The 112,530-nt window shown below is 39.5% G+C and carries 129 protein-coding genes, 1 tRNA gene, 1 other RNA gene, 2 pseudogenes and 2 riboswitches (1 of these 135 only partly in view); of the genes and pseudogenes, 104 read left to right on the top strand and 29 right to left on the bottom strand.

The genetic code is table 11. The features are described from left to right. Positions 1-44 precede the first annotated feature (44 nt). Positions 45-173, top strand: a complete 129-nt coding sequence (locus tag AC4QJR_RS24110; RefSeq protein ID WP_496526758.1) for a hypothetical protein — start codon at positions 45-47, stop codon at positions 171-173. Positions 174-198: 25 nt separating this feature from the next. Here the strand turns inward: AC4QJR_RS24110 and AC4QJR_RS24105 are convergent. From AC4QJR_RS24105 to AC4QJR_RS24080, 6 genes and pseudogenes are all read right to left on the bottom strand, one after another. Further along, positions 199-315, bottom strand: a pseudogene (locus tag AC4QJR_RS24105) (HNH endonuclease); the annotation flags it as partial. Then, positions 284-496 carry a hypothetical protein gene (locus AC4QJR_RS24100; RefSeq protein WP_496524432.1) on the bottom strand — a complete coding sequence of 71 codons (213 nt, stop codon included), beginning with the start codon at positions 494-496 and terminating at the stop codon, positions 284-286. The pseudogene AC4QJR_RS24105 and the gene AC4QJR_RS24100, both read right to left, overlap by 32 nt. A gap of 113 nt (positions 497-609) precedes the next feature. Next, positions 610-1,752 carry a hypothetical protein gene (locus tag AC4QJR_RS24095; protein ID WP_496524431.1) on the bottom strand — a complete coding sequence of 381 codons (1,143 nt, stop codon included), beginning with the start codon at positions 1,750-1,752 and terminating at the stop codon, positions 610-612. 28 nt (positions 1,753-1,780) lie between these two features. Next, entirely contained in the window at positions 1,781-1,957 is a 177-nt protein-coding gene (locus AC4QJR_RS24090) for a hypothetical protein (RefSeq protein ID WP_496524430.1), read from the bottom strand. Between the two features lie 47 nt (positions 1,958-2,004). Next, complete coding sequence (locus AC4QJR_RS24085) at positions 2,005-2,391, bottom strand: hypothetical protein (RefSeq protein ID WP_496524429.1); 387 nt, start codon at positions 2,389-2,391, stop codon at positions 2,005-2,007. A gap of 45 nt (positions 2,392-2,436) precedes the next feature. Beyond that, the gene (locus AC4QJR_RS24080; RefSeq protein ID WP_496524428.1) at positions 2,437-2,574 is read right to left on the bottom strand and encodes a hypothetical protein; all 138 of its coding nucleotides are present in this window, start codon (positions 2,572-2,574) and stop codon (positions 2,437-2,439) included. A gap of 406 nt (positions 2,575-2,980) precedes the next feature. Here AC4QJR_RS24080 and AC4QJR_RS24075 point away from each other — a divergent pair, with 406 nt between their 5' ends. The 5 genes from AC4QJR_RS24075 to AC4QJR_RS24055 all read left to right on the top strand — a co-directional run bounded on the left by AC4QJR_RS24075 (position 2,981) and on the right by AC4QJR_RS24055 (position 5,119). Continuing rightward, a complete protein-coding gene (locus AC4QJR_RS24075; RefSeq protein ID WP_496524427.1) occupies positions 2,981-3,226 on the top strand; it encodes a hypothetical protein in 246 nt (81 codons plus the stop codon). A gap of 24 nt (positions 3,227-3,250) precedes the next feature. Next, a complete protein-coding gene (locus AC4QJR_RS24070; RefSeq protein WP_496524426.1) occupies positions 3,251-3,445 on the top strand; it encodes a hypothetical protein in 195 nt (64 codons plus the stop codon). Then, entirely contained in the window at positions 3,429-3,701 is a 273-nt protein-coding gene (locus AC4QJR_RS24065; protein ID WP_496524425.1) for a hypothetical protein, read from the top strand. Before AC4QJR_RS24070 ends, AC4QJR_RS24065 begins: the two co-directional genes overlap by 17 nt. Positions 3,702-4,002: 301 nt before the next feature. Further along, positions 4,003-4,623 carry a BA5345 family protein gene (locus AC4QJR_RS24060; RefSeq protein WP_496524424.1) on the top strand — a complete coding sequence of 207 codons (621 nt, stop codon included), beginning with the start codon at positions 4,003-4,005 and terminating at the stop codon, positions 4,621-4,623. A gap of 106 nt (positions 4,624-4,729) precedes the next feature. Then, entirely contained in the window at positions 4,730-5,119 is a 390-nt protein-coding gene (locus tag AC4QJR_RS24055; RefSeq protein WP_496524423.1) for a hypothetical protein, read from the top strand. A 124-nt stretch (positions 5,120-5,243) separates the two neighbouring features. Here the strand turns inward: AC4QJR_RS24055 and AC4QJR_RS24050 are convergent, their stop codons facing one another. Next, positions 5,244-5,426, bottom strand: a complete 183-nt coding sequence (locus AC4QJR_RS24050) for a hypothetical protein (protein WP_496524422.1) — start codon at positions 5,424-5,426, stop codon at positions 5,244-5,246. A 118-nt stretch (positions 5,427-5,544) separates the two neighbouring features. On the opposite strand from AC4QJR_RS24050, the gene AC4QJR_RS24045 reads away from it, so the two are divergent. Beyond that, entirely contained in the window at positions 5,545-5,775 is a 231-nt protein-coding gene (locus AC4QJR_RS24045; RefSeq protein WP_496524421.1) for a hypothetical protein, read from the top strand. 86 nt (positions 5,776-5,861) lie between these two features. After that, the gene (locus AC4QJR_RS24040) at positions 5,862-6,119 is read left to right on the top strand and encodes a hypothetical protein (protein ID WP_496524420.1); all 258 of its coding nucleotides are present in this window, start codon (positions 5,862-5,864) and stop codon (positions 6,117-6,119) included. Between the two features lie 42 nt (positions 6,120-6,161). Here the strand turns inward: AC4QJR_RS24040 and AC4QJR_RS24035 are convergent, their stop codons facing one another. Beyond that, positions 6,162-7,166, bottom strand: coding sequence for a restriction endonuclease (locus tag AC4QJR_RS24035; protein WP_496524419.1), 1,005 nt, complete (start codon positions 7,164-7,166; stop codon positions 6,162-6,164). 121 nt (positions 7,167-7,287) lie between these two features. Here AC4QJR_RS24035 and AC4QJR_RS24030 point away from each other — a divergent pair, with 121 nt between their 5' ends. The 17 genes from AC4QJR_RS24030 (at position 7,288) to rnr (ending at position 25,528) form a co-directional block, all read left to right on the top strand. Beyond that, a complete protein-coding gene (locus tag AC4QJR_RS24030; RefSeq protein ID WP_496524418.1) occupies positions 7,288-7,701 on the top strand; it encodes a SprT-like domain-containing protein in 414 nt (137 codons plus the stop codon). Between the two features lie 402 nt (positions 7,702-8,103). Then, positions 8,104-8,994 carry a hypothetical protein gene (locus tag AC4QJR_RS24025; protein WP_496524417.1) on the top strand — a complete coding sequence of 297 codons (891 nt, stop codon included), beginning with the start codon at positions 8,104-8,106 and terminating at the stop codon, positions 8,992-8,994. A gap of 235 nt (positions 8,995-9,229) precedes the next feature. Further along, entirely contained in the window at positions 9,230-9,784 is a 555-nt protein-coding gene (locus tag AC4QJR_RS24020) for an HNH endonuclease (RefSeq protein WP_496524416.1), read from the top strand. Between the two features lie 126 nt (positions 9,785-9,910). Further along, complete coding sequence (locus tag AC4QJR_RS24015) at positions 9,911-10,363, top strand: NUMOD1 domain-containing DNA-binding protein (RefSeq protein WP_496524415.1); 453 nt, start codon at positions 9,911-9,913, stop codon at positions 10,361-10,363. A 173-nt stretch (positions 10,364-10,536) separates the two neighbouring features. Further along, positions 10,537-10,608 (top strand) — tRNA-Arg (locus AC4QJR_RS24010). A gap of 132 nt (positions 10,609-10,740) precedes the next feature. Then, positions 10,741-12,063 (top strand): RNA polymerase factor sigma-54, encoded by a 1,323-nt coding sequence (rpoN, locus tag AC4QJR_RS24005; protein WP_496524414.1) that lies wholly within the window; start codon positions 10,741-10,743, stop codon positions 12,061-12,063. An 11-nt stretch (positions 12,064-12,074) separates the two neighbouring features. Further along, the gene (locus tag AC4QJR_RS24000) at positions 12,075-12,341 is read left to right on the top strand and encodes a glutaredoxin family protein (protein WP_373561668.1); all 267 of its coding nucleotides are present in this window, start codon (positions 12,075-12,077) and stop codon (positions 12,339-12,341) included. 128 nt (positions 12,342-12,469) lie between these two features. Then, positions 12,470-13,492, top strand: coding sequence for a sugar-binding transcriptional regulator (locus tag AC4QJR_RS23995; protein WP_496524413.1), 1,023 nt, complete (start codon positions 12,470-12,472; stop codon positions 13,490-13,492). Between the two features lie 51 nt (positions 13,493-13,543). After that, a complete protein-coding gene (gene gap / locus AC4QJR_RS23990) occupies positions 13,544-14,551 on the top strand; it encodes a type I glyceraldehyde-3-phosphate dehydrogenase (protein WP_098572327.1) in 1,008 nt (335 codons plus the stop codon). A gap of 142 nt (positions 14,552-14,693) precedes the next feature. Beyond that, positions 14,694-15,878, top strand: coding sequence for a phosphoglycerate kinase (locus tag AC4QJR_RS23985; protein ID WP_251458073.1), 1,185 nt, complete (start codon positions 14,694-14,696; stop codon positions 15,876-15,878). A 208-nt stretch (positions 15,879-16,086) separates the two neighbouring features. Beyond that, on the top strand, positions 16,087-16,848 hold the full coding sequence (tpiA, locus tag AC4QJR_RS23980; RefSeq protein ID WP_496524412.1) for a triose-phosphate isomerase: 762 nt from the start codon (positions 16,087-16,089) through the stop codon (positions 16,846-16,848). Continuing rightward, positions 16,841-18,373, top strand: coding sequence for a 2,3-bisphosphoglycerate-independent phosphoglycerate mutase (gene gpmI, locus AC4QJR_RS23975; RefSeq protein WP_496524411.1), 1,533 nt, complete (start codon positions 16,841-16,843; stop codon positions 18,371-18,373). Before tpiA ends, gpmI begins: the two co-directional genes overlap by 8 nt. A 25-nt stretch (positions 18,374-18,398) precedes the next feature. Next, a complete protein-coding gene (gene eno, locus AC4QJR_RS23970; RefSeq protein ID WP_098572331.1) occupies positions 18,399-19,697 on the top strand; it encodes a phosphopyruvate hydratase in 1,299 nt (432 codons plus the stop codon). Between the two features lie 687 nt (positions 19,698-20,384). After that, on the top strand, positions 20,385-21,818 hold the full coding sequence (gene ltrA / locus AC4QJR_RS23965) for a group II intron reverse transcriptase/maturase (protein ID WP_496523769.1): 1,434 nt from the start codon (positions 20,385-20,387) through the stop codon (positions 21,816-21,818). 197 nt (positions 21,819-22,015) lie between these two features. Beyond that, positions 22,016-22,249 carry a preprotein translocase subunit SecG gene (gene secG, locus AC4QJR_RS23960; protein ID WP_098572332.1) on the top strand — a complete coding sequence of 78 codons (234 nt, stop codon included), beginning with the start codon at positions 22,016-22,018 and terminating at the stop codon, positions 22,247-22,249. A 151-nt stretch (positions 22,250-22,400) separates the two neighbouring features. After that, positions 22,401-23,147 (top strand): alpha/beta hydrolase, encoded by a 747-nt coding sequence (locus AC4QJR_RS23955; RefSeq protein ID WP_098572333.1) that lies wholly within the window; start codon positions 22,401-22,403, stop codon positions 23,145-23,147. A 26-nt stretch (positions 23,148-23,173) separates the two neighbouring features. Then, on the top strand, positions 23,174-25,528 hold the full coding sequence (gene rnr, locus AC4QJR_RS23950) for a ribonuclease R (RefSeq protein ID WP_496524410.1): 2,355 nt from the start codon (positions 23,174-23,176) through the stop codon (positions 25,526-25,528). A gap of 78 nt (positions 25,529-25,606) precedes the next feature. On the opposite strand, the gene AC4QJR_RS23945 is transcribed toward rnr, so the two are convergent. Then, positions 25,607-26,725: a GerAB/ArcD/ProY family transporter gene (locus AC4QJR_RS23945; RefSeq protein ID WP_496524409.1), complete on the bottom strand. Its 1,119-nt coding sequence runs from the start codon at positions 26,723-26,725 to the stop codon at positions 25,607-25,609. 182 nt (positions 26,726-26,907) lie between these two features. Between AC4QJR_RS23945 and AC4QJR_RS23940 the strand changes: the two genes are divergently transcribed. The 5 genes from AC4QJR_RS23940 to ssrA all read left to right on the top strand — a co-directional run bounded on the left by AC4QJR_RS23940 (position 26,908) and on the right by ssrA (position 31,157). Continuing rightward, entirely contained in the window at positions 26,908-28,107 is a 1,200-nt protein-coding gene (locus tag AC4QJR_RS23940; RefSeq protein WP_496524408.1) for a Ger(x)C family spore germination protein, read from the top strand. Between the two features lie 58 nt (positions 28,108-28,165). Beyond that, positions 28,166-29,764: a spore germination protein gene (locus tag AC4QJR_RS23935; RefSeq protein ID WP_496524407.1), complete on the top strand. Its 1,599-nt coding sequence runs from the start codon at positions 28,166-28,168 to the stop codon at positions 29,762-29,764. A gap of 41 nt (positions 29,765-29,805) precedes the next feature. Further along, the gene (locus AC4QJR_RS23930; protein ID WP_496524406.1) at positions 29,806-30,036 is read left to right on the top strand and encodes a hypothetical protein; all 231 of its coding nucleotides are present in this window, start codon (positions 29,806-29,808) and stop codon (positions 30,034-30,036) included. A gap of 120 nt (positions 30,037-30,156) precedes the next feature. Further along, on the top strand, positions 30,157-30,624 hold the full coding sequence (smpB, locus tag AC4QJR_RS23925) for an SsrA-binding protein SmpB (RefSeq protein WP_026567812.1): 468 nt from the start codon (positions 30,157-30,159) through the stop codon (positions 30,622-30,624). Positions 30,625-30,798: 174 nt separating this feature from the next. Beyond that, positions 30,799-31,157, top strand: a transfer-messenger RNA (tmRNA) gene (ssrA, locus tag AC4QJR_RS23920). 115 nt (positions 31,158-31,272) lie between these two features. On the opposite strand, the gene AC4QJR_RS23915 is transcribed toward ssrA, so the two are convergent. Continuing rightward, positions 31,273-31,926, bottom strand: coding sequence for a spore coat protein (locus tag AC4QJR_RS23915; protein WP_496524405.1), 654 nt, complete (start codon positions 31,924-31,926; stop codon positions 31,273-31,275). 194 nt (positions 31,927-32,120) lie between these two features. Here AC4QJR_RS23915 and AC4QJR_RS23910 point away from each other — a divergent pair, with 194 nt between their 5' ends. The 3 genes from AC4QJR_RS23910 (at position 32,121) to AC4QJR_RS23900 (ending at position 34,144) form a co-directional block, all read left to right on the top strand. Further along, entirely contained in the window at positions 32,121-32,693 is a 573-nt protein-coding gene (locus tag AC4QJR_RS23910; RefSeq protein ID WP_496524404.1) for an IMEF encapsulin system ferritin-like cargo protein, read from the top strand. Positions 32,694-32,910: 217 nt separating this feature from the next. After that, positions 32,911-33,759 carry a family 1 encapsulin nanocompartment shell protein gene (locus AC4QJR_RS23905; protein ID WP_098572340.1) on the top strand — a complete coding sequence of 283 codons (849 nt, stop codon included), beginning with the start codon at positions 32,911-32,913 and terminating at the stop codon, positions 33,757-33,759. A 4-nt stretch (positions 33,760-33,763) separates the two neighbouring features. Then, positions 33,764-34,144, top strand: coding sequence for a 2Fe-2S iron-sulfur cluster-binding protein (locus tag AC4QJR_RS23900; protein ID WP_496524403.1), 381 nt, complete (start codon positions 33,764-33,766; stop codon positions 34,142-34,144). A 43-nt stretch (positions 34,145-34,187) separates the two neighbouring features. Here the strand turns inward: AC4QJR_RS23900 and AC4QJR_RS23895 are convergent, their stop codons facing one another. After that, a complete protein-coding gene (locus AC4QJR_RS23895) occupies positions 34,188-34,655 on the bottom strand; it encodes a hypothetical protein (RefSeq protein ID WP_026567818.1) in 468 nt (155 codons plus the stop codon). Positions 34,656-34,900: 245 nt separating this feature from the next. Here AC4QJR_RS23895 and AC4QJR_RS23890 point away from each other — a divergent pair, with 245 nt between their 5' ends. The 3 genes from AC4QJR_RS23890 (at position 34,901) to AC4QJR_RS23880 (ending at position 37,315) form a co-directional block, all read left to right on the top strand. Continuing rightward, on the top strand, positions 34,901-35,917 hold the full coding sequence (locus AC4QJR_RS23890) for a polysaccharide deacetylase family protein (protein WP_496524402.1): 1,017 nt from the start codon (positions 34,901-34,903) through the stop codon (positions 35,915-35,917). A gap of 95 nt (positions 35,918-36,012) precedes the next feature. Further along, the gene (locus AC4QJR_RS23885; RefSeq protein ID WP_098572342.1) at positions 36,013-37,017 is read left to right on the top strand and encodes an AI-2E family transporter; all 1,005 of its coding nucleotides are present in this window, start codon (positions 36,013-36,015) and stop codon (positions 37,015-37,017) included. Positions 37,018-37,081: 64 nt separating this feature from the next. Continuing rightward, the gene (locus AC4QJR_RS23880; protein WP_496524401.1) at positions 37,082-37,315 is read left to right on the top strand and encodes a hypothetical protein; all 234 of its coding nucleotides are present in this window, start codon (positions 37,082-37,084) and stop codon (positions 37,313-37,315) included. 38 nt (positions 37,316-37,353) lie between these two features. On the opposite strand, the gene AC4QJR_RS23875 is transcribed toward AC4QJR_RS23880, so the two are convergent. Continuing rightward, entirely contained in the window at positions 37,354-38,064 is a 711-nt protein-coding gene (locus AC4QJR_RS23875) for a DNA alkylation repair protein (protein WP_496524400.1), read from the bottom strand. Between the two features lie 147 nt (positions 38,065-38,211). Between AC4QJR_RS23875 and AC4QJR_RS23870 the strand changes: the two genes are divergently transcribed. Further along, entirely contained in the window at positions 38,212-39,186 is a 975-nt protein-coding gene (locus tag AC4QJR_RS23870; protein ID WP_496524399.1) for a cation diffusion facilitator family transporter, read from the top strand. Positions 39,187-39,303: 117 nt separating this feature from the next. Then, a complete protein-coding gene (locus tag AC4QJR_RS23865) occupies positions 39,304-40,299 on the top strand; it encodes a DUF3231 family protein (protein WP_496524398.1) in 996 nt (331 codons plus the stop codon). Between the two features lie 83 nt (positions 40,300-40,382). Here the strand turns inward: AC4QJR_RS23865 and AC4QJR_RS23860 are convergent, their stop codons facing one another. After that, positions 40,383-40,895, bottom strand: coding sequence for an acyl-CoA thioesterase (locus AC4QJR_RS23860; protein WP_375375215.1), 513 nt, complete (start codon positions 40,893-40,895; stop codon positions 40,383-40,385). Positions 40,896-41,019: 124 nt separating this feature from the next. On the opposite strand from AC4QJR_RS23860, the gene nadE reads away from it, so the two are divergent. The 8 genes from nadE to AC4QJR_RS23820 all read left to right on the top strand — a co-directional run bounded on the left by nadE (position 41,020) and on the right by AC4QJR_RS23820 (position 50,967). Continuing rightward, the gene (nadE, locus tag AC4QJR_RS23855; RefSeq protein WP_496524397.1) at positions 41,020-41,841 is read left to right on the top strand and encodes an NAD(+) synthase; all 822 of its coding nucleotides are present in this window, start codon (positions 41,020-41,022) and stop codon (positions 41,839-41,841) included. A gap of 225 nt (positions 41,842-42,066) precedes the next feature. Then, positions 42,067-43,500: an amino acid permease gene (locus AC4QJR_RS23850; RefSeq protein ID WP_375375213.1), complete on the top strand. Its 1,434-nt coding sequence runs from the start codon at positions 42,067-42,069 to the stop codon at positions 43,498-43,500. Positions 43,501-43,606: 106 nt separating this feature from the next. Then, positions 43,607-44,437, top strand: coding sequence for an amino acid ABC transporter substrate-binding protein (locus AC4QJR_RS23845; RefSeq protein ID WP_496524396.1), 831 nt, complete (start codon positions 43,607-43,609; stop codon positions 44,435-44,437). Further along, on the top strand, positions 44,424-45,122 hold the full coding sequence (locus AC4QJR_RS23840) for an amino acid ABC transporter permease (RefSeq protein ID WP_496526735.1): 699 nt from the start codon (positions 44,424-44,426) through the stop codon (positions 45,120-45,122). The genes AC4QJR_RS23845 and AC4QJR_RS23840 overlap by 14 nt, the downstream gene beginning before the upstream one ends. Positions 45,123-45,137: 15 nt before the next feature. Next, the gene (locus tag AC4QJR_RS23835; protein ID WP_496524395.1) at positions 45,138-45,872 is read left to right on the top strand and encodes an amino acid ABC transporter ATP-binding protein; all 735 of its coding nucleotides are present in this window, start codon (positions 45,138-45,140) and stop codon (positions 45,870-45,872) included. Positions 45,873-46,117: 245 nt separating this feature from the next. After that, positions 46,118-46,660, top strand: coding sequence for an NfeD family protein (locus AC4QJR_RS23830; RefSeq protein ID WP_375375210.1), 543 nt, complete (start codon positions 46,118-46,120; stop codon positions 46,658-46,660). Between the two features lie 13 nt (positions 46,661-46,673). Continuing rightward, positions 46,674-48,191: a flotillin lipid rafts scaffold protein FloT gene (floT, locus tag AC4QJR_RS23825; protein ID WP_026567831.1), complete on the top strand. Its 1,518-nt coding sequence runs from the start codon at positions 46,674-46,676 to the stop codon at positions 48,189-48,191. 436 nt (positions 48,192-48,627) lie between these two features. Further along, positions 48,628-50,967 carry an immune inhibitor A domain-containing protein gene (locus AC4QJR_RS23820; protein ID WP_496526734.1) on the top strand — a complete coding sequence of 780 codons (2,340 nt, stop codon included), beginning with the start codon at positions 48,628-48,630 and terminating at the stop codon, positions 50,965-50,967. Between the two features lie 45 nt (positions 50,968-51,012). On the opposite strand, the gene AC4QJR_RS23815 is transcribed toward AC4QJR_RS23820, so the two are convergent. Next, positions 51,013-52,374, bottom strand: a complete 1,362-nt coding sequence (locus AC4QJR_RS23815) for a sensor histidine kinase (RefSeq protein WP_496524394.1) — start codon at positions 52,372-52,374, stop codon at positions 51,013-51,015. A gap of 332 nt (positions 52,375-52,706) precedes the next feature. On the opposite strand from AC4QJR_RS23815, the gene AC4QJR_RS23810 reads away from it, so the two are divergent. The 3 genes from AC4QJR_RS23810 to AC4QJR_RS23800 all read left to right on the top strand — a co-directional run bounded on the left by AC4QJR_RS23810 (position 52,707) and on the right by AC4QJR_RS23800 (position 55,639). After that, positions 52,707-53,435, top strand: a complete 729-nt coding sequence (locus AC4QJR_RS23810; protein ID WP_098572408.1) for a response regulator transcription factor — start codon at positions 52,707-52,709, stop codon at positions 53,433-53,435. Continuing rightward, positions 53,413-54,786: a sensor histidine kinase gene (locus AC4QJR_RS23805; RefSeq protein WP_496524393.1), complete on the top strand. Its 1,374-nt coding sequence runs from the start codon at positions 53,413-53,415 to the stop codon at positions 54,784-54,786. Before AC4QJR_RS23810 ends, AC4QJR_RS23805 begins: the two co-directional genes overlap by 23 nt. A 190-nt stretch (positions 54,787-54,976) precedes the next feature. Continuing rightward, positions 54,977-55,639 carry an FMN-dependent NADH-azoreductase gene (locus AC4QJR_RS23800; protein ID WP_375375206.1) on the top strand — a complete coding sequence of 221 codons (663 nt, stop codon included), beginning with the start codon at positions 54,977-54,979 and terminating at the stop codon, positions 55,637-55,639. 36 nt (positions 55,640-55,675) lie between these two features. Here the strand turns inward: AC4QJR_RS23800 and AC4QJR_RS23795 are convergent, their stop codons facing one another. Further along, the gene (locus tag AC4QJR_RS23795; protein WP_098572354.1) at positions 55,676-56,458 is read right to left on the bottom strand and encodes an undecaprenyl-diphosphate phosphatase; all 783 of its coding nucleotides are present in this window, start codon (positions 56,456-56,458) and stop codon (positions 55,676-55,678) included. Between the two features lie 205 nt (positions 56,459-56,663). Here AC4QJR_RS23795 and AC4QJR_RS23790 point away from each other — a divergent pair, with 205 nt between their 5' ends. Continuing rightward, on the top strand, positions 56,664-57,428 hold the full coding sequence (locus AC4QJR_RS23790; protein WP_496524392.1) for a DUF4931 domain-containing protein: 765 nt from the start codon (positions 56,664-56,666) through the stop codon (positions 57,426-57,428). 105 nt (positions 57,429-57,533) lie between these two features. Then, on the top strand, positions 57,534-58,703 hold the full coding sequence (locus tag AC4QJR_RS23785) for an FtsW/RodA/SpoVE family cell cycle protein (RefSeq protein ID WP_496524391.1): 1,170 nt from the start codon (positions 57,534-57,536) through the stop codon (positions 58,701-58,703). A gap of 272 nt (positions 58,704-58,975) precedes the next feature. Here AC4QJR_RS23785 and AC4QJR_RS23780 read toward each other — a convergent pair whose 3' ends face one another. Then, complete coding sequence (locus AC4QJR_RS23780; protein WP_098572358.1) at positions 58,976-59,956, bottom strand: ABC transporter substrate-binding protein; 981 nt, start codon at positions 59,954-59,956, stop codon at positions 58,976-58,978. A 236-nt stretch (positions 59,957-60,192) separates the two neighbouring features. On the opposite strand from AC4QJR_RS23780, the gene AC4QJR_RS23775 reads away from it, so the two are divergent. The 5 genes from AC4QJR_RS23775 to AC4QJR_RS23755 are packed head-to-tail and all read left to right on the top strand — an operon-like array spanning position 60,193 to position 64,067. Beyond that, positions 60,193-61,197 (top strand): FecCD family ABC transporter permease, encoded by a 1,005-nt coding sequence (locus AC4QJR_RS23775; RefSeq protein ID WP_496524390.1) that lies wholly within the window; start codon positions 60,193-60,195, stop codon positions 61,195-61,197. Continuing rightward, entirely contained in the window at positions 61,194-62,249 is a 1,056-nt protein-coding gene (locus AC4QJR_RS23770; RefSeq protein WP_496524389.1) for a FecCD family ABC transporter permease, read from the top strand. The genes AC4QJR_RS23775 and AC4QJR_RS23770 overlap by 4 nt, the downstream gene beginning before the upstream one ends. 13 nt (positions 62,250-62,262) lie before the next feature. Continuing rightward, positions 62,263-63,084, top strand: coding sequence for an ABC transporter ATP-binding protein (locus AC4QJR_RS23765; protein ID WP_496524388.1), 822 nt, complete (start codon positions 62,263-62,265; stop codon positions 63,082-63,084). After that, positions 63,077-63,856, top strand: a complete 780-nt coding sequence (locus tag AC4QJR_RS23760; protein WP_496524387.1) for an IucA/IucC family C-terminal-domain containing protein — start codon at positions 63,077-63,079, stop codon at positions 63,854-63,856. The genes AC4QJR_RS23765 and AC4QJR_RS23760 overlap by 8 nt, the downstream gene beginning before the upstream one ends. Then, positions 63,816-64,067, top strand: coding sequence for a DUF2573 family protein (locus AC4QJR_RS23755; RefSeq protein ID WP_496526733.1), 252 nt, complete (start codon positions 63,816-63,818; stop codon positions 64,065-64,067). Before AC4QJR_RS23760 ends, AC4QJR_RS23755 begins: the two co-directional genes overlap by 41 nt. Before the next feature lie 45 nt (positions 64,068-64,112). Here AC4QJR_RS23755 and AC4QJR_RS23750 read toward each other — a convergent pair whose 3' ends face one another. From AC4QJR_RS23750 to AC4QJR_RS23740, 3 genes are all read right to left on the bottom strand, one after another. Beyond that, a complete protein-coding gene (locus tag AC4QJR_RS23750; protein ID WP_496524386.1) occupies positions 64,113-64,448 on the bottom strand; it encodes a spore coat protein in 336 nt (111 codons plus the stop codon). A gap of 71 nt (positions 64,449-64,519) precedes the next feature. Continuing rightward, the gene (locus AC4QJR_RS23745) at positions 64,520-64,813 is read right to left on the bottom strand and encodes a hypothetical protein (RefSeq protein ID WP_026567850.1); all 294 of its coding nucleotides are present in this window, start codon (positions 64,811-64,813) and stop codon (positions 64,520-64,522) included. Between the two features lie 102 nt (positions 64,814-64,915). Further along, positions 64,916-65,047 (bottom strand): YuzL family protein, encoded by a 132-nt coding sequence (locus AC4QJR_RS23740; protein WP_098572409.1) that lies wholly within the window; start codon positions 65,045-65,047, stop codon positions 64,916-64,918. Positions 65,048-65,266: 219 nt separating this feature from the next. Here AC4QJR_RS23740 and AC4QJR_RS23735 point away from each other — a divergent pair, with 219 nt between their 5' ends. From AC4QJR_RS23735 to yunB, 23 genes are all read left to right on the top strand, one after another. Then, on the top strand, positions 65,267-67,639 hold the full coding sequence (locus AC4QJR_RS23735) for a 3-hydroxyacyl-CoA dehydrogenase/enoyl-CoA hydratase family protein (protein ID WP_496526732.1): 2,373 nt from the start codon (positions 65,267-65,269) through the stop codon (positions 67,637-67,639). Between the two features lie 110 nt (positions 67,640-67,749). Further along, a complete protein-coding gene (locus tag AC4QJR_RS23730) occupies positions 67,750-68,925 on the top strand; it encodes an acetyl-CoA C-acetyltransferase (RefSeq protein WP_496524385.1) in 1,176 nt (391 codons plus the stop codon). Positions 68,926-69,001: 76 nt separating this feature from the next. After that, entirely contained in the window at positions 69,002-70,786 is a 1,785-nt protein-coding gene (locus tag AC4QJR_RS23725) for an acyl-CoA dehydrogenase FadE (protein WP_098572367.1), read from the top strand. Between the two features lie 183 nt (positions 70,787-70,969). Continuing rightward, positions 70,970-71,326, top strand: a complete 357-nt coding sequence (locus AC4QJR_RS23720; RefSeq protein WP_496524384.1) for an arsenate reductase family protein — start codon at positions 70,970-70,972, stop codon at positions 71,324-71,326. 76 nt (positions 71,327-71,402) lie between these two features. Then, on the top strand, positions 71,403-71,786 hold the full coding sequence (gene gcvH / locus AC4QJR_RS23715) for a glycine cleavage system protein GcvH (protein ID WP_026567855.1): 384 nt from the start codon (positions 71,403-71,405) through the stop codon (positions 71,784-71,786). Positions 71,787-71,893: 107 nt separating this feature from the next. Then, positions 71,894-72,133, top strand: coding sequence for a YusG family protein (locus AC4QJR_RS23710; RefSeq protein ID WP_496524383.1), 240 nt, complete (start codon positions 71,894-71,896; stop codon positions 72,131-72,133). Between the two features lie 142 nt (positions 72,134-72,275). Next, on the top strand, positions 72,276-72,632 hold the full coding sequence (locus tag AC4QJR_RS23705; protein WP_026567857.1) for a toprim domain-containing protein: 357 nt from the start codon (positions 72,276-72,278) through the stop codon (positions 72,630-72,632). A gap of 7 nt (positions 72,633-72,639) precedes the next feature. After that, positions 72,640-72,948 carry a thioredoxin family protein gene (locus tag AC4QJR_RS23700; RefSeq protein WP_251457985.1) on the top strand — a complete coding sequence of 103 codons (309 nt, stop codon included), beginning with the start codon at positions 72,640-72,642 and terminating at the stop codon, positions 72,946-72,948. 214 nt (positions 72,949-73,162) lie between these two features. Further along, entirely contained in the window at positions 73,163-73,522 is a 360-nt protein-coding gene (locus AC4QJR_RS23695) for a hypothetical protein (RefSeq protein ID WP_251457982.1), read from the top strand. An 82-nt stretch (positions 73,523-73,604) separates the two neighbouring features. Continuing rightward, positions 73,605-73,714, top strand: a riboswitch (SAM riboswitch). A 69-nt stretch (positions 73,715-73,783) separates the two neighbouring features. Next, positions 73,784-75,100 carry an O-acetylhomoserine aminocarboxypropyltransferase/cysteine synthase family protein gene (locus AC4QJR_RS23690; RefSeq protein ID WP_496524382.1) on the top strand — a complete coding sequence of 439 codons (1,317 nt, stop codon included), beginning with the start codon at positions 73,784-73,786 and terminating at the stop codon, positions 75,098-75,100. 120 nt (positions 75,101-75,220) lie between these two features. Continuing rightward, positions 75,221-75,330: riboswitch (SAM riboswitch) on the top strand. 169 nt (positions 75,331-75,499) lie between these two features. Beyond that, positions 75,500-76,525, top strand: coding sequence for a methionine ABC transporter ATP-binding protein (locus AC4QJR_RS23685; RefSeq protein ID WP_375375196.1), 1,026 nt, complete (start codon positions 75,500-75,502; stop codon positions 76,523-76,525). A gap of 34 nt (positions 76,526-76,559) precedes the next feature. Then, positions 76,560-77,189, top strand: a complete 630-nt coding sequence (locus tag AC4QJR_RS23680; RefSeq protein ID WP_375375298.1) for a methionine ABC transporter permease — start codon at positions 76,560-76,562, stop codon at positions 77,187-77,189. 13 nt (positions 77,190-77,202) lie between these two features. Further along, positions 77,203-78,048: a MetQ/NlpA family ABC transporter substrate-binding protein gene (locus AC4QJR_RS23675; protein ID WP_496524381.1), complete on the top strand. Its 846-nt coding sequence runs from the start codon at positions 77,203-77,205 to the stop codon at positions 78,046-78,048. Positions 78,049-78,429: 381 nt separating this feature from the next. Beyond that, entirely contained in the window at positions 78,430-79,215 is a 786-nt protein-coding gene (sufC, locus tag AC4QJR_RS23670; RefSeq protein ID WP_026567865.1) for a Fe-S cluster assembly ATPase SufC, read from the top strand. 21 nt (positions 79,216-79,236) lie between these two features. Further along, a complete protein-coding gene (gene sufD / locus AC4QJR_RS23665; protein WP_496524380.1) occupies positions 79,237-80,547 on the top strand; it encodes a Fe-S cluster assembly protein SufD in 1,311 nt (436 codons plus the stop codon). Beyond that, positions 80,547-81,776: a cysteine desulfurase gene (locus tag AC4QJR_RS23660; protein WP_496524379.1), complete on the top strand. Its 1,230-nt coding sequence runs from the start codon at positions 80,547-80,549 to the stop codon at positions 81,774-81,776. Before sufD ends, AC4QJR_RS23660 begins: the two co-directional genes overlap by 1 nt. Beyond that, entirely contained in the window at positions 81,766-82,203 is a 438-nt protein-coding gene (gene sufU, locus AC4QJR_RS23655; RefSeq protein ID WP_251457970.1) for a Fe-S cluster assembly sulfur transfer protein SufU, read from the top strand. Before AC4QJR_RS23660 ends, sufU begins: the two co-directional genes overlap by 11 nt. A 92-nt stretch (positions 82,204-82,295) precedes the next feature. Further along, positions 82,296-83,693, top strand: a complete 1,398-nt coding sequence (sufB, locus tag AC4QJR_RS23650; protein WP_098572378.1) for a Fe-S cluster assembly protein SufB — start codon at positions 82,296-82,298, stop codon at positions 83,691-83,693. A gap of 272 nt (positions 83,694-83,965) precedes the next feature. Beyond that, complete coding sequence (locus AC4QJR_RS23645) at positions 83,966-84,811, top strand: DUF72 domain-containing protein (protein ID WP_496524378.1); 846 nt, start codon at positions 83,966-83,968, stop codon at positions 84,809-84,811. A 21-nt stretch (positions 84,812-84,832) separates the two neighbouring features. Then, the gene (locus AC4QJR_RS23640; protein ID WP_496524377.1) at positions 84,833-85,654 is read left to right on the top strand and encodes a sulfite exporter TauE/SafE family protein; all 822 of its coding nucleotides are present in this window, start codon (positions 84,833-84,835) and stop codon (positions 85,652-85,654) included. A gap of 7 nt (positions 85,655-85,661) precedes the next feature. Continuing rightward, positions 85,662-87,014: a bifunctional metallophosphatase/5'-nucleotidase gene (locus AC4QJR_RS23635; protein ID WP_496524376.1), complete on the top strand. Its 1,353-nt coding sequence runs from the start codon at positions 85,662-85,664 to the stop codon at positions 87,012-87,014. A gap of 64 nt (positions 87,015-87,078) precedes the next feature. After that, complete coding sequence (locus AC4QJR_RS23630; protein ID WP_098572382.1) at positions 87,079-87,381, top strand: YunC family protein; 303 nt, start codon at positions 87,079-87,081, stop codon at positions 87,379-87,381. Between the two features lie 139 nt (positions 87,382-87,520). Next, entirely contained in the window at positions 87,521-88,312 is a 792-nt protein-coding gene (gene yunB / locus AC4QJR_RS23625) for a sporulation protein YunB (protein ID WP_098572383.1), read from the top strand. A gap of 21 nt (positions 88,313-88,333) precedes the next feature. On the opposite strand, the gene AC4QJR_RS23620 is transcribed toward yunB, so the two are convergent. Then, a complete protein-coding gene (locus tag AC4QJR_RS23620; RefSeq protein ID WP_375375189.1) occupies positions 88,334-89,332 on the bottom strand; it encodes a M23 family metallopeptidase in 999 nt (332 codons plus the stop codon). 201 nt (positions 89,333-89,533) lie between these two features. Between AC4QJR_RS23620 and lipA the strand changes: the two genes are divergently transcribed. Further along, a complete protein-coding gene (gene lipA, locus AC4QJR_RS23615) occupies positions 89,534-90,451 on the top strand; it encodes a lipoyl synthase (protein WP_496524375.1) in 918 nt (305 codons plus the stop codon). A gap of 111 nt (positions 90,452-90,562) precedes the next feature. Here the strand turns inward: lipA and AC4QJR_RS23610 are convergent, their stop codons facing one another. After that, positions 90,563-91,183, bottom strand: a complete 621-nt coding sequence (locus AC4QJR_RS23610) for a YhcN/YlaJ family sporulation lipoprotein (RefSeq protein WP_098572385.1) — start codon at positions 91,181-91,183, stop codon at positions 90,563-90,565. 124 nt (positions 91,184-91,307) lie between these two features. Between AC4QJR_RS23610 and AC4QJR_RS23605 the strand changes: the two genes are divergently transcribed. Next, positions 91,308-91,574 (top strand): YutD family protein, encoded by a 267-nt coding sequence (locus AC4QJR_RS23605; protein ID WP_373561672.1) that lies wholly within the window; start codon positions 91,308-91,310, stop codon positions 91,572-91,574. 83 nt (positions 91,575-91,657) lie between these two features. Here AC4QJR_RS23605 and AC4QJR_RS23600 read toward each other — a convergent pair whose 3' ends face one another. Together AC4QJR_RS23600 and AC4QJR_RS23595 are read right to left on the bottom strand one after the other, a co-directional pair. Beyond that, the gene (locus AC4QJR_RS23600) at positions 91,658-91,948 is read right to left on the bottom strand and encodes a cytosolic protein (RefSeq protein ID WP_375375188.1); all 291 of its coding nucleotides are present in this window, start codon (positions 91,946-91,948) and stop codon (positions 91,658-91,660) included. A gap of 56 nt (positions 91,949-92,004) precedes the next feature. Beyond that, entirely contained in the window at positions 92,005-92,271 is a 267-nt protein-coding gene (locus AC4QJR_RS23595; RefSeq protein WP_098572388.1) for a DUF3055 domain-containing protein, read from the bottom strand. 231 nt (positions 92,272-92,502) lie between these two features. Between AC4QJR_RS23595 and AC4QJR_RS23590 the strand changes: the two genes are divergently transcribed. Both AC4QJR_RS23590 and AC4QJR_RS23585 read left to right on the top strand, forming a co-directional pair. Next, positions 92,503-92,940 carry a DUF86 domain-containing protein gene (locus tag AC4QJR_RS23590; protein WP_375375186.1) on the top strand — a complete coding sequence of 146 codons (438 nt, stop codon included), beginning with the start codon at positions 92,503-92,505 and terminating at the stop codon, positions 92,938-92,940. A 67-nt stretch (positions 92,941-93,007) separates the two neighbouring features. Beyond that, complete coding sequence (locus AC4QJR_RS23585; protein ID WP_496524374.1) at positions 93,008-93,772, top strand: TIGR01457 family HAD-type hydrolase; 765 nt, start codon at positions 93,008-93,010, stop codon at positions 93,770-93,772. Positions 93,773-93,802: 30 nt separating this feature from the next. Here the strand turns inward: AC4QJR_RS23585 and AC4QJR_RS23580 are convergent, their stop codons facing one another. Further along, positions 93,803-94,315, bottom strand: coding sequence for a phosphatidylglycerophosphatase A family protein (locus AC4QJR_RS23580; RefSeq protein WP_098572391.1), 513 nt, complete (start codon positions 94,313-94,315; stop codon positions 93,803-93,805). A 197-nt stretch (positions 94,316-94,512) separates the two neighbouring features. On the opposite strand from AC4QJR_RS23580, the gene yutH reads away from it, so the two are divergent. Beyond that, on the top strand, positions 94,513-95,523 hold the full coding sequence (gene yutH, locus AC4QJR_RS23575; protein ID WP_098572392.1) for a spore coat putative kinase YutH: 1,011 nt from the start codon (positions 94,513-94,515) through the stop codon (positions 95,521-95,523). Positions 95,524-95,579: 56 nt separating this feature from the next. On the opposite strand, the gene AC4QJR_RS23570 is transcribed toward yutH, so the two are convergent. After that, entirely contained in the window at positions 95,580-95,843 is a 264-nt protein-coding gene (locus AC4QJR_RS23570) for a NifU family protein (protein ID WP_231507843.1), read from the bottom strand. A 123-nt stretch (positions 95,844-95,966) separates the two neighbouring features. Between AC4QJR_RS23570 and AC4QJR_RS23565 the strand changes: the two genes are divergently transcribed. After that, positions 95,967-96,293: a YuzD family protein gene (locus AC4QJR_RS23565; RefSeq protein WP_496524373.1), complete on the top strand. Its 327-nt coding sequence runs from the start codon at positions 95,967-95,969 to the stop codon at positions 96,291-96,293. An 87-nt stretch (positions 96,294-96,380) separates the two neighbouring features. On the opposite strand, the gene AC4QJR_RS23560 is transcribed toward AC4QJR_RS23565, so the two are convergent. After that, positions 96,381-97,448, bottom strand: coding sequence for an NAD(P)/FAD-dependent oxidoreductase (locus AC4QJR_RS23560; protein ID WP_496524372.1), 1,068 nt, complete (start codon positions 97,446-97,448; stop codon positions 96,381-96,383). A gap of 225 nt (positions 97,449-97,673) precedes the next feature. Here AC4QJR_RS23560 and AC4QJR_RS23555 point away from each other — a divergent pair, with 225 nt between their 5' ends. Continuing rightward, positions 97,674-97,913 carry a YuzB family protein gene (locus tag AC4QJR_RS23555; protein WP_098572395.1) on the top strand — a complete coding sequence of 80 codons (240 nt, stop codon included), beginning with the start codon at positions 97,674-97,676 and terminating at the stop codon, positions 97,911-97,913. 129 nt (positions 97,914-98,042) lie between these two features. Further along, complete coding sequence (gene erpA / locus AC4QJR_RS23550) at positions 98,043-98,408, top strand: iron-sulfur cluster insertion protein ErpA (protein WP_375375183.1); 366 nt, start codon at positions 98,043-98,045, stop codon at positions 98,406-98,408. A gap of 41 nt (positions 98,409-98,449) precedes the next feature. Here erpA and AC4QJR_RS23545 read toward each other — a convergent pair whose 3' ends face one another. Continuing rightward, entirely contained in the window at positions 98,450-99,448 is a 999-nt protein-coding gene (locus AC4QJR_RS23545) for an NAD(P)/FAD-dependent oxidoreductase (RefSeq protein ID WP_496524371.1), read from the bottom strand. A 453-nt stretch (positions 99,449-99,901) separates the two neighbouring features. On the opposite strand from AC4QJR_RS23545, the gene AC4QJR_RS23540 reads away from it, so the two are divergent. The 9 genes from AC4QJR_RS23540 to kapD all read left to right on the top strand — a co-directional run bounded on the left by AC4QJR_RS23540 (position 99,902) and on the right by kapD (position 106,621). After that, complete coding sequence (locus tag AC4QJR_RS23540; RefSeq protein ID WP_098572766.1) at positions 99,902-101,119, top strand: NAD(P)/FAD-dependent oxidoreductase; 1,218 nt, start codon at positions 99,902-99,904, stop codon at positions 101,117-101,119. 192 nt (positions 101,120-101,311) lie between these two features. After that, positions 101,312-101,749, top strand: coding sequence for an NUDIX domain-containing protein (locus AC4QJR_RS23535; RefSeq protein WP_496526731.1), 438 nt, complete (start codon positions 101,312-101,314; stop codon positions 101,747-101,749). A gap of 157 nt (positions 101,750-101,906) precedes the next feature. Next, positions 101,907-102,032 carry a YuiA family protein gene (locus tag AC4QJR_RS23530; protein WP_180230041.1) on the top strand — a complete coding sequence of 42 codons (126 nt, stop codon included), beginning with the start codon at positions 101,907-101,909 and terminating at the stop codon, positions 102,030-102,032. Positions 102,033-102,173: 141 nt separating this feature from the next. After that, entirely contained in the window at positions 102,174-102,497 is a 324-nt protein-coding gene (locus AC4QJR_RS23525) for a YuiB family protein (protein WP_098572768.1), read from the top strand. A 149-nt stretch (positions 102,498-102,646) separates the two neighbouring features. After that, positions 102,647-103,255: a stationary phase survival protein SpsC gene (gene spsC, locus AC4QJR_RS23520; RefSeq protein ID WP_098572769.1), complete on the top strand. Its 609-nt coding sequence runs from the start codon at positions 102,647-102,649 to the stop codon at positions 103,253-103,255. A gap of 166 nt (positions 103,256-103,421) precedes the next feature. Continuing rightward, on the top strand, positions 103,422-104,930 hold the full coding sequence (locus tag AC4QJR_RS23515; RefSeq protein ID WP_375375180.1) for a leucyl aminopeptidase: 1,509 nt from the start codon (positions 103,422-103,424) through the stop codon (positions 104,928-104,930). A 170-nt stretch (positions 104,931-105,100) separates the two neighbouring features. Beyond that, positions 105,101-105,328, top strand: a complete 228-nt coding sequence (locus AC4QJR_RS23510) for a hypothetical protein (protein ID WP_098572771.1) — start codon at positions 105,101-105,103, stop codon at positions 105,326-105,328. Between the two features lie 108 nt (positions 105,329-105,436). After that, positions 105,437-105,820, top strand: a complete 384-nt coding sequence (locus AC4QJR_RS23505) for a hotdog fold thioesterase (RefSeq protein WP_251457933.1) — start codon at positions 105,437-105,439, stop codon at positions 105,818-105,820. 177 nt (positions 105,821-105,997) lie between these two features. Continuing rightward, on the top strand, positions 105,998-106,621 hold the full coding sequence (gene kapD / locus AC4QJR_RS23500; protein ID WP_098572773.1) for a 3'-5' exonuclease KapD: 624 nt from the start codon (positions 105,998-106,000) through the stop codon (positions 106,619-106,621). Between the two features lie 39 nt (positions 106,622-106,660). Here kapD and kapB read toward each other — a convergent pair whose 3' ends face one another. Continuing rightward, positions 106,661-107,041 carry a kinase-associated lipoprotein KapB gene (kapB, locus tag AC4QJR_RS23495; protein ID WP_098572774.1) on the bottom strand — a complete coding sequence of 127 codons (381 nt, stop codon included), beginning with the start codon at positions 107,039-107,041 and terminating at the stop codon, positions 106,661-106,663. A 115-nt stretch (positions 107,042-107,156) separates the two neighbouring features. Here kapB and AC4QJR_RS23490 point away from each other — a divergent pair, with 115 nt between their 5' ends. The 6 genes from AC4QJR_RS23490 to AC4QJR_RS23465 all read left to right on the top strand — a co-directional run bounded on the left by AC4QJR_RS23490 (position 107,157) and on the right by AC4QJR_RS23465 (position 111,101). Further along, complete coding sequence (locus AC4QJR_RS23490; RefSeq protein WP_098572775.1) at positions 107,157-107,900, top strand: peptidylprolyl isomerase; 744 nt, start codon at positions 107,157-107,159, stop codon at positions 107,898-107,900. A 93-nt stretch (positions 107,901-107,993) separates the two neighbouring features. Then, positions 107,994-108,203, top strand: coding sequence for a hypothetical protein (locus AC4QJR_RS23485; protein WP_098572776.1), 210 nt, complete (start codon positions 107,994-107,996; stop codon positions 108,201-108,203). An 84-nt stretch (positions 108,204-108,287) separates the two neighbouring features. Further along, a complete protein-coding gene (locus AC4QJR_RS23480) occupies positions 108,288-108,815 on the top strand; it encodes a superoxide dismutase family protein (protein ID WP_496524370.1) in 528 nt (175 codons plus the stop codon). 155 nt (positions 108,816-108,970) lie between these two features. Beyond that, positions 108,971-109,405, top strand: coding sequence for a hypothetical protein (locus AC4QJR_RS23475; protein ID WP_496524369.1), 435 nt, complete (start codon positions 108,971-108,973; stop codon positions 109,403-109,405). 127 nt (positions 109,406-109,532) lie between these two features. After that, a complete protein-coding gene (locus AC4QJR_RS23470; RefSeq protein ID WP_496524368.1) occupies positions 109,533-110,729 on the top strand; it encodes an alanyl-tRNA editing protein in 1,197 nt (398 codons plus the stop codon). A gap of 108 nt (positions 110,730-110,837) precedes the next feature. Then, on the top strand, positions 110,838-111,101 hold the full coding sequence (locus AC4QJR_RS23465; RefSeq protein WP_496524367.1) for a DUF1871 family protein: 264 nt from the start codon (positions 110,838-110,840) through the stop codon (positions 111,099-111,101). Positions 111,102-111,245: 144 nt separating this feature from the next. Here AC4QJR_RS23465 and AC4QJR_RS23460 read toward each other — a convergent pair. Then, a pseudogene (locus tag AC4QJR_RS23460) lies at positions 111,246-111,440 on the bottom strand (helix-turn-helix domain-containing protein); the annotation flags it as partial. A gap of 232 nt (positions 111,441-111,672) precedes the next feature. Between AC4QJR_RS23460 and yugI the strand changes: the two are divergent. Beyond that, the gene (gene yugI / locus AC4QJR_RS23455; RefSeq protein WP_251457918.1) at positions 111,673-112,077 is read left to right on the top strand and encodes a S1 domain-containing post-transcriptional regulator GSP13; all 405 of its coding nucleotides are present in this window, start codon (positions 111,673-111,675) and stop codon (positions 112,075-112,077) included. Positions 112,078-112,230: 153 nt separating this feature from the next. Next, positions 112,231-112,530, top strand: partial view of an IS1595 family transposase gene (locus AC4QJR_RS23450; protein WP_496524366.1) — the start only. The gene runs 729 nt beyond the window's last position; only the first 300 of its 1,029 coding nucleotides appear in the window; the start codon lies at positions 112,231-112,233; its stop codon lies beyond the right edge, outside the window.

Genomic DNA, 112,530 nt, shown 5'->3' with positions numbered 1-112,530 from the left:
CTCTTTGTTCTCCTATGTTTTTTCTATTTTTGAGGGGGGGATTGATGAATAATCGTACAAATAAAGCCAGCACTATTAAAGCACTGGCTCCCAATCATCTTCATGAACTTGGCAATCAAAGTCCAATTGTTCACTTGTTCCTAAGTGGGTATTACACGATTGGCATAATGTAATTAAGTTGCTTTCATCATATCTTAAATCTGGATAATCATTTTTGCCATTGTATTTAATACGTGGCTTGATATGGTGGACTTGAAGGTTAGAGCTGACAATAAGAAAGATTTTAAACCAACAACGCTGGATAGAAGCCTCCATCACGCTCGATGATACTCAACCTAAGCTTTTTCCATCTTGTTGAATTGAAAAACTTCTTTTCCTCCGCATATCGCTCATTCTTTTCCTTTGAAATTGCTCTGTCTCTTTCTTTCTTACATTCGCAGGTTTCATATTTTGGGAACGTCTTATGGCAATAATGACATCTTTTTACTATGGGCATGATTTTTTTCTCCTTTTAATTTGTTACTAAAACCTTTTGCTTGTATCACTGTTTAACGAAACAAACCAGTGAATAGGAAACTATTCGACTGGGAAATTCTTATTCTTCCTCCGTTAAAGTATGGATAGTGCATCTTCAATTACTTCATCAAAAGTTGTGTTGTAAAGCTCTTTAGCTTCACTGATTAAATCATCATAAGCTGTTTTGAAAGATTTATAATTTGGACTATATCCAAACATGAAAATAAAAAGTTCATTGGAAAATTCTATCATGATTTGTTTGTTAGCAAAATTATTTAAATGTTCACTTTCTACACCACGTATAAGCAAGTTATCAATGTTTGTCATTGCATTTGCTTTTCTATGTTCCATGAAGGAAATATAAAAATCACTAGCAATAACTTCATTGTCTGTCCACATTTCAAGCTCATGTTGAGCACCATCATAATCTTCGACTTCAAAATCATATTCATATTTAGAATTTTCCTTGGCTGGTTTGACGATTTCATATTTTGAGTAAAAATACGCAATGTCGTTTTCATCAAGAAACTTATATTTTTCCTCATTTTTAATAAGAGCTTGATATTCAATGTTGTTGAGGTACATTCTTGTGGCAAAAAATAACTTTGAATCATATTCTTGCTTAACAATTTCAGCTGCTTCTAAACGAGCTTGTTTGTATAATAAATATAATTCTTCAAGGCCTTCAGCTTCACAATGCTCGTTACTAGAATTTGCGTAATACAATTCCTCATTTACTGATACACTTGCAAAAATGCCACGTTGAATTAATCCTATAGCTCCACCAAATAAACGTATTAATGCAGTGGTTAGATTTTCAATTTCATTGAAAGCGAATTGGTCAATAGTGTCCAATTCATGAAAGTTCACAGCGTCAAACATTTCATCAAAATGTTTAAGATTTCCGCTTCTGAATCCCATTTCGCCAAGGATTTCATTTCGTGTATATGCTCCAGGCAAATTCATTTCAATAAGTGTTTGAGCCATTTGATATTTCAATGAGCTTTTATCAACTTGACCCTTATTGATTGGTTCTCGTCCTTTGTTGCCATGAACACGTTCTTTTGGCGTATTGTAAATTTCAAGAATGTTATAACGTGTTCCACGGTTTTTACCCGTTTTTTGATAATGACACTTTAAAGCAATTCTTGATTCAGCCTTTTGCCAAGCACTACCATTAAGTGTTCCGTCTTCGCTCCAGAAATCAGCGAATTGTTTCTTTGTTAAGTTTTCCATGCGAGTTTTACCATTCAGTTCAAAGTTGTTATTTCATATAATGATACATATCAAGAGCTTTGAACAGCCTTTCGTTTTTTATGAAGAAATATGTGTATCTGTCAGGACGTTCTGCAACTTCGCCTTTTTCCCTTCCCACATATTCAGCGCCGTTTTGTTTTAAAAAATCGGCTACTCGTTTGTTAAAAATCCGTTTTAAACTCATTTATTGTCACTCCATTTGATTCAATTTGATAATAAGAAAGAGCCCGATTAGTCGAGCTCTTCAGCGTTAAGACCTTCATTGAAACCAGCTTTGTTAACCAAAATTAAAGCATCAATGTAATTGACAGTCGTTTGAAGGTCTTCGTTTCTCATTTTTAGTACCTTGACAACTTCATATTTGCTGTTCCTACGTTCCAATATCAGCTCATACTGTCCGCCACGATATTCCAAGGTTAGGCTCATATCTTCGCCAAAATAATCTTCATCGAGCAAAACTTGTGGCGTGTGGTCATCGTCACCATCATATACAAAACGATATTCAATTTCAGTTTCCTGTAGCCTCTCAAGAGCTTCAGTCATTTTTTTCGCTTTTGATTCAAACTCCGCTTGTAGCATTTCTACAAATTTTTCTTTTCTTACATACCAAGGTTTCATTATAATTTCGTCCTCCATGAGATATTTTTTTATATTTTTATTCAATTAATTGTCTTCGCCTAAATCTTTGCGAATCAGCTGTTCAACATAAGCGCTAAATGACAGTCCTAATGATTTAGCACGTAATTTTCCAAGATTGAATATTGCAACTGTGATTAATACAGTGGATTTAACTTTATTCAATTTGCTTCACCCTTTCTGTCGTCTTAAAACATATATACATAGGTCAATCAAAAGTAAGGCGTTTTTCATTACTTTTTCTGTTTTTTTTACATAACGCTATTATATTGTTCAAAATCCAGCAGTTAGGGCAAACGTAAAAGTTATCTACGAAAATCGCTACCTCATATATAACTATTACTATATGAGCTAGGGAAAACAGTAGATAACCAGCAAATTATCTACCAAAATCGCATGCTCATATAAGACTTATATATATGAGGCAGGGAAAATGGTAGATAACTAAGCTAACTCAAAATGAGTTCAAATGAAAAAACCGCTTGCCTCTAAGGCTGGAAAATTCTTCTGGACGGCAAATTTTTGCCATCTTACAATATAGTAAATACCTAATATTGGAAGGATTGGGAGCATGGAAAAAGCTACTGTTTCAAATGCGATTGACCTATTACTCAAGTTGTTTTACGAGGAAGGAAGTAAAAATGATTATTTATCCATGAAAGCTATGGAGCTATTTTTTGAGGTTGGTATTTTCGATACACCGTCAGTGGTTGCTAAGGTAATTGAGGAACAAAGAGCTTTTGCCCTATTAAACAAAATGAATCTGTTTGACGCTGAGTTCGTTGAGATTTTAGAAGAACTTTTGAAAGGCTATTGAAATTACAAAAGGGAGCTGTTACTGGTGGACAAACCGAAGGTCAAAATAATTTATAAAAAGAGCTTAATGGTTGAGCTTGTGAAACTCGGACATGATTTGCTATATAGCACTCCGAACAGGGAAAATAAAAAATACCAATGTTATATGTTTGAAGCAACTGAAGAACTAAACCGTGACTTGGCTCATTTAACAGGATATGTATATGAAAAACGTAATTAATGTGCTGAAAACAGTTGCTATGGGAATTTGTGCGGTATTGGTATTAGGCTCAATGGGATATATGGTATTAATGCAATACTTGCCAAAAGACCCTGTATTTGAAGAGCGAAAGGATTTTGCAGAAAAAAGAGCTCAAGAAAGATTAGAAGAAAAAGCTGAGGAAATTCGTCAACAAAATAAGGAAGAGAGATTGAGAATACAAGAATGCCAAAATTCAGAAACAGGTTGTAATCCATTTCCTGAAGGCGCAGAATAAATAATTAAAAATATTCCAATTGATAGAATAATATGGTAATATTTGTACAACCCCATTTTTTAATCATGTGCTGTATGCCTAGCACCGCATGGTGTGTAACAAAGGGGGGAGTGCCATTATGATAATCAATATTATTATGGAAGTCACTATGTCAATTAAACTCGAGGTCGCAATTGCCGTTACGATTCCGATTGCGTTGGCATTAGGGGCGAAGAACAACTCTCAGAAATGAGGGTTGTTCTTTTTGTTGTCACAAGGAAATTAATCCCATTTGGCGAATATATGAATGGGGAGGTGTCTTATGAAATTTGAAACAAAATACATGATACGTTGGGGAATCCCAGGGTGGGTTTTTATTTTTTGGTTGTTTTATACTTATATTATTTTGAAAGACATTAATATTTTTGATGTCAAACCACTAGACCTAACAAAAGCATTATCATTGTTAGTAACATTGACTGCCATTGGCGTTCCATTGGGTTATATTTTCCAACAAATTTCTTTTGGAATAATGTGGATTTTCAATAAAAAAGCAAATTATAATGAATATGCTGAAAAAATTGGAGAAAATTTTCCCAAGCATCCTGAATGGGGAAATCATCCGCATGAGGATTATTACCAATTGGAATATGTATGGCACATGATTTTGCTCAATCAAAATGAAGAGACAAGAAAATACTTAGAAGAGAGATATCGTCATTTATTGGGTACAATACAAGGTTTAGGTTCATTAATGGTTAGTTCAACAATTTCTTTTACAATATCAATATATTGTATTAATGAAGTTGATTTCACAAATTTGTATTTTTATCTTGGTGCATTCATACAACTAATAATGTTTATTTCAGCATCGGCAAATTATATTTATTTTTCAAACAATCTAAAAGCATTTCAAATAAAAATCATCAAAACATATTTATAAGGGCATTTCTTCGGGGATGCTTGTTTTTTTATCCGATAACAAGGAATTTAGTCCTATTTGTCGAATTATGGTATTGAGGTGAATTTGAATGAGGAAGAATACGATAATGAAGATTATTAAAAATGTAGTAGTCCTAGCGGTAACCCTAATGGTAGCAATACCGTTAGTGATTGTAATAGCAATGAAAATTAGCCATTATGTGCCAATTGAAAAGGTAAAAGGCGAAGGCTTCATAGTATCATACGAGGACAAAGCTTATTATGCTCGTGACAGGATTTATATTACGGTGAAGAGTCTCATGCCTGACGGACACAGCTACTATATTCAATTATTAAAAGACGGTAAAATGGTTCAAGAGAGCGGAGTTAGAATAATGTCAAGCATGAAGGAAGACAGCGCTTATTTTGAAGATTTTGGGAAAGGTAGCTATACCGTGAAAGTTTGGTCAGATTACGGAGGACCAGCTGTTAAAACAAAAAAAATAGAATTTAAATAAAAAATGTCCCAAATCGTAGAAACTAACGGTAAAAAAGTTGAATTTTAATATTCAAAAAAGGACTTACGTTTCACTAGGTCCTTTTACAAAGGGTATCGTGTAGCACGAGACCCTTTTTTTTTGCTTAATCCATTCGTTCTAATTTCTCATCGTAGCATGGTTTACAAACAATATCTTCCTCATGCTGAAACTCTTCTTTTTCAGTCCAGCCACATTCCACACAATGTCTGTATTGTTGTTTTAAAGCAAATTCTTGTTTGCTACCTGGTTTAACATTTGCAAATAATTCATCTGTACTATATCCCATTGAATCCACTCCTTTTAGACATATTATACCATTTGCCCTAAGTTTTAGTATATTAATAGCTTTAATAAAAGGACTATTGTCATTGAATGGCGAATTATGGTAGCGAGGAGGTGATAGCATGGAAATGATTGCTTTAGAATATCCAGTTATTAATACTGAAGAACAAATTGTTGAAGCTACTTTCACTCGTGAAGGTGAAGAACTTTGTCGTATCGTTAGCGATATTAAAAATGAAACAGTAACCATTGTGAATGGCTCTGTTCATTTCTTGCCTAACGCAGATGAACAAAAAATATTAAGTGGCATATATGCAAATTCAAAAATGCTTATTGAAGAATTTAGTAAATAACATCACTAAACGTCAGTGCTTGGCCTTATCCTTAGTCATACTCCTTCATTAACCTAAATATAATGGTACAAAAGGAGTGGATTATTATGGGGAATAGAGAAAAGTTAGCTGAATTAACAGAAATTTGTCATGTCATACAAGAGCGTTCACATCTTAACGAAGTTAAAGGCGGTCTTTCTCAGAGAGATTTAACTTTTTGTGTTGATTTACTTTCAAGAACGGTACTTGCTTTTCTTGAAGAAAAAGATTTGAAAAATGACTCGGGTATGATTGATTACATTGAAGGAAATATTAAAGGCTGTAGTTACTATTTATTGGGAAGAGATTACTTTTCTGGAGAATAAATTAGCGAGCAAAACAAACCACCAGTAAAATTACTGGTGGTTTCATAGTGTATCAAATTTAAATTCAGCTTGATATTCAGTTTTACCTTGCTGAATGTTATCACTTACTTTTTCCAGTAAATCAAATAATCGGTCACGGTCAATCAGTTTCACTTTATGTTTTTTCGCTAATAATATTGCATTTTCGGTAAAATAGGAATTTGTAATAACATAGGCTTCATGACAATTATAGTAATCTTTACCTGAATAAACTTGCTGAACAGCACTGTTCGATATTTTTGCTTTGTACCTTTTACATTGAATTGCGATTTTTTTACCATTTCGGTAAGCAATAATATCCACACCTTCGTCGCCAGAAGCTTTAGTTGTTTCAACATTGGTATAACCACTTTTTTGTAGTAGAATTTTAACAAAATCCTCGAACTGAACACCAGTCATTTTATCAATTTCAGCAAAAGAGTATTTTAATTTTTCTTTTTTTTCTCCTTCTAGTTCTTTTAACCATTTGTTGACGTAAAAAGATTTTTCCTTCAGTAAGGCATTAATGTTCGGTACGTCTTTTAAGCCACGGTTACGAGTATTTTCAATACGGTACTGTTCATTTTGCTGTATCAAAGATTCACCTCTGAGATAACAAATAACACATAAAATAATGAAAATTGCGCTGGGGACAAATCCACCTAGCCAACCATAAAAATACCAAAAGAAAAAATATCCAGGTATGCCAATAGCTCCTAATATTATGCTTAAAATATTAAATGCCTTTGCAGGCTTTCCAAATATATTGTATGCTTCTTTGTTAACTTCATCGAATATGGCTCGATTATATTCTTTGTCTTTTGAAACTTTTTCTCCCAAGCACTTGTAGCAATTCAATTCAATTTGCTGCTTTTCCTGATTTAAAGTTTCATAAACCACAAATTTATTCCACGATGTATCCCCAACTAATTCTCCATGTATAGGACAATTCATTTTTAAGATTCGGTTAGGTTCTGTTTTCTTCTTATTATTTTTTTTATAGCTACGATTGCGATAATAATATGCCATTTTTACCATTCCCCCTAAATCAATTTTACCATTTTTAGCTAATTAAAATGACTGTATTTTATATTTTTAAGAAAAGGACTTTTGTCGCTCAGTAACGAATTATGGTAATGGGGTGATACATATGATTGAAAGGTCAGTTGAATTTTTAAATGAATTAGCTAAAGATTTATATAAAAAATATTGGGATTTAGAATTGGATATTCCAATTACATATGAACCAAGAGGATTTAATTGGCTGGCAAGACATTTTACTGAAAATGTTCGTGGTGAAATTAAAGGGAAAAAAATTGCAATTACTAAAATTGTAATCGAAAATTTCACTGATGAAGGATTAATTGATGTACTAAAACATGAGTTGTGTCATCATGCTTGTTTGACTCTAAATAAAGATAGTCATGATGGTTCAGATTTTTTTGAATCAGAATTAAAAAGGATAGATGCCTGTTCTAATTATGACCCTTATTATAAAATGAAACAGAAAGGCTATATAATACGGAAAAATAATAAAATGAAACTTGTAAAAAGAGGAAATTAATAAAAACTAAATTTGTGTAAGTATTATTATGTTTAAAAAGCTATCATTCCTTCGGGAATGTTTTTTTATTTTTGTCGAAATTTTTTATACGCATTTGCCGTGGGTAAATTTCGATTTTAGACCGTCAGCGTATAATTCCTCACACCACCCCCCAATCGTTAAATGTCACCTGAGGCATTTTAAAATGCACACGACTTGAGATGTTCAATTACCATTCAATAAACACGAACGATTTTAATGAAAATTTAAATTTCGTTCGTATTTTGGTGAAAAAATTGTAGACAAAGCTCGGTTCGTGGTGCTAGTATAAGAGTACGCCCAGCAAGGGTAGTACAACTAAATGGAAACTACAAAAAATCCTCTAACTACATAATGAAGCAAAACTATTGGAGGTAATGTATCATGACAACAGCAACAGTAACAACAACTCACAATTCTTGGATGATAGAATGGGAGGATGTTTACAAGGAAGAGCTTCAAGGCATTTTGAACAATGAAAAATTAAACGATGAAATGAAGAAAGCTGGATTTAATTTCTTGAAGAATGTTGATAGGTACATGGAAAGCGTACTTTATGACTTGAGTAAAATTAGGCACATTTTTGATACAATGAATGCTGAAAGTATCATGGTTCAAGGTATTAATACTCTTTTGAGTCCTGATTACTTATATGAACAACATTACCGCAACGGGGATTACGCTATCATTAAAAGAATTGATGATAGAAGCTACATTCATTTTGACCCATTTGTTTTAGAAACTGAAATGATGGCAGAATTTTGTAGCTCCACTGATTATGATAATGGCGAGCCTTATTTTTACTTGAATATCCGTATTTATGAAGATGACCCATCCAGAATTGATTTTGATTTGGAATACCACGATTTGGAACATTTAGCGTGGTGGGAAGAACAACAAAGCAAGCTTAAAGAGTTCAAAAATCGTCTTTCAGAACCCATAAACCATGAAATTATTGTGGATGATGAAGATGATGATGAATTTGAAGATGATGATGAAAATTATGAAGCGTCTGAAGAAGCTTTAAAATTGTTATCAGAAATGAAATTCAATCAATTGAAAAATTTATTGAGATGGCAAAATGCTTTTGATTCAATTGAATTACAAAAGCGTGTTGATGATAATGGTGAAATTTATTATTTAATTCAAATAATGGATAAAACCATTTCGTTTACAACAGTTAAATGTGATAAAAAAGGTTGGAACATTCATTGGGGTTCAAGTACGCCATCTGAATTTAAAGCATTAATTCAAAAAGTTATGGAAAACAAATAAACGTAACCATACCCACCAGTTCTAGGAGCTGGTGTTTTTTTATGTCTTTTTATTTTATGAACTAATCTTCGTTGAATATTAATATTCAAAAAATTAGTAGTGTTTTTTCCATCTATATAATGAAGGGGAAATTTTTTTGAAAAAGTTTTCGGTTCTACCTAACATTTGAATTTAATTCAATATAATAGTCGTGTAATCAACAAAAATAAAAAAATCAAACGGAGGAATTATTATTATGAAAAAAACATTAGACATTGCAGGATTAGATTTTGTTAAGGTTGGCGCTGGGTATCAAAATGAAAAGTTTTATAATGAAGAAACAAATAATTTGTTAGTTTTCCGCCCAAATGATGGATTAAGCACTGAAAACGTACTAAATCAGTTGGCTGACGCTCCAATGGATTACCTTACTGGTCTTTTGACTGAATGTGAAAACAATGTTATTGAATTGTCGGCCATTGAAACAACAACTTCTGATTTCCGAGCCTATTTTGATTTAGGAGCAGAAAAGGTCAGAGAGCTTGCTCATTCAAAGCACAATAATGTTGTTAAATTTTTAGATAACGTATTTAACAAAGCTTCTGGTGAAAAATCTTACAAGCACACTGCAATTTTTGAAGGGGAAGTTCATGCTATAAAAGTAAATCAAACTAAAAAAATGATTGATGGAAATTTTCAACCAGAGGCTGACCTTTACAAAGGAACAGAAAATGGTTACGTTATTGCTCATATTAACGGAAATATCGTGGATAATCGAGTGGAAAACTTGCAATGGGTAAGGGTTTGCTAACTAAATTAAAACATTTATTCGACCGCAGGCTTTGACGAGCTTTGCGGTTTTTTTTTGTACGAATAGTAACCCTAACATTTCATTTTCCTTCAATATAATAACGTTATACGAATTGGAGGAATGGGTATGAGCAATCAAAATCACACATTATATTTCACATGGAAAAGCATGAAAGCTAGGTGTTATCGAAAAAGCAGCGCAAATTATAAATATTATGGAGCCAAAGGAACTACAGTTGCTGAACGTTGGCATAGCTTTGAAAATTTCATACACGATATTGATAACCATTTGGAAAACGGTCATCTGCTCTATAGCAGTGAATATGAGCTCGATAAAGATTTAAAAGGCGGAAATATTTACAGCCTAGAAAATTGTGTCGTATTATCATCTGAAAAAAATCGGAAAATTGGTCGTGAAAAGCAAAAGAAAACTATATCAGTAAAAAGAAATGAAGAAGAATTAATATTTGATTCAATCGCTGAAGCCAGCAGACAATTAAATATAAACAGGGGCAGTATCCAGCAGTATTTGAAAAAAGGAGAAGTACATACTTCTGGATATTACTTTCAATATTTGTGAAAGGGTACATATAATATATGTAGCCTTTTTCTTCATTTTGGCATTGACAGTTCGTGGTACTGTTTAGTATGATAGAGAGCGTCGATGGTTCGTCTTTGTAACAAATAGCACGAACGGTGGCAAGGCAATATGCCAGTAAACGTTGATATGACAATGTTTCTAGCTACAATTTAGCGCTCGTGGTGCAACGGATAGCACGCAAGCCTCCGAAGCTTGAAATGCAGGTTCGATTCCTGCCGAGCGCATCACTAAAGCCTCCTGTTTTATTGAATGGGAGGTTTTTTTATTGGAAAAAATCATCCTAATCACCTAGTTTATCATTTTCCATTCCCGAATTTCCGTCCATCGTGTAAAATAGAATGCAGGGGGGATATGAAATGAACTTAAAGGCTGGTTTATGGCAACAGCAAACATTAAAATTAGCAATGACACAGGAGTTATCTCAGGCCATTGCATTGTTGCAGTACTCTGCCCAAGAGTTAACTGCTTTTTTAGACGATAAGGCACTTGAAAATCCCCTATTGCAGGTTGAACATAGCAATATTAAGCCGATGAATCCACTCATTGACCGAAATCGCCGGAAGAACCAAAAAGTGGAAAAGGACTGGATTGAGCAAATTGCCGATAAACCCTTTTCACTTGAAGAGTATCTACTATCACAATTAAAAATAACGAATTTATCAGCGGAACAATTAACTGTTATTCGCCGTCTGATTCAGAACCTTGATGAAAACGGTTACTTTAAAGGCGACCTTCATGAAATCTCCCAAAAGCTAAGAGTAAAGGAAGATGTCGTGGAAGAATGCTTGGCTATTATCCAAACATTGGAGCCAGCGGGGATTGGTGCAAGAAACCTGCAAGAGTGCCTGCAGATGCAGATCTATTATCAGAATCCAAATAATGAACTGGCTCAAAAAATTATCTCTGAATATTTCTTACCGTTCGCTGAAAAAAAGTGGAAGCCAATTGCAAAGGAACTAAAAGTAACTCTTAAAGAGATCCAGGATATTTTTGACCAAATTCAATCCTTGAACCCAAAGCCGGGAACTATTCTAGGTAAGGAAGCAACCACATACATTATCCCGGATGCAATCATCGAGCACTCAAGCGACGGACTTACAGTAAGGATGTCTGATGAATCACTGCCAAGGATTAGCCTAAATGAGCAGTATTATCATAAATTCAAAAATCAGGACCAACAGGTAAGCCGTTTCCTGCAGGATAAACTACAGGATTACAATTGGATTCAAAAAAGTATAGAGCAGCGAAAAGAGACACTAACTAAGGTCATTGCCAAAATTATTGAAAAGCAGGAAGCATTTTTTCAAAAAGGTTCCAATAATTTAGTACCGATGACGATGAAGGAAATTGCCGGAGAACTGAATATCCATGAATCAACCGTTAGTCGAGCGGTTCGAGAAAAATATGTGCAAACACCATACGGGACCTTCCCGCTAAAATCATTTTTTACAAGTACAATACAAACCGTTTCGGAGGATGAAAATACCTCATCCACACAAGTAAAGAAGAAAATCTCAACATTAATAGATAATGAGAATAAACAGAAACCTCTTTCGGATCAAGATATTGTGGAACAATTAAAAATCGAGGAAGGCATGGTCGTTTCAAGAAGAACCATTGCTAAATATCGAGATCAGTTGGGAATTCCGTCCTCATCAAAAAGGAAAAGGTTTGACTGAAAGGAAACGAAATGATGGAACAAACGATAATCACGTTTTACACAAGGAAAAGCTGTCCGCTTTGTGAGAAAGCAAAGTCCACACTGCAAGAACTTAGCAAAGATTGGGATTTCACTTTAGAAGAAATTGATATTGAATCAAGTGATGAATTAACCGAACAATACGGTTTAATGATTCCTGTCGTTCAAATTGATGGAGTAGAAGTAGGTTTTGGTGTCATTAACAAATTTGACATAAGTAACCGTTTGCATGAAAAAAAAGCCAATCTAAACAGTTGAAATAGGTTTTCACTCCTGTTACAATAAAAAACGTAGCAGGGGTTATTTTTTTTGGATGTAGCGGGACATAATATGTCTATGGTGGACATTTTTAGACCAACTACATATAATAAAGGAGCATGAGCTTCATGCAGTCATTAATCGATATCCAGAAAAGACTATTACCCGATCTCCTTCAGGTCCTTCAGAAGAGATATTCTATCCTAAAATATATTGGTTTTATGCAACCGGTAGGAAGAAGGAGTTTAGCGGTTAGCTTGGGATATACGGAAAGAGTCCTTCGAGGCGAAGTAGAATTCCTAAGGGAGCAAAATTTAATTTACACAAATAACGTGGGAATGAGTTTAACACCTGAAGGAAAAAATTTGCTCGAAGACTTAGAAGGCTTTATGCGTGAATTAAAAGGTATTGATGTGATGGAGTTGGAATTAAAGCACCGACTCGGTATTAAAAAAGTCATCATTGTGCCAGGCGATAGTGATGAATCGCCGATGGTAAAAGGTGAACTTGGCAAGGCATGTGCGGTGTGCATGAAAAAGTTACTCGGCGGAAAAAATATCATTGCTGTAACTGGCGGTTCAACGATGGCTGCTGTCGCAGAAAGACTTTCACCCGAGTATCCCCAGAAAGAACTACTATTTGTCCCAGCAAGAGGCGGAGTAGGCGAGGATGTTCACAATCAAGCAAATACGATTTGCTCGATCATGTCGAAAAACACCCATGCGAAACATCGAGTGCTATATGTACCTGACCAGGTTAGTACTGAAATTTATGAATCACTCATCAAAGAACCTGACATTCATGAGGTATTAAAACTAATTAAATCAGCAAGCATGGTTCTTCATGGGATTGGGGATGCTATCACAATGGCTGAGCGGCGCAAAACGAATCCAGAAGTTTTGCATAAGCTGGAAAATCAACAAGCTGTGGGTGAAGCATTCGGCTATTATTTTAACGAACAAGGCGAAATCGTTCAAAAGGTGTCAACGATTGGACTGCAGTTAGAAGATTTAGTTCACATTCCAAATGTCATCGCTGTTGCCGGCGGGGGCTCGAAGGCAAAAGCCATTAAAGCTTACTTAAAACAAGCACCGGAATCAACCATCTTAATCACAGATGAGGGTGCAGCAAGAAAGTTATTAAAAGGGTAAATCCTTTTTAAAATAAAAACATCCTTACCCAATTAAAGGAGGAAATTTATTATGTCAGTAAAAGTTGGTATTAACGGATTTGGACGTATCGGTCGTAACGTATTTCGTGCGGCATTAAACAATAGCAATGTTGAGATCGTTGCGATTAATGATTTAACTGATGCAAACATGCTTGCACACCTTTTAAAATATGACACTGTTCACGGAACTCTTGCAGAAGACGTAACAGTTGATGGTGAATACTTAGTAGTTGGCGGTCACAAAGTGAAAGTTCTTGCAGAACGCGATCCTGCACAATTAGGCTGGGGCGGTCTAGGTGTTGACGTAGTAGTTGAATCAACAGGCCGTTTCACAAAGCGTGAAGATGCTGCGAAACATCTTGAAGCAGGTGCGAAAAAAGTTATCATCTCTGCACCAGCATCAAACGAAGATATCACAATCGTAATGGGTGTTAACGAAGATCAATATGATGCTAACAACCACCATGTTATTTCTAATGCTTCTTGTACTACAAACTGTCTTGCTCCGTTTGCAAAAGTATTAAATGATACTTTTGGAATCAAACGCGGTATGATGACAACTATTCACTCTTACACAAATGACCAACAAATCCTTGACTTGCCACACAAGGACTACCGTCGTGCTCGTGCAGCAGCTGAGAACATGATTCCTACTTCAACTGGTGCAGCAAAAGCTGTTTCCCTTGTTTTACCTGAACTTAAAGGTAAATTAAACGGTATGGCTATCCGCGTTCCAACTCCGAACGTATCTGTAGTTGACCTAGTTGCAGAATTAGAAAGAGATGTAACTGCTGATGAAGTGAACTCTGCATTAAAAGCAGCAGCTGAAGGTCCATTAAAAGGAATTCTAGCATACAGCGATCTTCCATTAGTTTCTACTGACTACAACGGAGCTCCTGTATCTTCAACAATCGATGCATTATCAACAATGATTCTTGAAGGCAACATGGTTAAGGTATTATCTTGGTACGATAACGAAGTTGGTTACTCTAACCGCGTTGTTGACCTTTGTGACTACCTTGCACAAAAAGGACTTTAATATATCGGACGGACGATGATTGATTTTTCAATCATAAGAAGTTAATCATACAAAGGTTTTCCAAAGGGGAGCGGGGAGTATATGCCCCCCTCCCCTTTTTACTGATTTTATGCTGAATTTTCAATATTTTAGGAGGTCCTTTATGAATAAGAAAACGCTCAAAGATGTTGATGTAAAAGGGAAACGTGTATTTTGCCGAGTTGATTTTAATGTTCCAATGCAGGATGGAAAAATTACTGATGAAACGCGGATTCGTGCAGCCCTTCCAACGATTCAATACTTAGTAGATCAAGGCGCTAAGGTTATTCTAGCGAGCCACTTCGGTCGTCCAAAAGGGAAAGTAGTAGAAGAAATGCGCTTGACTCCAGTCGGTGTCCGACTTTCTGAACTGCTTGGTAAAGACGTGAAGAAGGCTGATGAAGCGTATGGTGATTCTGTGAAAGCATTGATTGAAACGATGACTGAAGGTGATGTTCTGCTTCTTGAAAATGTTCGTTTCTATCCTGGCGAAGAAAAGAACGATCCAGAGTTGGCCAAATCTTTTGCTGAATTAGCTGATGTTTATGTAAATGATGCCTTTGGTGCAGCGCACCGTGCCCATGCATCAACCGAAGGGATTGCACATATTTTACCAGCAGTTTCCGGACTTTTAATGGAAAAAGAATTAGATGTACTTGGTAAAGCACTTTCTAATCCAGAACGCCCATTTACAGCAATTATCGGTGGCGCAAAAGTAAAGGACAAGATTGGTGTTATTGAAAATCTGTTAGAATTAGTCGACAACTTAATTATTGGCGGCGGACTTGCTTATACTTTCGTGAAAGCACAAGGCCACGAAGTTGGAAAATCATTACTAGAAGCAGATAAGATTGATCTTGCCAATTCATTCATTGAAAAAGCAAAAGCAAAAGGTGTTAATTTCTACATGCCTGTTGATGTTATCGTGGCTGATGATTTCTCAGCAGACGCTAATTCCAAAGTAGTATCTATTGAGGAAATTCCGTCAGATTGGGAAGCACTTGATATTGGACCAAAAACAGCTGAAATATACCGTGACGTTATTCAAAAATCAAAACTAGTGATTTGGAATGGACCAATGGGTGTATTTGAAATTGATAAATTTGCCGGCGGAACAAAGGCAGTAGCAGAAGCACTTGCTGAAGCAGAAGGTACATATTCAGTCATTGGCGGCGGAGACTCTGCAGCAGCCGTTGAAAAATTCAATTTAGCCGATAAAATGAGCCACATCTCCACAGGAGGCGGAGCTTCCCTTGAATTCATGGAAGGCAAAGCACTCCCAGGTGTAGTCGCATTAAACGATAAATAATTTTTTTAGAGTGTGTTAAACATGATTTTGCTACTCTGTTGATTGGAGCAAAGGCACGTAGACTCCTGCGGGAGTACGGGGCAGGGGAGACCCCACAGGCGCTAAAAGCGCCGAGGAGGCTCCCCGGCACGCCCGCGGAAAGCGAAGTGCTTGGAGCGCAAATCAACAGCCAAGTTTAATAACCTAAACTATGGAAGGATGTGCCAGTATGCGTAAACCAATTATTGCAGGAAACTGGAAAATGAACAAAACACTTTCAGAAGCAAAAAGCTTTGCAGAAGAAGTAAAAGGACTAGTACCTGCCCCAGAAAAAATGGACTCTGTAATCTGTGCACCAGCATTATTTTTACAAAGTCTAGTAGAAGTAACCGAAGGAACCAATGTTAAAATTGGTGCTCAAAACATGCACTTTGAAGAAAGCGGAGCATTCACAGGCGAAATCAGCCCGAAAGCACTTGCTGACCTTGCTGTTCAATATGTAATCATCGGACATTCAGAACGCCGTGAAATGTTCAATGAAACAGATGAAACAGTAAACAAGAAAGCACTTGCTGCCTTTAAATACAATTTATCACCAATCGTATGCTGTGGTGAAACATTAGAGCAGCGTGAAAATGGTGAAACCAATCAATTAGTTGGCGATCAAGTGGCAAAAGCCCTTCAAGGCTTATCAGCTGAGCAAGTAAAACAAACCGTCATCGCCTACGAACCAATTTGGGCAATTGGAACAGGTAAATCTTCTACTTCAGCCGATGCGAACGAAGTATGTGCACATATCCGTCAGGTTGTTGCGCAACAATTCTCACAAGACGTCGCTGATGCGGTAAGAATTCAGTATGGCGGCAGTGTAAAACCAGAGAATATTAAAGAATACATGGCACAACCAGATATCGATGGTGCATTAGTAGGCGGAGCAAGCCTTGAAGCACAATCCTTCTTACAACTATTGGAGGCAGGCAGCTATGAGTAAATCTCCCGTTGCTCTGATCATCCTTGATGGTTTTGGATGCAGGGGCGAAACAAAAGGGAATGCGGTTGCCCAGTCAAAAAAACCTAATTTTGACCGGTTTTGGAGCGAGTATCCACATTCTCATTTAATAGCGTCTGGGGAGGCTGTGGGTCTTCCCGAAGGACAAATGGGTAACTCTGAGGTTGGACACTTAAACATTGGTGCCGGACGTATTGTGTACCAAAGTTTAACTCGTGTAAACATTGCGATTCGTGAAGGTGAATTTGAAAAAAATGAAACCTTTACAGGTGCAATGGAGCACGTTAAGAAAAATGGCACAGCCCTTCATTTATTCGGTTTATTGTCAGATGGCGGTGTCCACAGCCATATTCAACATATGTTTGCCTTGCTGAAACTGGCTAAAGAAGAAGGCGTAGAAAAGGTGTATGTACATGCCTTCCTTGACGGCCGTGATGTTGGTCCGAAAACAGCGACGAAATACATCCAGGAAACATTAGACAAAATGAAAGAATACGGTGTAGGTGAATTTGCAACGATTTCAGGGAGATACTACTCTATGGACCGTGATAAGCGGTGGGAGCGTGTCGAAAAATCGTACCGTTCGATGGTTTATGGCGAGGGCCCTACATACACGAATCCTTTAGATGTTGTGGAAGATTCTTATTCTCATGGAATCTTTGACGAATTCGTGATTCCATCTGTGATTACAAAAGAAGATGGGCAGCCTGTTGCCACAATTCAGGACAATGATGCGGTTATTTTCTACAACTTCCGTCCTGACCGTGCCATTCAGATTTCCAATACATTTACGAATGATGATTTCCGTTCCTTTGACCGTGGGCCAAAGCATCCGAAGGATTTGTTCTTCGTGTGTTTAACTCACTTCAGTGAATCGGTCGATGGATATGTTGCTTTCAAACCAACCAATTTAGATAACACCATTGGTGAAGTATTAGCACAAAACAACTTGAAGCAATTAAGAATTGCTGAAACAGAAAAATATCCACATGTTACCTTCTTTATGAGCGGCGGCCGTGAAGAAAAGTTCCCAGGCGAAGAGCGGATTTTAATCAACTCGCCGAAAGTGGCAACCTACGATCTTCAGCCTGAAATGAGTGCTTACGAAGTAACGGATGCACTTTTAAAAGAAATTCAAGCAGATAAATTTGATGCGATTTTACTAAATTTCGCGAACCCTGACATGGTCGGGCATTCAGGTATGCTTGAGCCTACCATTAAAGCGATTGAGACGGTCGATGAATGCTTAGGAAAAATCGTTGATTTAATTCTAGAAAAAGGCGGTTCTGCTATTATTACCGCTGACCATGGAAATGCCGATGAAGTAATTACACTAGAAGGCGAACCAATGACAGCACATACAACGAACCCAGTGCCGGTAATTGTGACAAAACAAGGAATTCAACTCCGTGAAGGAGGAATTCTTGGGGATTTAGCGCCAACTATGTTAGACTTATTGGGTGTTGAAAAGCCAGCTGAAATGACTGGTACATCATTATTAAAATAACCTAATTATTAAGGAGAGATTTTACATGCCATTTATTGCAGACGTATACGCTCGCGAAGTATTAGATTCCCGCGGTAACCCTACTGTTGAAGTTGAAGTATTTACAGAATCAGGTGCCTTTGGCCGCGCTATGGTTCCAAGTGGTGCTTCTACTGGTGAATATGAAGCAGTGGAACTACGTGATGGAGATAAAGAACGTTACCTTGGAAAAGGTGTTATTAAAGCGGTAGACAACGTAAACGAAATTATCGCTCCACATCTTGTTGGCGAAGAATTCAGCGTTTTAGATCAAGTATCTATTGACCAAGCTTTAATCGAACTTGATGGAACAGATAACAAAGGTAAATTAGGCGCAAACGCCATTCTAGGTGTATCAATGGCAGTTGCTCATGCAGCAGCAAATTACTTAGATATTCCTTTATACCAATACCTTGGCGGATTCAACTCTAAGCAACTTCCAGTTCCAATGATGAACATCGTGAATGGCGGGGAGCATGCGGATAACAACGTGGATATTCAAGAATTCATGATTATGCCTGTTGGCGCTCCAAACTTCAAAGAAGCACTTCGTATGGGCGCAGAAATTTTCCATACATTAAAATCTGTTCTTAAAGGCAAAGGCCTTAACACTGCAGTTGGGGACGAAGGCGGTTTTGCTCCTAACTTAGGATCAAACGAAGAAGCTCTTCAAACCATTGTTGAAGCAATCGAAAAAGCTGGTTACAAGCCAGGTGAAGAAGTAATGCTTGCGATGGATGCTGCATCTTCTGAGTTCTACAACAAAGAAGACGGTAAATACCACCTTGCTGGCGAAGGAGTTGTGAAGACATCTGCAGAAATGGTTGACTGGTACGAAGAACTTTCTTCTAAATACCCAATCGTGTCAATCGAAGACGGTTTAGATGAAAATGACTGGGAAGGCCACAAGCTTTTAACAGAACGCCTTGGCAAAAAAGTTCAATTAGTTGGTGATGATTTATTCGTTACTAATACTCGCAAACTTGCTGAAGGTATTGAAAAAGGAATTGGTAACTCCATCCTTATCAAAGTGAACCAAATTGGTACACTTACTGAAACATTTGATGCGATTGAAATGGCAAAACGCGCTGGTTACACAGCGGTTATCTCTCACCGCTCAGGTGAAACAGAAGACAACACGATTGCTGATATCGCTGTTGCAACTAACGCTGGTCAAATCAAAACTGGTGCACCATCTCGTACCGACCGTGTTGCAAAATACAACCAATTGCTTCGCATTGAAGATCAATTAGGTGAAACAGCTCAATACCTTGGCAAGAAAACATTCTACAACTTAAGCAAATAATTTGATAATATAAGAAGGAGCACATTTTTGGATGTGCTCTTTGTGCGACGGGCAGTCGCGTAGAGTGTTGACTCAGTCGACACTCTTCTTTTTCATTATCTGAAAGAGACGTCATCTCGGTGAAACGACTTGGTGAGGATAATGAATAGGAATCCCAGATGGTGAAAATCCATACCCAAGGAGACTGACCTAGCTTGGGAAGCTTAATCTAGGGCAACACCGTGAGGTGTTGTCTGAAGGAGATGCGGAAAGTCGAGAGACCCGTAAGCGAATAGGTAGACCCTAATGCAATAAGTGTGAAGCACGGCGGCGAGATAAGTTGGCGACTTTTCGAAGAGTAAGGAAGCCCACTCAGGAGACATTTTCCTCAGAAGTCAGAACGAGAAAATGTAACTTATAGCGTGATGGTGCAGGGTATGCTTAGAAGGGAAATGCGATGACCCCGTGAGGACTCCACCTTACCGAACAGGCAGGGTTCTAGTCTATAAGGGTAATCCGAAGTGACAAAGAACAGGTGGAGTAGTCAGACATTCTCATAGTACGGGAGTAACTTGATGACCAGAACATCGAGTGAACGGAAGGGGAATAACCTATGGCTCCAAGCCATGAACAAGATGTAATGCCAACAATCATGTTACTGCGGTAAAACCGTTTGAATGTACATCAAGGAAAGGCGTGGAATATGCAATGAATCAAGAGTGGAAAATGAAATTACATAGTGTATATGGACAACTCTTATTTGACCGTAAATTAACCGAAAGTTTTCTTAAAGTAAAAGAAAACAAAGGTGTAGGTGGGATTGACGGAGAAACCATTGAAAGTTATGAAGCTAAATTAGATGAGAACATTCAAATCCTCCTTAACAAATTAAGGGCAAAATCGTATCAACCTCAACCAGTAAAAAGAGTATACATTCCCAAGAAGAATGGTAAGAGGCGTCCTCTTGGAATCCCTACGATAGAAGACCGTATTGTGCAACAGAGTGTGGTAAACGTATTACAACCAAAATTCGAAGATATGCTCTTTCACAATTGGTCAGTGGGTTACCGTCCAAATCGTGGAGTCAAACGAGCGTTACAATTAATTTTATGGAACATAGAATCTGGTTATAATCATATTTACGATTGTGATATTAAAGGATTCTTTGATAACATACCTCATAATAATCTCCTTCTAGTATTAAGGAAATATGTATCGGACCGTACGGTCCTTAATATGATTGAGAAATGGCTCAAAGCTGGGCATATGGAAGAGGGGAAAACCATTCATTCTGATTACGGGACACCTCAAGGTGGTGTCATTTCACCTCTCCTTGCCAATGTCTATCTAAACGAAATGGATTGGGAATGGGATTTAAACGGGATACGATTTGTCCGTTATGCAGATGATTTTCTACTATTTGCTAAAACAAAAGAGGATATTAAGAAGGCTGCCGTAATAACCAAGGATAAGTTAAAAGAACTCGGACTAGAAATTTCTAAAGAAAAGACAAAAATAGTAGATTTTAAGAAAGACGATTTCGATTTTCTTGGCTTTACATTTCACCATTGGAGAGAAGGAAAGAAAGACAAAAAGCCTGTCTTTCATGTAACACCAAAGGAAGAATCCATTAAAGACTTTCGTCTTAAGATAAAGGAAAAGACACGCAAAACACTTACATTGAGTAAGGAAGAGTGGATTGAACGTGTTAACCCTATAATCAGGGGGAAAGTCAATTACTACCTAACTGTAGTTGATGCAGTAAAAGGAAATATAAAATTAGGGATTTCAAACCATTGTATTACAAGGTGGGTTCGAAGAACCCTTTCTTCTCTAGATGGTTACATAAGAAAAAGACTAAGGGTGGCTTTTATTCATAATCATCCCTCGCAAAGAAAAGAGAGGAAGATGCGTAGTCTTTGGAGTAAAGCCTTCTTTCTCAAAATTAATCTGATTCCCACATATTGGCTCTATTTAAATAAAGCATATGGGTACACAAAGGAACAGTATTTAAACGAAATGACTAGTAAAGCAAAAAGGGACCTTCAAAACAGCATCAAACGTTCAAAAGCAAAAGGTGAGGAATATTATTCTCCTCACCGACTTCAAAAGATGCAAAATGCCTGGAACGCATCCTCTTGATAAACATTGTAACATTTGGTAAGCCGTATGCCTTAATAGGGCACGTACGGTTTGATAAGGGGGAAGCCTTGAGAAAGGTTTCCCTACTTTATTTTTATTTAGGGCGTGAATGTCACAACAAGGACTATTGTCTAAAGCGACAAAATATGATAAATTTAATATACTGTGAATTGTGCGACTAACAGGAGGTGGCCTTTATGCATACATTTTTAGTAATCTTATTAGTGATCGTAAGTATTGGACTTATTGGTGTTGTTTTACTTCAATCTGGTAAAAGTGCTGGATTATCAGGTGCCATTTCTGGTGGTGCAGAATCTTTATTTGGTAAGCAGAAAGCACGCGGACTTGATTTGATTCTCCATCGTATTACGGTTGTCTTAGCAATCTTGTTTATCTTGCTTGCTATGGCAGTGACTTACTTTAAAATTTAAATCATTCACACACAAACCTGGTCCGAGTGGTCAGGTTTTTTGTTTGTTGAAAAAATTATTATCAGAAGCGTAAGCCATATTTCTGGAATGTTCACCATTGCTTTGTTAAAACTAAACTAAAGTGAAATGAAATTAAGGGAGTTTTTATATCATGAAAGTAACTATACCGAAGCCATTTACATTTGAAGGAGGAAAAAGGGCTGTTCTTCTTTTACATGGCTTTACCGGAAACTCAGCGGATGTCCGGATGCTGGGCCGTTTTTTAGAGAAAAAAGGTTATACCTGTCATGCCCCGCACTACAAAGGCCACGGGGTACCGCCTGAAGAGCTTGTTCATACGGGTCCTGAAGATTGGTGGCAAGATGTTATCAATGGCTATGAATTTTTGAAAAATAAAGGTCACTCCGAAATTGCTGTGGCAGGATTATCACTAGGTGGCGTATTTTCGTTGAAATTGGGATACACTGTACCTATAAAAGCAATTATACCAATGTGTGCACCGATGCATATAAAAAGCGAAGAGGTCATGTACGAGGGAATTCTTGAATATGCTCGTGAATTTAAAAATCGTGAAGGAAAATCAAACGAGCAAATCGAAATGGAAATGAACGAGTTTAAGAAAACACCAATGAAAACATTAAAGGCCTTACAGGCATTGATCGCAGATGTGCGTGAAAATGTGGATATGATATATGCACCCACATTTGTTGTGCAGGCACGTCATGACAAGATGATTAACACGGAAAGTGCGAACATTATTTACAACGAAATCGAATCAGTCGTAAAGGAATTAAAATGGTATGAAGAATCCGGTCATGTCATCACACTCGACAAAGAGCGTGAGCAATTACATGAGGATGTGTATAGCTTTTTAGAAAAGCTGGACTGGCACGATTAACTCGGAAACTACAAAGGAGGATTAGTTTGGAAGATAATATACAAAAGCATATAGACAAGGTATTACAATACATGAAGGATGAAGCGTACAAGCCATTAACCGTTCAAGAGCTGGAAACTGCCTTTGGTATCCAAGACTCTAGTGATTTTAAGGAATTTGTAAAAGCATTGGTTCAAATGGAAGAAAAGGGCCTAGTGGTGAGAACGCGCAGTAACCGCTATGGACTTCCGGAGAAAATGAACTTAATTCGCGGCAAGCTGATTGGTCATGCAAAGGGGTTTGCCTTTGTTGCGCCAGATGAACCGGGAATGGATGATATTTTCATTCCGCCAAATGAAACAAACACCGCGATGCACGGGGATATAGTCTTAGCCCGTGTCTCCTCTGAAAGTACGGGGCAGCGCCGGGAAGGAAGTATTATTCGGATCATTGAACGCGCCGTACAGCAAATTGTCGGAACCTATGTGGAAAGCAAAAGCTTTGGCTTTGTCATTCCAGATGATAAGAAGTTTGCTAGTGATATCTTTATCCCAAAGGCAGCCTCCAAAGGTGCAGTCGAAGGGCATAAAGTGGTTGTTAAGCTAATCACCTATCCAGAAGGACGGAAGAGCGCTGAGGGCGAAGTGATTACCGTTCTCGGCCACAAAAACGATCCGGGCGTGGACATCCTTTCAGTCATACATAAGCACGGGTTACCAATGTCCTTTCCGGATGAAGTGTTAAGACAAGCAAACGAGGTGCCTGACACCATCGATGAAAGTGAATTGGCCAATCGCCGCGACCTAAGGAACGAAACAATTGTGACGATTGACGGGGCGGACGCCAAGGACCTTGATGATGCGGTAACTGTTACAAAGCTTGAAAACGGCAATTATAAGCTCGGTGTTCATATTGCGGACGTCAGCTATTATGTAAAAGAAGGCACTCCGATCGATCTAGAAGCGGAAGAACGGGCAACTAGTGTGTACTTAGTGGACCGCGTAATCCCGATGATACCGCATCGTTTATCAAATGGAATCTGCTCGTTAAATCCAAAAGTGGACCGGCTCGTTCTATCCTGTGAAATGGAGATTACCTCAGAGGGCGCCGTTGTTTCTCATGAAATTTTCCAATCTGTGATTAAAACAACCGAGCGGATGACCTATCATGATGTGAATCTCATTTTGGCTGAAAATGATGAAGAAACCCGTGCCAGGTATGAACCACTCGTGCCTATGTTTGAAATGATGGAAGAGTTGGCTGCCATCCTACGAAATAAGCGGATGAAGCGTGGCGCGATCGACTTTGATTTTAAAGAATCAAAGGTACTTGTGGATGAGGAAAGCAAGCCAATCGATGTCGTTCTTCGCGAACGGTCTGTAGCCGAAAGATTAATCGAAGAGTTTATGCTTGCAGCGAACGAAACGGTGGCTGAGCACTTTCACTGGATGGAAGTTCCCTTTATCTACCGTATTCACGAAGATCCAAAAGAAGATAAGCTGCGGAGATTTTTTGAGTTCATCACGAACTTCGGCTATATTGTAAAAGGTACTGCCAATGATGTGCACCCAAGAGCCCTTCAAGAAATTATTGAAGAAGTTCAAGGGAAACCGGAGGAAATGGTAATTTCAACTGTCATGCTGCGGTCAATGCAACAAGCAAAATACGATCCGGAGAGCCTTGGTCATTTCGGATTATCGACCGAGTTCTATACTCATTTCACTTCACCGATCCGCCGCTATCCGGATACAATCGTTCATCGCTTAATTCGTACCTATTTAATTGAAGGAAAGCTGGATTCAACCACACAGGAGAAATGGAATGTACGCTTGCCAGAGATCGCTGATCATTCTTCAAAAATGGAGCGCCGCGCAGTTGATGCTGAGCGGGAAACCGATGAATTGAAGAAAGCGGAGTATATGGAGGACAAAATTGGCGTTGAATATGATGGGATTATTAGCTCTGTAACGAATTTCGGAATGTTTGTCGAGCTGCCAAATACGATTGAAGGCCTCGTTCATGTCAGCTATATGACCGATGATTATTATCGTTTTGACGAGCGTCATTTTGCGATGATTGGCGAGCGGACAGGAAACGTCTTCCGAATTGGTGACGAGATTACCGTCCGGGTGGTTAAGGTAAATAAAGATGAACGCTCCATCGATTTTGAAATTGTCGGCATGAAAGGAACACGCCGGGAACGTGTTGACACGCCAAGGGTTTTCAGTACGGGCAGCGAATCCAAGAAACCACGGAGAAATAAACAGCAGAGCGGCGGACGTGGTCAAGGCGGCAGCGCTAAGTCTGAAGGCGGCAACGGCCAAGGCAATAAAGCAAAGAAAAAACGTAAATTTTATGATAATGTGCCAAAAAATAAAAGTAATAAGCGGAAAAACAAATAAGTATTACGTTTTAACTTTTTGTTTATATTCGAAGAAGAAAAACACACGTTTCTCGTGTGTTTTTCTTTTATTTGCTTCCTAATTTTTTAATGTAATTTTACTGATGATTCTTTTTCGAATGAAATCCACACATAATAAGGATAATGGTAAAAAAAGGCCGATTGTCAGCATAAGTGGAACCCAAACATGCATACCTGTATCTGACTCAGAGTAGGTGACATTTGGGAATATGATCAAAGAAAGGACAACTAAAATCATGCCTAAAGGTAATGTCAGTGGTCTGTAATCTTTTAAATTTAAAATTTGGGCAAATCCAACGACAGACCCAAAAAAATAAATAGTCATTTTGAAATAAAGTGAAACGAACCATAGTACGGCAAGCATTGCTTCTAATCGTTGAACAAATCCCCCTACATTTATTTTCCTAGCTAGTGCATAACTTGGATACAAAAGCCTTACAGAATTGTCCACCCCAAGAACTAAAATACTAAAAAGAGTAATGAATAATAGAAAAATCCCTCCAATTAAATTCCCGAGAAAAAAAGCCTTAAAGGACCGTTTAGGTTGATTAATAAAAGCAGGAAAAACCATTAGCAGACAGATTAGCGATAGGGAGGAAAATTCTAAATACGTTAAAGTAGCTGATAGGATGGGTTTTATCCCAGTCTCTAGTACAGGCTGAATATTCTGAACTTCAACTTTTGGTGAAAGGAAAAGGAAAAAAATAGTAAAAATCATAATAAACCACGGAAATATTATTTCTCCAGCACGTGCTATTGTTTCTATGCCCAGACGTACCCCTTGAATGACAATTAATATGAAGAGAATATGAATCACCTCAATAGGGGTCTCCGGTATAAATTGTGCGGTCAGAAACTCTCCTAAAAAAAATAGCAGTGTAGCTGCAGAAAGGAACAAGCTGCAACTGATAAAGAGAGAAACGATTTTGCCTAACCATTTTCCTAACAGTCTTTCATTCATTTCGACTAGCGTCATATTGGGAAAACGAGCTCCAAGGGTGTGATACAACCACATAATCAATAATCCAATTATGATGCCAAGAATAACGGAAATCCACGCATCTTGTCTTGCATAAGAAATTAATCTTTCCGGTGCATTTAAGATTGTACTTCCGATTGTTACTAGTATGACTAATATTGTAAATTGAGCAACCGATATTTTACCGTCCTTCTGCATTTTTTTTTATCCTTTTCATTTATTTAATCTGGTTAAAAAAAATAGATAATTGTCAGTTTATATTTTCTTCATAAAATGGAAATATTATTCTCTGATAGAAATCGTAGATAATGATATTGGGGAATTATCCAATAAACGTTTCCATTATAGAATGTTTAAATAAATGGAGAGGGTCGAAATCCATGTCACAGAGAATAAAAATTTTTTTTTTATTGATTGCAATTTTATTACTCACTACAGGCTGTTGGAATCGACGAGAATTAAATGAACTTGCTATAACTCTGGCCATGGGGATCGATCGCAGTACAGATGGACAATATCTTGTAACTGCCCAAGTAGTGAATCCAGGGGAAATTACTGATAAAGCAAGAGGAAATGCACCGGTAATCATCTTTCAGGCTAAGGGAAAAACCCTACTAGAGGCATTTCGAAAAATGACCAAAGAAGCTCCAAGGAGAATTTATCCTTCACATCTCCGAATCCTGGTGATTGGAGAGGAATTAGCAAAAGAAGGGATCGGAAAACCATTAGATCTCCTTTCAAGAGATTGGGAAATGCGATCAGATTTTTACATTGCTGTAGCAAAGGGACGGATGGCAGAAGATGTACTAAAGGTGCAAACATCTTTAGTCAGAATACCGGCCAATAAAATGTTTAATACTCTTGAAGTCTCAGCAAAAGCATGGTCCGCAACTAGATATGTGACGTTAGATGAACTAATTGCAAATATGGTAAGTGAAGGGAAACAGGCGGTGTTAACTGGTATCCATATAAAGTTAGAAGGCGAAAATGGAACTTCCGCCAGCAACCAAAATGTAGAAACAATCAATCCGCCTGCTAGGTTGTTTTTTCAAGAATTAGCGGTTTTTGATGGGGATAAATTAATAGGTTGGTTAAATGAAGTTCAAAGTAAAACGTATACGATTGTTACCAATCTTGAACAAGGTTCTGTTGGGGCTGTTCCATGTCCGAATGGCGGGAAATTCGTTTTTCAAATAACGGATTCAGAATCGAAAGTGAAGGGGAAAATACGAAATGGAAAACCTGAAATTGATGTAAATGTGCGTGTGGATGGCAAAGTAGCTGAAGTACAATGCGGTATTGACTTGAAAAAATCAAAATCGATTCGTCAGTTAGAGAAAATCTACGAAACTGGAACGAAAAAAATGATTCAAACGGCCATAAAACAAGTTCAAGAAAAAAATAAAGTTGACATTTTTGGATTTGGAGAAGCGATTCATAGGGCGGATCCCAATGCATGGGAAAAACTAAAAATAGATTGGGATAAAAAATTCGAGGACTTGAAGGTAAATATTAAAATAGATGGAAAAATCCGTGGTATCGGAACAAGTGGAAATTCATTTGTCAAAGACATAAAGTAATTTTGTTTGATCATACAGCAGTATCCGAATTCTTGCGGTACTGAGAGGGGGGCAGTTGATGAGTTTATTTAAGAAACCGAAAATTAAAAACAGCTTGGACCTGTTCAAGTTAGAGAAAGATGATCAAGGTACAAAGAAAGAAAATAACTATTTAAAACATAGTCTTGAAGAAAACAAAAACTATGTACAAAAAATACTCGGAAATAGCAACGACATCGTGTTTAGGGAAATACAGATTGGGAAAGAGGAATCTGTTAAAGCAGGCATTTTCTATACGGATGGATTAGCAGATACGGATGCCATTCAACATTTTGTTCTAGAACCGATAATGTTAGAAATCGATTTCGAAACTGATTTATCCCCTTCTCCAACAATGAATTTATTAAAAGTATTAAAGGAACAAATTCTCACAGTTGGTTCAATAAGAGATGTTACGGAGTACAGCTCTCTTTTCAATTCATTATTATCAGGGGATCTTATTCTTTTATTAGACGGACACTCTCAAGGATTCATCATCAGTGTGCGTGGCTGGAAAGAACGGAGTGTAACTGAGGCCACCTCTGAAACGGTCGTTCGGGGACCAAAGGAAGGCTTCACGGAGTGCATCCGAACGAATACGGCATTAATTCGCCGAAAGATAAAATCACCGAATCTATGGATGGCTACAAAGAACATTGGGGAAATGACCAAAACAGATGTCGCAATTATGTATATCAATGGAATTGCAAATGAAAAGGTGGTCCAGGAAGTTCACGAGCGTCTAGACCGGATTGACATTGATGGCATATTGGAAAGTGGTTATATTGAGGAATTAATTCAAGATAAAACCTACAGTCCGTTTCCAACTATCTATTATTCAGAACGGCCTGATGTGATTTCTGCTGACCTCCTAGAAGGAAAAGTCGCCATAATAGTGGATGGGTCACCGAATGTGTTGATTGTTCCAGCACTGTTCGTTTCTTTTTTACAAGTGGCAGAAGACTATTATCAGCGTGCCGATATAAGTACTCTTATTCGAATGCTTCGCTTTTTTAGTATTATGATCGCACTTTTGGCACCATCTTTATATATAGCTATTACTACATATCATCAGGAAATGATACCCACCGAACTGTTGATTAATCTTGCTGCCCAACGCGAGGGTGTACCCTTCCCAGCATTTATTGAGGCTCTAATGATGGAGGTAGCATTTGAAATTTTACGGGAAGCTGGTTTACGAATGCCAAGGGCTATAGGCTCAGCAATTTCTATAGTAGGCACATTAGTCATTGGTACTGCAGCAGTTGAGGCTGGAATCGTTTCGGCTGCCATGGTCATTGTTGTGGCAATCACAGCGATTTCCAGCTTTATACTTCCTTCCGTCGCCATGTCCATGTCACTGCGAGTCCTTCGGTTCCCCATGATGGGGCTTGCTGCTTCATTCGGTTTAGTCGGTATACTTGTCGGATTAATATCACTTATCCTTCATATGTGCAGCCTGCGTTCCTTTGGGATTCCATATATGAGTCCTCTGGGTCCATTAATCCCTCAAGACTTAAAGGATACAATTATCCGTGTACCTTGGTGGGGGATGTTTTCACGGCCACGTCTTATCAGTCAAAAAAACATAAGCCGAGAACATAATTCGGCACCAAAACCCCCTCAAGATAAAATCTAGTGCCTTTAATTAACTAAAATGGAGTAAGGAGTTGACGACTAGTGGCTGTTGCAGGCATCTTAGTTATTTCCGCTGTAATTATTGCGATTGATGTACCTCATTTGTTGAGAAAAAAATTAAAAAAAGAGCTATGGATTTTTTCTATTCTCCTGCTATTTGGAACCGTGCTAAGTATTGCACAAGCTCTGGGTATGAGGTTGCCTAATCCACTAGATTGGTTAACAGTCCTTTTTAAACCATTTGCCAGCATGATAGAGAATTTATTAAAGTGACCGATTTGCGCGTGATCTTTTTAGAATACTTTTGGCTAATATCATTGAGATATCACTAAGTTTAATTGTTATGGAATTTGATTTCTGCTACAATTAATGCCATAAGTAGAGGTGAATCTTATGCCAAAAGGTGAAGGAAAAGTCGTTGCGCAAAACAAAAAGGCTTACCATGATTATTTTATCGAAGAAACCTATGAAGCGGGAATTGTCCTGCAGGGGACCGAGATTAAGTCAATTCGTGGGGGAAAAGTGAATCTTAAGGATGCCTATGCACGGATTCAAAATGGGGAAGCCATACTTTTCGGGATGCATGTCAGTCCGTATGAACAAGGGAACATTTTCAATCATGACCCATTACGAACCCGAAAGCTATTACTCCATAAGCGTGAAATTAATAAACTAATCGGTGAAACAAAAGAAGCAGGTTATGCGCTTGTTCCATTAAAGCTTTACTTAAAAAATGGTTTTTGCAAAGTGTTAATTGGGCTTGCGAAAGGGAAGAAGAATTACGATAAGCGGGAATCCTTGAAGCAAAAAGAGGCCAAGCGTGAAATTGAACGAGCTTTCCGCGATCGTCAGAAGATGTAATCGGAGTGAACTGGAAATTATTTTACAGTTACTTACAATTGAAAAATGCGGACAGTATGTTATAATAAGTTTGTCGCTAAGTTAGCGATGAGATACTTTGCTCAAGGACAATTGTCTGAGCATCCTAACGTCTACAGCTTTAATCTTTAATTAGATTGCAGCTCCTTTTATTATGGGGACGCTACGGATTCGACAGGGGTAGTTTGAGCTTAGGTCGCGAGTCGAGGGGATCGGCCTCGTTAAAACGTCAAAGCCATAACTGGCAAAACTAACAACAACCTCGCTTTCGCAGCTTAATACTGCATAGCGGTTCCTCCCTCCATTGCCCATGTGGTAGGGTAAGGGACTCACTCTAAGTGGGCTACGCCGGATTCCACCGCCTGAGGATGAAGGAAGAGAACAACCAGGCTAGCTGACCGGACGCCGGTCGATAGGCATATGGCCTCAGCGAAACACCAATATATCGACTACACTCGTAGAAGCTTAAGTGGCGATATCTTTGGACGTGGGTTCGATTCCCACCGTCTCCACTACATAGTGGAAAGAAAAGATCAGCAGAGATGCTGGTCTTTTCTTATATTTGGACAAAAAGCTATCCTTCCTCTTTTTACAGGAAAGGATAGCTTTTTGTCTTAATCGGTCTTTATTCTAATGATTCATGTTATTCATATTCATATTCATATTGTTCATCTGCGGCATTCCCTGCGCAGGGGCGAAGGCATTTAGCAGTTGATTCATATCCTGTTGGGCCAACTGTGGAACCTGATAATAGTGATGTTTATTTTGATAAATCGAGATTTCATAGGCCATTTCAATGCAATTCGGAACCGAGTCTGCTAGCACCCGACGAACAACCGGGTTGGTCACTTCTAAGGCAGCCATTGTCTTCATCGATGCACCTGATTTTACACAGCCAAGCATCATGCTGGAAACGCATGCATCCGTAAGCTCTGAAACGGATTGCGCAGGCTTTTTCGGCTGGGATGGTTTTAACCCATAAACAAAATCATTTCCTTGATTCATTTTATAGCTCTGTGTTGGTTTAGAAGGATTCTGCCCAGATTTGAAACATTCGACCGTAATGTTATATTCATCCTGCATAAATTGATATTGGCGATCCAGAATATCGAGTAATTCTGGGTCTTTTACATGTGGACGTAATAACATGTATTGATCCAATGCCCCAATTGCTCCTGATAACACTTCATGGACATCAAACACTTCATGACCGCCGTGATTTAATTGTTGAGGAACATTTCCTGTATGCATATTTTGGTGCATAATCCCCTGTTGATTTTGCATATTTTGAATTCCCTCCTAAAGGTAGTGGCATAACCATATTTATTATGTTTCAAGAAAGATGAGTTATGCTCGTAAATACTGTCAAAACGGTGAGTGAATTGTTACAATTCATAAATTAATTCCGAATAATTAGGTATTAAAAGCTCTTGTTCGCGTCAATAATGACAGTAGTTACGGAACTAGGGGTGCTTACAATGAAAGAGGAATTAAAGATTTTTTATCATATTTTTACAACTACCAAAGATGCGATTGAAAAATTTATGAATATGCTCGACCCGGTTATTCAGAATGCCACCGATGACCACGAACGGCTTTATTATCATCATATTTTTGAAGAAGAGGAGCAGAGGCTTTCTCGTTTAGTTGAGCTCATTCCACTTATTAGTAAGTTTGAAAATGAAAAAGATGAGAAGGATCTTGCGCCGACCAATAATGAGTTTAATCGGCTTCTTCAAGAGCTGAATCTTGAAAAGTTCGGATTACATAATTTTGTGGAGCACCTGGATTTAGCGCTATTTCGCTTTACTGACGAAGAACGAAGCACCATGCTGAACCAATTACGGGAGGTATCCTATCAGGATTATCAGCAAGTCAAAGCGATGTTGATCGACATCAATAAAAGGTTTGATAATGACTACGTCGACCCGCATGCCCATCATGATCACGACCATGATCACTTAGACCGGTCAGGTAACACATCTACAGCAAGCCCAGTTGTGTCCCCACCTAAATATAAAAAGGGGTTTACGGTGGGGAGCTTAATTTAGGTGTTTTTTACATAAGAATTTATACGAATATTGGTGTTTGGCGAAATAAATGGTGAATTTGGCGAAATCCCTTTTAAGTTTGGCGAAATCATTTCCAGACTTCGCGAAATCCAAGCTGAAAGCGGCGGAATAACCATCCAACTTGGCGAAATCATCCGACTCCACTTACCAAACCCTATTCGAAAAAATAACCACTTGAACAAGAGAGGAAAAACAAATGAGTAAATTGCACTTATATCCGGATTCACCGTTAAATGAAGTAGAGTTCAGCCAATTAGATCAAACTGTCATTGAATCAGCACGCAGACAGTTAGTCGGCCGGCGCTTTATTGAACTATATGGTCCGCTTGGACGAGGCATACAGAGTATCCCAAATGATATCTTTTTTGAAAATATGGAAGCAAAAATGGATTTTCAAGGCTCCTTCGAGACGATTGTCGAATCCAGCAAACGAGTAAATCACACGATTCCTTTACTTTATAAGGATTTCGTCCTCTATTGGCGTGATATCGAACAGACGAAGACACTCGATATTCCGATTGATTTTTCATCAGCTGCCAATGCTGCCCGAGATGTAGCTAATCTGGAGGATCAGATGATTTTTCATGGGGCAAGAGAGTTTGATATCCCGGGATTAATGAATGTCCAAGGCAGGCTGACGCACTTAATTGGGGAATGGTATGAATCCGGAGCAGCTTTTCATGATATAGTCGATGCTAGAAATAAACTGCTCGAAATGAATCATCACGGTCCGTTTGCGCTTGTCCTATCACCGGAACTCTACTCCCTAATCCATCGAGTCCATAAAGACACCAATGTGTTAGAAATTGAACATATCCGAGAGCTAGTGACTGATGGGGTGTTCCAATCACCCGTTTTAAAAGGGAGAACAGGTGTCATCCTTAACACTGGACGAAACAACTTAGACCTTGCCGTTTCCGAGGATTTTGATACAGCCTACTTGGGTGTGGAAGGGATGAACCACCCGTTCCGTGTATATGAAACAGCGGTATTAAGGATTAAGCGGCCTGGGGCTATTTGCACACTAGAAGCAATCGAGGATTAATCAAGTGAATCATCGAGTTTTTACAGTAGGCTCGCTCATTCCTGGAAAAATTGTGCCTGTTATGAACCCTCCTACTCGGACTCATGTTGAAAAAGGAGAAACTACGAGACAATCCGGTGAAAGCAAAACGAATCTAGAAAAAATAATCGTGGTTCAAGGGTCAAATAAATTTGAAATTGCCCCGGAAAAGGGAAAATTACTTGATGCCGCTCTTAAACAGGGCAAGGCCATCAAATATAAATGCCAAAAAGGAACCTGCGGACAATGTACGGTACAAGTCCTTCAAGGTCCAGGTCTATCGAAACCAAATGAACAAGAACATAAAAAACTTGGCCCTGAGGTAAACAACGGCTATCGATTAGCCTGCCAAGCGGTCATTCTATAGACAAAAAAACGAGGTCCACTGTCGAAGTGGGACCTCGTTTTTATTAAGCATATAATTGCACTAATTTATCTTCAACTGGGAATGGAAGTGAGATATTGTGGTTTTTTAATTCTTTCACACTAATGTCACGCACAAGTTTCAACGCTTCTTTTTTGAAAGACGTAGTGACAAAACCGTTATTCACTTCACATAGCTTCTGTAAATACTTCAATGTATCATGCAGTAAATACTGTTTAATATAAGTATTATTCAGCTGGCAAATTAATTTGTGCTGCAAGCCTTTGATCACAGCAATTTGATCAACATGTGTAATCACATTCGCACCATCTTGGTCAATAAAACCAACAGATACATAATGACCTTTTGAGAGATCAACATTCGTAAACACGGGGTTTAGATAGGTTTCACCCGATGATAACCGAATCGAATCAGCTTCAGCCGCACCGCCGATTTTCCGTTGATTAGAAATAACCGTGTGAATATCCTTCAACCCATATAGCATGTTAAACATGTTGAATCCCCCTCCAATTTAATCTCTGTACCTTAATATTAAAGATAATGAGAATCATTGTCAATGGGTGTCAGGCACCAAAATGTGGAAGGTGTTTGAAACATAACAACGAACTCTAGTTTACAAATATAAGAATATTATCTTGTAAATGAAATTGTAATATTTTCATAGTTTGGTAACACTTTGGTCAAAACATCGTCTATAATGGAGGTAGTAAATAAAAAACATCGAAGAGGGATTGATCAATGGGGAATCTGAGAAGCAATTGGTCGAAGGGAACGATAATTACCGTCGTTGTTGTTACTTTTTTATTTGCGGGGATCTTCGTTAGTAATTATTTTCAAGCAAAAGCAGCAAGCAAAGAATCTAATAATCTTCAAAAAAATAAGGATACTAATCTGCCTGTGAAAAAAAGTGTAAGCCCAGAAACAATTGTACGAAATACAAAGGACTTAAAGTCGGAAAAAGAGCGAATGAAAAAACAACAAGAAGAAGCATTACATAAGAGAAACGAGCAAGAACGTGAGATTAGTAAGGTGCCCAATAATCATACTCCTGATACGGAGGCACAACCCACCACAAAAGATAAAACTTCTTCTCAACCACCGTCAAAGAAATCTAATGCAGCTCCAGATAAAGCAAACATTACACAACTAAGAAACAGTGGAAAGAAAATAGTTTATTTAACCTTTGATGATGGTCCTGCACCCTTTTCCGGACAAATCATCAAACAACTCGAGAAGTATCAATTTAAAGCTACATTCTTTATGATTGATGGGAATATTAAGAGATATCCTGAATCAGTCAAATTAATGGTTGAATCAGGCGAAACGATTGGACTACATAGTGTCTCTCACAGTCAAAAGGAATTTTATAAATCTAAAGAAACCGTGCTGAGTGAACTAAACCAAAACCGTCACACCTTAAAGAAGGTATCAGGTGTCAATTCTTATATCATGAGAACTCCTTATGGCAGTGCCCCAAAGATGACAGACGAGTATAAAATGGCTGTGAAGGAAAAGGGGTATATAATGTGGGATTGGAATATTGATAGTAAGGATTGGTATTATAAGGATAAACGGTATGTAAATAGTGTTATTGATCAAATTGAACAGATGAAACATCATAATGGACCGCTTGTCATCCTTTTACATGAGCGAAAGGAAACACTTGCCCATTTGCCAAAGCTTCTAGAATATTTAAAAGAACATGGGTATGAGGGAAAACCCATTGAAAAATCAACTGAGCCAGTCCAATTTTAAAACAGACAATATATCTGTAGATTTGGTATAATCAATTTATTGTAATAAAATTCTAATGTAAATATAGCGAATATAATGGGGATCGATAATAGCCTATGATCAATAAATTACTTCAGAGTACAGGGTTCAAGAGAATATCTATTTTTGTCTTAATTGCCATCTTAATTTATGCCATGAAGTCAATGATCAACTTAATCTTGCTTACGTTCATTTTTACCTTTTTGATGGATCGGTTAGTGTATTTCATAGAAGGAAAAATACCGATTAACCGAAAGTTGATTGTTGTTATATCGTATGCAAGTATTGTTGGTTTGCTTTCTTATGGTTTGGTCATGTACCTGCCAATGATTGCAGGTGAAATCACTGCATTAATCAAGCAGTTGACTGCTTTTTATACAGCAAAGCACGATAATTTGGTTCTGAATTATATTGTCAGTCGAATGGAAGAAATTAAAATCTCAAGTTACTTAGAGCAAGGCGTTACCTTTGTATTTAAGTACTTTACGGATATTAGTAAAATTGGTTTACAAATTTTATTAGCTCTGTTAATGAGTTTGTTCTTCTTATTAGAAAAACCGCGTTTGATTGAATTTACGAAGAAATTTAGAACTAGTAAAGTTGCATCTATTTACACTGAAGTGGAATTTTTTGCACGAAAGTTTGTGGGTACATTTGGTAAAGTAATTGAAGCCCAACTGATCATAGCTGTTGTGAATTGTATTTTAACCACCATCTCCTTATGGATATTGGATTTCCCACAGCTTGGCGGACTATCTATCATGATTTTTGTTTTGGGTCTGATCCCAGTTGCAGGTGTCATAATTTCATTGATTCCACTTACAATCATTGCCTATAGCATCGGCGGTATGGCCACTGTTCTTTACGTGGGCATTGCGATAATGATTATTCATGGCATCGAAGCCTATATTTTAAATCCAAATTTAATGAGTTCAAAAACAAATCTACCGGTTTTCTATACATTCCTTGTATTGATTTTCTCCGAGCACTTTTTTGGTGTGTGGGGCTTGATCGTTGGGATTCCTGTCTTTGTTTTCCTATTGGATGTGTTAGAAGTAACTGAGAGTAAGAAGGTTAAATAAAAAAGCCCATGGTATGGGCTTTTTTTGTCTATACTAGAGGTATGAAGGATAAGGGGGAAATCACATGAGCGAATGTAAACTTAACCATAGCCAGGAAGAAGTAAAAAGTAAGTATGAATCACAAGCGTCCTTTCTTCCGGAAGAGATGAAGCCATTATTTAATCAATTCTTTGAAAAAGAACATACACAGGACCTCTTAAATGAGGTATTTCATTTGCTTAAAAAGTACGATTTAGCTACAAAGGAAGAACAAGAAACCAGAGACAACCGCTTATTTTTGGTACTGAGGAATCTGTAATTATTGAGGGCCCTATTGAATAATAGGGCCCTGATTATTTAACAAATACATGTTTTTCTTTTGATGCCAATTTTATTACGGTCTACGATTTTTTTTATATAGTCAGTGGCAACAGGGACTTTACAAGCGGTCTGACCGACATTCACATGAACCTTACCGATTTTTTCAGCCACCGTGACTGCCTCGTCATACAATGCAGTCACATAGGCACCTGTACTTATGACAAATCCATTCATGACATAGCGGACCCGGTTTTTTTCTTCATGAATGGTGCTTTCAATTTGCTGGAGGAGGCTGCGAATTTCCTCCATGTCGAGAATTTCATCTGGGGTAATGGATAAATAATTGGCATATGTATTCCACCCGCAGACTGCTATCATTTCTTCATCGGATTTCATCCATTCTCTTGCTAGTTCGAGGGCATAGGGACTTTCAGCGGCAACCCCCGCTACCGTATATTCAGCAAGCATATACGAATTTGCTTGCTTAACCCAATCTTGGAGTGTTTCTTTTTCCATCAGCTTTGGATTCACAGAAAGTCCTGCTAAATACATGGCATCAAAGTTACTCGTGTTGTATAAATCCAGGGCTAACTGTTGATCTTTTTTTACAAACTTAACGAGCTTTTTTAAATCACCTATCTTTACCCCAAAAAGGGTGCCCTCCTGTGCACCGTGATTGATAAATGTTTTTTTGGTTTGTTCTGTCCCCAGTTCAGCAAGTTTCCACATGATTTCATCTAAGGTCATTTCTCATCCTCCAAAGGGTTGTTTCTCTTATTTTATCATCAGTTTGGAACAATTTCCCTTCCTTGTTGTAAAAAGTTAGTTATAATGAAATAGGTTATTTTTGAAAATATTAAGAAAATCAAACTTTATTTAGGAAAAGAGGATATAATGAGCGAACTTCTACAATTACTAAAACGCGGCAATAAATCCGCCTTATTGGCAGCAATCATTAATACGATTATTTCCATTATTAAAGGGATCGCCTTTATGTTTACAGGCAATGTGGCTATGTTTGCAGAAACGATGCACAGCCTTGGTGATGCTGCAAACCAGTTTTTCGTGTTTGTCGGCTCTGCCTTAAGTAAAAAGGCACCGACCGAAAAATATCCCAATGGCTTTGGCCGTTTAGTCAACCTTGTTCTTTTGGGTGCCGTATTAATCGTTGGAATTATGGCGTTTGAAACCATTAAAGAAGGGTACCACCATGTCGTCCATCCGACAGAGTCTAGCGGTTTTGTCATTAACCTGGTCGTTTTAGCTGTTGCAACCCTTCTAGAGACCTTTGTTTTATTTAAAGCAATGAAAGAGATTTTACATGATATTGAGGTTGAAGCAAGTGGACTTCAAGTGTTTACAAAAAGCTTGGCCAATTTAGGAAAAGCTAAACCTGCAACAAAACTGGTTTTTATGGAAGACCTAGTTGCAACAATGGGTGGTTTATTAGCGATTATAGCGGTAGTCATTTCTCATTATTCACCATTCCACCAAATTGAAGGGCTTGCCTCTATGCTGATAGGAGCAATGATGTTCTTTGTGGTTGGCAGGGTCTTTTTGGATAATGCAGCAGGGGTCCTTGGTCAAGCAGATGAAGAAATGGAAAACAAAATTGGCACACTTGTGATGGAGGATCCTGATGTTAAGGATATTCAAGGAATCACCGTCATTAAAGAGGGTGAGGATCTGCATGTTGAATTAGAAATCGAAGTCGATCCAAAATTAACAGTGGCTGCGGCAGATGATATCAAAGATCGATTAGAAGAAAAAATCATGGCAGAAAAAGGCGTCGTTGATGTGACGATTGAGATTGATGAGGAAGATGAAGTGATGACTTGGAAGGAACGAAGTGGATCGACCGCCAATTAGAGAATACCCCCACCGTAGATAAATCATAATTAGACCTTCTTCGGTCTTAACAGAACGAATAAAGCTGTTTTTAAGTGGAATTCTATTCTGTAAGGATAATTAGGGGGGGAACTAAGGTTGGAACACAATATACGCTTAACTAGTGCGGAAATCGGGGGATTATGGGCTACGTATATTCAGGAGAATATGTCAGTTTGTTTGATTATCTATTTTCTTCATCACAATCAAGATGAAGAGATTAAAAAAATTCTCCAACAGGCATATGAAATATCGGAGGGCCATATTCAGAAGATTACGACCATTTTAAATAAGGAAGGCATACCAATTCCTGATGGATTTTCTGAAAAGGATCTTAATTTATCTGCCCCGCCATTATTTTATGATATGTTTGGCCTCAGTTTTATTTATATGATGAGCCGCATGAGTATGATTAACACCGGTTTTATTACGGCAAATGTAGCTAGAAAAGATGTGAGGGATTTCTTTGTTACGATGGTCCAGCAAACTTCCTTGTTATACCAGGAATCCACTAATCTTATGCTTTCGAAGGGCACCTATGACCGTCCGCCGATGATCCCCTATCCGAAAGATGTGAAATACATTGAAAAACTGTCTTATTTAAGTGGATTCGGGAAAAAAAGACCGTTAAACGTGGCTGAAATTACAGAAATTCATTTTAATACCGAACGGAATTATTTTTCAATCCTCCTATGTACGGGATTACTTCAGGTGGTATCAGACAAGGAGATTCATCATTATATTGAGGAAGGTAAGAAAATATCTGAAAAGCAAATCAAAACCTTCAACGATATTCTTTTGAGAGAGGAGCTGCTTGGGAATGTGTCAACAAGTATGGAAGTGACGGATTCTACAGTTTCTCCTTTTTCAGATAAACTTGTGGTCACACTTTTCCATTCATTGAACGCTATAGACATTACCCTTATTGGGCATGCATTGTCATTGTCAATGAGATCAGATTTGGCTTCCTATTATCAAAAGTACATTCTGGAAATTATGGTTTATTCGGCTAAAGGTTTTGATCTTATGGTTGATCGAGGTTGGGCCCAACTGCCGCCGCATGCACCAAGTCGAAGGGATCTCCAGAAATTATAAGAAGGTTCGCGAATTTCGCGAACCTTTTCTGCGCTTGCGTTTTTCTTATTGTCTAGCCCCTGATCAAGACGCTTCCGCTTTTCTTATTCCCATGGTTTATGTACTGTTAGTACGCTTGCGAGGTCTTTGCTGCTCGTTCTGTGTTCTTTCCGCTTGGCTGCTCTTTCTTTTCCTGTTTCAAACAGCTTTTTTTCTTCTTCCGTTTCGGGGATGATACCTGGCACCTTTGTTGGCTTTCCGTTGTCATCTAATGCGACAAAGGTTAAAAAAGCGGTGGCTGCAATTTTTCTCTCGCCTGATATGAGATTCTCCGCGATTACTTTAACGAAAATCTCCATCGAGGAGGTTCCTGTCGAAGAAACATACGTTTCAATGCATACAGAATCCTTTGGTGTAATCGGACTAAGAAAGTCGACCGAATCAATTGAAGCCGTGACACACTCCGCTCTTGAATGTCTGACCGCAGAAATGGAGGCGATCATATCGATATCGCTGATTAACTTCCCGCCAAACAAAGTATTATGGTTATTTACATCATTAGGAAAAATCCTGCTCGTTCTTACCACCCGAGTCTCATTACATGTTTTTGCTTCCATCCTAATCCCTCCTGAAATGTCCTTGTTAATTTACCCATTTTACTATTTTCTCACCGTTTTAGTGAAATCTAAACATTTGTGGTACATTAGTTAATATATAGATTGTTTGTCAGGAGGTACAGTAATGAGTTTACAAGCACAGATTATGAAGGATTTAAATGTGAGTCCGACGATTCAACCCCAAGAGGAAATTAGAAAACGGATTGATTTCTTAAAAAATTACCTGTTAAAGACGAAGGCCAAAGGGTATGTACTGGGAATAAGCGGGGGGCAGGATTCATCTCTGGCCGGGCGACTCGCCCAACTAGCGGTGGAGGAGCTTCGGAATGAAGGGACAGAAGCTTTGTTTATCGCTGTCCGTCTGCCATATGGCATCCAGCAGGATGAGGAAGACGCTAAACGGTCGTTAGCTTTTATTCGCGCCGATCGGGAGACAGTCTTTAACATTAAATCAGCAGTAGATGAAGTCCAAAAAGAATATGATGCCAGCTATCAAGGGGCACCGTTAAGTGATTATCAAAAGGGAAATGTCAAGGCGAGGATGAGAATGATTGCTCAATATGCAGTCGGCGGCATGGAAGGTCTGCTGGTGATTGGCACAGACCATGCAGCGGAAGCAGTAACAGGTTTCTATACGAAGTACGGTGATGGCGGGGCAGATATTCTTCCGCTGAGCGGATTATCAAAGCGGCAGGGGAAAGTCCTATTAAAAGAACTAGGTGCAGACGAACGCTTATATTTAAAAACACCTACGGCGGACCTTCTGGATCAAAAGCCTGGTCAGGCCGACGAAACAGAATTAGGGATTACCTACGATGAACTTGATGACTATTTGGAAGGGAAGTCCGTTTCAAAAGAGGTTGCTGATAAAATAGAAAAACGCTACCTAATGACAGAACATAAACGCCAACTGCCAACAACGATGTTCGATGAGTGGTGGAAATAATCTACAGACAGGAGACTGCTACATGAGCAGTCTCTTTTTATATTCGAAAAATTTATTGGATGTCTGACTAATTCACCACTCTAATACTTTATTAGAATAAAATTTCCATTGACACAATCCTGTCCGGGTTCTATATTTATAAAGCAAATTTATATTTATTCAACAAAACACTAAAAGATCATTATTTTAAAATAAATCACACGGAGTAAAGAGAGGGATTACACCATGGGGAACGCTAATAAATTAGGATTTTGGGTATTAACCGCTCTTGTTGTCGGAAACATGGTCGGGTCAGGGATATTTATGCTGCCAAGCTCGCTTTCTGAAGCAGCTAGTCCTGCTGGTGTCATCTCAGCATGGCTTGTAACAGGACTTGGTGTATTAATGACCGCTCTTGTATTTGGTAACCTTGCGATCAGAAAACCAAATATAACAGGCGGTCCACAAATTTATGCGAAGGAACTATTTAAAGCAGGATCACATGCTTCCACTTTATCAGGTTTTATGTCATCTTGGGGATACTGGATAGGTAATCTAGCTGGGAATGTTGCCATGATTACCACCTTTGCGGGTTATTTATCAACCTTTTTCCCTATTTTAACAAGCCAAGCAGACTGGTTTACGATTGGCGGATTTACACTTAAGGTCGGTAATGGATTAACTTTTCTTGTCTGTTCCCTGCTGCTATGGGGAACTCACTTCATCATCCTGCGAGGAATGGAAAGTGCGGGAAAGTTGAATTTTATAGCAACTGCAGCGAAGGTTGCCGGATTCTTTATTTTCATTCTTGTCGGCTTATTTGCCTTTCAAAAAAGCAATATCCTTCCATTTATGGCCGTTAGAATGGATGAGGCCGGCCACACGATTGGAATGATGAGCCAAATAAAGAATGCTGCAGTTAATACCTTGTGGGCATTTATTGGTGTGGAATCTGCCGTTGTGTTTGCATCTCGTGCGAAAAAACAAATGGATGTGAAACGTGCGACAATCCTGGGCTTATTTATCGCTCTTGGAATTTACATCGGTATCAGCACTTTAGTGATGGGAATGTTAGATCAAAACACGCTTATCCATTCAGATAAGCCGCTCATTGATGCCATTTCATCAGTTTTAGGACCAATTGCCGGGAAAGTTTTAGCCGGGATTGGGTTAATTAGCTTGTTTGGTTCGACGATTGGCTGGTTAATGCTAAGTGCGGAAGTCCCTTATCAAGCGGCGAAGCAGGGATTATTCATTCCGGCATTTAAAAAAGAAAACAAAAAAGGTCTGCCATTATTTTCTATGATTGTCTCGAATGGTTTAGGTCAACTGTTTATCTTTTCAACGGTTTCAAAATCCATTTCTGACGCCTTTGGATTTGTCATTGTTATTGCAACGTTAGCATACTTGGTACCTTACTTTATCTCCTCCGTCTATCAATTGAAATTAGTTGTAACCGGGGAGACCTATAATGGCAAAAATCGTTCGAGAATTACAGACGGTCTGATTGCCCTGCTTTCCACTATTTATTCTGTATGGGTGATTATCGCTGGAACGGCAGATATTAAAACCTTCACTTACGGAATGATTTTACTAGCGAGCGGTATCCTCTTTTATGGTCCACTGTTGAGAAGAAAAAAGGAAGTAATGGTCGAACGCAAAAAAGCTTTATCAGCATAATATTTTATTTAACCTATCAGAACGCCTCTGATAGGTTTTATTTTGTAAATTAGGGGTAAAATAATGATAATTTCGATAAGAACAATCAAATTAGGGGGCTACATCAGTGAAAAAACTTACCATCATCTTTGCATTATTATTAAGTTTTATGTTTGTCCTGTCAGCTTGCGGCAAGGATAATGCCGATAAAGATAAAAACAAAGCTGACAACAAGACTGCTGAAAAGGCAGATAAAGATTTATTGAAAAAGGTAAAAGATGAGGGAACATTATTAATAGGTACAGAAGGTACATATCCACCATTCACTTTCCATGACACTAGCGGCAATCTAACTGGATTTGACGTGGACCTTGCGAAAGAGGTAGCTAAACGTATTGGGGTGAAACCTGAATTTAAAGAAACACAGTGGGATGCGATGTTTGCAGGATTAGATGCCAAACGTTTTGATATGATTGCTAACGAAGTTGGGATTCGCCCAGACCGTCAAGAGAAGTATGATTTCTCTGATCCATATATTACATCCGCAGGTGTCCTGATTGTCCATAAAGATAACAATAAAGTCAAAGCCTTTGAAGATATTAAAGGTCTAAATGCAGCTCAATCATTGACAAGTAATTACGCAGATATGGCAAAGAAATATGGAGCGAAAATAGTTGGAGTGGATGGTTTCCAACAAGCAGTTGAACTTCTTGCCCAAAAACGTGTCGATGTGACGATTAATGATAAGCTTTCATTTTTAGATTACAAAAAACAGAAGCCTGATGCGCCAATTAAGGTTGTGGCAACTGCTAATGATTCTTCTTCTAGTGGGTTCATGTTTAGAAAGAATAGCGACACACTCGTAGATGAAGTAAACAAGGCGCTAAAAGAAATAATTGACGATGGCACCTACAAAAAAATCTCTGAGAAATGGTTTGGTGAAGATGTACTTAAATAGTATTTTTGCTGACCCAGAAAGAATGGACAGGTTAATTGAGATTGCAAAGACTTCCCTCCAGCCGCTGCTGGAGGGTGCTGTTATGAATACCATTCCATTAACCATCATTTCATTTATAATTGGGATTATTTTGGCTGTGCTCACCGCGCTTGCCCGAATTTCTCACGTAAAACTATTTAAAGGAATCGCCAGGGTATATGTTTCAGCCATTCGCGGCACACCATTACTTGTTCAGTTATTCATAATTTTCTATGGACTTCCTAATCTAGGAGTTACCTTGGATCCATTTATATCGGCAGTCATTGGTTTTTCCCTAAGCGTTGGGGCTTATGCTTCAGAAATTATTCGGGCTGCGATTATCTCCATTCCTAAGGGACAATGGGAAGCAGCATATTCAATTGGGATGACCTACAATCAGGCATTGAAAAGAATCATCCTGCCGCAGGCAACAAGAGTATCTATACCGCCATTATCGAATTCATTTATTAGTCTTGTAAAAGACACTTCACTTGCATCAGTTGTCCTTGTAACAGAGATGTTTCGCCGGGCTCAAGAAATTGCTTCAACTACCTATGAATTTTTATTGGTATATGTAGAAGCAGCGCTAATTTATTGGGTTATTTGTTTTTTCCTTTCGATCTTGCAAGGATACTTGGAAAAGAGAATGGACCGGTATACGTCTTAATGAGGGAGTTATACGATGATTTCAATTAAAGGATTATATAAGCAATTTGGTCAATTAGAGGTCTTAAAAGGGATGGACCTTCTCGTTGAAAAAGGAAAAGTGGTTGTTGTCATTGGTCCATCCGGTTCAGGTAAAACCACGATGCTCCGCTGTTTAAATGTACTCGAAACTCCGAATCAAGGAGTTATTTCCATTGAGGGACAGAGCTTGGACTTTTCGAAAAATGTCCCGAAAAAACAAATCTCCTCGTTCCGTCGCTTAACCGGAATGGTTTTTCAAAGCTATAATCTGTTCCCGCACAAGACTGCACTTCAAAATGTTATGGAAGGGCCGATTATTGTCAAAGGGGAGAGGAAAGAGGATGCACGGAAAAAAGCCCAGGCACTCCTTGAAAAAGTTGGACTAGGTGATAAGCAGGATTATTTTCCCGCTCAGCTTTCCGGCGGTCAGCAGCAACGTGTGGGTATTGCCCGGGCACTTGCCATGGAACCGGAAGTGATGCTCTTTGATGAGCCTACTTCTGCACTTGACCCCGAACTTGTCGGTGAGGTGTTAAAAGTTATGAAGGACCTGGCTAGGGAAGGCATGACAATGATTGTGGTCACCCATGAAATGCGCTTTGCCCGTGAAGCGGCAGATGAGGTTATTTTCATGGATCAAGGTGTGATTGTCGAGAGGAACAAGCCAGAAGAAATCTTCACCAATCCAAAAGAAGAACGAACGAAGAAGTTCTTGAATATGATTCAATAAGGTGTTGTAGCTAAATGCTATGGCACTTTTTTATTTTGTAAGACAATGATCCTATCAGCTTGGCAGGATTTTCAACTAGAGCTATCGAAGTATTTGATAAAATAGGTAAATTATAGAAAAAGATGAAACTTTTTCATTACTCAACCGTATAAAAGGTAGATACATAGGAAGGGATGGATGCATATGGATGAGGAGTGGTGTTTCGTATAATTAGAATGATAAATAAATAAGAAGGATGGATGCGCATGGAACCATTCAGCATTCCTTTAGAAACGATTTATTTATATGGATTAATAATCTCGGGAATAGTCACAGTTTTATATGTTTTATTTGCCGATGTTTTTCATTTTCATGGGGCTGGCGATGGACTCAATTTTTTAAATCCTGTCTTAGTCTTTGCTTTTGTGACTATTCTGTCAGCAAGCGGTTATCTGTTTGAAAGGCTCTCATCTATTCACTATTTACTTATTTTAGGCATATCTGCCGTGATTGCGTTCATTGTTGTGACGTTATTAAATGTCTTTGTGCTCATTCCTCTCTCGTCTGCTGAGGAATCACTTGTCTATAAAGAATCAGACTTGCGGGGCCGAGTTGGGACGGTGATCACGACCATTCCTGTTGATGGTTTTGGGGAAGTGATGATTGACAGTACAAGCGGCAGAATTGCTAAGCCAGCAGCGAGTTTTGATGGTGACCTCATCGAGAGTGGGACAAAAGTGCTGATTGTGCAGGTAGAAAAGGGTGTCCTGCAGGTGACGGTTCATCATCAACTAGAAAGCTTTTTATAGGGGGTTTTAAGAGATGGAATTTAATTTTATTTGGATCATCATTGGAATTGTTGTGGTTATTATTTTAGCCTTAATCGGCGTTTTCATCACAAAATACAGAACGGCAGGACCGGATGAGGCCTTGATCGTGACAGGAAGCTTCCTTGGCAATGGAAATGTCCATGTTGACGAATCTGGGAATAAAGTCAAAATCATCCGCGGCGGCGGTACGTTTATTTTGCCAGTTTTCCAACAGGCAAAGCCGCTTAGCTTACTATCTAGTAAACTAGAAGTAACGACTCCAGAGGTGTATACCGAGCAAGGTGTACCGGTTATGGCTGATGGGGTTGCGATTATTAAAATCGGCGGATCGATAAGTGAAATTGCGACAGCCGCGGAACAGTTCCTCGGAAAACCAAAGGAAGACCGTGAGAATGAAGCAAGGGAAGTTCTTGAAGGACATCTGCGGTCAATTCTTGGCTCAATGACCGTAGAAGAAATCTATAAAAACCGTGATAAATTCTCCCAAGAGGTCCAAAGGGTTGCCTCACAGGATCTCGCCAAAATGGGCTTGGTCATTGTATCATTTACGATTAAAGACGTCCGTGATAAAAATGGGTACCTGGATTCACTAGGTAAACCGCGGATTGCCCAAGTCAAAAGAGATGCAGATATCGCCACAGCCGAAGCAGAAAAAGAAACCCGTATTAAAAAAGCGGAGGCAGCCAAAGAAGCCAAACGAAATGAATTAGAGCGAGCCACGGAAATTGCTGAGGCGGAAAAAGTCAATCAGTTAAAAGTGGCTGAGTTTAGACGTGAACAAGATATTGCCAGAGCACGTGCTGACCAGGCATACGACCTGGAAACAGCCAGGTCCAAACAAGATGTAATGGAACAAGAAATGCAAATTAAAATTATTGAAAGACAAAAACAAATTGAATTAGAGGAAAAAGAAATTCAACGCCGCGAACGGCAATATGATTCGGAAGTGAAGAAAAAGGCAGACGCTGACCGATACTCCGTCGAACAATCGGCCGCTGCAAATAAGGCCAAGGAAATAGCCGCGGCTGAGGCCAATAAGTATCGGATCGAAGCCATGGCAAAAGCAGAAGCCGAGCGAATTCGTTTGGATGGTTTAGCCAAAGCAGAAGCGGAAAAAGCACAAGGGGCAACCGAAGCAGAAATTATTCGCCTCAAAGGTTTAGCTGAAGCAGAAGCGAAAGAAAAAATCGCCGAAGCTTTCGAACAATTCGGTCAAGCAGCAATTCTAGACATGATCATCAAAATGCTGCCAGAATATGCCAAGCAAGTGGCAAGCCCGCTGTCCAATATTGATAAAATTACAGTCGTCGATACGGGCGGATCGGGTGAAAATGGCGGGGCCAATAAAATTACCGGCTATGCAACGAACCTAATGGCGAGTCTGCAAGAATCACTTAAAGCCTCGAGCGGAATCGACGTGAAGGAATTGATTGAAAACTATTCTGGAAAAGGAAATGTAAGGAAGAGCATTGAAGAATTAACTGATGAATTTAAGAAAAAAGCTGAATAATTATCCACCCAAAAAACCTTATCAACTGATGATAAGGTTTTTTTTGATAAGTTTTTCATTTTTTAGATGAGTTAAATATATTTCCTGTTTTCGATAGGTCTATCTACTTAAATTTCGGTTGCCGAAACTTTCGCTTTCTGTGGAAACTTTTAAACAATATGAAAAATAAGGAATAAAGGCTTATTTAATAACTCTTTTACTGGGTTTAAGTTCGTATGAAAAATTCTCTTTTTACATTTATTAGGTACAATATAGTGCTTAATATATATATATTTCATTAAATTTAGACTATTTACAATTTTCGAGTAAATTTGATAAACTGGCAAAGCATCACTCTTCAAGAGAACGATGTAATTATATCTATATAAAATAGGGGGTTTAAGATTTGAAGAAGAAAACCACTTTAAAGGTCTTATCCAGCCTCGCTGCTAGTACAATGGTAGCTACTACCATGTTCGCAGGCGCATTCGCTGGAAGTACGGTCGCACCAAAACCGGCATCGGCAGCAACAACAGTTGCTTCAGCTCCAATTGATTTGAATATTGTTGATATCGATCGTCTAGGTGCTTCGTTACAAAAAAGAGGACTTATTTCGAAGAATGCATCTAAAGCAGAAATTACAAAAGCAGCAAAAGCCTACATAAAGAAAAAACAGGGCGAAAAGCCTGGCAAAACAAATAAGAGCCAAACTAAAGAGCAGCAAGAATTTGACAAAAAAGCAAAGGACTTTATTACAAAACAAAAGGACAAGCTTACGAAGCAGCTTGATAAAGGTCATGGAAATTTCAAAAAAGGCAAGCCAACAGGTACTGTAAAAGTAGATTCTGCGAAACAGGCTGGTTATAACGGCGATGTCCGTGAAGACAAAGTACTCGTCCTTCTTGTCGAATATGCGGATTTAAAACACAATAATGTAGAACAAGAAGATGGCTATATGTTTGCAGATGACTTCAATAAACAGCACTATGAAAAAATGCTATTTGGCGATAAGGATTTCACTCTTTTCAACGGTGAGAAGATTAAAACATTTAAACAATATTATGAAGAGCAATCTGGCGGCAGTTACACTGTTGATGGTACGGTATCAGATTGGTTAACAGTACCAGGAAATGCTGCTGAGTATGGCGGCGACAGTGAAAGTGGCCATGATAATGCTCCTGGAACAAAAGGTGCACGTGGTTTTATCAAGGATTCACTTAATGCAGCTGTGGCATCCGGCATTAACTTAGCAGACTATGATAAATTTGATTTATATGATTTAGATGGTGATGGTAATCAAAACGAGCCGGATGGCTTAGTTGATCACTTGATGGTCATTCATGCTGGTGTTGGCCAGGAAGCTGGCGGCGGTGTGGTTGGAGATGATGCGATCTGGTCACATCGTTGGACTTTAAATGGTGTGTATCCAGTAGCTAACACTACAGCTTCAGTAGATTACTGGGGAGGCCAAATGGCAGCCTATGACTATACAGTTGAGCCCGAAGACGGTGCAGTCGGCGTTTTCGCTCACGAATATGGACATGACTTGGGTGCTCCTGATGAATATGACACACAATACACCGGCAATGGAGATACGGTTGCTCAATGGTCAATCATGAGCGGCGGAAGCTGGAGCGGTAATATTGCTGGGACACAGCCGCCAAGCTTCTCTCCACAAGTCAAAGAATTCTATCAAAAAACCATTGGCGGCAACTGGGCTAATATTACCGAAGTAAACTATGAAGATATCGATAAAAACGGTTTAGCTACTGTTATTGATCAGAGTGTTACGAAATCAAAGAATCCAGGTATTGTGAAAGTAAACCTTCCTAATAAAAAGGTTCCAGGTATTGCTCCTGAATTTGGTACAAAATACTACTATAGTACAAAAGGCGATGACCTAAATACTGTGCTAGAAACTCCAGTATTTGATTTAACAGCTGCTACTTCTGCTAATTTTGATTACAAACAATTTTATAAAGTTGAAACTGACTATGATTATCTATATGTAAAGGCTGTTACTGAGGATGGCCAGAGTGTAACACTTGATACTATTGGTGATCAAAATACAGTAGGAGGTTTTGAAACATCTCAAGGTAAGTGGGAAGACAAGACCCTTGATTTAAATCCTGTCCTTGGTAAAAAAGTAAAACTAGTCTTTAATTATGTAACAGATGGCGGGCTTGCACCAGACGGTTTTGCGCTTGACAACCTTCAATTAACAGTTGATGGACAAGTGGCATTCTCTGACGATGCAGAAGGAACAGCTAAAGTATCTTTAAAGGGTTTCGAAGTTTCTGACGGCTGGATTAACAAGCCTCACTACTACTACCTAGAGTGGAGAAACTATGCAGGATCTGATACGGCTCTACAATTCTCGCGCGGTTCAAAATATAATACTGGTTTAGTAGTTTGGTATGGTGACGATACATTTACAGATAACTGGGGCGGTGTTCACCCTGGTGAAGGCTTCCTAAGTGTAGTTGATTCTCATCCTGAAGCGCTTGTGTTTAAACTAAATGGTGCTGATTCTATCGCTCAAACGACTCGCTACCAAGTAGCAGATGCAGCGTTCTCATTAGACAAGTCACCTGCATGGTATGCTGATTCACCTACTCGCGGAATCTATGATTACAAGGGCCTTTCAGGCGTAACCACATTTGATTCCACAAAATCATATATTAACAATCTAATTCCTGATGCTGGTGTTAAAGTCCCAGCTCAGTACCCAATTAAGTTCCAAGTCATCGGTGAGGCAAAAGACAACTCTGCTGGTGCTGTTTGGATTACAAAGTAAAGATTAAAAGAGACATTGGGATGACCCAGTGTCTCTTTTTATTTATTATAGGATTATTTCAAACCTAGTCCCAACATTCGGGCTGCTAGTTGCCCCAATCGTTCCCCCGTGAGCTTCCACTAATTGTTTTACAATTGAAAGGCCGAGGCCTGTTCCACCGAATGCACGGGCACGTGACTTGTCGACCCGATAAAATCTCTCAAAAATCCGCGGTAAATCCTCTGCAGGGATGCCTTTTCCTTCATCTTCTATTATAATTTGAACCTTTCCGCTGCTATTACTAACTTCAACCCGGATAGTGGTATTCGGTTCAGAATATTTTCGAGCATTATCTACCAGATTGAAAATGACTTGCTCAAATCGAATGGGGTCAAGGAACAGATAAAGTTCTTCAGAGCATTCCAAAACAAGGTCCATATGATTTTCTTTGAGTGCAGGGGTAACTTTTTCGATAATCGTTTGAAAATAAGGCAGTAAATGAACTTTTTCTTTTTCAATTGTAAATGAATTTTCATCCATTTTTGCGAGATGGAATAACTCCTTCACTAATTTCGATAGCTTGCCAGTTTCCTCAACAATAATGCCTAAATACTTCTCTCTATCCTCACCGTTCGTTTCTGGCCGGCGGGCAATGTCTGCATATCCCTTAATATAGGTCAGCGGTGTGCGGAGTTCGTGCGAGATGCTGGCGAGAAATTCATTTCGATCATTTTTTAAAATTTCTAAATCGCTTGCTAGCACTTTAATTGATTCCCCAAGTTCACCGATTTCGTCCTTGCTAATCTTCGGTAAAGACACGGAAAAATCGCCCTTGCTGATTCGTTTGGTGGCTTCGCTCATTTGAATCAGCGGGTGGGTAACATATCTTGTTAAAGTGAAAATGATAATAATCATGAACATTAGGGAAAGCAGACCAGCAATCAGGAAATGCTGGTTTAATCCCCATATCAACTCTTTAATTTTTTTGGTATTTTGAAACATATAAACATATCCGGTAATCGCATGGTCAACCATGACTGGACTGACTGAGGCGATATAGGCCGCATGTTTCCAATCATCTTCTAAAATTAAGCCCGCGTGCGGAACTTGTTTTTGCTTAGTACTCATAATCTTTTTCATAGCATCTGTTACTCGATTGGAAGACATAAAAATGGATCCATCTGGTTTGGTTAAAATCACCTGTGTATCCGTCTGCGCCTCCATCATGGCAATGTGCCGGATCGTTTCATCATGAAAAGAGGCCTCAAGGATTTCGCGGTGATTATTTCCGCGTGTCTGGAGTGAAGTTAATGCCTCATGCACCCGTGAATGAATGATATTATTATGCAAAAAAACCATTGAAATGCCTTCTAATATAAAAATCGCTAGAAAAAAAAGAACGCCAATCTTGATTGATATTTTATTCATAAATTCGAACACCTCACTCTCCTAGCATACTATAACAACCGCATTAGAAGAGCTTCATATTGTAGCAAATTTATAAAATAAAAAAGGGGGCGTCCCACTGTTGGGACGCCCGAAATATATGAAAAAGAGAGGTTAAATTTGGGATGAGTAAGATGGCTTAAAACCATGTACTTCATCAAAGAGGCGATCACTACAAATTTGGGAGTCCTTCTAGTGATCGCTTCTTCCTAACTACACCCCCATCTTACCCGGAAAAATTGAAGATGTTATGAAGAACTTGTGGTGAATTTGTGAAGTTACAAACATCACAGACGCTTAATGATATATTTAATATGTGGGGAGTGATAGAAGTGAAAATATTATTAGTAGACGATGAACGTAGAATCATAGAAGTTCTTGAAGCCTATTTAGTAAGAGAAGGCTATGAAATTCATAGCGCCGATAATGGAATAGATGCGTTGAAAAAAGTAAAAACAGTAACCCCCGACTTAATTATACTAGATTTAATGCTTCCAGACATTTCTGGTGAAGAAGTCTGCCGTCTCGTCCGGAAAGAGTCAGATGTGCCGATTCTCATGTTGACGGCCAAGTCAGCTGAAGATGACCGGATTAACGGAATTGTGATGGGGGCCGATGATTATTTAACCAAACCGTTTAGCCCGCGCGAAGTCGTCGTCCGCGTTCAAGCGATTTTAAGACGTGTAAAAAAGACAGAGAAAGTGGAACGACTTGAATTCAATCGCAAAAGGCTGGTCATCGACTTAATGAAAAAAGAAGTGTCCGCAAACGGAGATTTGATTACTTTAACACCAATTGAATATAAGCTATTAACCAATATGGCGGTAAATCCAGGCCGGGTGTATAGCCGGATGGATTTGCTTGAAAAAATACAGGATGAAGGCATGTATTACGAAGGCTATGAGCGCAGTGTCGATACCCATATCAAAAACCTCCGGAAGAAAATTGAACGGGATTCACGACAGCCAGATTTTATCGTAACGGTTTTCGGTATGGGTTATAAATTTGGAGGGGTATTAGATGCTGCAAACGCTCCGGTCTAAGATACTTTTTTATCTACTGCTCATCTCGATGATTGCGATCATCATTGTGAGTTTTTTTATCCAATATGGATTTGAAGAGAGTTTTAACAACTACCTGGATCGAAATCGGGAAAAAAAGATTGATCGAATTATTACGGAAGTTGAAAAGGATTTTAAAAAAAATGGCCACTTTACAAGTGATCCAGTATTTGGCCTCTTGCACGAGCATGCTATGACTGAGCAGCTGTATTTCCAACTTTATGACCGGTTGGGTCAATTACAAATGGATTCTTCCAACATCCGAGGCATGCTTAACAGCTTCGGGTTAACCGAACCTGCTCCTAATGGAGAAGAGTGGCATTCCAAGACCTATACACTGAGGGTAGATAATCAGGTCATTGGAAAACTTGTCGCCATCTATCCGAAGGGCTTAATTGATGATGAAAATACGTTTATCCAAACGATTCAATTATACATTTATGCAGCCGTTTGTTTGACGATTGTACTAGCGATTATTTTTAGTATGCTGTTTTCTAAAAAGCTCACTTCAGGGTTACAAAAGCTATCGTTTGCGGCAAATGAACTGCAGAATCATAATCTTGAGATTCGGATTCCGTTATCGGGATTGCCAACCGAGGTAAAGGATATTGCGATCTCCTTTAATAATCTGGCGGTGTCATTAGCAAAGGAAGAAAACCTGCGAAAGCATTTTACCGGTGATTTGGCTCATGAACTCCGGACACCGCTTGCGACCTTGAGAAGTCAAATCGAAGCATTTCAGGATGGGATTTGGGAGCCGACGCCGCAGCGGTTGCAGACCACACATGAAGAGTTGATGCGCTTAGTTCGGTTGGTGAATGAATTAGAAAAACTGCTTGCAGCCGAAAATCCGCAGATGAGATTGGAGAAAATTCAACTAGATGCAGGCAGTGTACTGGCCGCTTTATATGAGATGTTCTTGCCCATGTTTAAAGAAAAGGGCGTTTATCTTCAGATTATTGAACCTGCCGAGGATGAATTATTTGAGGCAGACAAGGATCGCTTAATGCAAATCTTATCTAACATCCTTAATAATGCTCTAAAGTATACACCGGCGGGAAAAAATGTCACTCTTTCAGTAAAAACGGAAATGGACGGCTTCGTCGGATTCAGCATCCAGGATGAAGGCTCGGGAATGGCAGAGGATGATATTCCGCATATCTTCGAACGTTTCTATCGCGGGGATAAATCGCGTGATCGTAAAACCGGGGGAGTAGGAATCGGGCTCTCAATCGTCAAAGCTTTAATGGATGCGCATAAAGGAGTCATTAAAGTAAAAAGCAGGCTGAATAAGGGAACGAGCATTACTTTGTGGTTTCCACAGGAAGATTAGCTCAAAATTATTAGGCCTCCGCCGTGTGCTGGGGCATTTTTGTGGAATTCTCAATTTTTGAAGAAACACCTAAGAATGAAGTTTTCACATTAAGTTCATAAATTTCACGGATTGTTCATTCGTGAGCAAAGAAGTTTATTGTACTATAGAAACAGAAGAAAATATTGTGAGGTAAGGAAAGGGGATCTATATGTCAAAACTTCTATATATTACCGCAAATCCAAAGAATGATATAAAACTTTCAAAAGGGATGCAAATTGGGGAAGTCTTTTTAGAGGAATTTAAAAAGGAACAGCCAGATGTGGAAATTGAACATATGCACTTATATAGCATGGATATCCCTGAGATTGACATGGATTTATTATACGCACGCGCCAAATTATCCTTTATGGGATATACAAAAGAGCAGCTTTCCGAGGAGGAGCGGACCAAACTTGATAAAATGCATGCCCTTGCTGACCGGTTTATAGATGCAGATTACTATGTGTTCGTCACCCCAATCTGGAACCTTGGAGCACCAGCCATTTTGAAATCCTTCATGGATTGTTTATTTATTGCCGGGAAAACTTTTACTTACTCGGAACATGGGGCGGAAGGTCTCCTTACTGGAAGAAAGGCGATTCACATTCAAACGCGTGGAGGAATTTATTCGATAGGAAAAATGGCCGATTTTGAAATGGGCGATCGTTATTTGAGTAAAGCCCTTGAATTCCTAGGTTTCGATTTAATGGAAACCATATTTGCAGAAGGAATGGATCATTTTCCAAAACAAATTCCTGAAATTATGGCAAAAGCAAAAGAACAAGCAGCAGTTGCCGCCAGAGAAATGGCGAAATTGCCTGTTTCATTGTAAAAATAGAGCGACTCGAGTGGATCGAGCCGCTTTTTTTTAAAATTTACCTGTAAATTGGAAAAATAGTACAAGTACCCCTAATGCCCAAACATAAATGGCAAATGGTTTTAATGAGTGATTCTTCAAATAGCCAATCATCCACTTAACCGCAACATATCCAAACACGGCAGAGGCGGCAATCCCAACGAGCAATGCCGATAGGGATATTTCTTCCCCTTGACCCTCAAGTAAATCCTTCGTTTGCAAGACAATCGCCCCTACAATCGCAGGAGTGGATAATAAGAAGGAAAAATACGCAGCCGTTTCACGGTCTAATTTTCGCCAAAGTGCCGCAACGATTGTCATCCCTGAGCGAGAGATCGCTGGCATAATTGCGACGGCCTGAAAAGTACCGATGATAAGGGCATCCTTATAACTAATATCATCCATTTTTTTATATCCATTTTTCACGGAATCAGCCAGCCACAAGAAAATACCTGTAATTAAAAACTCCCAGCCAATCGTCACCCCGGTTTTTGAAATTTCGTCGATGTAATCTTTAAACGCAAGTCCAAAGATTACCGCTGGGATTGTCCCAACGATCAATAAAAAGGTTAACTTGCTAAACGGATTTTTAATGATTTTGATAAATTCCGCCTTGTAAAAAACAAATACAGCCAGCAATGTTCCGACATGAAGCATGGTATCAAGCATGAGCCCAGCTTCCTGAAGTCCGAATAAATTTCTTCCTAAATAAAGATGTCCAGTACTGCTAATCGGTAAGAATTCCGTTAACCCTTGAATGATTCCAAGAATAAATGCTTCTAATTTTGTTAACATAAATACCCTCACAATCTAAAGAAATGATAAGCCTGTACCGTTTATAGATATGCTAAAATTACCTATTTCATGAAATTCTCCTCTATTTTAGGATTCAATTACCAATTAGGTCAATGAAAATATTGGTGGATTAATCAAAATAAGTGCAATTAGAAGGCATTCTCCCATAAAATAGAAGTATACTCGTTCGAGAGGAGAAACGCATTTGGAAAATTCGCATCTACATTTTAATACGTCGATTGGTGTTCAAAAACCTGAGAATATTCGAAACAAAGACCAGGCCTGTCCATTTTGCGAAAGAGATCAACTGACCAACTTCATCGATGTAGACGAACCGATTATTCTTTTGAAAAATAAATATCCCGTATTAGAACATACCTTTCAAACGGTATTAATTGAAACAGATGATTGTCATGGTGAATTATCCACCTACTCAAAAGAGCATTTACATAAATTGATGAGGTTTGGAATCAAACATTGGTTAGAAATGGAGGCAACTGGCCGCTATCAATCAGTGATTTTTTTCAAAAATCATGGACCATTGTCAGGAGGAACGCTTTCTCATCCTCATATGCAAATTATCGGGCTCGATGAGATTGATTATAAAGAAAAGGTAACCCATGACATGTTTGAAGGGATTGTCATCGCCGAGGAGGAAGGGGTCCGTTTTACCTTGTCAACTAAACCGCGCGTGGGCTTTTACGAATTTAATATTGAAATGGATGATTCCGGCTACCAGGAGAGGTTTTCTGATTACCTGCAAACGGCGGTTCATTATATCCTGAACAACTTTCCATTTAAAGCCACGAGCTATAACCTGTTTTTTCATCATATCGAAAATAAAATCTATGCCAAGGTGGTATCGCGCTTTGTGACCACCCCGCTTTATATTGGCTATGGAATTCCTCAGGTGCCAAGTAATCTTGAATGGATGGCAAGGGAGCTGCAGCGGATTTATTTTAAAGAATAGGACTTTCTTATGTAATTTAATCCATTCATAGTTTAGAAGTTGTGATTTGGTGTTATTAAAAATATAATGAAGGAATGTAGTATTTCTTAGTAAGGTGGAACCTATATGACTTCAAACACGAATAAAACTTCAAAACTGGATTATAATCTTGTTTTTATCTTAATATTACTTTTTCTTGCAAGCTGTTTAGCGATTTATAGTGCCCAGGCGAGCGGGCAGTACAAGGAGAATTTCTTAATCAAGCAAATCTTTTGGTATGCGGTGGGCAGTGGGATTATCACCGGTGTGATGACCCTTGATTCGGACCAATTACGAAAGCTGACCTGGTATGCATATGGGTTTGGACTTCTGATGCTTGGATTTTTAATTGTAGCGCCGGAGAGTATTGCCCCTGTCATAAATGGGGCGAAAAACTGGTTTAAAATACCTGGAGTGGGAACTATCCAGCCATCCGAGTTTGTAAAAATCTTTATTATTCTGGGCCTTGCACGTGTAATTGAGGATCATCACCAAAAGAACCAGATGAAAACGATGCAAACTGATTTCTGGCTGTTAGTGAAGATAGGGATTGTCACCATGGTCCCATTAGGACTTATTATCAAGCAGGACTTAGGGACAGCACTTGTGTTTCTAGCAATCATGCTCGGAATGATCTTTATTTCAGGGATTTCGTGGAAGCTGCTTGCTCCACTATTTTCAGCCGGGATTGCACTTATCGGGACGATTTTTTATTTTGTTCTATGGAAACCGGATTTACTTGAAAAATACCTTGGGGTAGGCGAATACCAACTTCGAAGGATTTACTCCTGGCTTGATCCCTATAGCTACCAAGGATCAGACGCCTATCAATTGACCAAATCCCTGCTAGCAATTGGCTCAGGGCAGACGGGTGGTAAAGGCTTTGGAAACCGCGAAGTCTATTTACCAGAAAGCCAAACCGACTTTATTTTCAGTGTCGTCGGCGAGGAATATGGGTTTATTGGCGCAAGTGTTTTGATCAGTTTGTTCTTCTTATTGGTTTATCATATAACCAAGGTCGGAATGGAAACAAAGAATAATTTTTATACGTATATTTGTGTCGGGGTCATAAGCATGATTACTTTCCACGTCTTCCAGAATATCGGGATGACGATTGGCGTGCTGCCGATTACAGGTATCCCGTTACCGTTTATCAGCTACGGTGGTAGTGCGTTGATGGGGAACATGTTAGGGCTCGGCTTAATCTTTTCCATCCGTTATCATTATAAAAAATACATGTTTTCAACATCTGCATAGAAGTTTGGGAAAAGAGCGGCGTATTGCTGCTCTTTTTTTGTGCTTGAAATGGTGGTTGGCGGAATAAATCGGGGTTTCGGCGAAATTGTGGTTTCGTTTGGCGAAATAAGTCAGAGAGTTGGCGAGATTTCAGTCCAGTTCGGCGAAATAACCAATAAATTCGGCGAAATCCCCAGAGCAACCCAAATCAAAAAAACAAAACAAAAAGAGCGCGGCCATGGCAAGCCGCGCTCTTTTCTACTATAAAAAACAGGGAGGTTTTTTTATAAAAATTACTTGACTAAGATTTTCTCAAGGTCATCGAGCATAATATTGGCTGCTAGAACGCCGCCGGCAGTATTCCATGTTGCGTCGCTGACTTCATACACATGACCGCTCTTTACTGCATTTAAATTTTTCCAAAGCGGATCGTTTGTCCATTCTTTGGCCGTATCTAAAGCTGCTTGGTCTCCTTGTGGCGCATAAGTGAAGTAGAAGAGAAGGTCCCCATCCATTTTAGGAATAACTTCTTTGCCAACCTCTACAGCCAGTAAACCTAGCTTATTATCTGGAGTAAATAGTGCTTCCTGCTGGGCAGCACGTTTAAAGCCTAATTTATCAAAAATCACACCTGAAAAAGAATCTGTGTAGTAAATACGGGATTTTCCAGCCATAAAGCGCACAACTGAAACTTGTTGATTCACTTGATCACCGAGCTTACCTTTTAAATCCGCAATGTGTTTATCAAAATCACTTAAAACTTGGTTACCCTTTTCTTCAAGGTTCAAAGCTTTTGCGTATAATTTAAAGTTATCTTGCCAATCACCTCTGAGTGTTTCAGAAAATACTGTCGGTGCAATTGCGCTCAACTGGTCATAGATCTTTTCATGACGCAGCTTGTTACCGATAATTAAATCAGGTTTCAATGAAGCAACCTTCTCTACGTTAACTTCACTTTCAACCCCAACAACTTCAACGCCGTCCATTTCGTTTTTAATATGATCGTACCATGGATCTCCAAGCCAAGACTGAACAGCACCAACAGGCTTTACACCTAAAGCAAGCAGCGCCTCTGTTCCTTCATTGGTAAGAATAACGACCTTTTTCGGAGTACCTTTTATGGTAGTCGATCCCATTGCATGCTCTACTGTATATGATTTTTCTGCAGTAGTTTTCGTTTCGTCACTCGTTTTTTCCTCATTGCTGCCGCATGCCGCTAATAAGAGTAGGGTCATGACAGAGAAAAGAGTAAGTATGGTCTTGATTGCCTTCATTGTTTATGTATCCCCCTTAGCTAATTGTTAATGATAATCATTTTCAATGACAACTTAATCATAAAATGAGAAGTACCATTATGTCAACGTTTTAATTGAAAATGATTTTCAAAATCACTAACTTTTTTTGTGAACACATGGATTTTTTAAATGAAAATGATTTTCAAAGTCATTGACAATCATTATCAATTGGAGATAGACTTAAAATAAATAATAAGGTAGAAAGGTTACCAGAGATGCTCTTAAAAAGTACTGCATTAAAATGGATTGGATTGCTGATTGCCGTCGTCGTGTTGGTGGCAGTCATGTGTGCCAGTATCGTTTTTGGGTACACCGATACCAGTTGGCAAACAGCAGTTGATGCTTTTACCAATAATAACGGATCCAATGAACATATCATTATTCAAACCGTAAGGCTGCCGAGAGCGTTAATCGCTTCCGCGGTCGGGGCTAGCTTGGCCATTGCCGGTGTCCTGATGCAAACTTTAACCAAGAATCCACTGGCATCCCCTGGAATATTTGGGATCAATGCAGGCGGAGGGTTTGCGGTTGTCGTTGCGATGACAGTGTTTTCCGTCAATAGTTTACAAGCTTTTAGTGTTCTTGCTTTTATCGGAGCTGCCTTTGCAGCCATAAGTGTTTATACAATTGGTTCAGCTGGCCGTGAAGGTCTAACACCAATGAAACTTACTTTAGCAGGGGCTGCGATGTCAGCAATGTTTGCCTCATTTACACAAGGATTACTAGTGTTAGATGAAGTCATGCTTGATCAGGTATTATTTTGGCTGGCTGGCTCTGTCCAGGGGAGAAAATTAGAGACACTTGTTTCTGTTTTACCTTATATTGGAATAGGCTGGATTGGTGCCGTGTTAATTGCTGGAAAAATGAATATCTTGTCCATGGGGGAAGATGTGGCCAAGGGGCTTGGTTTAAACACCGGACTTCTCAAAATCGCGATTGGCGTGATTGTGATTTTATTAGCAGGCGGATCTGTCGCTGTCGCTGGTCCAATTGGTTTTGTTGGAATTGTTGTTCCCCACATTACCCGATCGATTGTAGGAATCGATCATCGTTGGGTCATCCCATTTTCAGGTGTGATAGGGGCGATCCTCTTAATCGCTGCTGATATTGTCGCCAGATACATGTTCATGCCGTCTGAGGTGCCTGTTGGTGTTATGACAGCTATCATCGGGACTCCATTCTTTATTTACATCGCAAGAAGGGGGTTCAATGGACGATGAGTAAATATAAAAATTTTCGCATCCTAAATGGAAAACTGTCCTTTTTAATGGATCGAAAAGCAACCATAACTTTCAGCATTCTTCTCATCATTACTTTCCTTGTTTTTGTAGTAAGCACGGGAAGCGGTGAAATGAAAATTAACCCGCTTACTGTTGTAAGTGTATTATTCGGCGGCGGTCCTGAGATGGAAAAGCTCATTATTACATCCTTTCGCCTCCCTAGAATTATTGTTGCTTTAATGGTTGGAATCTCTTTAGCGGTTGCAGGAGGCATCTTACAAGGGATGATTCGCAATCCACTTGCTTCTCCAGATGTATTAGGGATTACCGGTGGGGCAGCAGCAGCCGTGGTTAGTTTTTTAGCAATGTTTAGTGATAAAAATCATTCCTTAACCGTCAGTATTGCTTGGCTGCCCCTAGCTGCTTTTATCGGGGCAACAGTGGTAGGTTTTTTAGTTTATTTCCTTGCTTGGAAAAATGGGGTGTCACCAATCAGGCTCGTGTTGATTGGGATTGGGATTTCCGCATTAACGCAGGCAATCACCACCTTAACAATGGTCATGGGCCCGATTTATCAAGCGAGTCAAGCGAATATTTGGATTACTGGAACCGTGTACGGCTCCAATTGGAAAAATGTTGCGATTCTTGTCCCATGGACGGTAATCTTTGTGATTATTGCCTTGGCATTAGCCCGAACCATTAATATCCAAGAGCTCGGTGATGAGGTGGCAACGGGTTTAGGCGGCAAGGTGCAAAAACAACGATTTCTCTTATTAATGATAAGTACCGCCTTAATTGGTGGTTCGGTTGCCTTTGCAGGCGGGATTGGGTTTGTTGGCTTAATGGCCCCGCATATGGCGAGAAGATTAGTTGGTTCCTCGTTTGGAGCATTGCTTCCTGCGAGTGCATTAATTGGCGGCATTCTTGTCATGGTCGCCGATTTAATTGGCAGAACCCTGTTTTCACCTTTAGAAGTGCCAGCGGGCGTGTTCACTGCTGGGATCGGAGCACCGTACTTTATTTACCTGCTTTTTAAAACGAGAAATTCATAAAAGGAGCTGTCAGATGATGTATGCGATTGAAACGAAGAATTTATCACTTTCCTATGGGGATACACTCATTATTAAAGAATTAGATTTGAAGATTCCTAAGGGTGAAATCACCGTGTTTATTGGCGGAAATGGCTGCGGAAAATCAACGCTGCTTCGTTCAATCGCTCGTCTTTTGAAGCCCAAATCTGGTTCTGTTTTGCTTGAAGGGAAAGCGATTGCCAAGCTATCCACAAAGGACATTGCTAAAAAAATGGCGATACTCCCACAGTCGCCATCAGCACCGGAAGGATTAACAGTCCTTCAGCTTGTTAAACAAGGGCGCTATCCACACCAAACCTGGTTAAAACAATGGTCTGAGGAAGATGAGAAAAAGGTTCATGACGCCTTAAAGGCAACACGATTAGAGGACTTAAAAGAAAGAACGGTTGATTCGCTTTCTGGCGGGCAAAGACAGCGGGCCTGGATTGCGATGACGCTGGCTCAAGATACGGATATTATCCTCCTTGACGAACCAACCACTTACCTGGATATGACCCACCAAATCGAAATCCTCGATTTGCTGTTTGAACTAAATGAAACGAAAAAACGGACGGTTGTTATGGTTCTTCATGATCTTAATCTAGCTTGCCGTTATGCACATAACGTGGTTGCCATCAAAGATCAGAAGGTTTATGACCAAGGGAAACCAGAATACGTTATCAACCGCAGCCTTGTTAAAAATGTGTTTGGCATGGACTGTGAGGTAACCATGGACCCATTATTTGGGACTCCGCTCTGTATTCCTTATGGAAAGGGCAGATGTATCCTCGATAAGGCGGTAGCGGTCAATGGATAAATTACTCACGGTTAATCAATTGGAAAAATACCGATTCAATCCAAACTTACAGGACACTTTCAATGTGGCTGATCTCTTAGATGATACGTACCTCAAAGATTTTTTGAAAAATTTATCCGTTACGATTGGAGCCCCTTCTGAAAAAATAGCTGCTTCCATTTTTATCAAGCGCTATGCCTTTTTGGCCGTGATGACCTTATATTCAATGACGGCTTTAAATAAAAAGCTCAATGTATCGTTGGATAATATAAAAATGGAAGCAGCTGTACAGGGGAAAGATTGGCTGCCGGGGATTTCATTAAAGGATGCGGACCTACAGGACTGGGATGGAAACAACCGCACGGAATGGCGTTCAAGAGTTTTGAGAGATTTGTTTGCGAATAATATTTATCGACTTATCTCTCAATTGGAAAAAACCGTCGGAATATCAAAGTTAATCCTGTGGGAAAATATTGCAGTCTACTTATTTTGGCTCTATGAAACCGAGCTAAAAGATGATCATCAGGCTGCAGAGGATTTCCGTTACTTAATTTCTGAAGCGGAAGGGAAATTGTTTGGTAGATATAACCTAAATCCACTCCCAAAGTACTTTGCTGAAAAGACGTATTTGGAAGAATGGGATACAGAGGTAAGAGTAAGAAAGACCTGTTGTTTAACCTACCAACTGCCAGCAGGTAAGCGCTGCAAAACTTGCCCATGTACCCAAATGCTTAAGGACAGAAGGTGTCATGATGGAGAAAACATATGTGAAGCAGTTCGAAGCTTTGCTTGAAAAGTATAGTGAACTAATGGTGGGGGAATCCACGGAGGAAACAAAGGAGAAGGTGAAGATGTGGGCGTTGTACACCCATATCGCCAAGTCGATGCCAGCTTTGGCTAAGCATTGGAATGGCCTTTACCCGGATGCGAAAGAAGAAATGAAGCAGATCATCAATGAAATTAAAGTCATGAATGAACAGCATCGCTCCTCTTCTCAAAAATAAATACATACAAAAACCGGAAGCCGTTGATGCCTCCGGTTTTTGCTATTATTGAAGGGTACCGCCAGTTGGAAGCTGGTTCGTATATCCTTGAAATTGCTGATAGGATTGCTGAAGTTTTTGCTGGTCCGCCGTTTCGATCGCGTACCAGCCTTTTTTAAACATGAGATTATAAAGTTCACGCTGACAGTTTTGTGTTTCAGAGAAAATTTTCATAATGTCCTGATACAAGCCTTCGTGGCTTGCTTCATGCAGGGCCATGCTGTACGAAGTAGTCATATATTTTTCTGTTGCTAGTAAATCATTAATAAAATCACGGTCATTCATTTGCGGGGTCTTTGGTACTTGAGTTTCAGGGTTTTGAATCTTCTGTTGTTGGTTCATTATAAACTTACCTCCTTATAAATGGTCTAGCTCCAGGCCATACGCCGCTAAACGGTCGCTTCCGCTTTTCTTTATTGCATATTATTTAATGGTTGCTGCTGGCTGGCATGCTGGCCTAAGTGGCCTAGAATCTGTTGATAGTGGCGCTGGTGCATTTGGGCTACTTTTTCTGCTTCCGCTTTAATTTCAGGGTCCTGACACTGACCGGCAAAAAAGTGAGCTTTCTTCGCGGACAATAAGTTCCAAGACATCATATCGGTTAAATAAAGAGCATCCTTTGTTGACACGACTCCGGGAGGCTGTTGCATGGTTGCTTGTTGATTTTGCATATTCATATTGGGCATATTCATATTTTGTTGCTGCATAATAACCCTCCTAATTCATATAATCTTTACGCCTATATGGTCTCTCAAACGGACACATTTATGCAAAAAGAGAAACAGGCTGAAACAATCAGCCTGCTTTCCTTAGCGCTTATATTGATTATTCTGGCTGTTTTTTTTATCAAGATGAGCCTCTTCATTGCCTGGCCCGCCATTGCCCTTCACACTTGCCGCACTTACTCCAGCTTTGGAAGGGTCTTTTTTCATTTTTGCCATCGTTATCACCTCAGAAATAGGTTGCCCTTTTAGTTGAAAATATTTAAAAAAATTTTTTTCAAAAAAAATCCAAATTTCCGCTTTTAATGATTGCACAAATTTTCGAAATATTCTATAGTAAGTAGTAACAAGACTCATTCAAATGTGAATTTTTTTTGACTAAAAAATGAATGAGTATTCATTCAAGATTTGAAGGGGGAGACAATGTTGAACCATGTAATGAAAAAAGCAGCTGTCATAGGATCTGGTGTGATGGGGTCGGGAATTGCTGCTCATCTCGCGAATATCGGCATCCCAACACTATTATTAGATATTGTGCCACGTGAACTTACCAAAGCAGAAGAAGCAAAAGGACTGACCCTGCAAGATAAACAAGTGCGTAATCGAATAAGTGCAACTTCCATCCAAAAATTATTGAAACAAAAGCCTGCCCCACTGGCAGTGAAAAAGAATATAGCCTTAATTGAAGCGGGCAATCTTGAAGATGATCTATTTAAACTGAAGGACGTTGACTGGGTCATTGAAGTGGTCGTTGAAAACCTTAACGTCAAGAAACAGGTATTTGAAAAAGTTGATCAATACCGGAAACCAGGCAGTATTATTAGCTCGAATACCTCAGGAATTTCAGTAGAAGCAATGGTCGAGGGTCGTTCCGAAGATTTCCAAAGGCATTTCCTTGGTACCCACTTTTTTAACCCGCCGCGCTATTTGAAATTGCTTGAAGTGATTCCTACTCAATATACGTCTCCAGAAGTCCTTTCATTCATGAAAACTTTTGGTGAAGATGTTTTAGGAAAAGGTGTGGTGGTTGCAAAGGATACACCAAACTTTATTGCGAACCGGATTGGAACTTACGGACTTCTCGTAACTGTTCAGGAAATGTTGAAGGCGGGCCTTAGTGTCGGCGAAGTCGATTCAATCACCGGACCACTGATTGGCCGCGCAAAAAGTGCTACCTTCCGGACACTTGATGTAGTAGGCTTAGATACTTTCTATCATGTCGCTAATAACGTTTATGAAAAAGTCGAAGGCAAAGAAAAGGAAGTTTTCGAAATCCCTGCCTTTTTGAAAGCGATGGTGGAAAAAGGCTGGCTTGGAAGCAAATCAGGTCAAGGCTTCTTTTTGAAAAAAGGCAAAGAAATACTTGAGCTTGATCCAAATACATTAGAATATGGACCGCGTAAAAAGCTGTCCACACCTGCAGTTGAATTGGCGAAGCAGGAAAAAGGCATTGCCAATAAAATGAAAGCGCTTGTATACGCAAATGACCAGGCCGGACAATTCTTATGGAATACGCTGGCACAGTCACTTATATATTCCGCACAGCTATTAGGCGAGATTGCTGATGATATTGTTTCCATCGACCGAGCGATGAAATGGGGCTTTGGCTGGGAAACAGGCCCGTTTGAAACATGGGATGCAATCGGAGTTGAAAAGTCAGTTGCGAAAATGAAGGAAGCCGGCATTGAAGTCCCAGCATGGGTCACAGAAATGCTGGAAAAAGGACATTCATCTTTCTATTTAGAAGAAAACGGTGAAAAGTTCTACTATGATCACGGCCAATATCGATTAGTGGAATTCAATCCGAAGGCCCTCGATCTTGAGAAGATCAAGAAGCAAAAGGGTGTTATTAAAAAGAATAGCGGAGCAAGTTTGATTGATATCGGTGATGGCGTTGCGCTGTTAGAATTCCATTCACCTAACAATGCGATTGGTCTTGATATCGTACAAATGATTAACTACGCAGTTGAAGAAGTAGAAAAGAATTATAAGGGTCTTGTCATCGGCAACCAAGGGAAGAACTTCTGTGTGGGTGCCAATTTGGCGATGATGCTCATGGAAGTACAGGATGACAATATTTATGAACTCGATCTGATTGTCCGTCACCTCCACAGTGCCTTGCTGAAAGTTAAGTACAGTTCGAAGCCAGTGGTCGCAGCCCCATTTGGTATGACACTCGGAGGCGGGGCAGAGGTTTGTTTGCCAGCAGCCCATATTCAAGCTTCAGCTGAAACGTATATGGGTCTAGTTGAAGTGGGCGTTGGTTTACTTCCAGGCGGCGGCGGAAACAAAGAGCTATATATGAAGCACTTAGAGAACCTGCCAAACGGGGTTCCGTTTGACCTGCAAACGATCGCCAATAAAGTGTTTGAAACGATTGCGACTGCAAAAGTTTCTACATCTGCGGAAGAAGCCCGTAAAAATAATTTCTTAAGTAAGTCGGATGGAATCAGTTTCAATAGTGACCATCTGCTCTACGATGCAAAGCAGGCAGTCCTTGCCCTACACGAAAAAGGCTATAAAGCAAAAGTTCGCCGTAAAGTTCCGGTTGTCGGTGAAACAGGTTATGCGACCTTGTTACTTGGTGCTGAAGCAATGCGCCTATCTGGGTATATTTCAGAGCATGATCTGAAAATTGCTAAGAAAATTGCCTATGTAATCGCTGGCGGCAGGGTGCCGTTTGGTACAGAAGTAGATGAGCAATATTTATTGGATATCGAACGGCAAGCGTTCTTAAGCCTCATTGCGGAGCCAAAATCGCAGCAGCGGATGCAGCATATGCTTGTGAAAGGTAAACCTTTAAGAAATTAAAACAAAGGGTCTGGCCCTTCTGCCAAAGGCTTTATTATAGCCAGTTTTGAATAAGGGTTCAGACCCTAAGATACTAATTTTCTAGTTTGAAAGAAAGCGAGGGAACTTACATGAGAGAAGCGGTAATCGTTGCCGGAGCAAGGACCCCGGTCGGAAAAGCAAAGAAAGGATCGCTTGCCCAAGTTCGCCCCGATGATTTAGGGGCATTAGTGGTAAAGGAAACATTAAAGCGTGCGGGAAATTATGAAGGAAATATTGATGATTTAATCATAGGCTGTGCTATGCCTGAGGCAGAGCAAGGCAACAATATGGCTCGGAATATCGGAGCTTTAGCTGGACTTCCCTATACTGTTCCTGCCATCACCGTCAATCGATTCTGTTCTTCAGGATTACAGGCGATTGCTTATGCCGCACAAGGAATCATGCTTGGCCACACTGATACAGCGATCGCTGGCGGCGCGGAATCGATGAGTATGATCCCGATGATGGGTCATGTTGTCCGTCCTAATATTAAACTAGCTGAGTCAGCTCCTCAATATTATATGGGCATGGGTCATACAGCCGAGCAAGTAGCCATGAAATATGGCATTTCACGTGAGGATCAAGACGCCTTTGCCGTAAGAAGCCATCAAAAAGCCGCGAAGGCAATTGCTGAAGGAAAATTCGTCGATGAAATCGTACCAGTGGACGCGACAATCCGGACTGTTGGCAAAGACAACAAACTCATTGAAAAAACAATTCAATTTTCAATGGATGAAGGTGTTCGTCCTGATACGAACTTAGAAACTTTAGGTACACTCCGCCCAGCCTTCTCGGTGTCAGGCACCGTAACAGCCGGGAATGCCTCACAAACTAGTGACGGGGCGGCCGCTTTGATGGTGATGGATCGGGAAAAGGCTGAATCACTGGGCCTTAAGCCGTTGGCGAAATTCCGATCGTTTGCCGTTGGCGGTGTTCCGCCTGAAATTATGGGTGTTGGGCCGGTTGTCGCGATTCCAAAGGCTGTCAAACTAGCTGGTCTTGAATTATCGGATATTAATTTATTCGAACTGAATGAAGCGTTTGCTTCACAAGCACTGCAAGTCATTCGTGAACTCGGTCTGAACGAAGAAATTGTCAACGTCAATGGCGGTGCGATTGCCTTAGGACATCCACTTGGATGTACAGGTGCTAAATTAACGCTCACATTGATTCACGAATTAAAACGCCGCAACCAACAATTTGGTGTGGTAACAATGTGTATCGGCGGCGGAATGGGTGCGGCTGGAGTATTTGAATTACTGTAATTGTCCCAAGCATATAAATCTTAGAAAGAGTCTGCAAGGCAGCTCCTTTCTAATAAAAGTTTAGGAGGAATAAATAATGACAAACCAAACAGAAAAAGTCATTAAAGGCGGCAGCTTTTTAATAGAGGATATTTCATATGACCGACTTTTTACACCAGAGGACTTTACCGACGAACATTTAATGATTGCGAAAACGGCAGAAGACTTTGTGGAAAAAGAAGTGGTGCCGCAGTTGGAACATTTAGAAAATCATGAGTTTGACCGTACGGTAAAGCTCCTTAAAAAAGCAGGCGAATTGGGCCTTTTAGCGGTAGATGTACCTGAGGAATATGACGGATTAGCCTTAGATAAGATTACCTCTTCTCTTTTGACCGAGAAAATGGCTGGAGGAGGCGGATTCTCCCTTTCACACGGAGCACACGTCGGAATTGGCTCGCTGCCAATCGTGTTATTCGGAAACGAGGACCAAAAACGCAGATATTTACCTGCACTTGCATCAGGCGAAAAACTTGCAGCTTATGCCTTAACAGAACCAGGTTCAGGCTCCGACGCTCTTGGTGCTAGAACAACGGCTAAATTAAATGCAGCAGGTACACATTATATCCTAAACGGGGAAAAACAATGGATTACCAATGCTGGCTTCGCCGATGTATTCGTCGTCTATGCCAAAATCGATGGCGAGCAATTTACTGCTTTTATCGTTGATAGAGATCTCCCAGGTGTTTCTACTGGGGCAGAAGAGAAGAAGATGGGGATCAAGAGTTCTTCTACTCGAACACTTATTTTAGAAGATGTGCCTGTTCCTGTTGAAAACTTATTAGGTGAAATTGGTAAAGGTCACGTCATTGCTTTTAATATCCTAAATATTGGCCGATATAAGCTAGCAGTCGGAAGTGTTGGCGGCTCTAAAAAAGCATTCGAACTCACCGTTAAGTATGCAAATGGCCGTCAGCAATTCAAAACACCGATTTCCCAATTCAATTTAACAAAAGAAAAGTTCGGTACGCTGGCCTCTGAAATTTATGCGGCCGAAAGCTCGGTTTACCGTACGATTGGTCTCTATGAAGATAACCAAGGAAAACTGACAACAGAGCAAGAAAAGGACATTAAATTAGTTGCGAATTCGATCGCCGAATATGCGATTGAATGTTCACTTAATAAATTTTTCGCCAGCGAAGTATTAGCCCATGTAACCGATGAAGGCGTCCAAATACATGGTGGTTACGGTTTCATGCAGGAGTATCCAATTGAAAGAGCCTATCGTGACGCACGGATCCAGCGTATTTTTGAAGGAACCAATGAAATTAACCGCTTGCTGGTGCCAGGCACCTTATTGAAAAAAGCGTTCAAGGGTGAGCTGCCATTATTCCAAAAAGCGATGGCCCTGCAAGAGGAGTTAATGATGTTAATGCCAGAAGAGCCGGGTGACGAGCCGCTTGCACAAGAAAAATATCTAGTGAGAAATGCGAAGAAAATCGCTCTATTAGCAGCCGGTTTAGCGGCCCAAAAATTTGGTAAAGCACTTGAAAAAGAGCAAGAAGTGTTAGCCAATATCGCTGACCTTATTTCCAACGTGTATGCCATGGAATCTGTTGTGTTGCGAACTGAGAAGGCAATTGCGAAAACTGGATTAGAGAAGAACAAGCAAAAGCTTCTGTATACACAAATCTATTGCCAAGAAGCTTTCAATCAACTTGAAGCGATTGCAAAAGAAACATTAGTTGCTGTTGAACAAGGTGATACACTACGGATGATGTTATCGTCGCTTCGTAAATTTACGCGTCATACCCCGATTAATGTGATAGCGAAAAAACGTGAAGCAGCCGATGTTATCATTGAAGCCGAGCGCTATATCGTTTAATGAAAATGGGCTCCCTTTCGATTAGAAAGGGAGCCTAAATTTTTATAGTAGAATAGGAAGGAATTTTGAAAAATTAGTCGAATTTTTTAAATTAGTACATATTTTTTGCATTAGGATTTTGAAAAACGTTATGATAATATTCAAGTGACGTTAAGATTTTTACGGGAAAGGGCGGTGAAATGAATGTCACTGACTTTTTATTGGTATCCGAAATGCGGCACCTGTCGAAACGCGAAGAAATGGCTGGATGCCCATCATCTTTCCTATGAAGAAGTACATATTGTGGAACATCCTCCAAGTCGTGAGGAGTTGCAGGATCTTTATCAAAAAAGCGGACTGGAATTAAAGAAATTCTTTAATACAAGTGGTATGAAATACCGTGAATTAGGTATAAAGGATAAAATGAAGTCTGCAACAGAGGAAGAACTGCTCGAATTACTTGCTTCCGATGGCATGTTAATCAAACGCCCAATTTTAACGGATGGCGAACGTGTCACCGTAGGCTTTAAAGAAGAAGAGTTTGAAAAAATGTGGCGATAAGCCGGCTCTTCATCACAATGGGAATCGATTTATTTCGATGATAGATTTTTAGAAAAAACAATGGAGGGATTTAGCGATGAGTACACCAAAAGAATTACGTTATTCAGAGGAACATGAATGGGTTAAGGTTGAAGGAGAAAAAGTTCGTGTCGGGATTACTGCTTTTGCACAGCATGAACTAGGAGATATCGTTTTTGTTGAGCTTCCAGAAGTGGGCGATGAAGTAACTGCCGACGAACCATTTGGTAGCGTAGAGTCTGTAAAAACTGTATCTGAGCTTTATGCACCTGTCAGCGGTAAAGTCGTGGAAGTGAATGAAGATTTAAGCGACAGCCCTGAATTTGTTAACGAATCACCATACGAAAAGGCATGGATGATTGTGATTGAACTATCTGACAGCAGCGAACTTGATAAGCTTATGACTGCTGAACAATATGAAGAAATGATCAAAGAAGACTAAAAAATAGGGAAAGGCACCTTGTCAAGGTGCTTTTTCTCTTAAATTCCCACTTTTTCTTCTACTATTTTTGGGAAACCTATAATAAATATATTTAAGAGGGTGGGAGCGTGGCATTAAAGCAGCAAAGGATAGACGTAACCGATCGGGTTATTGGCAAAATGAAAAATGGAGAAATGGAATTGTTTCTTGATAATACGCCAATTGGAAAAATGAAATTGACAGATCACATGCAGGTGGAATTAGAGCATCATTTTGAAGTGGAGCAGCAGAAGATTTATCAACACCTGACGACAAGTGAAGGGTCGGATGCTAAGTATACTGATTGTGATGAGGGCGGCTGGTGCTAGCTGAGTAACTTGGGTCTATAGTCACAAGCCTATTTTTTCAAAAGACAATAATGATATGGTTAACATAGTCAGAAGAAGGCACACGTAATCAATAATTTAGAATATGTTAACATAAAACAACTTCTAATACAGGTGATGGATGATGAATGATTCGTATGTTGACAAAGTTCTTATTGTCGAAGGAAAGTCGGATAAAAATAAGGTAAAAAAAATCGTGAAGGAACCAGTTGAAATCATTTGTACAAATGGGACCATCAGTATTACAAAATTAGATGAATTGATTGATTTCCTTGAAGATAAGGATGTCTATATTCTTGTCGATGCTGACTTCTCCGGTGAGAAACTTCGCAAGCAATTAAAACGCGAGTTACCCCAAGCCGAACATTTATATATCGACCGAATGTATCGTGAGGTAGCGACCGCACCAGTTCACCACTTAGCCACCGTACTATTAGGTGCAAATATTGATGTGCATACTGAATTTTTAGAAATGGGTTAAACGATAAATGAACGAATGGAATCGAATAGAATTATCTTCCTTTATTGAAGGGAAGGCAACTGGATTAGTGTATTTCTATACACCAATGTGCGGGACATGTCAGGTAGCTTCAAAAATGCTCCAGGTCATCGAGGAACTAGTAAAGGTAGATATGGGTAAAATGAACCTAAACTTCTATCCAGACCTTGCTAGGGAATATGAAATTGAAAGTGTTCCTTGCCTGTTATTGGTCGAGGCTGGAGAAGTAAAAGAAACACTCTACGCCTTCCACTCCGTACCTTTTTTACTCGATAAAATAAAACAGCAGATATTATAAGAGCAGATGCACATGTGCATCTGTTTTTTAATGAATCCCAACCTTACGGACAAACCTCGTTGAAAAACCAAGGAAATTCCGATTTCCGACATATTTCTCAGGAAATTCTCTCACTACCGCCCTGCCAAGTAGATAATTGTCGACCAATTTAAAGAGGAATTCTGGCCTATGTCTTGTATAGTAAATATAAGAGCGTAGACCGGAGTGATGGAAGATGATAGAGGTATTGAAAACCTTTCAATTAGCAATCAAGCAGCAAGGGCATTTACTGCCGTTACTTGAGCATATCCATACAAGAGTGAATTTAATTTGTGAACAAAATACCTATCAAATCTTCATGAAGGATAGGGAAATTTTCATCCTCCATGATAGCAAAGAGACTCAAACAATACCTGAGATTCGTGGGGATCTTTATGCGATGAGACAGTTGCTTACAGGGGAGGAAAGGTTGCGGACTCTTGAACGAAACGGTCAATTAAGTATTTCTGCTCCCATCCGCACAACATTATTACTGGAGTCTATCTTCTATTTAACAAAAACGCAGGATCATATCGCAAAAATTACAAATTTTTAATCAAACCTGTTGACTCGGAATTAAAATTTAGATAACATTGTAATTAGAATATTTAACCAATTATTACAATTTCATCAATACATTCTTATCGAGAGTGGCGGAGGGACTGGCCCTTTGATGCCCAGCAACCGGTTTACTACATAATAACACGGTGCTAAATCCAGCAGAGCAATCAGCTCTGGAAGATGAGAAGTGTGAGCCCCCTCTTCTCTGAAGCGGGGGTTTTTGTTTGGTGAGTTGTCAAAAAAAGGAGGAAGCAAGATGAGTGAAAATCCAAAGAAATATCGTTTTGAAACATTAAGTGTCCATGGCGGCTTAACTCCAGATCCGGTAACAGGGGCCCGCGCTGTTCCGATTTACCAAAACAATGCATATCAATTTAAGAATACTGAGCATGCTGCAAACCTATTTAGCTTAGCAGAGTCTGGATACATATACACACGAATACACAACCCAACGACCACTGTATTTGAAGAAAGAGTCGCATTATTAGAAGGCGGTGTTGGTGCCTTAGCAGTGGCGAGCGGAATGGCCGCTATTACTCTTGCCATTTTAAATATTGCTGAGGCTGGCGATGAAATTGTTTCGGCTTCCAATCTCTATGGAGGCACCTATAATTTATTTGCAGTGACTCTTCCGAAATATGGAATTAATGTGAAATTTGTAGATCCAGAAAATCCAGAAAACTTCCGCCAAGCGATCACTGCCAAAACAAAAGCCGTCTTTGCGGAAACAATTGGTAATCCAAGCCTGCGCATCCTCGATATTGAAAAAGTAGCAGAAATTGCCCATGAAGCAGGTGTACCACTAATCGTTGACAATACTTTTGCCACTCCATACCTTTGCCGTCCAATTGAACATGGAGCAGATATTGTCATTCATTCCGCTACTAAGTGGTTATTAGGGAACGGAACGACAACGGGCGGAATTATTGTTGATGGCGGTAAATTCGATTGGAATTCTCCAAGATTCCCAGGCTTTACAACACCAGACGCAAGCTACCATGATTTGGTTTATGCAAAAGCCTTAGGCGCGGTGGCTTATATTATCAAAGCACGTGTCCAATTGCTTCGTGATCTAGGGCCGGCATTAAGTCCGCAAAATTCCTTCCAGTTTGTCCTTGGACTTGAAACTCTGCATGTCCGGATGAAGGAGCATGTCGCGAATACTAAAGAAGTCGTCGATTACTTAACTAACCATCCTGCCGTAGAATGGGTTTCCTATCCTGGTCATCCATCCCATCCCGATTATGAACTAGCTAAAAAGTATCTACCAAAAGGTGCCGGTTCGATGGTGGTATTCGGAATTAAAGGCGGAAAAGAAGCAGGGGCTAAATTAATTGATTCCATCACACTTTGGGCACATGTGGCCAATGTTGGTGATGCAAAAAGTTTAATTATTCATCCGGCCAGCACCACTCACCAGCAATTAGATGCCCAAGGCCTGATCGCTGCAGGTGTAACAGAGGATTTAATTCGCCTATCCATCGGGATCGAGAATGTAGAAGATCTGATTGAAGACCTAGAGTCGGCTATTGTTTCGGCAACTGGTTTAACTTCATTAAACGTTAATGCCTAAAACTTATTTTTTTGAATAAGAAACTATTTTCATTGACACCCCTTTTTATCCGTGATACGATACTTTTGTAATATAGTTACTTAAACAAATTCACGTTTGAATTAAATATAGGAATTGATACTCTTATCAAGAGAGGTGGAGGGATGTGCCCGATGAAGCCCGGCAACCGTCAATATTTATTATTGAAATGGTGCCAATTCACACAAAGCGTTTGCTTTGGAAGATGGGAGAAAGGATTATTATTTATGATGCCTTTCTGCCTGCGCAGAAAGGCTTTTTATTTTGATAACATAGAATCTTTTTGTAAAAAAAGTCAAACCCTATATTAGATTAAACGGTATATTACAAGAAAAATCTTTCAGAATTTTAAGGTAAATTGGATAAAAAGCAGGTGATATAATGATTTCTATAAAAAGTGTTCAGAAAATTTTTCCTTCCAAACAGGGTCAGCTTAGAGCCGTTGATGATGTAAACCTTGAAATTCAAGATGGTGAAATTTTCGGGGTAATTGGATACAGTGGTGCTGGTAAAAGTACATTGATTAGAATGTTAAATGGTTTGGAACTGCCGACCAGTGGGACCGTAACCGTTGCTGGCCGCGTGGTTTCAAAAATCAAAGGGGCTGAACTTCGAAAAGCCCGGCAAGAGATCAGTATGATTTTTCAGCATTTTAACTTATTGTGGTCAAGAACCGTTAGTGAAAATATTGCTTTTCCCTTAGAAATTGCAGGCATCAAAGGTCCTGAGCGCCAAAAAAGAGTAAGTGAACTAATTAAATTAGTCGGCCTGGAAGGTAGAGAGAATGCTTATCCATCCCAGTTAAGCGGCGGACAAAAGCAACGTGTTGGGATTGCAAGGGCGCTTGCCAACAATCCGAAAGTACTTCTTTGTGATGAAGCTACTTCTGCCCTCGACCCACAAACGACCGATTCTATTTTGGAATTGTTAGTTGATATAAATAAAAGGCTTGGTCTGACTATTGTTCTTATTACCCATGAAATGCATGTAATCCGCAAGATTTGTCACCGGGTTGCCGTCATGGAAAGTGGAAGGGTCGTCGAACTTGGACAAGTATTAGATGTATTCAAAAATCCACAGCAGTCGATTACGAAACGATTTGTCCAGCAGGTAACCGAACCAGAAGAGACGAAAGAAACTGCTGAACATTTAATTGAACGTTATCGTTCCGGTCAAATTGTTCAACTAACTTTTATTGGGGAATCTGTTGAACAGCCGATCATTACAAATGTCATTCGCCATAATAACGTGACCGTTAATATCTTGCAAGGGAAGATTTCACAAACCCAAAGCGGGTCCTATGGAACCTTATTCATTCATATTGATGGGGACGAAGCAGAAGTCAATAAGGCAGTCGACTATATTCGTTCACAGCAAGTAGGAGTGGAGGTGGTTACAAGTGAATAGTAAACCGTATTTCGAAGATTTTGATTGGCCGGCAATGTGGGAAGCAACGAGACAAACTCTTTATATGACAGGGATTTCCGTTGTGGCTACATTTATTCTTGGTATCCTGCTTGGATTGTTGTTATTCCTTACTTCAAAAGGAAGTCTCTGGAGTAATAAACCCATTAATGTGGTCATTAGCGGCGTCGTAAATATATTCCGTTCCATTCCTTTTATTATTTTAATTGTCTTATTAATCCCGTTTACAACGATACTTTTCCGAACCATGATTGGTGAAAATGCCGCATTGCCAGCATTGATTATTGGTGCCGCACCATTTTATGCTAGGATGGTGGAAATTGGCCTCAGGGAAATTGATAAAGGCGTGATTGAAGCAGCAAAGTCAATGGGTGCAACAACAAGTACGATCATTTGGAAGGTTCTTTTACCAGAATCGATGCCAGCGCTGGTCTCTGGAATAACCGTAACCGCGATTGCTCTTGTTGGTTATACAGCAATGGCAGGAGTCATTGGAGCAGGTGGTTTAGGAAATCTTGCCTATCTTCAAGGCTTTCAACGAAATCAAAACGATGTAACTTTAGTCGCAACCATCATTATTTTAATTATTGTGTTTATCATTCAGTTTATCGGTGATTTTATCACTTCAAAATTAGATAAAAGATAAAGGAGAGGTCAAAATGAAAAAAATATTAAGTTTATTGTTAGCATTGTCTATCGTATTTGTTGTTGCAGCTTGCGGTAAGTCAGAGGAAAAATCAGAAGGAACTACTGGTGGCAAAGAAGCAGAAACTACCAAATTAGTGGTTGGAGCATCTAACGTTCCCCATGCAGAAATCCTTGAAAAAGCAAAACCGCTTTTAAAAGAAAAAGGCATTGACTTAGAAATCAAAACATTCCAAGATTATGTATTACCAAACAAAGCATTGGCATCAAAAGAACTTGATGCAAACTATTTCCAGCACATTCCTTACTTAAATTCTCAAAATAAAGAAAATGGTTATGGCTTTGTTAATGCTGGCGGTATCCATATTGAGCCAATCGGTGTTTATTCAAAGAAATATAAAAAGTTAAGTGATCTTCCAAAAGGTGCACATTTAATCATGAGCAACTCTGTAGCTGACCATGGCCGTCTTCTTTCTTTACTTGAAAAAGAGGGAGTTATCAAATTAAAAGAAGGCATTGATAAAACGAAAGCAGAATTAAAAGATGTTGTTGAAAATCCTAAAAACCTAAAGTTCGATACCAACTATGAAGCAGCATTACTTCCAAAAATCTATAATAATGGCGAAGGTGACGCAGTCCTAATCAATTCTAACTATGCGATTGATGCAGGCTTAAACCCAGTTGAAGATTCCATCGCCATTGAAGACAAAGAATCACCGTATGTAAACGTGATTGCTGTCCGCAGCGGTGACGAAAATAAAGACAGCATCAAAACATTAGTGGAAGTTCTACATTCAAAAGAAATTCAGGACTTCATTCTTGAACAATACAAAGGTGCCGTTGTACCGGTTTCTGAGTAACTTATAAATAGGAAGAAAGTCAGTGTGTAAACACTGGCTTTTTCTATGCCGATGTCTAAAACGGTATACATTTAAACAGTTTCATTGGGTAAAAATAGAAAGACCATTAGACCCGAATTCCATTGGCAAAAAGTAAAAAAATGAGGTATGATTTTACTCGAGTGCATTTTCCTTAGATAGAATTAATCAGAATTTTCATTAAAAATAGCCTTTCATTCTCATTTGGTACTAGCTTAATGAAAATAGGTGCTATGTTTTTACTGTTTAAGAGTTGCTAATACATTTCATTTGTTATAAGATTGGAATGAGAATAAAATGAGAATAGGGTTATTCAAATGACCCGATTACATGATACAACACTTTCTCTTTGGAGGTATAGATATGGCTGGATCAACGTTAACGATCAAAGATTTACATGTAGCAATTGATGGGAAAGAAATATTAAAAGGTGTAAACCTTGAAATAAAGGGTGGAGAAATCCACGCAATCATGGGACCAAATGGAACAGGTAAATCCACTTTATCTTCTGCCATTATGGGCCATCCAAAATATGAAGTAACAAGCGGATCTATCACTCTAGATGGACAAAATGTTCTTGAAATGGAAGTAGATGAGCGCGCACGGGCTGGGCTATTCCTAGCAATGCAATATCCAAGTGAAATTAACGGCGTAACAAATGCCGACTTTTTACGTTCAGCACTAAATAGCCGTCTTGGTGAAGGAAATGAAATTTCATTAATGAAATTTATCCGTAAAATGGATAAGCAAATGGAATTCCTTGAAATGGACCTTGATATGGCACAACGTTATTTAAACGAAGGCTTCTCCGGCGGTGAGAAAAAACGTAACGAAATCTTGCAATTAATGATGTTAGAACCAAAAATTGCAATCCTAGATGAAATTGACTCCGGACTAGATATCGATGCCCTAAAGGTAGTATCAAAAGGAATCAATGAAATGCGCGGCGAGGATTTCGGCTGCTTAGTGATTACACACTATCAACGTCTTTTAAACTATATCACTCCAGACCATGTGCATGTAATGATGCAGGGCCGTGTTGTAAAATCCGGCGGACCTGAACTAGCACAACGCTTAGAAGCTGAAGGATATGACTGGATCAAACAAGAACTTGGAATTGAAGATGAAACAGTTGGGCAAGAAGCGTAAGAGAGGGTTAGGAGGATTACAATGACAACAGAAATCAAATTATCATTTGATCAGGAAAATGTCCGCTCTTTTTCAAAAGAAACGAGCGAGCCGGCTTGGTTCGAGGAGCTCCGTCTTAAAGCATTAGCTGATTTTGAGCAGCTTCCAATGCCAAGACCTGATAAAACAAAGATTGATAAATGGAACTTCACCCAGTTCACTCAACATACGGTAACAAGTGCTCCCATCACTTCGCTTTCTGAATTACCAGAAGAGGTAAAAGCATTAATTGATATGGAAGCCGAAAATAAAAATTTATATATTCAACGAAATCAAACTCCAGCTTTTTTATCTTTATCTGAAGAGCTAAAAAGCCAAGGTGTTATTTTTACTGATATCTTTACCGCTGCGAAGGAACATGGTGACGTCCTGAAAAAGTATTATCTTACTCAGGCCATCAATGCCGATGAACATCGCTTAACTGCCCTAAATGCGGCACTGGTAAACGGAGGAGTTTTCTTATACATTCCGAAAAATGTAGAAGTTTCTGAACCGATTCAGGCGGTGTTTGTGCAGGATGATGCCGAGGCGAATTTATTTAACCATGTAATTGTTGTGGCGGAGGATAATAGTGCGGTGACATATGTTGAAAACTACATTTCCACCGTGGAAACTTCTAATGCACTAGTTAATATTTTGACGGAAGTCATTGCGAATGTTAACGCAAGCGTACGTTATGGTGCTGTTGATACTTTAGCTAAAGGGATTACTACGTATGTAAATCGCCGAGGCGTTGCTGGCAGAGACTCTAAAATTGAATGGGCCCTTGGTTTAATGAATGAAGGAAATACCATTTCAGAAAATACAACGAACCTTCTTGGCGACGGTTCGTCAGGTGATACAAAAACGGTTGTTGTCGGACGTGGTGACCAAACACAGAACTTTACCACAAAGGTTGTACACTTCGGAAAACATACCGTCGGAAATATCTTGAATCATGGTGTTGCTAAGGATAGTGCTACCTCGATTTTTAATGGAATTGGTAAAATTGAGCATGGTGCATCTAAATCAGATGCAGAGCAAACTTCCCGTGTTCTGATGCTAAGTGAAAAAGCACGCGGCGACGCTAACCCGATTCTTTTAATTGATGAAGATGATGTCGTAGCTGGCCACGCAGCATCTGTAGGTCGTGTGGATCCTGTTCAACTTTACTACTTAATGAGCCGCGGAATTCGTAAAGAAGAAGCAGAACGCTTAGTCATTCATGGATTCTTAGCCCCTGTCGTTAACCAGTTACCGATTGAAGGAGTAAAGAAACAGTTAACTGAAGTAATTGAAAGGAAAGTACGCTAATGAATATCAGGGATATTCGCGCACAATTTCCAATCTTAGATCAAGAAGTCAATGGGAAGCCATTAGTATACTTGGATAGTTCGGCAACATCTCAAAAACCCATCCAAGTAATCGAGGCGGTTGAAAAATATTATCGTGAAATTAATTCCAATGTCCATCGTGGTGTGCATACACTAGGAACAAGAGCAACGGATGCTTACGAAGGGGCAAGGGAAAAGGTCCGTAAGTTTATCAATGCCAAGTCTACTCAAGAAGTGATTTTTACAAGAGGAACAACAACCTCTCTTAATACCGTAGCTGCAAGCTATGCGGCGGCGAAATTAAAAGCAGGCGATGAAATCGTCATTACGTATATGGAGCACCACAGTAATATCATTCCGTGGCAGCAAGTGGCAAGACGGACCGGTGCTCAGTTGAAATACATTCCATTACAAGAAGATGGAACCATTTCACTTGATGATGTTCGTGCAACGATTACTTCAAACACGAAAGTCGTTTCTGTTATGCAAGTATCCAATGTCCTTGGCGTCATTAATCCAGTCAAAGAGATAGCGCAAATTGCCCATGAAAACGGAGCAATTATGGTTGTTGACGGGGCGCAAAGTGCGCCGCATATGAAAATTGATGTTCAAGATTTAGATTGTGATTTTCTTGCTTTTTCTGGACATAAAATGTGCGGTCCGACCGGCATTGGTGTCCTTTATGGAAAAAAACATCTGCTTGAAAACATGGAACCCATCGAGTTCGGCGGCGAAATGATTGATTTCGTTCAATTGTACGAATCAACATGGAAAGAACTGCCATGGAAGTTCGAAGGCGGTACACCAATCATTGCTGGGGCCGTTGGTCTTGGCGCTGCCATCGACTTTTTAAATGAAGTGGGTTTAGACCAAATTGCCGAACATGAACATAAACTTGCGGCCTATGCGTTAGAAAAAATGGCAACTGTAGAAGGTATGACTATTTATGGTCCACTTGACCCAGCGAAGCGGGCAGGACTAGTCACCTTTAATATCAGTGATGTTCATCCACATGATGTGGCAACTGTTCTAGATGCAGAAGGAATTGCGGTTCGTGCTGGACATCATTGTGCCCAGCCGCTAATGAGATGGCTAAAAGCCTCCGCAACAGCACGTGCAAGCTTTTACCTATACAACACAGAAGATGATATAGATAAACTTGTTGAAGGACTTGTTAAAACAAAGGAGTATTTCAGCGATGTCTTCTAATTTAGATAATCTTTACCGTCGGGTGATTATGGACCATTATAAAAATCCACGTAACCGTGGCGTTTTAGAGGATGGCAGTCTGACGATTAATATGAATAACCCCACATGTGGGGACCGGATTCAATTGACCCTTAAAGTGGTTGATGGAATCGTGGTTGACGCAAAGCAAGAAGGCGAAGGCTGTTCGATTTCCATGTCATCCGCTTCAATGATGACCCAGGCGATTAAAGGGAAAACGATTGAAGAAGCGTTAAAACTCTCAACAATCTTTTCTGACATGATGCAAGGCAAAGAGTATGACGAAGATATCGATTTAGGTGATATCGAGGCACTTCAAGGGGTAGCTAAATTCCCTGCCCGCATTAAATGTGCGACATTAGCGTGGAAAGCCATGGAAAAGGGATTGAAAAACGAGGAAAAAGAATAAAATGAAGAAAATGCGGTTGGGAGAGGGCATGTTCAGCCTCAGCGCCTGAAAAAAAGGCGTTTCCGCTTTTCTAAGAATGGAGGAACACGACGATGGCGAAAAAAATGCCGGAAATCGGTGATTATAAATATGGTTTTGCCGATAAAGACGTTTCCATATTCCGATCTAAGCGTGGTTTAACATCTGAAATCGTAGAAGAAATTTCTAAATTAAAGAATGAACCACAATGGATGTTAGACTTCCGTTTGAAGTCGCTTGAGCATTTTTACAAAATGCCAATGCCACAATGGGGCGGCGATTTAAATGCGTTAAACTTTGATGAGATTACCTATTATGTTAAGCCATCTGAGAAGTCTGAGAAGTCTTGGGATGAAGTACCTGAAGAAATCAAGGCTACTTTCGATAAACTAGGAATTCCTGAAGCGGAGCAAAAGTACCTTGCTGGGGTATCTGCTCAATATGAATCTGAAGTAGTTTATCACAATATGAAGGAAGAACTTGAAGATCTAGGTATCGTCTTTAAAGATACAGATTCAGCTTTAAGGGAGAATGAAGATATTTTCCGCGAACACTGGGCAAAAGTAATTCCGCCAACAGATAACAAGTTCGCAGCTCTTAACTCGGCTGTTTGGTCTGGCGGCTCTTTCATCTATGTACCACCAGGTGTGAAAGTGGATACGCCGTTACAGGCTTATTTCCGAATTAACTCGGAAAACATGGGTCAATTTGAACGTACGTTAATCATTGTTGATGAAGGCGCACATGTGCATTACGTTGAGGGTTGTACAGCACCAGTTTATACAACCAACTCCCTGCACAGTGCCGTCGTTGAGATTGTGATTAAAAAGGATGCTTACTGCCGTTATACAACGATTCAAAACTGGGCGAACAACGTCTTCAACCTTGTTACTAAGCGTGCAGTATGTGAAGCAAATGCGACAATGGAATGGATTGATGGTAACATCGGTTCGAAATTAACGATGAAGTATCCGGCCGTTATTTTAAAAGGTGAAGGCGCACGTGGTATGACACTTTCTATCGCAATTGCTGGTAAAGGTCAGCACCAAGATGCTGGTGCAAAAATGATTCATTTAGCACCAAATACATCATCAACGATTGTTTCGAAGTCCATTTCTAAGCATGGCGGTAAAGTAACCTACCGCGGTATCGTTCACTTCGGTCGTAAGGCAGACGGTGCCCGTTCTAATATCGAATGTGATACCTTAATCATGGATAATAAGTCAACATCAGATACGATTCCTTACAATGAAATCTTAAACGATAACATTTCACTTGAGCATGAAGCGAAAGTTTCGAAGGTATCTGAAGAGCAGCTCTTCTACTTGATGAGCCGTGGTATTTCAGAACAGGAAGCAACAGAAATGATCGTTATGGGCTTTATCGAGCCGTTTACAAAAGAATTGCCAATGGAATACGCCGTTGAAATGAACCGTCTCATTAAGTTCGAGATGGAAGGTTCTATTGGATAATAGGTTTTATAAAAAAACCCGCTTGCCGAGGATGGCAGGCGGGTTTTTGGCGCCGGTGATTGGGGTTACTGTCGGATAGCTGGACTTTACTGTCGGATAGCGGGACTTTACTGGCGGATGACGGGACTTTACTGTCGGATGACGTCACAATACTGTCGGATAGCACACCAATACTGTCGCCACCCACACTATGCGACCAACCCAACCACCTTTTAAAAATTACCCCCTTCCAAAAATGGTTATGCTATTATTAATAGTTGGAGGTGAGTTTTTTGATCTATATCGGCGTAACAGGCTGGGGCGATCATGACAGCTTGTATCCAGGTCAGATATCCTCACGGGACAAGCTAAAAGCCTATGCGGGACATTTTCCTATCGTTGAAGTAGATTCGGCCTTTTATGCGATTCAGCCGAAAAGAAATGCTGAAAAGTGGGTCAATGAAACACCGGCCGGCTTTCACTTTATCGTCAAAGCCTACCAAGGAATGACCGGACATCTACGCGGGGAAATTCCGTTTGAGAATAAACAAGCAATGTTTAGAGCCTTCAAAGAATCGCTCGAACCATACATACACACTAATAAATTAGCCATGACCCTCTTTCAATTTCCACCCTGGTTCACGTGTACAAGGGAAAATGTTCAATACCTAAGATGGTGCAAGCAAGAAATGGGGGATATTCCATCTGCATTAGAATTCAGACACCAATCCTGGTTTGTCCCCCAGTATCGTCAAAAAACCATTGAGTTTATGAGAGAACTAAAATGGATCCATAGCATTTGCGATGAGCCACAATCAGGAGAAGGATCCATCCCAACGGTACTGCAGTCAACCACTCCTGAGAAGGTCCTCGTCCGTTTTCATGGCCGTAATTTTCATGGCTGGCAAAAACGAATCGGAGTGGATTGGCGCGAGGTTCGTTATCTTTACCGCTATAACCAACAAGAGTTAGAAGAATGGGCAAACTCCATTCAAGAATTAGCTAAAGGCTCGAAAGATATCTATCTCCTTTTTAACAACAACTCTGGCGGAGATGCTGCTGATAATGCAAAGGAAATGATCGCTCTTTTGCATCTCGAATACAAGGGGCTTGCTCCACGCCAGTTGGACCTACTATAAAAAGTTAGGAGAAGAAATGACATGGAATGGATCTTAATCGTATTTATTGGTATACTCGGAAGCTCTTTAGGCTCGCTCATTGGTTTAGGAGGCGGGATTGTAGTTGTTCCCTCATTACTTTATTTATCAACCCTGTCAGCATTTGGGCATATAACCCCTCAGGTTGCGGTCGGAACCTCCCTTTTTACAATGATTTTCACAGGACTTTCCTCTACCTTAGCGTATATGAAACACAAGACCATTGATTATAAAAGCGGCTTGATTTTTCTGATTGGAAGCGGTCCTGGGAGTATTTTAGGTGCGTGGGTAACAGAAGGGTTACAAATGAAGACCTTCAATATCTTTTTCGGGTTATTTATTATTTTTGTTTCGATAATTTTATTATTAAAGGATAAATTAAAGCCATTGCCATATAAGAAGGACAGGGGAATCGTCCGCACGTTTACCGATAATCGAGGGAATACCTCGGAATATGGATATAATCCAGTGATCGCCATTCTGATTTCTTTTGTTGTGGGTTTTATCTCAGGGATTTTCGGGGTGGGCGGCGGCTCCTTACTGGTTCCAACGATGATTTTGATTTTCTTTTTTCCGCCCCATGTGGCGACGGCTACATCGATGTTTATGATTTTGCCAACTTCAATACTAAGTTCGATTACGCATATTACCTTAGGAAATGTTGACTGGATATACGCCCTGGCATTAGTCCCTGGGGCGTGGATTGGAGCCCAAATTGGTGTTTATTTAAACACTAACCTTAAGAGTAAAACGATTGTCTTAATTTTACGAACGATTCTCATCGTTGTTGGGATTCGTTTAATTTATCAAGGAATTCTAGGGTAGGTACAGAATGGAAACTATACATATTTATCATACAAATGATGTCCACAGTCACATAGAAAATTGGCCGCGAATTAAGCAATTCTTATCAAATAAACATGAAGACCATCAGAAAAAGGATGAAGACATGTTTCTCTTTGACATTGGTGATTTTATTGACCGCTGGCATCCCTTCACAGAGGCTACCAAGGGAAAGGGTAACATCGACCTTTTAAATGAAAGCCATTATACAGCGGTAACAATCGGCAACAATGAAGGTGTTAACCTTCCTTATGACGACTTAAATACGCTTTATGAACATGCACAGTTTGATGTACTATTAGCAAACCTTTACCAGATAAATGATGCCTGCCCTGCCTGGGTAAAGCCATATAAGGTATATCAAACGAAAAAGGGAACAAGGGTAGGCGTCATCGGTCTTACCGCATACTTTTTCCATCTATATGGATTATTAGGATGGAAAGTAACTGAACCAATCAGCGAACTAAAAAAATGGATGGAACGATTAAAAGCTGAATCGGACATCATCATTTTACTTTCCCATCTCGGACTACAGGAGGATGAAGCAATCGCAGCTGCATTTCCTGATATTGATGTCATCTTAGGTTCACACACACATCACTTTCTTGAAAAAGGGAAGTTTGTAGGTAATAGCCTCCTTGGTGCAGCAGGAAAGTACGGGCATTATGTCGGACAAGTTACACTCAATCTGAACGAAGAAAAAACGATGATAAGTAAGGAAGCTCTTCTTTATGACTGGAAGGAGCTGCCAATAGTTCACAATGAGCAGGATCTAATTGATGGATATTTTTCAAAAGGAAAATCCTTATTAAATCAAAAAGTAACCACCTTAAAAACTCCCCTAAAATCCGAACTGTTTCAGGAAACGGAGTTTTCTCGCCTGCTTTGCAGGGCGTTAAGGGAATGGTGTCAAACCGATTGTGCGATGATTAATGCGGGACTCCTCTTAGGCTCTTTAGAGGATGATGTAACGGTATACGATTTGCTAAAAATCTGCCCGCATCCTATTAATCCCTGTGTAGTGGAACTGACCGGTTTGGAATTAGAAAAGGTCCTGCGGGAAACAAAAAATGAAGCGTTAGTCACTAGAGAGATTAAAGGTCTTGGATTCAGAGGGACCCTATTAGGGGTATTTGTCTACGATCAAATTAGCTTCCAGGATGAAATCATCCTCGTAAATGGGATGCATTTGGAGCATGAACGTAATTACAGTTTGGCTCTTCCTGACATGTTCACGTTTGGTCACTTTTTCAAAGAGGTACTGCCACATAAGGAAAAGAAATATTTCTTACCGGAATTTCTTCGCGATATTTTAAAGTGGAAATTACAAAGCCAATCATAGCCCTAAACACGCTTTTTCCTTTCTAATCATAATGTGATAATGAGGAAAGGAGTGTGGGGAATCTGTGGTTGATCTATTACCCATTAATATAAATGGACATATGTTTATCGGTGTTTCAGTTTTACTTCCGAAAACCACTTTGCTATCGATCTCAAATGATAAAGGGTATATCATGTGCGGCGCTTTAGACGTAGGGTTGTTAAACGATAAACTAAAGGATCGCAAAATAATTGCCGGCCGTGCCGTCGGAGTAAGGACAATTGAACAGCTTCTGAATGCCCCCTTAGAGTCTGTTACTGCCGAGGCTGAAGAATTAGGCATTCACCCTGGCATGATTGGCAGAGACGCATTATTAAAAATGATCTAAAAAGCTTGCTACAGACAGCAAGCTTTTTTCTATGAATGCGGATGGACATAACTCTCAATTCATTAAGAATATTTTTAGCCACTTTTTTAGGCTAGTTCCTCTTTTTAAAGCATACATATAGCTTGAAGGGGTGATTTTCTTGGCGAAGTTTCGCAGACGGCGACCTAAAAAGGGACCGTTGCCTTTCCGTTATGTTATGCTATTGACGTTTATTTTTTTTCTATTCTCTACCGCGACTGGTTTATGGCTTGTAAATAAGGGGATTGAACCTACTTTGATGAGGATTGCTACTTCTGAAACCCGAAATATTGCTTCATTAGTCATTAATAAGGCAATCACAAAGCGGACAACTGATACGGGAGAAGACAATGAGGTCATTGTGATTTTGCCCAGTGAAAATGGAAAAGCTTCAAATGTCAAACTTAATACCGTTTATATAAACAGGGTCTTAGCGGAAACAACCGCACAAATTCAAAAGAACCTGAAAGCAGCCAAAAAAGGTGATCTGTCCTCACTTGAGCAGTTAACCGATGTAGAAATAGAAACGCAAAATTCGAATAAGGAAGACGGGATTATTTGGTACGTCCCGCTTGGTCAAGCAACGAATATTTCATTATTAGGAAATATCGGGCCGAAAATTCCAGTCAAGTTTCATGCCATTGGTGAAGTGGAGCCAGATGTAAAAATTGAAACGAAAGAAGTGGGGATTAATAATACCTGGGTCGATGTTTCAATTCATATTGAAGTCTCCGTCCAAATCATCACTCCCTTTGCTACGAAGATCACAAAGCTGACGCAAAGTATCCCTGTTGATGGATCGCTCATCCAAGGAGATGTACCGCAATTCTATAATGGCGGCGGCGGTATTACCCCATCGATTCAACTTCCTGATAAACAGACAGACACGAAGAAATCAGATACGAAAAAATAGGACGATCCACGGTGGAAAGTCCTATTTTTTGCGTGCATTCATCCGTTCCATCCGCTTCCATTTCGCTAAATGCGGGTATGGATCAAAAGACCATTCGGTGACACCGTTGTCTTTGTACATCCCGTAATGTAAATGGGGAGGGAATTTCCCTGAGGTACCTGGAGGGCCGTAACCGGAACTTCCTACACCGCCAATGACCATTCCCGGCTCTACCACTTGACCGATTTTTAAATCCTTAGCAAAACCGCTTAAGTGGGCGAAGTAATGATACGTATTATTAATATCGCGAATCCCGATTCTCCAGCCGCCAAATTTATTCCAGCCTTTCATTTCAACAATACCATAGTTAGTTGCTCGAACAGGAACGCCGTAGCCAGCAAAGATATCGGTGCCTTCATGTATCCTGCGGCCGCCCCACCCACGGGCAGACCCCCACGTGCTCCGGTAACTGTGATTGCTGCGGATGGGAACGGGGAAGACTTGAGTATCCAAATCAATTCGGCCGAAATGCCGATATATTTTTGCTTTTCCAGCAATGATACTTACGGTTTTATCGCGATGATAGTAATTCCATAAGCCGATTTTTATATTATCATGATCGACACCGTAGGATAGGAGATATTTTGCAAACGCATAGAGGACATCCTCATCATTTTTAGCACTTGCCTTTCCATCGCCATCCCCATCTACCCCTTTCCCATCAAAAAATTGAATTGTGGCTGGGTTTTCTTCCAAAGGATTTGGATTAGTTAATCCAGACCATTCTTCTGGACGAAAATAGATGCCAATCACACTATCTGGTTTAGGTAAGTCTCTGCGGACCTGGCGGATGCTTCTTTCGTATTGATCAATGGCCGCTAAATAGTACCAAGGAATTTGTGTAACCGTTTCTACCTTCTTATACAGCTTCATTCGTTCTTGGTATGGATTCGGTTCATTTGCAGCGGCATGAACATCCGTAACAGCCAATGAAGTGCTAAGGAAAAAAAGAAAAGTTCCCAATAATAGAACAGCCCGCACAAGAATCCTCCTTCCAATTAATGTACAAGGTTAGTTTATGTTTTCTAAACCATTTCATAATGGTTAATAAATGGTAAACTTTTTAGGGGCTGATGAAAGCGGTTCATCAAGTAATATTATCCGATATGCTTGTCGTTATTTTTTCCGTATGTTAAAGTGACAAGGAGGATCTATTTCTAGCTTCAAGGGGTGTAGTCATTAATGAGTAAGAAAGAAGAGATTTTACGAAAACCGGATTGGTTAAAAATAAAATTAAACACAAATGAGTCTTATACGGGCTTAAAGAAAATGATGCGTGAAAAAAATCTTCACACAGTTTGTGAAGAAGCCCGCTGCCCTAATATTCATGAATGCTGGGCAGAAAGACGTACGGCAACCTTCATGATTCTTGGTGATACATGCACACGTGCATGTCGTTTCTGTGCAGTTAAAACTGGTTTGCCAACCGAGTTGGATTGGCAAGAACCAGAAAGAGTGGCAGACTCCGTTCAATTGATGAACTTAAAACATGTCGTAGTCACCGCCGTAGCCCGCGATGATCTTAGGGATGGAGGGGCAGCTGTTTTTGCTGAAACAGTCCGCGCTATTCGCCGCAAAAATCCATTTACAAGCATTGAAGTTCTTCCGTCTGACATGGGTGGGAAAGAAGAAAATTTACGTCTGTTAATGGACGCAAAACCTGATATCTTAAATCATAACATCGAAACGGTTAAACGAATGACCCCTAGAGTAAGAGCCAGGGCGAAATACGATCGTTCCCTTGAATTCCTTCGTCGTGCCAAAGAAATGCAGCCGAATATTCCAACAAAGTCGAGTCTAATGGTTGGACTAGGAGAGACAAAGGAAGAAATTCTTGAAGTGATGGATGATTTAAGAGCAAATCACGTGGATATTATGACCATTGGTCAATACCTACAGCCGACCAAAAGTCATCTTAAAGTTGAAAAATATTATAGCCCAGATGAATTTAAAGAATTACAGAAAATTGCATTAAGTAAAGGCTTTAGTCATTGTGAAGCTGGCCCGCTAGTCCGGTCCTCCTATCATGCTGATGAGCAAGTGAACGCAGCAGCAAAACACAAGCAAATGCTTGGGGAAGAAAAAGCTCAAGAAGCCTAAAACAAAGAGTTCAGTCAAGTTGACTGAACTCTTTGTTTTGATGTCCAGCTTCAGCATCTAGGGGCTCAGGAGCATAAGCCAATCTGTCCTGAACAAGGCGCATCTGCTTTTCTATTTATCATCAGCGGTTCGGCCATTTTCGTCCTCACTTGCATTTATCCGCTGCCCTTGTGGTGATTTTTTCATCTGTGTGATTAGCCCATTGACCAGATTACGGGCATTTCGGCTTGTGGAATCTACATTAGCCAAATTTTCTACGTCTCTCCTTAAGACTTTATTGTCTGTTACGTAGACATGGTAATACCTTGGAACAACAGACATCGCTGTTTTTTTCACTTGATCCGCTGTTAAATTGCGATCTTTTGAATCGGTAGTATAAGCAATTAACACTTCCTGGTCAGTGACAAGTGTGGATACATCATGTACATTGGGAATATCGGCACTTAATTTACTAATAATATTGGCCGCCTGTTCACGATCTAATGCAGAATAATGGTCATTAGCCGTATTATCGTTCATTAGTGGACTTTTTTGATGACGGACAAAGCCGTAGTTGTTACTAACATTACGGATTCCACGGCTCGCACCTTCATTGTAAAGATCATGCCTTTTATTGTTGACATTAATGGTATTACCGCTTTCTTCATAGACATCTCGGTTGCTCATATCCTTAGTACAGCCTGTTAGGGCCGTTACCGTGCATAATCCCAAGATGATGACTAATTTTTTCAATGTAAACACCTCCTTTTCTTAGAATAGCCAATAAGGTGATTTTTTTTCTTAGTAATTGATGGGGAATCGGTTATAATGGGTAGTAGGAATTAGCTGGTAAAAGAGGTGAAATATCTTGATAATAATGAACAACACCGTTTATGAAATCGTCCAAGAACACCGAAACGGATTTAATGAAGAAGCCCTTAAAGCGAGATTTAGTGATATTTTAACAAGATATGATTATGTAGTGGGTGATTGGGGGTATGGACAACTCCGATTAAAGGGGTTTTTCGATGACCAAAACCCAAAAGCTACATTCGATACAAAAATTAGCACACTAAGTGAATATCTGTATGAATACTGTAATTTTGGCTGTGCCTATTTTGTCTTGAAAAAAGTGAAAAAATAAAAGAAGGGCTGAACTTTCTGACCCTTCTTTATGTTTAGGTTTTGAACTTAGAAAACCGTCCAGCAACAGCGCTTCCGCTTTTTCTATGTGGATTCACTATACGGCGGCTGTTGATCTGCTTCGGGGTCATCATGGGTTGGATGGGCCCCGTCCATTTGCCGAGGAAGATTTTGATGAAGGGATTTATTTTCATAATTAAAGGCACTGTAAGTCCGTTGCCCTTCTTCCCATGGTGTGCTTTTGTTCTCAACTGGTTCGTCTTGACGAATGGCAGACCCAAAAGGACCTTCTGGGAATTCTTCTGCTGTAAGAAAGTTCCTTTGTTTTTCAACATTGGATAAATCCGTATACTTTTCTTCTTTATGTTCTGTCATGCTTACGCCCCCTTTAGCACTATTATTTTCAAAGGGAGCATAATTCATGACGAACCTTACACTAATTCCAATAAAAAGGATCTTAATTCCTCAGCATCTTCCTCATTTAATTGAAACGCGAATTCTAAATACCCTTCCTCTTGCAAATCGTCTAACCCGATAATCGCAAAACGGCTTCCCTGCATATCAAGAACAAGATGCTTTCCATAATGACGGTCACTTTGAACAATCGCTAAATCAAAGCGTTGATGTTCACCGACGAAGCTGACAAATCTTGTTTTTGTATCTTCTGTATCATCGTATAAGAAAAAGCGTTCTTTCATTTAATGGTCTCCTTTAATTAAACTAGATAATTTTAGACGTCTTCTATATAGTAACAAATAAAACCAATCAAGGGGAGTAAAGATTTTTACACCATTTTTTATAAGTTTTTACGATTCAAAACGCGAAGGCTGTCAAATTATGTTACAATAAATTTGAACTCTCGAAAGTTCTATGTCAGACTGTCTGCGCTTGCAAAGATAACAACTTAGAAAAATGGAGAAGGTGCTCATATGTATTTTGTTGATCAAGAAAAAATTGAAGAGATACTGAAATTTTTAGAAATGCAAATTCAACTGTTCCTAAGTCAAAAAGAGTGGTCCAACCCACTTGAAAAGGCAGCGCTAGAGCGTGTAAACCATATGATGATCGAGTCTGTTTTGGACGTCGGAAATGCAATGATTGATGGGTTTATTATGCGTGACCCAGGCAGTTACGATGACATCATTGATATTTTAATGGATGAAAAAGTGATCTCATCTGAAACGGGAAATAGTTTGAAAGTGCTGATTCAATACCGGAAAATTCTTGTCCAATCTTATACAGATGTCAATCATCAAGAACTTCAAGTGACGTTTACAAAGCATTTACATGAGTTGGTGAATTTTGCGGCCAATGTTCGCGAATATCTTGTCACCGAGTTAGGACCGGTTTCAGCGTTTAAAAAATAATAATATATTAAGACCGTTGCGCGGTCTTTTTTGTTCTATATGGAAAAAACTTTTGGGAGTGTAACATATGAAAAATTACAAAGGTTATTTAATTGATTTAGATGGAACAATGTATAAGGGATCAGAACGGATTGAAGCTGCATCTGACTTTGTCAAGAAACTCCGGGATCAACAGATACCCTATCTTTTTGTTACAAACAATTCCTCAAGGACACCTGCACAGGTTGCTGCAAAGCTGACCCAGTTTGACATCCCGGCGGAAGAAAAGCAAGTGTTCACAACAAGCCAAGCGACGGCCAATTATATTTATGAACGAAAGAATGATGCCCGCATTTACGTGATTGGGGAAGAGGGGTTACGGACAGCAATAGAAGAAAAGGGGTTCCGATTTGCCGGAGAAGATGCTGAGTTCGTCGTGGTAGGAATCGACCGGGAGATCAGTTATGAAAAATTGACGGTTGCCTGTTTGGCGGTCCGCAATGGCGCAACGTTCATTTCCACTAATGGAGATATCGCCATCCCTACAGAAAGAGGCTTGGTTCCAGGGAATGGTTCACTAACATCTGTTATTACTGTTTCTACACAAACCAAACCGATTTTTATTGGCAAACCAGAAGCAATCATCATGGAACAGGCTTTAAAGGTACTGGGAACGCCGAAAGAAGAGACATTGATGGTCGGAGATTATTATGATACAGATATTTTAGCAGGCATGAATGCCGGGATAGATACATTACTAGTACATACAGGAGTAACGACCAAAGAACTGCTTTCCAGCTACGACCGGATGCCAACCTACACCGTTGATTCCTTAGATCAATGGAAGATTTAAAAAGGATGGGAAGCCCCATCCTTTTTCTGCTTATTTCTTTTCACTCTCAGCCCTAGCAGCCCGGTGTGCGAGTCGGCTCGATGCGGCAGCTGCAATAGCCCCGACGATATCATCTAAAAAAGTATGGCATTCGCCTGTTGATTTATCATTTAAATGCGCTAATATTCCAGGTTTTAATTTATCGATATATCCGTAATTGGTAAAACCAATTGAACCATATACATTTACAATCGAAAAGGCAAGAATTTCATCGACACCATAAAGACTTTCATCTGTTCCAATTATTGATTGGAGAGGCTCCTCAAGCATTCCTTTTTCAGCAAGGACATCCAGCTGTATTCCTGTTAAAATTGCGTTTTGAACCTCACGTTTGGCAAGAACGCGTTCCACATTTGCTAAACAGTCTTCCATTTTCAAGTTCTCATGATATTTTTCCTGCAAAAAGAAAACTAAATCAGCGATATCCTGTACTTTGACGCCTCTGTCATTCAGCCATCTACGTGCAGTTACTTCGGTTAGATTTACGTTTTTGTCGTCTGCCATTCCTCTGATCACCTTTTCTATGGATTTTCACTATATATATACTGTATTATTCTAACTTATGCAAAAGAAACTTAAAAAAAAGCATGGTTAAAACCTTATATTCTCCTTCATTTTTCTAAGCTATTCAGGAACAAGTTTTCTTAAGCTAAAACATATATATGAAGTAAGAAAAGGGAAAGAAATGAGGTGGACTATAAATGCTTCAAAAAATGCTGGAAAATCAATATGGCATTACGGTCGAGGAATATGTAAAACTGGATCGGTTTGATGCGTTAAGAGGAAATGGCTGGCTCTACTTAATCTCTAAACCAGCGGGCAAGGAAGAAGAAGATATTGCCGAACTTGAGAAAATCGCGGAGCATTTACGCAATTATGGTGATCAAAATGTTCCCGCCATTTTACCGTCTAAAGAAGGGCATTTAATTACAGAATGGGAAAAAAATAAATATTGTGTCCTTGCAAATCGACAACTGAAAGAACAGAAAAAAGTTAAATTGGGCAGGAAATTGGCAAAATTCCATGAGCGCGGCAGGAGAGTCCCCTTTCAAATAGAGAGGTCGAGCAGGATCGGACAATGGAAGACCTTATGGGAAAAACGGCTCGAGCAGATGGAAAAGGTGTGGAATGGTCTTCTTTTTCAAACACCTGAAGATGAATTTCAGCGGATGTTTATTGATTCCTTCCCCTATTATTTGGGGTTAACGGAAAACGCTATTCAATATCTAGTGGATACCGAGATTGATGATGAACCGCTTGAAACGGATAGCGGAACGGTTTGTCATGAACGGTTTACGCAAAAGACTTGGGGGCCGCACAATAATTATATGATCAAAAATCCGTTTGACTGGGTATTTGACCATCGCAGCCGGGACATCGGTGAATGGACAAGGGAAAGATATCTTCATAATTCCCAAACCTATGACGTGGAATTAAAGCGCTTTTTTGAAGAGTATCAAAGTATTGCCCCTTTGTCGCCATTTTCCTGGCGATTATTGTATTCCCGGTTAATTTTCCCGCTCCATTACTTTGAATGTATAGAGAGTTATTATATTACCACATCCGAACAGGACAAAAAGGTATTAGAAGAAAAGTTAATGAGAATTTTACGCCAGTCCGGAGAATATGAACAATTTTTGGCGGGTTTTTATCAACTTACTGACGCTCCAATCAAGCGTTTAAACCTGCCTTTATTGGAATGGCTTTACTAAAACATGTTTTCATTAAAAAAGTGATTGCCTATGGATGGCAATCACTTTTTTGATTATTAAAATACCTGTTCTACTTCCACAATTCCTGGTACTTCTTCTAAAAGAGCTCTTTCAATACCAGCTTTCAGTGTGATGGTTGAGCTTGGGCAGCTGCCGCATGCACCTAACAGGCGAAGTTTGACAATGCCTTCTTCAACATCTACTAATTCACAATCTCCGCCGTCGCGAAGAAGAAATGGACGTAATTTATCTAATACTTCTTGAACTTGTTCAAAAATTTCTTGTTCTGCCAAATTAATCGACTCCCTTCCTATACTTATATTATAATGTCATCATCGTGAAAAATCCATTATCAGAAATTAGGAAAACACACATTTATAGTCATTTTCTTGGTTATATCGCAAAAATGAGTTAACCTGAAATAAAAAGGCGGGAATGAGTAGATGAATAGTACAGAAGTAGAAATTGTTGTTTACGGTGCAGAGCAGTTGTGCCCGAGTTGTGTCAATTTACCATCTTCCAAAGAAACGTTTGAATGGCTGGAGGCAGCGATAGCGAGAAAATTTCCAGACCAACCGTTTAAAATGACCTATGTGGATATCTATCAGCCCACTGGGGAGAGTGAAAAAATCGCGTTTGCAGAAAAAGTGGTCGAAGAGGATATATTTTATCCAGTGGTTGTCATCAAAGACAAAATCGTTGGAGAAGGGAACCCGCGTTTAAAAACCATTTTTTCTGAACTAGAGAAACACGGATATACAGCTATATAATTGGAAGAAGCATTCCACCAAAACGGAATGCTTCTTCTTTGAATCAAGCTCCAGCGCCCCCTTTTCATGGCGCTGGAGCTTTTTATATTACCCGTTATGAAACTTATACATCCACAGAATCCCGGATTTAAGCAAGCGGGCGACACGTCCAGTAATGGCGCGGTCTGCCATCATCCCAAATCCGTGCTTTTTCCCAAGGGAACCAAGGATCCCTTTTAATTTAATTTGTGGGAATGATGTTGGAGGTTCTTCACCTTTCCAACGTCTCTTTAATACTTCAACAATTTGTTCCGCCTGACCTTCCGCTAATTGAGCACTAGGAGCATGGGGAAGACTTGCGCAATCACCAAGAATAAAAACATTTTCATCAGTGGGCAGGTGGTGAAGCGGGCTTATAACTAGTCTTCCCATTCCATCTTTTTCCCCGTCCATAGCGCGGACAATTTTATTGGCTTGAATTCCCGCGGTCCATACGATTACATCACAATGGATCGCCTGGTCGTGATTGTATAATACATTTTCTTCCACTTTGGTAATATTCGAGTTATTAATAATTTCGACATTGTTTTTTACAAACCAATTTTCAACATATTTGCTTAAACGTTCAGGGAATGCAGAGAGAATATGTTTTCCCCGATCAAATAATTTGATGTTTAGGTCTTCACGACTTTCGCTTAATTCACTTGCTAATTCCACGCCGCTAAGACCAGCGCCTACGATACCAACAACTGAGCCCGGTCCCAGATTATTTAAGACAGAGTAGGTAAGTCGAGATTTTTCAATAGACTGGATACTGTAAGTAAACTGATCAGCTCCCGGAACATCATGATACTTGTCCTCACAGCCCAGACCAATGATGAGGTCATCATAGTCGAGAGGCTCCGCATCCTTTAATGTAATCTTTTTTTCAGTTGTTTGAATTCCGATTACTTCACCATAAACTACTTCTAATCGTGGGTACTCCGGAAAAGCAACTCTTACTTCTTTGTCAGAAATTGTTCCTGCTGCTAATGCGTAATACTCCGTTTTTAAACAGTGGTAAGGTACACGGTCCACTAGTGTAATGGTCACGTCCTCTGGTAAATGGTTAGGGAGAAGTTCATTTAGAATCTTCATTCCGCCGTAACCGCCACCAAGAATTACAAGGTTTTTCATTTTTATTACCCCTTTGAATAGCCCGTTTCATATTTAAAATTGCCTAAAATGTCAAAAAAAAATAGTAGAATAATAAATCCGTTCCTTTAACACATACGAGTATAGCGGAATTATGACAAAATAACAACAATTTTCATGATTTTCTTGACATCGTTATAGTATACATGGTATTTGACGGAGTGGATGAAATGGAGTAGGATAATTAGTTGTGGAGAGGTGAAAGCAATGATTCAACCCATCATCGAATTTTGTATAAGCAATCTTGCGAATGGTGCCCAAAAGGCACTAGAGAAATTAGAAAAAGATCCCAATTTGGATATTATTGAATATGGATGTCTTGGATATTGCGGTAAATGTGCGACTTCGTTATATGCTCTCGTAAATGGGGAAGTAGTCACAGGAAAAACACCTGACGAATTGGTCGATAATATTTATCAATATTTGGAAGAGAATCCAATGTTTTAAAATAGGGAGCGTTGCCGCTCCCTTATTTATATATATTTCATATGATAGTACGAAGGAATCGTATAATTTGAGTAGTTAACAATACGTGTATATAATAAATTAAAAGCCTCATTAAGGGAGGGTATCATATTGAGTAATAATGTGGTTATTTTAACAGAAGCGGCATCGCTCCATATTAAAGAAATGATGAAGCATAACGAAGAAGAAGGCGCTTTGCTACGCGTTAGCGTAAAAGGTGGTGGATGCAGCGGTTTATCCTATGGGATGGGCTTTGAACATACAGTAAATGAAGATGATTTGAAACTTGAACAACATGGAATTCAAATCATAGTCGATAAAGAGAGTGCAGCGATTTTACAAGGAACCAAGATTGATTATAAAGAATCAATGATGGGCGGCGGCTTTACTATTGACAATCCGAATGCAATCGCATCATGCGGATGTGGGTCATCGTTTAGAACGGCTACTGCTACTGGTACTCCGGAAGAATGCTAAGGTAAATAAGAAAAAGCGTCCTTACAAAGGGACGCTTTTTCTTATTTATTGAACATCGAAGAACTGTGTATTGGCTGAATTTTTGCCTTTGGATCAATGAAGGCCTTTGCATTGTTAACCGCTGTAGGTGCTTCACCAAAGCCACAGGCAATTAATTTCACTTTTCCTTCATAGGTACAAATGTCTCCAGCTGCATAAATTCCAGGGATGTTGGTTTCCATTTTTGAATTAACGACAATCGAATTCTTTTGGATGTCTAAGCCCCATTCCTTAATTGGTCCAAGTGAAGAAACAAAACCATAGTTACAAATGACAGCATCGACATCTACTGTAACCTTCTCTTCCCCATTAACGGTTTCAAGAACAACCTGTTTGATTCTACTTACATCCCCAACTAATTCTGCAGGAACATAGGGTGTTTTCACATGTACTTTTGAATTATATAAGTTTTCTACACTATGCTCGTGGGCACGGAATTTATCTCTGCGATGGACAATTGAAACTTCTTCAGCGATCGGCTCAAGCATTAAGGCCCAGTCGACTGCAGAATCACCGCCGCCAAAAACAACTACTTTTTGACCTGCAAACTGATTTAAATCCTCAATAAAGTAGTAAAGATTTTTACGCTCATATTGAGCAGCACTTTCGAGTTCTAAACGACGTGGTTGGAAGGCGCCATTTCCGGCTGTAATAATAATCGTTTTAGAATAATGGATTTCTTTGTTCGTTGTTAATTTAAATGTACCATCTTCCTGCTTCTCTAGCTTTTCAACCGATTGCTCTAGTGCAACCGTAGGTTGGAATTTCTTCATTTGTTCTTTCAGATTATTTATTAACTCTTGTGCACGGATTTTTGGAAAACCAGCTACATCATAAATATATTTTTCCGGATAAAGCGCAGACAATTGGCCGCCTAGTTGTGGCAAGCTCTCGATAATTTTCACTGAAGTTTGTCGCATGCCACCATAAAAAGCAGTAAATAAACCGGTAGGACCTCCGCCAATAATGGTAATGTCGTATACTTTTTGATTTTCTTCCACTCCGTATCCCCCCAACCTGTAGTAACAAACTCCCTCATTATAATATTATCATAAAACGAAATATTCTCACATCTTTATGTGGGAATATTCACAACTGAGACAATTTTTAAAATATTTTTCTCAACATATATCATATTCAATTTTCCTCAAAACTTAAGATAAAAATTTATAAAAATCGCTTGATAATCGGGTGAAAGTAGCATAAGATGAATTGAGGATAGATTGTTAATTTTTTGTGACATAAATAGCACGATTTTATGTCAAGTAGTAAAATATAGCATTCTTAGCAATTACCTTGCTTGACCTATACATCTTCGGGAAATTGATTTTTTTTAACTTTATTCGTGAATTATATCACATACATTTTTTTATTATACAAAATAAAAATGGTCAAAGCAGTGGAAACTAAGAAAAAAGGGATTATCTAAAAAATAAAGGGTGGAAGTGATCACTTTGAGAAAGCCTAAAATTGTTATTCTCGGTGCTGGTTACGGTGGACTAATGACAACAGTTCGCTTACAGAAGTTAATCGGCGTGAATGAAGCGGACATTGTTTTAGTAAATAAAAATGACTATCATTATGAAACCACATGGCTGCATGAGGCGTCTGCAGGCACACTGCATCATGACCGCGTACGGTATGATATCCGTAATGTAATCGACCGCAGTAAAGTGGATTTTGTTCAAGATACTGTCGTAGAAATTAACAAAGAAGACAAGAAAGTTATTTTGGAAAAAGGGGAAGTCAACTATGACTACCTTGTTATCGCCCTTGGTGGTGAACCAGAAACATTTGGGATCAAAGGATTAAAAGAATATGCTTTTGGAATCACAAATGTAAACTCTTCTCGTCAATTGCGTGAACATATTGAATACCAATTTGCCACATACAATATGGAAGAAGAGAAAAATGACAATCGTTTGACTATTGTTGTCGGTGGCGCTGGCTTTACGGGAATTGAATTCCTTGGGGAATTAACAAATAGAATCCCTGAATTATGTCGTGAGTATGATGTGGATTCACATAAAGTGAAAATTATCTGTGTCGAGGCTGCTCCAACAGTACTCCCAGGGTTTGATCCGGAACTAGTGAATTATGCCGTGTCACAATTAGAACGAAAAGGTGTTGAATTCTTAATCGGAACAGCGATTAAGGAATGTACGGAAGAAGGCATCATTGTCGCTAAGGGTGAAGAGGAACCACGTGAAATCAAGGCAGGTACTGTAGTGTGGGCCGCAGGAATTCGCGGGAATGCTATTGTTGAAAAATCAGGCTTTGAAGCAATGAGAGGCCGGGTCAAAGTTCAGCCGGATCTTCGCGTTCCTGGTTTCGATGATGTTTTCATGATCGGTGACAGTTCATTGATGATTAATGAAGAGATCAACCGTCCATATCCACCAACTGCACAAATTGCGATGCAGCAAGGGGAAGTTTGTGCACGCAATATCGCTGCGTTAGTTCGTAATAAATCTGAATTAGAAACTTTCACGTTTGATAATAAAGGGACTGTTTGTTCCCTTGGTGAAGATGATGCAATCGGGGTTGTTTTTGGTAAAAAAATAACTGGTGCAAAAGCATCCTTCATGAAAAAAGTCGTCGATAATCGCTCTCTTTACATGATTGGCGGCGCTGGTCTTGTATTGAAAAAAGGAAAATTTAACGTATTTTAAATAGAAAAGCGGAGCGCCTTGGCGCTGCAGCTAGATTGTTATAATAATTCAATCACAGAAAAAATTTAGTAAAAGGGACAGAGAAATCTGTCCCTTTTTGATATGATTAAAATAATGAATCGTGAAAGGGGGAGTTCGGTGAGTAGTCGTGAAAAAAGAGGCAAGGTTTGGTTGGCTGTTGCAGGGGTTGTAATGTCAAATGAGGGGAAATGGCTCGTCGTAAAAAAACGATATGGCGGCTTAAAAGGCCAATGGTCACTGCCCGCAGGCTTTGTTGAAATGGGTGAAACAGCGGATGAGGCGGTTATTAGAGAAGTATTGGAGGAAACTGGAATCCAATGTCGGGTGAAGGGACTAATTGGTCTAAGAACGGGTGTAATTAAAGGAGAAATTAGCGATAATTTGCTCCATTTTCTACTTGAACCGGTGAGTGACCAGGTGGTTAGTCATCAGGATAACGAACTTTATGAAGCGAGATTCATGGCGATAGAAGAATTATTCCATGAAAAAGATGCTTCTGTCATACTCCAATATTTAATTAGAAATGATATTACCTTCTTGAAACAAGCGATTGGTGATTTAAACCCAGGAGATCAGTTTGGATATACAGCTTATAAAATATTTTTGTAATTTTTAGAAAATTTAAGTAACGATAAGTAATTGTAAGAAAACTTGACATGTATCCGCTTTCTCGATTGAATTTGCCAGATTTTCGTCCTTTCTTTTTTAGAAAATCCTTGATATATTATCAGAAAATTAAGTTAATTATTAAGGAGATGATTTAGAAATGACAGTAAAAATCGTGGATTCAAAAGCGTGTGATTATTGTGCAGGGAAGGGCTATTTTCAATTAGTTCTAGGGGGATCGGAAACCTGCAGCTGCTGCGAAGGAACTGGCAAGAAAAAAGAATAAAGTTCATCGTATCATTGAAGTGCTTCTTCGAATTATTCGAGGAGCTTTTTTTCTTGTAAATAAAAGAAATGCATTCGTTTATATTGACTCCTTTTTCGACATTCAGTACACTAAATGTTGATGTATAAGGGGGAATCTCGGATGCAAATGAGCATTGTTGTCTTAATCATATCGATTTTACTTTTCTTTGTTTTATTTTTTGGAATTGGGTTTATTCTCAATATGCTGCTTCGTATGTCATGGGTTATGGCTGTAGTTTATCCTATTGTGGCCATTTTTATTGTAGATAAAGTGAGTTTTAGTGAATATTTTACAAATAGTAAAATGGCATTTAATGAATTGGGCCACAGGTTTACTTCATTAGCCACTGCTGATATTCTCATTTTAATAAGTGGACTAGCTGGTGCGATAGCGGCAGGTTTCACGATCAAACTTTTACGAAAAAATGGATACCAAATGTTTTAAGACTCTTACCAAGGGGAGAAGACGGACTTTTCCCCCTGGAAAGAGTCTTTTTTATGATTTGCAATCACACATGCAAAATTTCACTTGTCCTTTTTTGAATATTTTCCTTTAACTTGGGAATGAATATTTTGGGAGGAGTGAAAATTTTGATGAATAAAATGATACATTGGAGTAGGCGTTTGGCCATGGTTTGTCTCTTCTTAATGGCAGTCTTTGCGACCTTCCAATCAATCTCTGGAGTAAATGCACAAATGTTTTTAAACCAATTTGCGTCTGTTCTTGCGTCGACTGAACCTGTTTCAGGAACCCAAAGGTCCTTGGAAAATGAAATTGATTGGTCAAAATATCCAAAACAAACAGTTACTGCCACTGGATATACAGCAGGAGTAGAATCAACAGGAAAAAGTGTTGGCCATCCTGAATATGGGATAACTTACTCCGGTGTAAAAGTAAAACGTGATTTGTTTTCTACGATTGCAGCAGACCTTAATGTATTTCCCATTGGAACGATCCTCTTTATCCCTGGCTATGGATATGGCGTTGTTGCCGATAAAGGCGGGGCTATCAAAGGGAATGAGCTAGACCTTTATTATGAAACGGTTGAGGATGTTTATAATAAGTGGGGCAAAAAGAAGCTCGATATTTATGTGGTCCAAAAAGGGAATGGAAAACTAACAGAGCAAACACTTAAATCATTAAATGAAGATAAATCGATGCAAGTCTTCCGCGGGCAGTATATTAGTTCAGAGAAGAGATAGAAGCAGGCTGCTGGCCTGTTTTTTACTTTTAGGCTGTGTTAAATGTTGATTGGAGCGGGAGGCGACAGGCAACTTTACCAGAGCCTATTTTTACTATAATTAGTTGCTCGAAATAAATAGGGTAATTCGCTATAATTAAACACGAATAATTTGGAGGTGAAGTAATTTGTTTAATGTTAAAAAAGAACTAGAATTAACAACAGAGCACGAAGGTTTAGTCATTGGACTCTTTGATAAACCTGAAAAATTCACAGGAGTTTTAGCATTGCTCGATGATGCATTCAATGGCCAATTAAGAGAGCTTATAAAATCAAGTGACATTTCAGCAAAGTTTAAAAGAATCAATAAAGTACATAGTTTAGGGAAAATCGGCTCAAAACGTATTTGGTTTGTTGGCCTGGGGAAGGAAAAGGAATTTACCTTTGATAAACTAAAATCTGCTTTCGGCAGTCTCTTTAAGGAAGTGAAGGCAAATAAACTTGAAGAAGCAGCCTTTTATTTAGATTCCTTTACAACTGAACAAGTTGATGGTTTGGACGCTGCCCATGCGCTGAGCGAAGCATTTGCTCTCTCAACTTATCAATTTGAAGGATACAAGCAAAAATCGAACGAACCGGAGAGAAAGCTAGCTCATCTAACGATTTATTGTGAGAGCCTTGATGAGGATGAAGTGCAGGCCTCGTTAACAGTAGGACATGTGTTTGGTAAAGGAACGAATTCGGCACGAACACTCGTTAACATCCCTGGCAATATGTTAACGGCAACAGATATGGCTAATTATGCACGGGAACTTGCACGTAAATATGCTTTTGAGGTGGAAATCCTGGATAAAGCTGAAATAGAGAAGCTTGGAATGGGAGCATTCCTTGCCGTGAATCAGGGTTCAACAGAGCCTCCTAAAATGATTGTCCTTAAATATCAAGGGAAAGATGAATGGAAAGATGTGATCGGCTTAATTGGAAAAGGCATAACCTTCGATACGGGAGGGTATTCCATTAAAACGAAATCAGGGATCGTGGGGATGAAAACTGACATGGGCGGAGCAGCAGCAGTCCTTGGTGCAATGGAAATCATCGGTGAGATTCAGCCTGAGCAAAATGTGGTCGCGGTTATTCCTTCTACGGATAATATGATTAGCGGCAATGCCTTCAAGCCTGATGACGTGATTACATCGATGAGCGGTAAGACCATCGAGGTTTTAAATACAGATGCGGAAGGACGGCTAGTTTTAGCAGATGCGGTAACCTATGCAAAACAGCATGGTGCAGACTATCTTGTAGATGTCGCAACTTTAACAGGAGGAGTAATTACCGCACTTGGTCTTCATACGACGGGGGCCATGACTAATCATGATCCATTATATGATCAAGTATTGGGAGCTTCCCTCGAAGCAGGCGAGCAAATGTGGCAGCTGCCATTGTTTGAAACGGAGATTGAACGGGTAAGAAACAGTAAAGTCGCCGATTTAAATAATTCCCCTGGCAGTGAAGGCCATGCGTTGGTTGCTGGGGCTTTTATTGGTGAATTTGCCGAAGGAACACCATGGGTGCACTTAGATATCGCGGGGACAGCTACCACCGCAAAATCCCATGATTTAGGACCTGCCGGTGCAACCGGAGTGATGACCCGGACACTTGCCTTATTTGTAGAACGGTTTGAACCCATCGAGAAATAATGATTTGAAAAAGTCTCCGAGACATCTTGGAGGCTTTTTTGTGCTATTGGAGCGCACCAGTGCAAACGCCGCTAACCTGGCGCTTCCGCCTTTTGTTTTTGCCCACTCAAAACCCCTTCCATTCGCATATGAAATAGTGTAGGCAAGTATAGAAGAAGGAGGTTTGCTGTATGTACCCTTATTATCGAAACCCTCATCAGGTCCAAGACCACAGATTTATTGGCTTCGGTTTGCCATTACTTGGAGGCTTTTTAGGAGGCTTATTAGGGGGTGCGTTAATTAGCCGGCCATTTTACGGATATCCAGGATTTTATCCGCCGCCCCCACCCCCATTTCCACCGCCAGGAGGCTTTCCTGGGGCTTTTTATCCCGGCTTCGGTGCCCCGTATTATTACTAAAATGAAAAAACAGCTCTTGGGCTGTTTTTTTATGTAAAAAAGGAAAATTAGTTAATAAAGCGAATAGTTTATATAGATGAAAACTGTTTACATATAGGAGGAAATAATATGATTGAAAATACATTGCTGCAATCTTTAGGAATTGAGATTACCCTAGTTGAAAAAGGAAGGGTTATGGCGACAATGCCTGTAGATGAGCGAACTCGTCAGCCATTTGGATTACTGCACGGTGGTGCATCTGTTGCTTTGGCGGAAACGGTTGCCAGTATAGGAGCATATGAATTGGCAGATAAAGAGACGGAGGGTGTTGCGGGTCTAGAAATTAATGCAAATCATGTTCGTCCGAAAACGGAAGGTGTGGTTACAGCGACTGCAACTGTCCTATATCAAGGGAGATCCACTCAAGTATGGGATATTAAAATTACAGATGAAGAAGGCCGCATGATTTGTGTATCAAGATGTACGATGGCAGTCATTAAGCTAAAAAAATAATCGCGAAAATATATGTTTATAGAAGAATGGATTATTAGGATTATTATTGATTAAAAATTTAAAAAATTAACATTAGTTTCGTGTTATAATATAAGAAAAAATAGAAAAAAAGCACAATTTTTTGTACATGTTTCTTTATATAATGTAGTAAGAGTAAACGTAAAGGTGGTGAAATTGATGCGGGCAAGGCGGCAACATTTATTTATCGATTTTGAGTTTACAATGCCTGAACGGAATGTTCGCATGAAGGATTTTTATGCGGAAATTATCGAAGTTGGAATTGTTGCAGTCGTAGATGATCAAGTAACAGAACAGTTCTCATCCTTTGTTACTCCACTTAAATTTCCAAAACTAACTGAACGCTGTAAATCCTTTTTACATATTTCTCAGCAACAGGTAGACAAGGGTTTATCTATTTTTGAACTTGTTAAAAAATTGGAGGAGTTCAACAAGAATAATTATGAAACAACCATTGTTACTTGGGGAAATATGGATATGAAGGTCCTTCGTCATAATTGTTTAAAGGCAGGGATTGCGTTTCCGCTAAACGCAGTGGAGTTGGATCTTTCCATGGAATATAAACGATTCTTTGGTGATCAAAATCAAACAGGACTTTGGAAGGCAGTTCAGGAATACGGGAAAGAAGGAACGGGCAAACATCATCGTGCACTGGATGATGCGCTGACTACCTTTAATATATTCAAACTCGTTGAAAAGGATAAACGTTATTTAGAAAAACCAGAGCCAACCACGATTGGGGATCGGATTGATTTTTCAAAGTTATTAAATGAATTCGCATAAAAGGCCAAATCATTCAAACTGATTTGGCCTTTAGCGTTTTTATATTTTATAGTCTTTTTCAAGCGATTCCAAGGCTCTCAGGCTCATTTCAGCCCATTCTGAATTAGTTTCTGTTAATTCCTGTTTCATTTTGGCTAACGATTCTTTTAACGACTCTCTATAATCTGGAATCTCATTCTCAAAGGGCTTAACCATTTTGAGGGGAATATTCGCCTGCTCACGAAAGCTGAGTGCTTTTCTCTCGTGAAAAATAAGTACATCTGCATCTTTAGGGTTATGTAAATCTCCTTGCATGGGATGTTTAAGCACAGCAAGAACTCTTACTAAATAATGCTGTGGACGTACCTCTGTTATTTCTCCAATATATTTTCCAGTCTTATAAATGGCTGTTACAATCTTACCAATTTGTAATTCCGACACAAAAAAACACCCCTTCCACTTTTCTCTTTTATTTTAATATGAATCATAGTAAATTTAAAATAATGTGTGAAATAATTTTATTTCGGTTAAAGTCAAAAAATTGGAGGAATGATATATGAGGAAGAATCTGCATTTCTTATTAACATTATTTACAATTGTTCTAGTTTTGGCTGCTTGTGGGACAAGCACAAAGAAAGAAGAAGCAACCACCAAAAAGACCGCGCCAAAAACGGAACAGAAGGAAGGGGACCAAACTGTGTCAAATGCCGTCTATCCTCAGCTTTCAACAGAGGTGCTTGATAATGAACAACTCGTTGAAATGGAGACGTCAATGGGAAATATAAAAATTAAATTGTTTCCTAAGTATGCTCCGAAAGCAGTTGAAAACTTTGTAAAACATGGTAAAGAAGGTTACTATGATGGACTTATTTTTCATAGGGTTATTAAAGATTTCATGATCCAGGGCGGTGATCCGAATGGTAACGGTACTGGCGGGGAGAGTATTTACGGACAGCCTTTTGAAGATGAATTCTCGAAAAATCTTTATAATCTCCGCGGTGCTTTATCAATGGCTAATTCAGGCAGCAACACAAACGGAAGTCAGTTCTTTATTGTGCAAAGCTCGTCACTGGATTCTGCCATGAAGGACCAAATGGAAAAAGCAGGCTATCCGAAAGAGATTATTGAAGCCTATGATAAAAACGGTGGTACACCGTGGCTTGATCATCGTCATACGGTTTTTGGCCAAGTAGTTGAAGGAATGGATATCGTGGATAAAATTGCTAACACGCCTGTTGGTGCTCAAGATAAACCTGAGAAAGATGTGATCATTAAGAAAATCAAGGTGTTAGCAGAGTAACGATGAACCGTAGATTAAGAAGGTGGTATGAAAGGTTTTTTGTTGCTATAATAAATTATTAGAGCAGTTCCTTTAGAGAAAGGGAGAAGAAAAATGTTTCATCCATCGGTACTATCATTGTTTTTATACTTTCCGGAAGATAAATCGGAATATATACCTGCTGCAATCACTTTTGCGATTTTCTTAATTGGAGCCTTACTAACGATGCGCGTCATCATTTTAGTCTCCAAACGCGAGGCTAAAAAGGCAAAAGAATTAGAAAAACAATTGCAAAATCAAGAGCACACTCCAAGGAACAGTTAACCCAATACTGTTCCTTTTTGTTTGGATAAAGGATCGGGGGATTGCTCATACTAAATGCAAATTGTCTAGTGTGGGGGTATACATATGAAGAAAAGCTGGATGATCATTCCACTGCTCATTCTAACAGGATGTACAGAAGAGAATATCAGAAAGATTGATGTGGAGATGTATAATGCGGTCGGGGATTCCCTTGGCAAAATAAAGGTAGCTGAGCAGGCCAAAGGCGTAAAATTATCAGTAGATTTAAATGGCCTTCCAGCCGGAGATCATGCGATTCATATCCATGACAAAGGAAAATGTAAAGCTCCAGACTTTAAATCAGCAGGAAACCATTTTAATCCCGATAATAAGGAACATGGGCTTCTTCATCCCAAAGGTGCACATGCAGGCGATCTGCCTAATTTAATCGTTGGTGATGATGGGTCTGTAAAAGTAGATTTAACGGCACCCAATGTCACTTTGAAAGATGGAAAGACATCGTTGTTTACAAAAGAGGGGACCACAATCGTCATTGATGAAGGGAAAGATGATGGTATGACACCGCCTTCAGGAGATTCTGGAAAACGGATCGCCTGTGGTGAAATAACAAAAGATAAAAAAGCGAACAAATAAAACGGCTAGAATGAGAATATTATTTTTTGGCAGGCTATCAGTTAAGTGTGATAGCCTTTAACATTGAATTTTTTTCTTGTAAATAGGTAAAAATCTAAAGCTTTTCCTAAAAGTGGACATACACTAGCATGGAGACGATTTAGGAGGCGATAAGTTTGGGAAAAAGACAATTCTTTGGCGGATTTCCAGGACAATCTGGTTACCCGCAAATGGGCTATCCGCAAATGGGTGGGTATCATCAAATGGGAGGCTTCCCGCAAATGGGAGGATATCATCAAATGGGTTATCCACAAATGGGAGGATTCCCACATATGATGGGCGGTCAGCAATCAGGATTTCCTCAAGGCATGGGCGGTTTTCCTCAAATGATGGGAGGCCAGCATTCAGGTTTTCCTCAAAGCATGGGAGGTTTTCCTCAAATGATGGGAGGCCAGCAATCAGGAACTCCTCAAAGCATGGGCGGGTTCCCTCAAATGATGGGAGGCCAACAGCAAACTGGTTTTCCTCAAATGATGGGCACTTCTCAGCAAGGTGGACAAAACCTACCAACGATGCCTACTTCTTTTGGACAGCGTAAAAATAAGAAGTAGTTAAGTCACATATGAGTTAGAAAAAACTGTTCCTCACATAAAGGAGGAGCAGTTTTTTGTTTGCTTGATTTATTTTCCTTTTTTTTAGACAATGAGTTCATAATTATATATTGGAGTGACCATAAACATGGAGAACAAACTGTATTATCAAGATCCATACATACGAACTTTCAATGCAAAAGTGGTAAAACAAGAACAAGACCCAACAGGCAGCTGGTATGTTGTATTAAATCAAACGGCCTTTTATCCAACCGGCGGCGGGCAGCCGCACGACCTTGGAAAACTTGCTGATAAAGCGGTAATAAACGTGGAAGAAATCGATGGAGAAATTCGTCATTACCTTGATGGGCCATTTGATGATATAGGAAAGAAAGTCATTGGGACTATCGATTGGGAAAGACGCTTAGATCATATGCAGCAACACGCCGGGCAGCATCTATTATCTGCCTCGTTTGATCACTTATTTGGATACAAAACAATTGGGTTTCATTTAGGGGCAGAAATACTTACCATCGATTTAGAGACGGATCATCTTAGCGAGCAACAAGTACAAGAAGCTGAGGCACTAGCAAATCAGGTCATCCTTGAAAACAGACCAATTGAGACGAAATGGGTTACAGAAGAAGAATTGTCTCAATATAATCTGCGAAAAGAGACAAAAGTGAAAGAGGATATTCGCCTGGTTATTATTCCTGATTTTGATGATAACGGGTGCGGGGGGACACATCCAAGAGCTACTGGTGAGGTTCGAGCGGTAAAAGTATTGGATTGGGAACGACAAAAGAAGAAGGTACGGGTCCAATTTGTTGGTGGGAACCGAGTAGTTACACTGCTTGGACAAAAACAAAGGGTACTCCTGGAATTAACAAAAATCCTCAATGCCCCTGAAAAGGAAATGGAACAAGCTGTCCTTCGTCTCCTTGAAACGAACAAAACATTAGAGAAAGACCTTGAACAAACTCAGGAAAGTCTCCTTCATTTTGAGGCGAAGGACTTACTTGAAAAAGGAAGTCATCGTGAGAAGCCCCTCGTCAGTGAGGTGTTTCAAAATCGCTCCATTCAAGAATTGCAGAATTTAGCACGAATCATAATTACTGAAGAAGAAACGGCTATTGTTTACTTTGTATCGGAAAATGATAAGCGATTGCAAGTAGTTTGTGCACGTGGACAAGCTGAAACGGTAAGTATGAAGCAAGTAATCGCTAGTGCCCTTCCGCATATTAACGGAAAAGGCGGAGGAAATGATTCATTTGCCCAGGGTGGCGGTGAGGCATTAGTGTCTGGAGAGCAAATGCTACAGCATCTATTGGAAAAAGTTAGATAACTTGTGTGGTGCACCAATCTTTTACACTCCATTTTTTAAGAAGTATACTGGAGACCATGAGGAAATAAAATAGTGCTTTTTTAAGCCGAAATTTGGGAGTTAAAAATAATGAGAAAAGAACTGCAAACAAATTTACAATATGTAGATCTATTAAATGAGTGGAATCCCTTCAACTTAACTAATGGAGGATATGACACAGAAATCGCTGATACCATTCAGGCTATCTATGAATTAAATGATTGTGATGAGTTGGCCAAAAGAATACAAAGCATTTATGATTTTTCCTTTGAAAGAATAATTCCCTTGGAAGAGTGCTTGAAAAAAGCTAAAGAATTATTAATCATTAAAGCAAATGATGCTTGTTCCATTTAAAACTTCATGGCAAAAAAAAGGACATCCCATGATGGATGTCCACTTCAAAAAGGGGGAATACTAGAAAGCCTTATGATATAAGGGTTTCCAGTATTTTCTTTTTTTATACAGCAGTATAGAAAAACTTTGTTGTTATTCATATTATTGTTCAAGCAATTCTGTGGCAGGAAGATCTAATACAGTTGATAACTTTAATAAGGTTTGGGTGCTAGGAATTTGTTCTCCAGATTCGTATTTCTCAATTGTGTGAATTCCAACTCTTACTTTTTGTGCCAGCTCTTCCTGAGACATATGGAGCATTTCACGGGCATTTTTAATGGTTTGGCCGATGGTATTCAAACTGGTTCACCTTCCCTTTAAAATAGATTTCCTCACTATTAGTGTATCACGTTTAGTAACTATTTCTTTCCCTTTCCTTGAATATTATGTTAAGAAATTTCGACAATCCCACTAAGGTAAGCATTATTTGCAGTTTATTTTTCAATCTTTTTTGATTTAAAGCGTTCTTTGTGGTATAATATTATAATGCGTATATAAGGGATAAAATAATTAATTACTTAGGAGTGTTTTCATGTCAGAAAAGATCGAAACTGGAAGTATTTTAACAGGTAAAGTAACTGGAATTCAACCATATGGAGCGTTTGTTGCGCTTGACGATAATACTCAAGGCCTTGTCCATATTTCTGAAATTACCCATGGTTATGTGAAAGATATTAATGACCACCTTAAAGTTGGGGACGAAATTAAGGTGAAAGTATTATCAGTGGATGAAGGCGCAGGTAAAATTGGACTTTCGATTCGTGCAACGGAAGAAGCTCCTGTTCAACAGGCTGCTCCGAAGGCAAAGAAACCTCGTAAACGTCCAGTTGCTGCGATTATTCCAGAAGTGGAAGGCCAACAAGGTTTTAACACATTAAAAGATAAACTACAAGAGTGGATTGACCAGTCACAACGTGAAGATTTAATAAAAAAATAAATTCATGTAAAGCCTAGACCCAATGCTATATTAGCATGGTGCTAGGCTTTTTTTTTACATAAAAGCTCTGTTAAAGGTAAATGTTGATATTTGATACCTGTCAAAATTCTTGATATAATTAATATGGGAACAAACATTCGGGAGGTTATCAAGGTGGGCAAAGCGTTTAGCAACTTGTTAAAGTATATTGACAAATTACCGCATACTCAAAAAGAACAAGTCTACCAATGGGTAAAACGCTATGTCGAGCCTTCTTCCTCTGCGGGTGGTCGATTAATCAATGAAATGAGGGAAACTCGCTTCAAAGAAGGATTTGAGTGTCCTCATTGTTCATCGGAACACGTTGTTCGGTTCGGAAAATACAATGGTCGGCAACGGTATCAATGTAAATGTTGTAGTAAAACCTTTACTGACACAACCAATACCGTCTTGTACCGTTCTCGAAAAGGTAAC

Source organism: Neobacillus sp. BP17, from assembly GCF_059579525.1.
This window is presented reverse-complemented; position numbering and strand designations above follow the sequence as displayed.

What these genes read in the sequence shown, in the direction of transcription:
- AC4QJR_RS24110 (WP_496526758.1), top strand. Translation starts at nt 45, where the DNA reads ATGAATAATCGTACAAATAAAGCCAGCACTATTAAAGCACTGGCTCCC.
- AC4QJR_RS24100 (WP_496524432.1), bottom strand. Translation starts at nt 496, where the DNA reads ATGCCCATAGTAAAAAGATGTCATTATTGCCATAAGACGTTCCCAAAA.
- AC4QJR_RS24095 (WP_496524431.1), bottom strand. Translation starts at nt 1,752, where the DNA reads ATGGAAAACTTAACAAAGAAACAATTCGCTGATTTCTGGAGCGAAGAC.
- AC4QJR_RS24090 (WP_496524430.1), bottom strand. Translation starts at nt 1,957, where the DNA reads ATGAGTTTAAAACGGATTTTTAACAAACGAGTAGCCGATTTTTTAAAA.
- AC4QJR_RS24085 (WP_496524429.1), bottom strand. Translation starts at nt 2,391, where the DNA reads ATGAAACCTTGGTATGTAAGAAAAGAAAAATTTGTAGAAATGCTACAA.
- AC4QJR_RS24075 (WP_496524427.1), top strand. Translation starts at nt 2,981, where the DNA reads ATGGAAAAAGCTACTGTTTCAAATGCGATTGACCTATTACTCAAGTTG.
- AC4QJR_RS24065 (WP_496524425.1), top strand. Translation starts at nt 3,429, where the DNA reads ATGAAAAACGTAATTAATGTGCTGAAAACAGTTGCTATGGGAATTTGT.
- AC4QJR_RS24060 (WP_496524424.1), top strand. Translation starts at nt 4,003, where the DNA reads ATGAAATTTGAAACAAAATACATGATACGTTGGGGAATCCCAGGGTGG.
- AC4QJR_RS24055 (WP_496524423.1), top strand. Translation starts at nt 4,730, where the DNA reads ATGAAGATTATTAAAAATGTAGTAGTCCTAGCGGTAACCCTAATGGTA.
- AC4QJR_RS24050 (WP_496524422.1), bottom strand. Translation starts at nt 5,426, where the DNA reads ATGGGATATAGTACAGATGAATTATTTGCAAATGTTAAACCAGGTAGC.
- AC4QJR_RS24045 (WP_496524421.1), top strand. Translation starts at nt 5,545, where the DNA reads ATGGAAATGATTGCTTTAGAATATCCAGTTATTAATACTGAAGAACAA.
- AC4QJR_RS24040 (WP_496524420.1), top strand. Translation starts at nt 5,862, where the DNA reads ATGGGGAATAGAGAAAAGTTAGCTGAATTAACAGAAATTTGTCATGTC.
- AC4QJR_RS24035 (WP_496524419.1), bottom strand. Translation starts at nt 7,166, where the DNA reads ATGGCATATTATTATCGCAATCGTAGCTATAAAAAAAATAATAAGAAG.
- AC4QJR_RS24030 (WP_496524418.1), top strand. Translation starts at nt 7,288, where the DNA reads ATGATTGAAAGGTCAGTTGAATTTTTAAATGAATTAGCTAAAGATTTA.
- AC4QJR_RS24025 (WP_496524417.1), top strand. Translation starts at nt 8,104, where the DNA reads ATGACAACAGCAACAGTAACAACAACTCACAATTCTTGGATGATAGAA.
- AC4QJR_RS24020 (WP_496524416.1), top strand. Translation starts at nt 9,230, where the DNA reads ATGAAAAAAACATTAGACATTGCAGGATTAGATTTTGTTAAGGTTGGC.
- AC4QJR_RS24015 (WP_496524415.1), top strand. Translation starts at nt 9,911, where the DNA reads ATGAGCAATCAAAATCACACATTATATTTCACATGGAAAAGCATGAAA.
- rpoN (WP_496524414.1), top strand. Translation starts at nt 10,741, where the DNA reads ATGAACTTAAAGGCTGGTTTATGGCAACAGCAAACATTAAAATTAGCA.
- AC4QJR_RS24000 (WP_373561668.1), top strand. Translation starts at nt 12,075, where the DNA reads ATGATGGAACAAACGATAATCACGTTTTACACAAGGAAAAGCTGTCCG.
- AC4QJR_RS23995 (WP_496524413.1), top strand. Translation starts at nt 12,470, where the DNA reads ATGCAGTCATTAATCGATATCCAGAAAAGACTATTACCCGATCTCCTT.
- gap (WP_098572327.1), top strand. Translation starts at nt 13,544, where the DNA reads ATGTCAGTAAAAGTTGGTATTAACGGATTTGGACGTATCGGTCGTAAC.
- AC4QJR_RS23985 (WP_251458073.1), top strand. Translation starts at nt 14,694, where the DNA reads ATGAATAAGAAAACGCTCAAAGATGTTGATGTAAAAGGGAAACGTGTA.
- tpiA (WP_496524412.1), top strand. Translation starts at nt 16,087, where the DNA reads ATGCGTAAACCAATTATTGCAGGAAACTGGAAAATGAACAAAACACTT.
- gpmI (WP_496524411.1), top strand. Translation starts at nt 16,841, where the DNA reads ATGAGTAAATCTCCCGTTGCTCTGATCATCCTTGATGGTTTTGGATGC.
- eno (WP_098572331.1), top strand. Translation starts at nt 18,399, where the DNA reads ATGCCATTTATTGCAGACGTATACGCTCGCGAAGTATTAGATTCCCGC.
- ltrA (WP_496523769.1), top strand. Translation starts at nt 20,385, where the DNA reads ATGAATCAAGAGTGGAAAATGAAATTACATAGTGTATATGGACAACTC.
- secG (WP_098572332.1), top strand. Translation starts at nt 22,016, where the DNA reads ATGCATACATTTTTAGTAATCTTATTAGTGATCGTAAGTATTGGACTT.
- AC4QJR_RS23955 (WP_098572333.1), top strand. Translation starts at nt 22,401, where the DNA reads ATGAAAGTAACTATACCGAAGCCATTTACATTTGAAGGAGGAAAAAGG.
- AC4QJR_RS23945 (WP_496524409.1), bottom strand. Translation starts at nt 26,725, where the DNA reads ATGCAGAAGGACGGTAAAATATCGGTTGCTCAATTTACAATATTAGTC.
- AC4QJR_RS23940 (WP_496524408.1), top strand. Translation starts at nt 26,908, where the DNA reads ATGTCACAGAGAATAAAAATTTTTTTTTTATTGATTGCAATTTTATTA.
- AC4QJR_RS23935 (WP_496524407.1), top strand. Translation starts at nt 28,166, where the DNA reads ATGAGTTTATTTAAGAAACCGAAAATTAAAAACAGCTTGGACCTGTTC.
- smpB (WP_026567812.1), top strand. Translation starts at nt 30,157, where the DNA reads ATGCCAAAAGGTGAAGGAAAAGTCGTTGCGCAAAACAAAAAGGCTTAC.
- AC4QJR_RS23915 (WP_496524405.1), bottom strand. Translation starts at nt 31,926, where the DNA reads ATGCAAAATCAACAGGGGATTATGCACCAAAATATGCATACAGGAAAT.
- AC4QJR_RS23910 (WP_496524404.1), top strand. Translation starts at nt 32,121, where the DNA reads ATGAAAGAGGAATTAAAGATTTTTTATCATATTTTTACAACTACCAAA.
- AC4QJR_RS23905 (WP_098572340.1), top strand. Translation starts at nt 32,911, where the DNA reads ATGAGTAAATTGCACTTATATCCGGATTCACCGTTAAATGAAGTAGAG.
- AC4QJR_RS23895 (WP_026567818.1), bottom strand. Translation starts at nt 34,655, where the DNA reads ATGTTTAACATGCTATATGGGTTGAAGGATATTCACACGGTTATTTCT.
- AC4QJR_RS23890 (WP_496524402.1), top strand. Translation starts at nt 34,901, where the DNA reads ATGGGGAATCTGAGAAGCAATTGGTCGAAGGGAACGATAATTACCGTC.
- AC4QJR_RS23885 (WP_098572342.1), top strand. Translation starts at nt 36,013, where the DNA reads ATGATCAATAAATTACTTCAGAGTACAGGGTTCAAGAGAATATCTATT.
- AC4QJR_RS23880 (WP_496524401.1), top strand. Translation starts at nt 37,082, where the DNA reads ATGAGCGAATGTAAACTTAACCATAGCCAGGAAGAAGTAAAAAGTAAG.
- AC4QJR_RS23875 (WP_496524400.1), bottom strand. Translation starts at nt 38,064, where the DNA reads ATGACCTTAGATGAAATCATGTGGAAACTTGCTGAACTGGGGACAGAA.
- AC4QJR_RS23870 (WP_496524399.1), top strand. Translation starts at nt 38,212, where the DNA reads ATGAGCGAACTTCTACAATTACTAAAACGCGGCAATAAATCCGCCTTA.
- AC4QJR_RS23860 (WP_375375215.1), bottom strand. Translation starts at nt 40,895, where the DNA reads ATGGAAGCAAAAACATGTAATGAGACTCGGGTGGTAAGAACGAGCAGG.
- nadE (WP_496524397.1), top strand. Translation starts at nt 41,020, where the DNA reads ATGAGTTTACAAGCACAGATTATGAAGGATTTAAATGTGAGTCCGACG.
- AC4QJR_RS23850 (WP_375375213.1), top strand. Translation starts at nt 42,067, where the DNA reads ATGGGGAACGCTAATAAATTAGGATTTTGGGTATTAACCGCTCTTGTT.
- AC4QJR_RS23840 (WP_496526735.1), top strand. Translation starts at nt 44,424, where the DNA reads ATGTACTTAAATAGTATTTTTGCTGACCCAGAAAGAATGGACAGGTTA.
- AC4QJR_RS23835 (WP_496524395.1), top strand. Translation starts at nt 45,138, where the DNA reads ATGATTTCAATTAAAGGATTATATAAGCAATTTGGTCAATTAGAGGTC.
- AC4QJR_RS23830 (WP_375375210.1), top strand. Translation starts at nt 46,118, where the DNA reads ATGGAACCATTCAGCATTCCTTTAGAAACGATTTATTTATATGGATTA.
- floT (WP_026567831.1), top strand. Translation starts at nt 46,674, where the DNA reads ATGGAATTTAATTTTATTTGGATCATCATTGGAATTGTTGTGGTTATT.
- AC4QJR_RS23820 (WP_496526734.1), top strand. Translation starts at nt 48,628, where the DNA reads ATGGTAGCTACTACCATGTTCGCAGGCGCATTCGCTGGAAGTACGGTC.
- AC4QJR_RS23815 (WP_496524394.1), bottom strand. Translation starts at nt 52,374, where the DNA reads ATGAATAAAATATCAATCAAGATTGGCGTTCTTTTTTTTCTAGCGATT.
- AC4QJR_RS23810 (WP_098572408.1), top strand. Translation starts at nt 52,707, where the DNA reads ATGTGGGGAGTGATAGAAGTGAAAATATTATTAGTAGACGATGAACGT.
- AC4QJR_RS23805 (WP_496524393.1), top strand. Translation starts at nt 53,413, where the DNA reads ATGCTGCAAACGCTCCGGTCTAAGATACTTTTTTATCTACTGCTCATC.
- AC4QJR_RS23800 (WP_375375206.1), top strand. Translation starts at nt 54,977, where the DNA reads ATGTCAAAACTTCTATATATTACCGCAAATCCAAAGAATGATATAAAA.
- AC4QJR_RS23795 (WP_098572354.1), bottom strand. Translation starts at nt 56,458, where the DNA reads ATGTTAACAAAATTAGAAGCATTTATTCTTGGAATCATTCAAGGGTTA.
- AC4QJR_RS23785 (WP_496524391.1), top strand. Translation starts at nt 57,534, where the DNA reads ATGACTTCAAACACGAATAAAACTTCAAAACTGGATTATAATCTTGTT.
- AC4QJR_RS23780 (WP_098572358.1), bottom strand. Translation starts at nt 59,956, where the DNA reads ATGAAGGCAATCAAGACCATACTTACTCTTTTCTCTGTCATGACCCTA.
- AC4QJR_RS23775 (WP_496524390.1), top strand. Translation starts at nt 60,193, where the DNA reads ATGCTCTTAAAAAGTACTGCATTAAAATGGATTGGATTGCTGATTGCC.
- AC4QJR_RS23770 (WP_496524389.1), top strand. Translation starts at nt 61,194, where the DNA reads ATGAGTAAATATAAAAATTTTCGCATCCTAAATGGAAAACTGTCCTTT.
- AC4QJR_RS23765 (WP_496524388.1), top strand. Translation starts at nt 62,263, where the DNA reads ATGATGTATGCGATTGAAACGAAGAATTTATCACTTTCCTATGGGGAT.
- AC4QJR_RS23760 (WP_496524387.1), top strand. Translation starts at nt 63,077, where the DNA reads ATGGATAAATTACTCACGGTTAATCAATTGGAAAAATACCGATTCAAT.
- AC4QJR_RS23755 (WP_496526733.1), top strand. Translation starts at nt 63,816, where the DNA reads ATGGAGAAAACATATGTGAAGCAGTTCGAAGCTTTGCTTGAAAAGTAT.
- AC4QJR_RS23750 (WP_496524386.1), bottom strand. Translation starts at nt 64,448, where the DNA reads ATGAACCAACAACAGAAGATTCAAAACCCTGAAACTCAAGTACCAAAG.
- AC4QJR_RS23745 (WP_026567850.1), bottom strand. Translation starts at nt 64,813, where the DNA reads ATGCAGCAACAAAATATGAATATGCCCAATATGAATATGCAAAATCAA.
- AC4QJR_RS23740 (WP_098572409.1), bottom strand. Translation starts at nt 65,047, where the DNA reads ATGGCAAAAATGAAAAAAGACCCTTCCAAAGCTGGAGTAAGTGCGGCA.
- AC4QJR_RS23735 (WP_496526732.1), top strand. Translation starts at nt 65,267, where the DNA reads ATGAAAAAAGCAGCTGTCATAGGATCTGGTGTGATGGGGTCGGGAATT.
- AC4QJR_RS23730 (WP_496524385.1), top strand. Translation starts at nt 67,750, where the DNA reads ATGAGAGAAGCGGTAATCGTTGCCGGAGCAAGGACCCCGGTCGGAAAA.
- AC4QJR_RS23725 (WP_098572367.1), top strand. Translation starts at nt 69,002, where the DNA reads ATGACAAACCAAACAGAAAAAGTCATTAAAGGCGGCAGCTTTTTAATA.
- AC4QJR_RS23720 (WP_496524384.1), top strand. Translation starts at nt 70,970, where the DNA reads ATGTCACTGACTTTTTATTGGTATCCGAAATGCGGCACCTGTCGAAAC.
- gcvH (WP_026567855.1), top strand. Translation starts at nt 71,403, where the DNA reads ATGAGTACACCAAAAGAATTACGTTATTCAGAGGAACATGAATGGGTT.
- AC4QJR_RS23705 (WP_026567857.1), top strand. Translation starts at nt 72,276, where the DNA reads ATGAATGATTCGTATGTTGACAAAGTTCTTATTGTCGAAGGAAAGTCG.
- AC4QJR_RS23700 (WP_251457985.1), top strand. Translation starts at nt 72,640, where the DNA reads ATGAACGAATGGAATCGAATAGAATTATCTTCCTTTATTGAAGGGAAG.
- AC4QJR_RS23695 (WP_251457982.1), top strand. Translation starts at nt 73,163, where the DNA reads ATGATAGAGGTATTGAAAACCTTTCAATTAGCAATCAAGCAGCAAGGG.
- AC4QJR_RS23690 (WP_496524382.1), top strand. Translation starts at nt 73,784, where the DNA reads ATGAGTGAAAATCCAAAGAAATATCGTTTTGAAACATTAAGTGTCCAT.
- AC4QJR_RS23685 (WP_375375196.1), top strand. Translation starts at nt 75,500, where the DNA reads ATGATTTCTATAAAAAGTGTTCAGAAAATTTTTCCTTCCAAACAGGGT.
- AC4QJR_RS23680 (WP_375375298.1), top strand. Translation starts at nt 76,560, where the DNA reads ATGTGGGAAGCAACGAGACAAACTCTTTATATGACAGGGATTTCCGTT.
- AC4QJR_RS23675 (WP_496524381.1), top strand. Translation starts at nt 77,203, where the DNA reads ATGAAAAAAATATTAAGTTTATTGTTAGCATTGTCTATCGTATTTGTT.
- sufC (WP_026567865.1), top strand. Translation starts at nt 78,430, where the DNA reads ATGGCTGGATCAACGTTAACGATCAAAGATTTACATGTAGCAATTGAT.
- sufD (WP_496524380.1), top strand. Translation starts at nt 79,237, where the DNA reads ATGACAACAGAAATCAAATTATCATTTGATCAGGAAAATGTCCGCTCT.
- AC4QJR_RS23660 (WP_496524379.1), top strand. Translation starts at nt 80,547, where the DNA reads ATGAATATCAGGGATATTCGCGCACAATTTCCAATCTTAGATCAAGAA.
- sufU (WP_251457970.1), top strand. Translation starts at nt 81,766, where the DNA reads ATGTCTTCTAATTTAGATAATCTTTACCGTCGGGTGATTATGGACCAT.
- sufB (WP_098572378.1), top strand. Translation starts at nt 82,296, where the DNA reads ATGGCGAAAAAAATGCCGGAAATCGGTGATTATAAATATGGTTTTGCC.
- AC4QJR_RS23640 (WP_496524377.1), top strand. Translation starts at nt 84,833, where the DNA reads ATGGAATGGATCTTAATCGTATTTATTGGTATACTCGGAAGCTCTTTA.
- AC4QJR_RS23635 (WP_496524376.1), top strand. Translation starts at nt 85,662, where the DNA reads ATGGAAACTATACATATTTATCATACAAATGATGTCCACAGTCACATA.
- lipA (WP_496524375.1), top strand. Translation starts at nt 89,534, where the DNA reads ATGAGTAAGAAAGAAGAGATTTTACGAAAACCGGATTGGTTAAAAATA.
- AC4QJR_RS23605 (WP_373561672.1), top strand. Translation starts at nt 91,308, where the DNA reads ATGAACAACACCGTTTATGAAATCGTCCAAGAACACCGAAACGGATTT.
- AC4QJR_RS23600 (WP_375375188.1), bottom strand. Translation starts at nt 91,948, where the DNA reads ATGACAGAACATAAAGAAGAAAAGTATACGGATTTATCCAATGTTGAA.
- AC4QJR_RS23595 (WP_098572388.1), bottom strand. Translation starts at nt 92,271, where the DNA reads ATGAAAGAACGCTTTTTCTTATACGATGATACAGAAGATACAAAAACA.
- AC4QJR_RS23590 (WP_375375186.1), top strand. Translation starts at nt 92,503, where the DNA reads ATGTATTTTGTTGATCAAGAAAAAATTGAAGAGATACTGAAATTTTTA.
- AC4QJR_RS23585 (WP_496524374.1), top strand. Translation starts at nt 93,008, where the DNA reads ATGAAAAATTACAAAGGTTATTTAATTGATTTAGATGGAACAATGTAT.
- AC4QJR_RS23580 (WP_098572391.1), bottom strand. Translation starts at nt 94,315, where the DNA reads ATGGCAGACGACAAAAACGTAAATCTAACCGAAGTAACTGCACGTAGA.
- yutH (WP_098572392.1), top strand. Translation starts at nt 94,513, where the DNA reads ATGCTTCAAAAAATGCTGGAAAATCAATATGGCATTACGGTCGAGGAA.
- AC4QJR_RS23565 (WP_496524373.1), top strand. Translation starts at nt 95,967, where the DNA reads ATGAATAGTACAGAAGTAGAAATTGTTGTTTACGGTGCAGAGCAGTTG.
- AC4QJR_RS23560 (WP_496524372.1), bottom strand. Translation starts at nt 97,448, where the DNA reads ATGAAAAACCTTGTAATTCTTGGTGGCGGTTACGGCGGAATGAAGATT.
- AC4QJR_RS23555 (WP_098572395.1), top strand. Translation starts at nt 97,674, where the DNA reads ATGATTCAACCCATCATCGAATTTTGTATAAGCAATCTTGCGAATGGT.
- AC4QJR_RS23535 (WP_496526731.1), top strand. Translation starts at nt 101,312, where the DNA reads ATGTCAAATGAGGGGAAATGGCTCGTCGTAAAAAAACGATATGGCGGC.
- AC4QJR_RS23530 (WP_180230041.1), top strand. Translation starts at nt 101,907, where the DNA reads ATGACAGTAAAAATCGTGGATTCAAAAGCGTGTGATTATTGTGCAGGG.
- AC4QJR_RS23525 (WP_098572768.1), top strand. Translation starts at nt 102,174, where the DNA reads ATGCAAATGAGCATTGTTGTCTTAATCATATCGATTTTACTTTTCTTT.
- spsC (WP_098572769.1), top strand. Translation starts at nt 102,647, where the DNA reads ATGAATAAAATGATACATTGGAGTAGGCGTTTGGCCATGGTTTGTCTC.
- AC4QJR_RS23510 (WP_098572771.1), top strand. Translation starts at nt 105,101, where the DNA reads ATGTACCCTTATTATCGAAACCCTCATCAGGTCCAAGACCACAGATTT.
- AC4QJR_RS23505 (WP_251457933.1), top strand. Translation starts at nt 105,437, where the DNA reads ATGATTGAAAATACATTGCTGCAATCTTTAGGAATTGAGATTACCCTA.
- kapD (WP_098572773.1), top strand. Translation starts at nt 105,998, where the DNA reads ATGCGGGCAAGGCGGCAACATTTATTTATCGATTTTGAGTTTACAATG.
- AC4QJR_RS23490 (WP_098572775.1), top strand. Translation starts at nt 107,157, where the DNA reads ATGAGGAAGAATCTGCATTTCTTATTAACATTATTTACAATTGTTCTA.
- AC4QJR_RS23485 (WP_098572776.1), top strand. Translation starts at nt 107,994, where the DNA reads ATGTTTCATCCATCGGTACTATCATTGTTTTTATACTTTCCGGAAGAT.
- AC4QJR_RS23480 (WP_496524370.1), top strand. Translation starts at nt 108,288, where the DNA reads ATGAAGAAAAGCTGGATGATCATTCCACTGCTCATTCTAACAGGATGT.
- AC4QJR_RS23470 (WP_496524368.1), top strand. Translation starts at nt 109,533, where the DNA reads ATGGAGAACAAACTGTATTATCAAGATCCATACATACGAACTTTCAAT.
- AC4QJR_RS23465 (WP_496524367.1), top strand. Translation starts at nt 110,838, where the DNA reads ATGAGAAAAGAACTGCAAACAAATTTACAATATGTAGATCTATTAAAT.
- yugI (WP_251457918.1), top strand. Translation starts at nt 111,673, where the DNA reads ATGTCAGAAAAGATCGAAACTGGAAGTATTTTAACAGGTAAAGTAACT.